95 protein-coding genes and 1 pseudogene (1 of these 96 only partly in view) are annotated in these 108314 nt (G+C 61.8%); 36 read left to right on the top strand and 60 right to left on the bottom strand.

What is annotated here, in order from left to right:
- The 3 genes from QRN70_RS14275 to QRN70_RS14285 all read right to left on the bottom strand — a co-directional run.
- Positions 1–490 carry the beginning of a hemagglutinin repeat-containing protein gene (locus tag QRN70_RS14275; protein WP_285418646.1) on the bottom strand. The gene continues 3980 nt to the left of window position 1, outside the view, so only the first 490 of its 4470 coding nucleotides appear in the window; the start codon lies at positions 488–490; the stop codon falls past the left edge of the window.
- A 114-nt stretch (positions 491–604) separates the two neighbouring features.
- Complete coding sequence (locus QRN70_RS14280; RefSeq protein WP_285418647.1) at positions 605–2332, bottom strand: ShlB/FhaC/HecB family hemolysin secretion/activation protein; 1728 nt, start codon at positions 2330–2332, stop codon at positions 605–607.
- A gap of 105 nt (positions 2333–2437) precedes the next feature.
- The gene (locus QRN70_RS14285) at positions 2438–3571 is read right to left on the bottom strand and encodes an MFS transporter (protein ID WP_285418648.1); all 1134 of its coding nucleotides are present in this window, start codon (positions 3569–3571) and stop codon (positions 2438–2440) included.
- Positions 3572–3670: 99 nt separating this feature from the next.
- Between QRN70_RS14285 and QRN70_RS14290 the strand changes: the two genes are divergently transcribed.
- The 3 genes from QRN70_RS14290 (at position 3671) to QRN70_RS14300 (ending at position 7243) form a co-directional block, all read left to right on the top strand.
- Positions 3671–4435 (top strand): AraC family transcriptional regulator, encoded by a 765-nt coding sequence (locus QRN70_RS14290; protein WP_285418649.1) that lies wholly within the window; start codon positions 3671–3673, stop codon positions 4433–4435.
- Positions 4436–4532: 97 nt separating this feature from the next.
- The gene (locus tag QRN70_RS14295; protein WP_285418650.1) at positions 4533–5654 is read left to right on the top strand and encodes an HlyD family secretion protein; all 1122 of its coding nucleotides are present in this window, start codon (positions 4533–4535) and stop codon (positions 5652–5654) included.
- Positions 5651–7243 carry a DHA2 family efflux MFS transporter permease subunit gene (locus QRN70_RS14300; RefSeq protein ID WP_285418651.1) on the top strand — a complete coding sequence of 531 codons (1593 nt, stop codon included), beginning with the start codon at positions 5651–5653 and terminating at the stop codon, positions 7241–7243. The genes QRN70_RS14295 and QRN70_RS14300 overlap by 4 nt, the downstream gene beginning before the upstream one ends.
- Positions 7244–7255: 12 nt before the next feature.
- Here the strand turns inward: QRN70_RS14300 and QRN70_RS14305 are convergent, their stop codons facing one another.
- Positions 7256–7696: a carboxymuconolactone decarboxylase family protein gene (locus QRN70_RS14305; protein WP_285418652.1), complete on the bottom strand. Its 441-nt coding sequence runs from the start codon at positions 7694–7696 to the stop codon at positions 7256–7258.
- A gap of 201 nt (positions 7697–7897) precedes the next feature.
- Between QRN70_RS14305 and QRN70_RS14310 the strand changes: the two genes are divergently transcribed.
- Positions 7898–8197 (top strand): hypothetical protein, encoded by a 300-nt coding sequence (locus QRN70_RS14310; protein ID WP_285418653.1) that lies wholly within the window; start codon positions 7898–7900, stop codon positions 8195–8197.
- Positions 8198–8258: 61 nt separating this feature from the next.
- On the opposite strand, the gene QRN70_RS14315 is transcribed toward QRN70_RS14310, so the two are convergent.
- From QRN70_RS14315 to QRN70_RS14325, 3 genes are all read right to left on the bottom strand, one after another.
- Positions 8259–9830, bottom strand: a complete 1572-nt coding sequence (locus tag QRN70_RS14315; RefSeq protein WP_285418654.1) for a sensor domain-containing diguanylate cyclase — start codon at positions 9828–9830, stop codon at positions 8259–8261.
- Between the two features lie 190 nt (positions 9831–10020).
- Entirely contained in the window at positions 10021–10791 is a 771-nt protein-coding gene (locus tag QRN70_RS14320; protein WP_285418655.1) for an aldolase, read from the bottom strand.
- Positions 10792–10807: 16 nt separating this feature from the next.
- Positions 10808–11512: a haloacid dehalogenase type II gene (locus QRN70_RS14325; RefSeq protein ID WP_285418656.1), complete on the bottom strand. Its 705-nt coding sequence runs from the start codon at positions 11510–11512 to the stop codon at positions 10808–10810.
- A 110-nt stretch (positions 11513–11622) separates the two neighbouring features.
- Here QRN70_RS14325 and QRN70_RS14330 point away from each other — a divergent pair, with 110 nt between their 5' ends.
- The gene (locus QRN70_RS14330) at positions 11623–12480 is read left to right on the top strand and encodes a LysR family transcriptional regulator (RefSeq protein WP_285418657.1); all 858 of its coding nucleotides are present in this window, start codon (positions 11623–11625) and stop codon (positions 12478–12480) included.
- 57 nt (positions 12481–12537) lie between these two features.
- Here QRN70_RS14330 and QRN70_RS14335 read toward each other — a convergent pair whose 3' ends face one another.
- Complete coding sequence (locus QRN70_RS14335; protein WP_285418658.1) at positions 12538–13203, bottom strand: ribonuclease T2; 666 nt, start codon at positions 13201–13203, stop codon at positions 12538–12540.
- Between the two features lie 165 nt (positions 13204–13368).
- Between QRN70_RS14335 and QRN70_RS14340 the strand changes: the two genes are divergently transcribed.
- Positions 13369–13851: a hypothetical protein gene (locus QRN70_RS14340; RefSeq protein WP_285418659.1), complete on the top strand. Its 483-nt coding sequence runs from the start codon at positions 13369–13371 to the stop codon at positions 13849–13851.
- A 78-nt stretch (positions 13852–13929) separates the two neighbouring features.
- Complete coding sequence (locus tag QRN70_RS14345) at positions 13930–14715, top strand: transporter substrate-binding domain-containing protein (protein ID WP_285418660.1); 786 nt, start codon at positions 13930–13932, stop codon at positions 14713–14715.
- A 76-nt stretch (positions 14716–14791) separates the two neighbouring features.
- On the opposite strand, the gene QRN70_RS14350 is transcribed toward QRN70_RS14345, so the two are convergent.
- The 4 genes and pseudogenes from QRN70_RS14350 to QRN70_RS27805 form a co-directional block, all read right to left on the bottom strand.
- Positions 14792–15007, bottom strand: coding sequence for a hypothetical protein (locus tag QRN70_RS14350; RefSeq protein ID WP_285418661.1), 216 nt, complete (start codon positions 15005–15007; stop codon positions 14792–14794).
- Positions 15008–15133: 126 nt separating this feature from the next.
- Positions 15134–15913, bottom strand: coding sequence for a S6 modification regulatory phosphodiesterase RimA (gene rimA / locus QRN70_RS14355; protein WP_502941589.1), 780 nt, complete (start codon positions 15911–15913; stop codon positions 15134–15136).
- 135 nt (positions 15914–16048) lie between these two features.
- On the bottom strand, positions 16049–16921 hold the full coding sequence (locus tag QRN70_RS27800; protein WP_502941595.1) for a methyl-accepting chemotaxis protein: 873 nt from the start codon (positions 16919–16921) through the stop codon (positions 16049–16051).
- Positions 16907–17983 (bottom strand): annotated as a pseudogene (locus QRN70_RS27805) (methyl-accepting chemotaxis protein); the annotation flags it as partial. The gene QRN70_RS27800 and the pseudogene QRN70_RS27805, both read right to left, overlap by 15 nt.
- Positions 17984–18557: 574 nt before the next feature.
- Here QRN70_RS27805 and dusA point away from each other — a divergent pair.
- Together dusA and QRN70_RS14370 are read left to right on the top strand one after the other, a co-directional pair.
- A complete protein-coding gene (dusA, locus tag QRN70_RS14365) occupies positions 18558–19553 on the top strand; it encodes a tRNA dihydrouridine(20/20a) synthase DusA (RefSeq protein ID WP_285418664.1) in 996 nt (331 codons plus the stop codon).
- A gap of 75 nt (positions 19554–19628) precedes the next feature.
- Positions 19629–20003 (top strand): DUF2388 domain-containing protein, encoded by a 375-nt coding sequence (locus tag QRN70_RS14370; protein WP_285418665.1) that lies wholly within the window; start codon positions 19629–19631, stop codon positions 20001–20003.
- On the opposite strand, the gene QRN70_RS14375 is transcribed toward QRN70_RS14370, so the two are convergent.
- On the bottom strand, positions 20004–20834 hold the full coding sequence (locus QRN70_RS14375) for an undecaprenyl-diphosphate phosphatase (RefSeq protein WP_285418666.1): 831 nt from the start codon (positions 20832–20834) through the stop codon (positions 20004–20006). It lies immediately after the preceding gene.
- A gap of 529 nt (positions 20835–21363) precedes the next feature.
- On the opposite strand from QRN70_RS14375, the gene QRN70_RS14380 reads away from it, so the two are divergent.
- The 3 genes from QRN70_RS14380 to QRN70_RS14390 all read left to right on the top strand — a co-directional run bounded on the left by QRN70_RS14380 (position 21364) and on the right by QRN70_RS14390 (position 24800).
- A complete protein-coding gene (locus QRN70_RS14380) occupies positions 21364–22101 on the top strand; it encodes a winged helix-turn-helix domain-containing protein (protein ID WP_285418667.1) in 738 nt (245 codons plus the stop codon).
- Between the two features lie 269 nt (positions 22102–22370).
- Entirely contained in the window at positions 22371–23027 is a 657-nt protein-coding gene (locus QRN70_RS14385; RefSeq protein WP_285418668.1) for a winged helix-turn-helix domain-containing protein, read from the top strand.
- A gap of 378 nt (positions 23028–23405) precedes the next feature.
- Positions 23406–24800 carry an undecaprenyl-phosphate glucose phosphotransferase gene (locus QRN70_RS14390; RefSeq protein ID WP_285418669.1) on the top strand — a complete coding sequence of 465 codons (1395 nt, stop codon included), beginning with the start codon at positions 23406–23408 and terminating at the stop codon, positions 24798–24800.
- 601 nt (positions 24801–25401) lie between these two features.
- Here the strand turns inward: QRN70_RS14390 and QRN70_RS14395 are convergent.
- The 6 genes from QRN70_RS14395 to galE all read right to left on the bottom strand — a co-directional run bounded on the left by QRN70_RS14395 (position 25402) and on the right by galE (position 31600).
- Positions 25402–27480 carry a YjbH domain-containing protein gene (locus QRN70_RS14395; RefSeq protein ID WP_285418670.1) on the bottom strand — a complete coding sequence of 693 codons (2079 nt, stop codon included), beginning with the start codon at positions 27478–27480 and terminating at the stop codon, positions 25402–25404.
- On the bottom strand, positions 27477–28238 hold the full coding sequence (locus QRN70_RS14400; RefSeq protein ID WP_502941590.1) for a capsule biosynthesis GfcC family protein: 762 nt from the start codon (positions 28236–28238) through the stop codon (positions 27477–27479). The genes QRN70_RS14395 and QRN70_RS14400 overlap by 4 nt, the downstream gene beginning before the upstream one ends.
- Positions 28235–28900, bottom strand: coding sequence for a YjbF family lipoprotein (locus QRN70_RS14405; RefSeq protein WP_285418672.1), 666 nt, complete (start codon positions 28898–28900; stop codon positions 28235–28237). Before QRN70_RS14405 ends, QRN70_RS14400 begins: the two co-directional genes overlap by 4 nt.
- Positions 28901–28908: 8 nt before the next feature.
- Entirely contained in the window at positions 28909–30024 is a 1116-nt protein-coding gene (locus QRN70_RS14410) for a polysaccharide biosynthesis/export family protein (RefSeq protein WP_502941592.1), read from the bottom strand.
- 91 nt (positions 30025–30115) lie between these two features.
- The gene (locus QRN70_RS14415; protein WP_003226528.1) at positions 30116–30352 is read right to left on the bottom strand and encodes a hypothetical protein; all 237 of its coding nucleotides are present in this window, start codon (positions 30350–30352) and stop codon (positions 30116–30118) included.
- Between the two features lie 231 nt (positions 30353–30583).
- On the bottom strand, positions 30584–31600 hold the full coding sequence (gene galE / locus QRN70_RS14420) for a UDP-glucose 4-epimerase GalE (protein ID WP_285418674.1): 1017 nt from the start codon (positions 31598–31600) through the stop codon (positions 30584–30586).
- Between the two features lie 388 nt (positions 31601–31988).
- Between galE and galU the strand changes: the two genes are divergently transcribed.
- Positions 31989–32822 carry a UTP--glucose-1-phosphate uridylyltransferase GalU gene (gene galU / locus QRN70_RS14425; protein WP_285418675.1) on the top strand — a complete coding sequence of 278 codons (834 nt, stop codon included), beginning with the start codon at positions 31989–31991 and terminating at the stop codon, positions 32820–32822.
- A gap of 38 nt (positions 32823–32860) precedes the next feature.
- Positions 32861–33265, top strand: coding sequence for a phosphohexomutase domain-containing protein (locus QRN70_RS14430; protein WP_285418676.1), 405 nt, complete (start codon positions 32861–32863; stop codon positions 33263–33265).
- A 36-nt stretch (positions 33266–33301) separates the two neighbouring features.
- Here the strand turns inward: QRN70_RS14430 and QRN70_RS14435 are convergent, their stop codons facing one another.
- The 8 genes from QRN70_RS14435 to QRN70_RS14470 all read right to left on the bottom strand — a co-directional run bounded on the left by QRN70_RS14435 (position 33302) and on the right by QRN70_RS14470 (position 42890).
- Positions 33302–34441: an SGNH/GDSL hydrolase family protein gene (locus QRN70_RS14435; RefSeq protein WP_285418677.1), complete on the bottom strand. Its 1140-nt coding sequence runs from the start codon at positions 34439–34441 to the stop codon at positions 33302–33304.
- A gap of 110 nt (positions 34442–34551) precedes the next feature.
- Positions 34552–35595 (bottom strand): acyltransferase family protein, encoded by a 1044-nt coding sequence (locus QRN70_RS14440; protein WP_285418678.1) that lies wholly within the window; start codon positions 35593–35595, stop codon positions 34552–34554.
- A 12-nt stretch (positions 35596–35607) separates the two neighbouring features.
- Positions 35608–36711 (bottom strand): hypothetical protein, encoded by a 1104-nt coding sequence (locus tag QRN70_RS14445; RefSeq protein WP_285418679.1) that lies wholly within the window; start codon positions 36709–36711, stop codon positions 35608–35610.
- Positions 36702–37934, bottom strand: coding sequence for an MATE family efflux transporter (locus tag QRN70_RS14450; RefSeq protein ID WP_285418680.1), 1233 nt, complete (start codon positions 37932–37934; stop codon positions 36702–36704). Before QRN70_RS14450 ends, QRN70_RS14445 begins: the two co-directional genes overlap by 10 nt.
- Entirely contained in the window at positions 37931–39043 is a 1113-nt protein-coding gene (locus tag QRN70_RS14455) for a polysaccharide pyruvyl transferase family protein (protein ID WP_285418681.1), read from the bottom strand. Before QRN70_RS14455 ends, QRN70_RS14450 begins: the two co-directional genes overlap by 4 nt.
- A gap of 14 nt (positions 39044–39057) precedes the next feature.
- Complete coding sequence (locus tag QRN70_RS14460; RefSeq protein ID WP_285418682.1) at positions 39058–40140, bottom strand: glycosyltransferase family 4 protein; 1083 nt, start codon at positions 40138–40140, stop codon at positions 39058–39060.
- A 41-nt stretch (positions 40141–40181) separates the two neighbouring features.
- Positions 40182–42410 carry a polysaccharide biosynthesis tyrosine autokinase gene (locus QRN70_RS14465; protein ID WP_285418683.1) on the bottom strand — a complete coding sequence of 743 codons (2229 nt, stop codon included), beginning with the start codon at positions 42408–42410 and terminating at the stop codon, positions 40182–40184.
- A gap of 39 nt (positions 42411–42449) precedes the next feature.
- Positions 42450–42890: a low molecular weight protein-tyrosine-phosphatase gene (locus QRN70_RS14470; RefSeq protein ID WP_285418684.1), complete on the bottom strand. Its 441-nt coding sequence runs from the start codon at positions 42888–42890 to the stop codon at positions 42450–42452.
- A 289-nt stretch (positions 42891–43179) separates the two neighbouring features.
- Between QRN70_RS14470 and QRN70_RS14475 the strand changes: the two genes are divergently transcribed.
- The gene (locus tag QRN70_RS14475; RefSeq protein WP_285418685.1) at positions 43180–44142 is read left to right on the top strand and encodes a glycoside hydrolase family 5 protein; all 963 of its coding nucleotides are present in this window, start codon (positions 43180–43182) and stop codon (positions 44140–44142) included.
- Positions 44143–44342: 200 nt separating this feature from the next.
- Entirely contained in the window at positions 44343–45269 is a 927-nt protein-coding gene (gene tal / locus QRN70_RS14480; protein WP_285418686.1) for a transaldolase, read from the top strand.
- 72 nt (positions 45270–45341) lie between these two features.
- Here tal and rssC read toward each other — a convergent pair whose 3' ends face one another.
- The 3 genes from rssC to QRN70_RS14495 all read right to left on the bottom strand — a co-directional run bounded on the left by rssC (position 45342) and on the right by QRN70_RS14495 (position 48018).
- Complete coding sequence (rssC, locus tag QRN70_RS14485) at positions 45342–45824, bottom strand: anti-sigma factor antagonist RssC (RefSeq protein ID WP_042560140.1); 483 nt, start codon at positions 45822–45824, stop codon at positions 45342–45344.
- Entirely contained in the window at positions 45824–47005 is a 1182-nt protein-coding gene (gene rssB / locus QRN70_RS14490; protein WP_285418687.1) for a two-component system response regulator RssB, read from the bottom strand. Before rssB ends, rssC begins: the two co-directional genes overlap by 1 nt.
- A gap of 323 nt (positions 47006–47328) precedes the next feature.
- A complete protein-coding gene (locus QRN70_RS14495) occupies positions 47329–48018 on the bottom strand; it encodes an MlaA family lipoprotein (RefSeq protein ID WP_285418688.1) in 690 nt (229 codons plus the stop codon).
- A gap of 185 nt (positions 48019–48203) precedes the next feature.
- On the opposite strand from QRN70_RS14495, the gene pcrP reads away from it, so the two are divergent.
- Together pcrP and QRN70_RS14505 are read left to right on the top strand one after the other, a co-directional pair.
- A complete protein-coding gene (gene pcrP, locus QRN70_RS14500; RefSeq protein WP_285418689.1) occupies positions 48204–48824 on the top strand; it encodes an HAD superfamily inactivated hydrolase PcrP in 621 nt (206 codons plus the stop codon).
- A gap of 109 nt (positions 48825–48933) precedes the next feature.
- Complete coding sequence (locus tag QRN70_RS14505; protein ID WP_285418690.1) at positions 48934–49197, top strand: DUF4404 family protein; 264 nt, start codon at positions 48934–48936, stop codon at positions 49195–49197.
- 73 nt (positions 49198–49270) lie between these two features.
- Here QRN70_RS14505 and queF read toward each other — a convergent pair whose 3' ends face one another.
- Complete coding sequence (gene queF, locus QRN70_RS14510) at positions 49271–50101, bottom strand: NADPH-dependent 7-cyano-7-deazaguanine reductase QueF (RefSeq protein WP_285418691.1); 831 nt, start codon at positions 50099–50101, stop codon at positions 49271–49273.
- A 61-nt stretch (positions 50102–50162) separates the two neighbouring features.
- Positions 50163–50696, bottom strand: coding sequence for a copper-resistant cuproprotein CopI (copI, locus tag QRN70_RS14515; protein WP_285418692.1), 534 nt, complete (start codon positions 50694–50696; stop codon positions 50163–50165).
- A 159-nt stretch (positions 50697–50855) separates the two neighbouring features.
- On the opposite strand from copI, the gene QRN70_RS14520 reads away from it, so the two are divergent.
- On the top strand, positions 50856–51536 hold the full coding sequence (locus QRN70_RS14520) for a heavy metal response regulator transcription factor (RefSeq protein ID WP_285418693.1): 681 nt from the start codon (positions 50856–50858) through the stop codon (positions 51534–51536).
- Positions 51536–52882, top strand: a complete 1347-nt coding sequence (locus QRN70_RS14525; RefSeq protein ID WP_285418694.1) for a heavy metal sensor histidine kinase — start codon at positions 51536–51538, stop codon at positions 52880–52882. Before QRN70_RS14520 ends, QRN70_RS14525 begins: the two co-directional genes overlap by 1 nt.
- Positions 52883–53001: 119 nt before the next feature.
- Here the strand turns inward: QRN70_RS14525 and QRN70_RS14530 are convergent, their stop codons facing one another.
- From QRN70_RS14530 to QRN70_RS14540, 3 genes are all read right to left on the bottom strand, one after another.
- Positions 53002–54246 carry a lipoprotein-releasing ABC transporter permease subunit gene (locus tag QRN70_RS14530; protein WP_285418695.1) on the bottom strand — a complete coding sequence of 415 codons (1245 nt, stop codon included), beginning with the start codon at positions 54244–54246 and terminating at the stop codon, positions 53002–53004.
- Positions 54247–54309: 63 nt separating this feature from the next.
- Complete coding sequence (gene lolD / locus QRN70_RS14535) at positions 54310–54993, bottom strand: lipoprotein-releasing ABC transporter ATP-binding protein LolD (protein WP_285418696.1); 684 nt, start codon at positions 54991–54993, stop codon at positions 54310–54312.
- Between the two features lie 7 nt (positions 54994–55000).
- A complete protein-coding gene (locus QRN70_RS14540) occupies positions 55001–56251 on the bottom strand; it encodes a lipoprotein-releasing ABC transporter permease subunit (protein ID WP_285418697.1) in 1251 nt (416 codons plus the stop codon).
- A gap of 94 nt (positions 56252–56345) precedes the next feature.
- Here QRN70_RS14540 and QRN70_RS14545 point away from each other — a divergent pair, with 94 nt between their 5' ends.
- Together QRN70_RS14545 and QRN70_RS14550 are read left to right on the top strand one after the other, a co-directional pair.
- Positions 56346–56927, top strand: coding sequence for a PilZ domain-containing protein (locus QRN70_RS14545; RefSeq protein WP_285418698.1), 582 nt, complete (start codon positions 56346–56348; stop codon positions 56925–56927).
- Between the two features lie 13 nt (positions 56928–56940).
- Positions 56941–57663 (top strand): glycerophosphodiester phosphodiesterase, encoded by a 723-nt coding sequence (locus tag QRN70_RS14550; RefSeq protein WP_285418699.1) that lies wholly within the window; start codon positions 56941–56943, stop codon positions 57661–57663.
- Positions 57664–57705: 42 nt separating this feature from the next.
- Here the strand turns inward: QRN70_RS14550 and sthA are convergent, their stop codons facing one another.
- Both sthA and QRN70_RS14560 read right to left on the bottom strand, forming a co-directional pair.
- Positions 57706–59100 carry a Si-specific NAD(P)(+) transhydrogenase gene (gene sthA, locus QRN70_RS14555; protein WP_007984277.1) on the bottom strand — a complete coding sequence of 465 codons (1395 nt, stop codon included), beginning with the start codon at positions 59098–59100 and terminating at the stop codon, positions 57706–57708.
- A 202-nt stretch (positions 59101–59302) separates the two neighbouring features.
- Complete coding sequence (locus tag QRN70_RS14560; protein ID WP_502941594.1) at positions 59303–60244, bottom strand: FAD:protein FMN transferase; 942 nt, start codon at positions 60242–60244, stop codon at positions 59303–59305.
- A 374-nt stretch (positions 60245–60618) separates the two neighbouring features.
- Between QRN70_RS14560 and QRN70_RS14565 the strand changes: the two genes are divergently transcribed.
- Positions 60619–61920, top strand: coding sequence for an MFS transporter (locus tag QRN70_RS14565; protein WP_285418701.1), 1302 nt, complete (start codon positions 60619–60621; stop codon positions 61918–61920).
- Positions 61921–62094: 174 nt separating this feature from the next.
- On the opposite strand, the gene QRN70_RS14570 is transcribed toward QRN70_RS14565, so the two are convergent.
- Positions 62095–63558, bottom strand: coding sequence for a glyceraldehyde-3-phosphate dehydrogenase (locus QRN70_RS14570; RefSeq protein WP_285418702.1), 1464 nt, complete (start codon positions 63556–63558; stop codon positions 62095–62097).
- A 354-nt stretch (positions 63559–63912) separates the two neighbouring features.
- Here QRN70_RS14570 and mfd point away from each other — a divergent pair, with 354 nt between their 5' ends.
- Genes mfd through QRN70_RS14585 form a run of 3 tightly spaced genes read left to right on the top strand, consistent with a single transcriptional unit; the run spans position 63913 to position 70641 of the window.
- A complete protein-coding gene (gene mfd, locus QRN70_RS14575; protein WP_285418703.1) occupies positions 63913–67362 on the top strand; it encodes a transcription-repair coupling factor in 3450 nt (1149 codons plus the stop codon).
- 10 nt (positions 67363–67372) lie between these two features.
- Positions 67373–67939: a CsiV family protein gene (locus QRN70_RS14580; RefSeq protein WP_285418704.1), complete on the top strand. Its 567-nt coding sequence runs from the start codon at positions 67373–67375 to the stop codon at positions 67937–67939.
- 11 nt (positions 67940–67950) lie between these two features.
- A complete protein-coding gene (locus tag QRN70_RS14585) occupies positions 67951–70641 on the top strand; it encodes a DEAD/DEAH box helicase (protein WP_285418705.1) in 2691 nt (896 codons plus the stop codon).
- Positions 70642–70781: 140 nt separating this feature from the next.
- Here QRN70_RS14585 and QRN70_RS14590 read toward each other — a convergent pair whose 3' ends face one another.
- The 3 genes from QRN70_RS14590 to QRN70_RS14600 form a co-directional block, all read right to left on the bottom strand.
- Positions 70782–71519 carry an S-methyl-5'-thioinosine phosphorylase gene (locus tag QRN70_RS14590; protein ID WP_285418706.1) on the bottom strand — a complete coding sequence of 246 codons (738 nt, stop codon included), beginning with the start codon at positions 71517–71519 and terminating at the stop codon, positions 70782–70784.
- Between the two features lie 12 nt (positions 71520–71531).
- The gene (gene nagZ / locus QRN70_RS14595; protein ID WP_285418707.1) at positions 71532–72542 is read right to left on the bottom strand and encodes a beta-N-acetylhexosaminidase; all 1011 of its coding nucleotides are present in this window, start codon (positions 72540–72542) and stop codon (positions 71532–71534) included.
- Positions 72543–72700: 158 nt separating this feature from the next.
- Positions 72701–73408 (bottom strand): TetR/AcrR family transcriptional regulator, encoded by a 708-nt coding sequence (locus tag QRN70_RS14600; protein ID WP_285418708.1) that lies wholly within the window; start codon positions 73406–73408, stop codon positions 72701–72703.
- 229 nt (positions 73409–73637) lie between these two features.
- Here QRN70_RS14600 and lexA point away from each other — a divergent pair, with 229 nt between their 5' ends.
- Together lexA and sulA are read left to right on the top strand one after the other, a co-directional pair.
- Positions 73638–74246, top strand: coding sequence for a transcriptional repressor LexA (gene lexA / locus QRN70_RS14605; RefSeq protein WP_007953044.1), 609 nt, complete (start codon positions 73638–73640; stop codon positions 74244–74246).
- Positions 74247–74256: 10 nt separating this feature from the next.
- The gene (gene sulA, locus QRN70_RS14610) at positions 74257–74730 is read left to right on the top strand and encodes an SOS-induced cell division inhibitor SulA (RefSeq protein WP_285418709.1); all 474 of its coding nucleotides are present in this window, start codon (positions 74257–74259) and stop codon (positions 74728–74730) included.
- 94 nt (positions 74731–74824) lie between these two features.
- Here sulA and QRN70_RS14615 read toward each other — a convergent pair whose 3' ends face one another.
- From QRN70_RS14615 to QRN70_RS14645, 7 genes are all read right to left on the bottom strand, one after another.
- Positions 74825–75058, bottom strand: coding sequence for a hypothetical protein (locus tag QRN70_RS14615; protein ID WP_285418710.1), 234 nt, complete (start codon positions 75056–75058; stop codon positions 74825–74827).
- Between the two features lie 106 nt (positions 75059–75164).
- Positions 75165–75689 (bottom strand): DUF6586 family protein, encoded by a 525-nt coding sequence (locus QRN70_RS14620; protein ID WP_285418711.1) that lies wholly within the window; start codon positions 75687–75689, stop codon positions 75165–75167.
- Between the two features lie 186 nt (positions 75690–75875).
- Entirely contained in the window at positions 75876–78509 is a 2634-nt protein-coding gene (topA, locus tag QRN70_RS14625; protein ID WP_285418712.1) for a type I DNA topoisomerase, read from the bottom strand.
- A gap of 114 nt (positions 78510–78623) precedes the next feature.
- The gene (locus QRN70_RS14630) at positions 78624–78860 is read right to left on the bottom strand and encodes a DUF1653 domain-containing protein (RefSeq protein WP_007910467.1); all 237 of its coding nucleotides are present in this window, start codon (positions 78858–78860) and stop codon (positions 78624–78626) included.
- Positions 78861–78957: 97 nt separating this feature from the next.
- The gene (gene fadA / locus QRN70_RS14635; protein ID WP_285418713.1) at positions 78958–80133 is read right to left on the bottom strand and encodes an acetyl-CoA C-acyltransferase FadA; all 1176 of its coding nucleotides are present in this window, start codon (positions 80131–80133) and stop codon (positions 78958–78960) included.
- A gap of 29 nt (positions 80134–80162) precedes the next feature.
- Positions 80163–82310, bottom strand: a complete 2148-nt coding sequence (fadB, locus tag QRN70_RS14640; protein ID WP_285418714.1) for a fatty acid oxidation complex subunit alpha FadB — start codon at positions 82308–82310, stop codon at positions 80163–80165.
- Positions 82311–82841: 531 nt separating this feature from the next.
- Complete coding sequence (locus tag QRN70_RS14645; RefSeq protein ID WP_285418715.1) at positions 82842–83279, bottom strand: hypothetical protein; 438 nt, start codon at positions 83277–83279, stop codon at positions 82842–82844.
- Positions 83280–83382: 103 nt separating this feature from the next.
- Between QRN70_RS14645 and QRN70_RS14650 the strand changes: the two genes are divergently transcribed.
- A complete protein-coding gene (locus QRN70_RS14650; protein WP_285418716.1) occupies positions 83383–83820 on the top strand; it encodes a universal stress protein in 438 nt (145 codons plus the stop codon).
- Between the two features lie 91 nt (positions 83821–83911).
- On the opposite strand, the gene QRN70_RS14655 is transcribed toward QRN70_RS14650, so the two are convergent.
- Positions 83912–85831, bottom strand: coding sequence for an ATP-binding cassette domain-containing protein (locus tag QRN70_RS14655; RefSeq protein ID WP_285418717.1), 1920 nt, complete (start codon positions 85829–85831; stop codon positions 83912–83914).
- Between the two features lie 216 nt (positions 85832–86047).
- On the opposite strand from QRN70_RS14655, the gene QRN70_RS14660 reads away from it, so the two are divergent.
- Positions 86048–87976, top strand: a complete 1929-nt coding sequence (locus tag QRN70_RS14660; protein WP_285418718.1) for a transglycosylase SLT domain-containing protein — start codon at positions 86048–86050, stop codon at positions 87974–87976.
- Positions 87977–88106: 130 nt separating this feature from the next.
- Here QRN70_RS14660 and QRN70_RS14665 read toward each other — a convergent pair whose 3' ends face one another.
- On the bottom strand, positions 88107–89891 hold the full coding sequence (locus QRN70_RS14665; RefSeq protein ID WP_285418719.1) for an ABC transporter transmembrane domain-containing protein: 1785 nt from the start codon (positions 89889–89891) through the stop codon (positions 88107–88109).
- A 257-nt stretch (positions 89892–90148) separates the two neighbouring features.
- On the opposite strand from QRN70_RS14665, the gene QRN70_RS14670 reads away from it, so the two are divergent.
- Positions 90149–90328, top strand: coding sequence for a PA1571 family protein (locus QRN70_RS14670; RefSeq protein WP_027611439.1), 180 nt, complete (start codon positions 90149–90151; stop codon positions 90326–90328).
- Between the two features lie 171 nt (positions 90329–90499).
- Here QRN70_RS14670 and pdxB read toward each other — a convergent pair whose 3' ends face one another.
- On the bottom strand, positions 90500–91642 hold the full coding sequence (gene pdxB, locus QRN70_RS14675) for a 4-phosphoerythronate dehydrogenase PdxB (protein ID WP_285418720.1): 1143 nt from the start codon (positions 91640–91642) through the stop codon (positions 90500–90502).
- Positions 91643–91850: 208 nt separating this feature from the next.
- On the opposite strand from pdxB, the gene QRN70_RS14680 reads away from it, so the two are divergent.
- Positions 91851–93260: an MATE family efflux transporter gene (locus QRN70_RS14680; protein ID WP_285418721.1), complete on the top strand. Its 1410-nt coding sequence runs from the start codon at positions 91851–91853 to the stop codon at positions 93258–93260.
- Between the two features lie 134 nt (positions 93261–93394).
- Here the strand turns inward: QRN70_RS14680 and tusA are convergent, their stop codons facing one another.
- Both tusA and rlmM read right to left on the bottom strand, forming a co-directional pair.
- On the bottom strand, positions 93395–93646 hold the full coding sequence (gene tusA, locus QRN70_RS14685; RefSeq protein ID WP_025111044.1) for a sulfurtransferase TusA: 252 nt from the start codon (positions 93644–93646) through the stop codon (positions 93395–93397).
- Between the two features lie 181 nt (positions 93647–93827).
- Entirely contained in the window at positions 93828–94901 is a 1074-nt protein-coding gene (rlmM, locus tag QRN70_RS14690; protein WP_285418722.1) for a 23S rRNA (cytidine(2498)-2'-O)-methyltransferase RlmM, read from the bottom strand.
- A 221-nt stretch (positions 94902–95122) separates the two neighbouring features.
- Between rlmM and acnA the strand changes: the two genes are divergently transcribed.
- Positions 95123–97864 carry an aconitate hydratase AcnA gene (acnA, locus tag QRN70_RS14695; protein WP_285418723.1) on the top strand — a complete coding sequence of 914 codons (2742 nt, stop codon included), beginning with the start codon at positions 95123–95125 and terminating at the stop codon, positions 97862–97864.
- Positions 97865–98185: 321 nt separating this feature from the next.
- Here acnA and QRN70_RS14700 read toward each other — a convergent pair whose 3' ends face one another.
- Entirely contained in the window at positions 98186–99001 is an 816-nt protein-coding gene (locus tag QRN70_RS14700) for an aminoglycoside phosphotransferase family protein (RefSeq protein WP_285418724.1), read from the bottom strand.
- Positions 98994–99482 carry an SRPBCC family protein gene (locus QRN70_RS14705; RefSeq protein ID WP_285418725.1) on the bottom strand — a complete coding sequence of 163 codons (489 nt, stop codon included), beginning with the start codon at positions 99480–99482 and terminating at the stop codon, positions 98994–98996. The genes QRN70_RS14700 and QRN70_RS14705 overlap by 8 nt, the downstream gene beginning before the upstream one ends.
- 197 nt (positions 99483–99679) lie before the next feature.
- Here QRN70_RS14705 and QRN70_RS14710 point away from each other — a divergent pair, with 197 nt between their 5' ends.
- Positions 99680–100609 carry an ADP-ribosylglycohydrolase family protein gene (locus tag QRN70_RS14710; protein WP_285418726.1) on the top strand — a complete coding sequence of 310 codons (930 nt, stop codon included), beginning with the start codon at positions 99680–99682 and terminating at the stop codon, positions 100607–100609.
- A 46-nt stretch (positions 100610–100655) separates the two neighbouring features.
- Positions 100656–101060, top strand: a complete 405-nt coding sequence (locus tag QRN70_RS14715) for a lysozyme inhibitor LprI family protein (RefSeq protein ID WP_285418727.1) — start codon at positions 100656–100658, stop codon at positions 101058–101060.
- Positions 101061–101170: 110 nt separating this feature from the next.
- Here QRN70_RS14715 and QRN70_RS14720 read toward each other — a convergent pair whose 3' ends face one another.
- From QRN70_RS14720 to QRN70_RS14730, 3 genes are read right to left on the bottom strand one after another with little or no spacing between them, the layout of a single operon-like run.
- Positions 101171–102196, bottom strand: coding sequence for a histone deacetylase family protein (locus tag QRN70_RS14720; protein ID WP_285418728.1), 1026 nt, complete (start codon positions 102194–102196; stop codon positions 101171–101173).
- Positions 102197–102199: 3 nt separating this feature from the next.
- Entirely contained in the window at positions 102200–103438 is a 1239-nt protein-coding gene (locus QRN70_RS14725; protein WP_285418729.1) for a Zn-dependent hydrolase, read from the bottom strand.
- Positions 103439–103463: 25 nt separating this feature from the next.
- Entirely contained in the window at positions 103464–104774 is a 1311-nt protein-coding gene (locus QRN70_RS14730; RefSeq protein ID WP_285418730.1) for an MFS transporter, read from the bottom strand.
- 163 nt (positions 104775–104937) lie between these two features.
- On the opposite strand from QRN70_RS14730, the gene QRN70_RS14735 reads away from it, so the two are divergent.
- Positions 104938–105873: a LysR family transcriptional regulator gene (locus QRN70_RS14735; protein WP_285418731.1), complete on the top strand. Its 936-nt coding sequence runs from the start codon at positions 104938–104940 to the stop codon at positions 105871–105873.
- Positions 105874–106110: 237 nt separating this feature from the next.
- Here QRN70_RS14735 and mrdA read toward each other — a convergent pair whose 3' ends face one another.
- Both mrdA and QRN70_RS14750 read right to left on the bottom strand, forming a co-directional pair.
- Positions 106111–108003, bottom strand: coding sequence for a penicillin-binding protein 2 (gene mrdA / locus QRN70_RS14745; protein WP_285418732.1), 1893 nt, complete (start codon positions 108001–108003; stop codon positions 106111–106113).
- Between the two features lie 96 nt (positions 108004–108099).
- A partial coding sequence (locus tag QRN70_RS14750) for a hypothetical protein (RefSeq protein WP_285418733.1) occupies positions 108100–108314 on the bottom strand: 215 nt, incomplete at its 5' end.

Genomic DNA, 108314 nt, shown 5'->3' on the forward strand with positions numbered 1-108314 from the left:
CAACCACCAGGTTGGCGTTCGGCGTGTTGATGAAACTGCCACCGTTGACCGAGATGCCGTTGGGGTTGGCCAGCACGTAATCGGCCGCGCGGCCGAAGATTTCCTGGGCGCCGTTGATGGCCGACGGGTTGCGGCTGATCACTTCGTTGAGGATCACGCTCGCCGCTTGCCCCTGCAATTGCGGGTTGGCGGCCAGTTGCCCGGCCAATTGCGACTGGCCGGCCTGCAAGGCGTTGTTCAGCACCAGGCCCTGGCGGTCGACGTTGTAGTCGAGGAACTGATTGTGCGACAGCCCCGCGCCGTTCGGCGCCACGATGTTGACGATGGGCACGCCAGCCTGGGTCTGCAGTTGCGCCGTGCCGCCCGGGCCCGGCGCTACCACGACACCGGCGGCCAGGGTATTGGGGATGACCGCAATGAACAGGCTGGCAATCGCCCAGCGCAGTTGGCCCCGAGGGGATAGATGAAACGCAAAGGTATTCACTGACATAAGCCACTCTCCGTGTAAGTTACGGCGTCACGCTGCGCGTTGGGAGGAAGGCCGGGGCTGTCGCGCTCAGATCCGCCGGCTGTTGGGTTGCCTGGTGCTTCATCTGTTGCAGACTCATAGCTGCACCCCGAAGCGCATCAGCCAGGTCTCCGGCTCACGGTGCAAACCGCTGGGGGTGGTGAGGCTGCGTTGGTAATCGACGTCGACCTGCAGGTTCTTCCACGTCAGGTTCAGGCCGACGCTGGCGCCGCTCAGGCGCTGGCCCTGGGCGCCGTGATCGGCTTTGATCCAGCCCTGGTCGAACCCCAGGCGTGGCGTGACCTGCAGCGGCCAGTCGCGACGCAAGGGCAGGCGCAAGGTGTTGCGCCAGATCGCCCCGCTGGCCCCCGAAGCGCTGCTGACCCGATAGCCGCGCACCGCCGAATCGTCGGTGCCGAGCAGTTGTTCGATGGCCGGCAGCGGATCGGGGCTGTATTGCAGATTGAGCTGGCTCTGCCATTGCCAGGCCTGCGCGCCGAATTCGCCGTTGCGCCACTGGCTGAGGCCGGCGCGGTACTTGCGAAACTGCGCCTTGGGCAGGTTGTCGAGCTGGTGCTGGCGATCGTCGTCGGCGCCGAACCCGCGCAGGCCCTGGGCGTAGTTGACGTCGAGGTTCCACACCGCGCGATCGAGCCAGAACAGGTTGAGCCCGGCCTCGGCCACGGTCAGGGTCGGGCTCTGGATGCCCAGGCGCACGTTTTCCAGGTAACTGTCGACATCCTTGTGCGCCAGTTGCAGGTTGGCGCTGAGCTGATGACTCTGGTCGCGCCACAACACGCGGTCGGCGCGCAGGCTGAGCTGGTCGGTGATGCCGCTGCTGTACAGGGTGGTGCCGGGCAACTTGAACGGCGCGCGATATTCGGCATGACTGGCGAAGGTGCTGAAGGTCCAGTAGCCGTACGGAATCGCGTAATACAGGCTGGCGTTGCGGCTGTAGCGGTCGCCTTGATTGAGGGTGTCGCTAGCGCTGAGGCTCAACAAGTCGTTGAGTTGCAGCGGACTGTCCACGCTCAGGCTCAACGTATCGCGGTCGCGCCCGGTGCTGGCGCTGCCGAGGTTGTCGGCCCCCAGGCCCAGGGCCCAGCGCGATTGCCCGGCGCTGCGCGCGCGGAGGATGATGCGCGAGGCGCCGGGCTGGCTGCCGGGGGCGATGTCGGCGCTGAGGTCGAGCGAGCGCAGGCGATTGAGTTGGTCCAGGCCCTGCTCGAGGTCACGCAGGTTCAACGGCTGCCCGAGCATGCCCGGAAACGCCCCGCCGAGGGACACCGGCAGGCTCTGGTCGGCCAGTTCGATCGACTCGATGTAGCCTTCGTCGACGAGGATATCCAGCGACTGCCCCGCCGCCGGCGCACTGCTCAGGTACGGTCGGCTGGCAATGTAGCCTTTCTCCACATACAGCGCGGTGATGGTCGCCAGCAGGTGATTGATCTGGCCAACGCCCATGCACGGCGCCAGCAGCGGTTCGATCCTGGCGTTGAGCTGGGCGCGACTGACCAGGGTCACGCCGCCGATACGCGTACCGCTCAACGGCCAGCACTGCGCATCCGCGGCCACACTGGCGGGCACCGCCGGGGTCGGCGCTGCCGGGCCGAATGCACCGCGCTCCAGTTGCCGCCGGCGCTGTTCCATTTGCAGTTGTTGCAGATCGCGTTGTTGCTGTTGCTGCTGACGCAGCACTTCCTGGCCTGGGGATGCAGCTTCGGCGGCGTGCAGAGGCCATTGCAGCAGACTCAGCACTCCCGCCGAAAACATCCGGCAAGTCGTGGAATGACGACGTAAAACAGCGCGAAATGAATAGAGCACGCAATATCCTTGCAATCAAATGGCGGAATGCCACTCCATCAATTGCGCTGATACTCGAAGCGTTTCGTGCAAATTGCAATACAACTTAAACGCGCATTACATTTCTTAAACAAATGACTGATCGGTCAGGATTGTCAGCAAAAACGCCAGTGCGCTACACGCCATCAGGGTTTCCCCGAGGGCCTGACTGCAGGCGGCAAGCATCAATCCGAGCCCGATAAGCAGGTAATAGAGCAGCCCCAACAGCGCACCCGCCGTGCCCAGGCAATCAGGGTATTGCTTAAGGGCCACGCCGAGGATATTCGGAATGGCCATGCCGAACGCCAGCACCACCAGCAGCATCGGTAACACGAATGCAACATTTTCCCGCAGCAGCCAAACACCGATTCCGCCGAGCAGACTGATGCCAGCCGCGAGCCGAATCAGTTGCAGGGCGTTGCAGCCGACCCGCAATAAACGCTGGTTGAGCCACGCCCCGACACCGGAACCGAGGGCCAGCAACACCCCGCTGTAGCCAAACCAGGACGCATCGACGCCGAGCCGTTCGAACAGAAACGGTCCCAGGCTGTAATAGCTGAACAGTGCAACGTTGAACGCCGCGACCCACAGCGCCGAACGCCAGATTCCGGGATCGCGCAGCATGCGCGCCAGGGTGCGCCACAGGCTCACGGCGGGCAGGTGCGGCGTCCGGGTTTCCGGCAACGCGCGCCAGCTCCAGGCCCACAGCACCAGCGCCAGCAACAGCAAGGCACCGAGCACACCGCGATAGCCGAAGCCCTGCACCAGGCTCGCGCCGCTGAACAAGCCGAGCGCCGGGCTCACCGCCAGGGCCATGCCGGCCAGGGAAAAAACCTGCGCCAGTTGCGCGCCTTGAAAGCGATCGCGCAGCACCGTCTGGGTCACCACCGAACCGACCGCAGCCGCGAAGGCCGCCAGTGCCTGGGCCAACAACAAAGCGGTAAATGTGCGCGCACTCATACCCAGGGCACACGCCAGCGCATACAGGGCCAGGCCGGCGAGCATCGAGGGCCGACGGCCGATCCGGTCGCACGCTCGGCCCCAGGTCACCACGCCCAATGCGAACGCCAGGAAATACACCGCCAAGGTCTGCCCCGCCGTCTGCGCGCTGACAGCGAACGCCCTGCTGATATCGCCCAGCGCCGGGCTGTACAGGGTCTGGGCCAGTTGCGGGAACATCAGCAACGCAATCGCCAGCAGCAACAGTTTTCCGTTGTTCATGAAACACAATCTCCTCGACACAGTCGTCGGGGAGTTTAAAAAGCCCTGGCTGACGTATTATCCAGACCCTGACAAGTTATCGTTGAAATCGGACAACCCATGGCCTGGCTCGATGCCCACGCATCCTTTGATCCTGATCGTTATCCAGCCCCGGTGATCGGCATCGCCTCGACCCTCGGCGACCACGACTCCGGCCTGCACCGGCATCAGCGCGGGCAACTGCTGTATACCCGCCGCGGCTGTACCCGCATCACCCTGGCGCAGCAGTTGTGCCTGTTGCCGCCATCGCGGGCAGCGTGGATTCCGCCTGGCGTCAGCCACCGGGCCGTGATGCAGCACAGCGTCGATTACCGCTCGATTTATCTCGCGCCGCAGTTGTGCGCCGGGCTGCCGCAGCAGGTCTGTGTGATTGAAGTCAGCCCGTTGCTGCGCGCGGTACTGGAGCCGATTGCCACGGCCGATTTCGCCAGCGACTGGCAGCAGGGCAAAGGCCTGCATCTGCTGGGGTTGTGCCTGAGTGAAATGGCCGAGGCGGCGCAACAACCGATGCTGCTGCCCCTGCCCCGGGACAAACGCCTGGGCGCACTGCTGGCGACCCCCGAACGACTGCCGCCGCCGTTGAACCTGCTTGAACGCCAGGTCGGGGCCAGCGGGCGCACCATCGGCCGCATCTTCCAGCGCGAAACCGGCATGAGCTATCAGCAATGGCGCCAGCAGTGGCGATTGATGCGCGCCATGGAACTGCTCGCCACGGGCCGCAACCTCGGCTACTGCGCGTTCGAGTTGGGTTTCGCCAGCGACAGCGCATTCATCGCCTTCTTCAAACTCATGACGGGCAGCACCCCTGGCAACTGGCTCGGATAAACAACTGACGGCCGGCAGCAGAAAGCATTTGCGACAAAATATTACATGCGTCATATTACAGCCGTAATAACAACCTCGTTGCCGCAGGTATTACGCCATGACCCACATGCCCACCGTTGAAGCCGACCTTGCCGTTGCGGTCAGCGCTCCCAGACGTCCACTGCTCAAACGCTTGCTGATACCCACCGTGGGGCTGGCGGCGCTGGTGTGCGCCGGGGTGTACGCCGTGCATTGGTGGGGCACCGGGCGGTTTCTCGAAGAAACCGACGATGCCTATATCGGCGCGGATGTCACGGTGATCGGGCCGAAAGTCGCCGGCTATATAGAAGAGGTACTCGTCAGCGACAACCAGGCGGTGAAGGCCGGTGACGTACTGATTCGTCTCGATGCCCGCGACTACCGCGCCAATCTGGCCAAGGCCGAAGGCGCAGTGGCTGCCGAAGAGGCGCTGCTGGCCAACCTCGATGCCACTGAACAATTGCAACAGGCGGTGATCGGCCAGGCCCGCGCCGGTATCGATGCCGCCGGTGCCGAAACCGCGCGCTCGCGGGACGACAACGCCCGTTACAAGCGCCTGGTGACGACCAATGCCGTCTCGGTGGAAAGTGCGCAACGCGCCGACGCCACCTTCAAGACCGCCCAGGCGCTGAGTGCCCGCGCCCAGGCCGAACTGCTGGCCGCGCAACGGCAACTGGCGGTGATCGACACGCAGAAACAACAGGCCCGCGCCGCCCTCCAGCAAGCCCGCGCCGAGCGTGATCTGGCACAGCTCAACCTCGGCTATACCGAACTGCGCGCGCCGGTCGACGGTGTGATCGGCAACCGCCGTGCCCGAGTCGGCGCCTACGCTCAGGCCGGTTCGCAACAGCTCTCGGTGGTGCCGGCCAGTGGCTTGTGGGTCGACGCCAATTTCAAGGAAGACCAGTTGGCGCGGATGCAGCCGGGGCAACGGGTGAGCATTCGCGCCGACGTCTTGTCCGGCCAGGAATTCCACGGCCGCCTCGACAGCCTCGCCCCCGCCACCGGCGCGCAATTCAGCGTGCTGCCGCCGGAAAACGCCACCGGCAACTTCACCAAAATCGTCCAGCGCGTGCCCGTGCGCATTCTCCTCGATCCGGCGGATGGCGTGCTCGGTCACCTGCGCCCGGGGCTGTCGGTCACCGCTGAAGTCGACACCCGCGCCAAAGCGCAGAGTGCCGACGTGGCCAGCGCGCCATGAGCAGCACCCTCACCGCCTCGGCGCAACCGTTCAATGCCGCGGACATGGCCACGGCGACCAAAGTGTTCGCCTTCGCCAGCATGTGCATCGGCATGTTCATCGCGTTGCTGGACATCCAGATCGTCTCGGCCTCGCTGCGCGACATCGGCGGTGGCCTGTCCGCCGGCACCGACGAAACCGCCTGGGTGCAGACCAGTTACCTGATCGCCGAAATCATCGTCATCCCGCTGTCGGGCTGGTTGTCGCGCGTGTTCTCCACGCGCTGGCTGTTCTGTGCCTCGGCGGTCGGCTTCACCCTCGCCAGCCTGCTCTGCGGCATCGCCTGGAACATCCAGAGCATGATCGCCTTCCGCGCGCTGCAGGGCTTTCTCGGCGGCTCGATGATTCCGCTGGTGTTCACCACCGCGTTCGTTTTCTTCAGCGGCAAACAGCGGGTGATTGCCGCCGCGACCATCGGCGCGGTGGCCTCACTGGCGCCGACCCTCGGGCCGGTGATCGGTGGCTGGATCACCGACATTTCATCCTGGCACTGGCTGTTCTACATCAACCTGCTGCCGGGGATCTTCGTCGCCGTGGCGGTGCCGCTGCTGGTCAGGATCGATCAACCGGAACTGACGCTGCTCAAGGGCGCGGACTACCTGAGCATGGTGTTTCTCGCGCTGTTTCTCGGCTGCCTGGAATACACCCTCGAAGAAGGCCCGCGCTGGAACTGGTTCAGCGACCAGACCATCCTCACCACCGCCTGGGTCAGCGCCCTGGCCGGCGTGGCGTTCATCGGCCGCACGCTGCAGGTGGCCAATCCGATCGTCGACCTGCGCGCGCTCAAGGATCGCAACTTCGCGCTCGGCTGCTTCTTTTCGTTCGTGACCGGGATCGGCCTGTTCGCGACGATTTACCTGACGCCGCTGTTTCTCGGCCGGGTGCGCGGCTACGGCGCGCTGGACATTGGCCTGGCGGTTTTTTCCACCGGGGTGTTCCAGATCATGGCGATTCCGCTGTACGCCTTTCTCGCCAATCGCGTCGACCTGCGCTGGATCATGATGGCCGGCCTGGGCCTGTTCGCCGTGTCGATGTGGGAATTCAGTCCGATCACCCACGATTGGGGTGCCGGGCAATTGCTGTTGCCGCAAGCCCTGCGCGGGATCGCCCAGCAACTGGCGGTGCCGCCGGCTGTGACGCTGACCCTCGGCGGGCTGGCGCCGGCGCGGCTCAAGCATGCTTCGGGGCTGTTCAACTTGATGCGCAATCTGGGAGGTGCCATCGGCATCGCTGCGTGCGCGACCATTCTCAATGACCGCACCAATCTGCACTTCACGCGCCTGGCCGAGCATCTGAACAGCAGCAACGAAGCGTTGAATCAGTGGCTGGCCCAGGTCGGCGGCAACTTCGCCACGCTCGGCCAGACTGGCGAGCCGGGCATGACCGCCAGCCTGCGGCAGTTATGGCTGCTGACCTACCGCGAAGCGCAGACGCAGACCTACGGCGACACCTTCCTGATGATCATGGTCTGCTTCGGCATCGCCACGGCGATGGTGCCCTTGATGCGCAAGGTGCAACCACCGGCCGCGCCGAGTGCCGATGCTCATTGAGCGCAGTGCACGTCAGGCCTGCGGCATCTTGCGAAAGCCCACGGCCAGGCGGTTCCAGCTGTTGATGGTGTTGATCGCCACGCTCAGGTCGACCATTTCCTTGGGCGAGAAATGCGCGGCGACCGCCTCGTAGTCTTCGTCCGGGGCGTGGGTCAGGCTCAGTTGCGTCAGGGACTCGGTCCACAGCAGCGCGGCGCGCTCACGGTCGCTGAAGAACGGTGCTTCGCGCCACGCGGTCACCGCGAACAGCCGCCGTGGGGTCTCGCCGCCCTTGATCGCGTCGGCGGTGTGCATGTCGATGCAGAACGCGCAGCCGTTGATCTGCGAGGCGCGCAGCTTGACCAGTTCGATCAGGGTCTTTTCCAGCGGCAGTTTCGAGACGGCGGTTTCCAGGGCAATCATCGCTTTCAGGGCGTCAGGGGAAGCGGTGTAGAAATCGACACGAGGTTGCATGGTGACTCTCCGGTAGCAGGGAATGTGTGGCTACGTTAGTCCCGTCGCCCGCCGCGACAAATAGCCAATATTCCAGAAGACCAGGAGGCCACTCGAGCAGGTGCGGTTGTGCGGTCGTTGACCGCTCGTCACCCGACCGGCACCAAGCCAGCGGCGCGTCAGACCAATATCAGGTCAATCCTCTTTTTCCGGAGACTTACCATGATGACGCGCAAACTCACTTCGCTCCTGCTGGCCGGCCTGCTCGCCACGGCGTCCGCTGCCAGTTTCGCCGCCAACGATGGCGCTGACGCCACCGGCACCAAGTCCGGTGCCACCAGCGGTTCGACCATGCCGCCGGACAACACGCCGGGCGCGCCTTCCGGTGGTAACGGCTCGGGTGGCACGGGCTCGGGCACCGGCACCAACGGCGGCGCCAGCGGTTCAGGCTCGGGCGCCGGTGGCGGCACCGGTTCGGCAGGCGGCGGTACTGGCGGTGCCGGTGGTGGCACCGGCGGCTGAACGAACAAGAGCAGGCCGTGGTAAGTACCGCGGCCTGCGCCTTCAGCGTTTGTTGGTTGGCTCAACGATCCGAACGCATCAGCTCGCCGATGCCGCCGTCCAGCGATATCACCGCAGCGCGGTTGCGCCCGGCATTCTTGGCCTGATACAGCGCCGCATCGGCGCGCTGGATAAACAGCTCGGGGCTGTCGTTGCCGGCCGGAATAAATGCGTAGCAGCCCAGGCTCACGGTCAGGTATCCGGTGGGTGAGCCGCTGTGCACGATGTGCTTGTCCATCACGCTGCGGCGAATCTGCCCGGCAATCGCCAGGGCACCGTTGATGTCGGTGTCCGGCAGCAATACCGCAAACTCCTCCCCGCCATAACGCACCGCCAGATCGGACTTGCGCTGGCAGCAACTCATCAGCACCTGAGCGACCTGGGTCAGGCAGTGATCGCCGGCAACGTGACCGTAGGCGTCGTTGTAGCGCTTGAAGAAATCGATATCGAGCATGATCAGGCTGACCGGGCTCGACTGCCGCGCGCCGCGGGCAAATTCGATGTCCAGCGAACGCTCGAACAGGCGCCGGTTGGCCAGCCCGGTGAGGCTGTCGTGAGTGGCGATCTGCTCCAGCGTGCGCTGCGCCTTGCGCAGGTTTTTCTCGATGCGCTCACCGTCACGCACTTGATGGATAAACACCCAGCCGAACAGCCCGACGCCCAGAATCACCAGGGCAATGATCACGCTGGACTGAAACGCGCGCGCGTTCCAGCCCTGGAGAATGGTGTCGCGCGAGGTCGCGGCGGCCACCACCAGCGGGTAGGACGCCAGTTGCCGATAGCCGTACAAGCGCACGACACCATCGACCACCGAATTGATCATGGCCGTGCCGGCGTTCGATTGCGGCAGCAGCTTCTGGTAAATCCGCCCCTGGGCCAGGGACGAACCGATCAGCTTTTCGTCGAACGGCCGGCGGGCGAGCAAGGTGCCGTCGGTGAGGCCGAGAAACATGATGCCCTTATCGTCTAGGCCGAAGCTTTCGAAGAAGCGGTCGAAGTAGGCCATCTTGATCCCGGCCAGCAGCACGCCCTGAAAGTTGCCGGCGCGGTCGTTGACCCGTTTCGAGATGGGAATGATCCACTCGCCGTTCTCGCGACTGCGGATCGCCGGGCCGATGTGCGCCAGCGTCGAGGCGTTCTGCTGGTGGAACTTGAAGTATTCGCGGTCCGCCACGCCGTTGCCGCGCGGCAGATCCGCAAACGAGGTAATCACCCATTGGCCGTCGCGATCGAAGAGGAATATGCCGTGCAACTGCTCCAGCTGCTGCACGCGGCGGGCGAAAGTGTGCTGCATGCGGGGTTTCTGCGCCGCGCCGTAACCGTCCTCCTGAATCCAATCGACCAGGCTGGTCATTACCAGGTCGGCGGCCAGGAAGGTGTCCTCGGCCTGTTGCGCCATCGCCCGGGTGAGGTTGGCCGACGCCACTTGCGCCATGGCCAGATCCTGGCGTCGCGATTGCTCCAGTTGCAGGTAGAGCAAACCAAACAGGCACAGGCAGACGCCAACAATGAACAGTGCCGCCGCTTTGCGCAGTGGCAAGCGTTTGAGCGTGCCACCGGGGGCCTGGTGCGGATCGTGAATGGGGATTGGCAAAAGCATGTCCTGGGCAGGTACGACAGGGGCGAAGGCCCGAAACCCTTGTTGTTCTGAGCGTAGTCCACGGGTCTGCGGCGGGCAACCGAGTGCCACCGACAGAATCCCGACCCAGTACGTATCGGCGCCTCGGGCAATTGGATGACCGTTGCGCGCCGATTTATTTTTCGCCTGCCGTTATTGCCCTGCTTCAGCCTCGCTGTGCCAACCGGCGCATCGCACTGCGCAGATGCGCCCGGGCACTGTCCGCATCGCTCGCGCGCATCTGCTCGTAAGCGCGCTGCGCAATCGCCGCGGGCACCGCTTTCAGCTCGCGCTGGGTGGCCATCGCCAGCCACTGCACTTGCGCCGCACGCTCCAGGTAATACAGATCGTCCCAGGCTTCGGCGATGGTCGGCGCGGTGACGATCACTCCGTGATTCTTCAGGAACAGAATGTCGGCAGCGCCGAGCACCGCAGCGATGCGCTCGCCTTCGCTGTCGTCCAGCGCCAGGCCGTTGTAATGCTCGTCGACCGCCGTGCGGCCGTAGAATTTCAGCGCGGTCTGCCCCAGCCACAACAGCGGCGGTCCTTGCAGCAGACACAACGCAGTGGCATGCGGCATGTGCGTATGAAAGGCGACCCGCACCCGCGGCTGCTGCTGATGCAGACGCGCATGAATGTAGAACGCGGTAGCTTCCGGTTGCCCGTCGCCGTCGAGCACATTGCCGTGGAAGTCACAGACCAGCAGGTTTTGCGCGGTCACCTCCGCAAACGCGTAACCATATGGGTTGACCAGGAACAGGTCGTCATGCCCCGGCAACATTGCCGAAAAGTGATTGCAGATGCCCTCCTCCAAGCCATGCAGCGCCGCCAGTTGGAAGCATGCCGCGAGTTCTTCGCGGGCGGTGACAATGGCTGCGCTGTCGAGATTGAGCGAGGCGCCATGGGCGCGCGTGCTGCCGGTCAGGGTGTGGGCCATGGGTTGAACTCCGTGATTACCAACCGAGGGCGTCGAACAGCGGCAGCACCTGGTCGAGGGTGGGCAGGATCGCGTCGGGACGATAGTCCGCCAGCAGTTGGCGACCGGTGCCCCGGTCAATCCACACGCAGCGGAAATGCATGTCGCGTGCCGCCGTGTGATCGAGCAGCGGGCTGGCGCAGATGTGCACCACCTGATCGCGGCTGACCCCCAACTGCGCATGAGCGTAGTCGAACAGCCGTGGCGCCGGCTTGTAGGCGCCGGCCTGCTGTGCGGTGATCACCCGGTCGATGTGCCCGCCCAATTGCGCTACGTTGCCGGCGATGATGTCGTCATCGGTATTGGACACGATGCACAGCTTGAAGCCCCGGGCCTTGAGCTGCGCCAGCGTCTCGACCACTTCGGCAAACGGTGGCATGCGCGGAATCGCCGCCGCGAGGCGCTGGCTGTCCTCGGGCAGGCTCGGCAGGCGCAGCTCTTCGAGGGCCAGTTGCAGGCTGAGGGTGCTCAACGCGCGGAACGAGCGGTGTGGCGGCGTCTGTTCCAGGTGATGCTCGTGGCGGTCGTAGACTTCGAGCAATCGAGCGACGTCGACCTGGTGCTCGCCCTTCTCCTCGAGGATCTGCGCAGCCACGGCGCGCAGGCCTTCGTCCCATTGAATCAACGTGCCGTAGCAATCGAAGGTCAGCCATTGCGGGCGCGGGGTGTTTGCCAATGTCATGCGGGCATTCCTCTTGTCGTGAGGATTTCAGCTTATGGCCGCTCGGTGATAGTGTGAAATTAAATAAATAGCCACACCTCAGTTGCCAATCGAATATCGAGAACGCCGCCATGCTTGACCTGGAATTGCTGAAAACCTTTGTCTGCGTGGTCGATGAAGGCAGTTTCACCCGCGCCGCCGAACGCGTGCACCGCACCCAATCCACGGTCAGTCAGCAGGTGCGCAAGCTCGAAGACCTGGTCGGGCATGCTCTGCTGCTGCGTGATCGCACCGGTCTCAACGTCAGCGTCACCGAACACGGCGAACTGCTGATTCACTATGCGCGGCGCTTGCTGGCGCTGTCCGCCGAGGCCAGCGAAGCGCTGTCCAGCGAGCTCGACCTGGAAATCCTGCGCATCGGCATGCCGGAAGATTTCGATGCGCGGCGCATGGCGCAGATCCTCGCCGGGTTCACCCGCAGCCACCCGCAAGCGCGCCTGGAAACGGTCAGCGGCATGAGCCTCGATCTGCGCCAACGGCTCGATCGCGGCGACATCGACATCGCCCTGATCAAGCGCGAACCCGACAGCGGCACGGCCTGGGCGACCTGGCCGGAGCGCCTGGTGTGGGTCAGGGGGGCGGATTTCGATAGCACCAGCAGCGTACTGCCGCTGGCGTTGTTTCCTCAGGGCTGCCTCTACCGGCAACGGGCGATCCGCCTGCTCGACGTCGCGCAACGGCCGTGGCGCGTGGCGTTCGGCAGCCACAGCCTGACCGGCATCCAGGCGGCAGTGGCCTCGGGCCTGGGGGTGTCCGTGCTGCCGGCGTCGGCGGTGCTGGCGGAGCATCGGGTCTGTACCGACCTGCCGGCGCTGGCGCCGACCGAGCTGGCGCTGGTCAGCCGTGAAGGCGTGTTGAGCAGCCTGCAACGCGGCCTGGTGGAATTTCTGCGCGGTGAACTGGGCGTGGATGGCGCTGGGTTTGCCTGACGCGCGGAGAAAAAAACGGGCGCCTATCAGGCGCCCGTCTGCTTGGCGTCCATCCCCTCAGCGTGACGGCGGTACGCGGATGTCGCCAGCCCGGCACTGGGTCTTCACACCCTTGCCACAGGCGCCGAACTGCAGATCCTTGCCCATGCACACGCGCACTTCCGACAACTCCGGGCCACTGCACACCACGGCGATGCCATCGGCCGGGATCCCCGGGTTGGCCTTGCGGAACAAGTCGGCGATTTCCTGCGCTTGGAAATAATACGACGTGTTGAACGGTTGCAGCTGCGGCGGAATTTTCACCGCCGCGACGGCCTTGTCCGCTTCATCCAGATAGCCCATCGCGCCGAGGCCGCTGCAGGTGCCGTGCTTGGCCCATTCGTGATCGAGGAGCTTTTTCGTCGGGAACAGCGTCAGGCCCTTGCTGGTTTCGGCCGCGTTCAGCGTGGTCAGCGGCGGGCAGGATTCCGGCCAGCCACCCTTGGCGTATTGCGGCCACAAGCCATGCAGGACGAAGCCGTAGCCCTTGCCCGAGCACTGCACATCATCCTTGTGGGTCAGACAGAACGTCGGCGACCAGGACAGCGTCAGCAGGTAGTAATCGAACACCCCCGCCACCGATTCCGCCTGCGCCTTGCTCGACTGCGACTGGCGCGCCGAACTGATGCCGATGCTGCCGGCCGTCAGCGCAATCAGCGCCAGAATTGTAAACAGCTTTTTCATGTACCCGCTCCTTGGGACGCCTGCGTCCGTGGTTTTCGTTCCTGACCAGACGTGGTCAGGGCTGATTTCGACACGCTTGTGTTGCAAGCGCATGACGCAAGGCAACGCTGTACGCCGTTGAAAGGTCTACGATTAACAGGCAGCCATCCAACACAGGGAACTGAAATGAGTAAAGCAGACGAACTCGCCGCGAAGCTCAAGCAAACCCACCACAGCCACGCGGACGACATCACCTGCGCGGAACTGGAGATCGATTGCTGGCCGGCGCAGGTCTACGACCTGTACCACCGCATCGAGGCGTGGCTGCAGCCAGTGACCGAAGTCGGCCTGAAGATCCGCCGTAATCCGACCCACGTCTGCGAACGTTCGCCCGATGGCCAGAGCCATAATTACGCCATCGATCAACTGGTGATCGAGGCCAACCACCACAGCCTGACCTTCGATCCCATCGCGCGGTTTACCGAGGATGGCGCCGGACGCGTGCAGATCACCCTGGCGGATCGCAACACCTATCTGTTGCGCACCGTCGACGAACACCACGAAAGCCATTGGTGGATGCAGACCCTTGAAACCGGCCAGCAACTGGATGCCATCGCCCTGACCGAAAACAATCTGTTGCAGGTGGTGCAGGAAGGCTTGGGCCTGTAGCCCGTTGCGTTACCCATAGGGATCGGCGCCGGGAACGTGGTTAACTTCCCGCTCCGCCCCTCTGGAAGCCCGACAGATATGCACATGATAAAAAACCCGATCGTGCTCGGAACATTGCTGGCCATCGCGGTGAACGCGCAGGCCGCCGAGTCCTCGTCGCACCTGGACACCATTCAGCAAAACGGCCAGTTGCGCGTCTGCACCACCGGCGACTACAAGCCCTACACCTTCAAGCGCGACGACGGCGACTACGAAGGCATCGACATCAGCATGGCGCGCTCGCTGGCCGGCAGCCTGGGGGTCAAGGTCGAGTGGGTGCCGACCACCTGGAAAACCCTCATGCCAGACATGCAGGCCGGCCGCTGCGACATCGCCATGGGCGGGATTTCGGTGACCCTGGAACGACAGAAAAAAGCCTTTTTCAGCAACACCCTCGACGTCGACGGCAAGATCCCGCTGGTGCGCTGCGCCGACCAGGACAAGTACCAGAGCATCGCGCAGATCAATCAGCCCGGCGTACGCCTGGTGGAACCGGCCGGCGGCACCAACGAGGCGTTCGTCCACGCCTTCCTGCCCAAGGCGCAACTGGCCCTGCACGACAACGTGACGATCTTCCAGCAACTGCTCGACAACAAGGCCGACGTGATGATCACCGACGCCTCTGAAGCGCTGTACCAGCAGAAACTCAAACCGGGGTTGTGCGCGGTCAATCCGCAACAGTTCATGCAATACGGGGAAAAGGCCTACCTGCTGCCGCGCGATGACAACAGCTGGAAGCTGTACGTCGACCAGTGGCTGCACCTGAGCAAAGTCACCGGCCAGTATCAGAAGGTGCTGGGTGAGTGGCTGGCGCTGCCGCAATGAACAATGCCGCTGGCGAGGGCATGGCTGCCTCGCCAGCGGCATTGCGTAGCTGCTCCAGCGGTGGCGCCCGCCCCTATCAGTCGTCGTGGAGCATGCCGGAACTGTACTGATTCAGGCTGCTGCCAATGCTGTTGCCGCCAAACCTGAGGGTGGTCGCATTACTGCGCCCTTGCGGCGACTGACAATCGGTAGAAAAACAAGCGCTGGTGGTCAAGCCGCCGGAGCCCGAACAGGCACTCAACACCGAGACAGCGGCAGCGATCAACAGCACTTTGACGACATGGGCACGCATGGCACGGCTCCCCAGAGGATGAACGGCGGCATTCTTGTCCGCCCATCCTAGGCCCTCGCCGCGCCACACAGGATGAAACCGCTGCGGCCGACAGCAGCGGTTCAGGTTCGCCCGTGCGGGGCATCGTCAGATCGGTTGCCAGGCTTGCGCAGGAATCTGCGCCATCGCCTCGAACGCCGGTTTGGCGAACCAGTAGCCCTGCATCAGGTAGATACCGCAATCGGCGAGAAAGTCGCGTTCCTCCGGGTGCTCGATACCCTCGGCAATGATCTCGATGCCCAAATCGGTACACATGCCCACCACGCCCCGCACAATCGCCTGACGCACCCGGTCGCGGTGAATGTCGCGAATCAGCGCCATGTCCAGCTTGATCAGATCCGGTTGAAAGTCCGCCAGCAGGTTCAGGCCCGAGTAGCCGGCGCCGAAGTCATCGATGGCGGTCTTGAAGCCGAACTCGCGGTACTCGCGCAGGATGTTCATCAGGTGCTTGTTGCTTTCCACGTGCTCGCCCTCGACCGCTTCGAAGATCAGCCGATCCAGCGGGAACGCATGCGCGCGGGCCGCCTCCAGCGTGCTGCGAATGCACAGGTCGGGGCGATACACCGCGTTGGGCAGGAAGTTGATCGAGAGAAACCCGGTGAGCCCCAACTGCGCGGCCGTGGAGATTGCTCGCACGCGGCACAGTTGATCGAACCGATAGCGGTTCTGGTCATCGACCTGTTCCAGCACCGACAACGCCCCTTCGCCCTGCACGCCGCGGACCAACGCCTCGTGGGCGAAGGTCGATTGATTACGCACATCCACAATCGGCTGGAACGCGAAGGAGAACGCCATGTCGGCCTCGCCTTTTTGCCGGCACCCGTGGCACCCCCCGCTGGGCTGGGGGGAAATTGGAATATTGGTCATGACGCCCCCTGAGAGCGGGTTGCAACCTTCCATGGCCCAGATAATGACAGCACGGAACAAGTGACCGCCGCCCGGCGGTACCCCGCTTATACAGGCTGACCGATCCGGTCAGCCCAAGTTCATTGCAAAACGCCATCAGATACGAAAATGCGCGGTCATGCGCTGCAAGTCCTGCCCCAGCGCCGCCAGTTCAAGGGTCGCGGTAGCACTTTCTTCGCTGGCCACGGCCGACTGATCGGCGACATCGCGCACACTGACGATGCTGCGATTGATCTCATCGGCCACGGCGCTCTGCTGCTCGGCAGCGGCGGAAATCTGCAGGCTCATTTGCTGGATCGTGCCGATCGAATGATTGATCTCAGTGATCGCCTGCTCGGCCTTCTGCGCCAGCACCACGGTGTCCAGCGTGCGCTCGCGGCTGGCCGTCATCAGTGTAGAAGCTGCTTGCGTGCCCTGTTGCAGCGTGACGATCAGCGCTTCGATCTCCTTGGTCGAATCCTGCGTGCGTTGCGCCAGCGAACGCACTTCATCGGCGACCACCGCAAAACCGCGTCCCTGCTCACCCGCTCGCGCCGCTTCAATCGCCGCGTTCAGCGCCAACAGATTGGTCTGCTCGGCGACAGCCTTGATCACATCGATGACCTTGCCAATCTGCTCGCTGTCCTGGGACAACACGTTCATCGCCCCGCCCAACTCCTCGATGGCCACCGACAGCTCGCTGATCTGCAACGTGGCCTGCTTGACCACCGCGCTGCCTTGGCGCGCCTGCTGATCGGCCAGTGTCGCGGCAGCGGAGGCGTCGGTGGTGTTGCGCGCCACCTCCTGCACCGTCGACGCCATTTCGTGCATCGCCGTGGCGACCTGGTCCACCTCGACCTTCTGCTGGCGCACACCGGCGCTGGTCTGCTCGCTCATCGCCGAGAGCTTCTCGGCCGACGTGGAAATATGCGTCACCCCGTTCCCGATCCCCTGCACCAGCGTGTTCAGGCTTTGCGCCATGTCCTGCATCGCATTCTGCAGATCGCCCAACTCATCCTTGCGGCTGGATTTGGCCTGTACCGTCAGATCGCCCTTGGCAATCCGGCGTGCCAACTCCACCGTCAGCGCCAGTGGCGCGGTGATCTGCCGCGAGATCAGCACCGCCGCCAACAGACCGATCACCAGCGCCAGCACGGTCAGCACGGCAATCTGGATAAAGGCGCGATGTTGGTCCTCACGCGCCAGGCGCTGCTGGGTGTCCATCAGGCCGGTCATGATGCTGTCCATCGCCTGGCTCTGTTGATCGACCTGCTGGCGCAGGCTCTGCTTCTGCTCGAACAGCGCCGCCACCTGCACCAGCACGTCGCGATAACGGCGGATGCCGGCCTGCGCTTCCTCCAGCTGACCCGACAGCGCGGCCGGCAACGCACTGCGCGCCTTGTTCATGTCGGCGAGAAACGCATCGGTGGTGTCCAGCAGCACCTGCTTGTTGGCCTCGCTCGGCACCGCGATGTAACGACGCAGCATCAGACGAAACATCGTCATGCCGTTGCGCAGATCCGCCACCGTACGCAGGTCCGCCACGCGCGCAGCGTCGGCAGACGCCAGCGCACTGGCCGTGGCGCTCTCGAACAGCCTGTTGAAGGTCTCGGCATATTTATCCGACATCGCCCCCAGCGGTTTCAGGGCATCGGCCGTCGCCTTGTCCGCCTCGATAAGACGTTTTACGCGTTGATCGTAGGCCACCGTGGTGTCCTGCAATTGCTTCAACGCTTGCTGGTTTTCCGCCCGCTTCAGGGTTTGCAATGCCTTGCCAATCAAACCCTGCAACACACTGAGCTGCGACTGATAAGCCTCGGCAAACGCCCCATCCGCCGCCGCTTCGTATTGCTTCTCGGATAGACGCATGTCCTGCGTCGCATCGTTGAGCGTGCCGATCAGACGCGTGGTGTCCAGGCGATCCACCAGCACATTGCTGCTGCTATAACCGATGAAGGCCACCGCCACCACCGCCAACAAAAGCACAGCAAAACCGCCGCCCAACTTGCGGGAAACCTTGATGTTGCCGAGGAAATTCGATGTTTCTGCCATGTTCAGCCTCTAACGTCCCGGCGCGGTCACACGCCAGGCACAAAAAAATGGATCTCAGGCAACCGCCGTTGCCGCTGACATTCGGGATCGTCGTCCTGGGCGAGTAGCGGGCAGTTCCCACTGTCCCGGCTGCAACAGGCTGATGCGCAAAGCCGTACCGACGACGCACACATCAGCGGACAAATCCGCCGGCGCAGAGCAACAACGCAGGGAGATTTATCGTTTCAGCAAAGGTGTTGGGAATGGATGCTATAAATTCCGGGAAAAGTTGTACAACTTTATATTTTTGTACAATCGTTGAACTATTTCGCACACATGATGACGCAATGCCATCATTTTTTATGACGCATCGCTATCAGGGCCAAAACAGGCTGAGAATCACAGTGTTGAGCGGCTTTTTTGGCCATTACCGTAACGCCCTCCGCGACCATCTGCCTGTTTGAAGCCAAGTAGAAATGGGGACTTTTCCAAGCTGCAGCCCCGCCAGCACACCACTCAGAGACCCCCGCCCCCCACCTCACCATTCCTGATAAACTCCCCCACCTTCCCAGCCCCACCCAATCCAGAACCGCCCATGTCCCCTATCACCGCCACACCCGCCCCACTCTCCCGCCGCTTCTCCGTCGCCCCGATGATGGACTGGACCGACCGCCATTGCCGTTTCTTCCTACGCCTGCTGTCGAAGAACGCCCTGCTCTATACCGAAATGGTCACCACGGGTGCACTGCTCAACGGCGATCACGAGCGTTTCCTGCGTCACAACGAAGCCGAGCATCCGCTGGCGTTGCAGTTGGGCGGGAGTGTGCCGCTGGATCTGGCTGCTTGCGCGCGCATGGCCCAGGCGCATGGTTATGACGAGGTGAATCTGAATGTGGGCTGCCCGAGTGATCGGGTGCAGAACAACATGATCGGTGCGTGCCTGATGGGGCATCCGCAGTTGGTGGCCGATTGTGTGAAGGCGATGCGTGATGAAGTGTCGATTCCGGTGACGGTGAAGCATCGGATCGGCATCAATGGGCGCGACAGTTACGCCGAGTTGTGTGATTTCGTCGGGACGGTGCGGGATGCCGGGTGCACCAGTTTTACCGTGCATGCGCGGATTGCGATTCTGGAGGGCTTGTCGCCGAAGGAGAATCGCGACATTCCACCGTTGCGCTATGACGTGGCGGCGCAGTTGAAGGCGGATTTTCCGGAGCTGGAGATTGTCTTGAACGGCGGGATCAAGACGCTGGAGGCCTGCCATGAGCATTTGCAGACCTTTGACGGGGTGATGCTCGGACGTGAGGCTTATCACAATCCGTACTTGCTGGCGCAGGTGGATCAGCAGTTGTTCGGCAGCACCGCGCCGGTGATCAGCCGCGCCGAGGCGCTGGCGCAGTTGCGGCCTTATATTGCCGAGCATTTGCAGGCCGGTGGTGCGATGCATCACATCACGCGGCATGTGCTGGGGCTGGGCATCGGGTTCCCGGGGGCGCGCAAATTCCGCCAGTTGTTGTCGGTGGATATTCACAAGGCCAAGGATCCGCTGGCGCTGCTGGATCAGGCTGCCGAGTTGCTTGAAGGCCGTTGATTGACGGTTTGACGGTGCGGGCGACGAAAGAGCGTTGCCCGCAGTTTTGCTGTACTGACAGGATGTCTTTTATTTATGCCCGCGTTTAGCTGTGTTTCGTTCAAGCGTTTTACCCTCCTCGCTCTACTTGCCACCGCCTCTGCCAGTGCTCACGCCCACTGCGATTTCATTTGTGGCGCGGGCGAGGAAAGCCCTTTGCAGATCACGCAGTTCACCGGTTTGATGGTGGCGACGACGGTGTTGTCGCCGTTCTACGCAACCTCCGAAGTTTCCGGTCTCAATAAACGTGTTTTCTCGCCAGAAGAAGTCGAAGCGGCGCGCTATTACCTCGCCAGCGACGGCATGCTGCAGGCCGCGTATTTCACCTCGGCCTTGCAGCGCTACCGTCAGGACTCGCCCGACTCGGCGTTGAGTGACCTCGCCGTCGCGACCTTGATCAGCGCTCAGTGATCACGCCGCTGCTTCCGTCCAGTTCACCCAGCCAAACAGCCACGTCGCCAGAATCAACAAGCCAAACGCGATCCGATACCAGGCGAACGCCGCGTAGCTGTGGTTGGCAATGAACTTGAGCAAGCCGCGCACGGCGATCATCGCGAACACAAACGCGGTGACGAAGCCCAGGGCGAACACCGGCAGGTCACTGGCCTGGAACAGCTCGCGGTACTTGTAGCCGGAATACACCGCGGCGCCGACCATGGTCGGCATGGCCAGGAAGAAAGAGAACTCCGTGGCGGCTTGGCGGGACAAGCCGAACAGCAAGCCGCCGATGATGGTCGAGCCGGATCGGGACGTGCCCGGAATCATCGCCAGACATTGTACGAAGCCTACCTTCAACGCGTCGGACCAGCGCATGTCGTCGACATGCTCGACGCTCACCACGTGGCGACGTTGCTCCGCCCACAACATCACGATGCCGCCGACTACCAACGCCACGGCGACGGTGATCGGGTTGAACAGGTATTGATGGATTTTGTCAGCGAATAACACGCCGAGCACCACGGCGGGGAAAAAGGCGATCAACAGGTTCAGGGTGAAACGTTGAGCGTTGCGGTCTGTCGGCAAGCCTTTGACGATCTCGACGATCTTCGGCCGAAACTCCCACACCACGGCAAGAATGGCCCCCAGTTGAATAATGATATTGAACGCCATGGCGCGCTCGCCGCCGAACGCCAGCAAGTCGGCGACGATAATCTGGTGACCGGTACTGGATATGGGCAAGAACTCGGTCAGGCCTTCAACTGCACCTAGAATCAATACCTGAAAAACGGTCCACAAATCCATTAAGCCTCCACCAGAGCGCTTGTATTGAGCGCCCCGCCAACTACACTCGGAAATTGAGTATCTGAAATAAAACAATCGGTATAGCGATACCCATTGCCTGAATAGGCGACGGAGAATATGTCTTATTAAAAGACACACTCAAGTCATGTTAATAATCGTCCGCCTACGAACTGGCGGGGAAAAATTTAGCCGCCAAGTAGAAAAAAGTTTGATCGACCCATAAAATGTGACCGAACTCACATTAATCACCCGCCTCGCCGAAGCGTAACGACAGTGGCAAAAGGACATAAATAAAGCCATCGCCATAGATTCAAAATAGTGGCACAATTCCATATTGCCACCATCTAGCGAGCCTCCCTGCTAGTTCACAGCACCGAGAAAATCAACTAAAAGCTTGAAATGCTTAATTATTGTTAGAAAACTCGGGAGCCACGTCTAAAAATCGCGTGAATGTTACCAATTGTCAGTCACAGATGAGAACCGGTGCTTTAACATCCCGATGTCAGCACCTAATTCGAGTCAATGCACGATGCTCACTGGGAACTTAGCGACTAGAAGCCCGCGCCCGATAAACGCCGAACCAGGTGTTCTCACTCTGGGTCGTACCCACGGCGTGGCCGAACACTTCAGAACGTTAGTCGCCCGGCACGTGCAGACCGATCTGGCACTTGAGGCCAGTTCCTACGCTAGTTCATATAAGCACTATGAACACCCGGGTGCGTACCGTGCCATCTTCATCGTCATCGACGGCCCTCAGTCCCTCGAAGACAATCTCGCGCTGGTGGAAAGCCTGCGCAGCGACAACTTGAAGCCAATCATTTGCGCGGTCATCACCGGCCGCGGCGCCTTTAACAAGATCAAGTATTATCTTGCCGGCGCCGACTTTTGTATGAAGCTCAATACACTTTCCGACGACAGCGCCGAGTTGCTCGGTGAGTTCTTCAACAGTGAAGAATGGCACCGGGATATCCATCTGACGCTCGACCCTACCCGCATCTGCCTGCTGGGCAGCAACAAGAAACTCGACATCTCGTTTGCCGAAATGAAGATTCTCGAAGCGTTTGCGCTCACCAGCAACCACATTCTCAGCCATGATCAGATCGCCAGCATCATGGGCCTCAATACCAATTTCTACGACCCTCGGGCGCTGGAGAAATCGATCAGCCGCTTGCGTGGAAAAATCAAGGACATGTATGGTACGAACGCGATTCAGAGCATCCGCGGCTACGGCTATCGCCTGATGCGCGGTCTGATATCGACTGCCTGACTCAAGGGCAGCCCCTTTTGCATACGAACGAAGGATCGTCTGATGCAACCATATAGCTCGAGTTGTACTTCACGCCTACTTATAACAAAGCGATTGAATGAGCGCGTCAACATAACAATAAACCTAACAACATAGCAGCAGTTCGAGTGGAACTTATCGAGGGCCATTTAGGGCCCAGACCCTGCCTGTCGATTACTTCCAAGGAAGTTATTGCTCGCCTGCCGATTTATCTTTTTAGCCAATTTTGGTGTGTACTTTAGGAGAGAGACATGGAAACTAGTACAACCCTCCCAAGAAAATATTTTGTTGTCGTGACGCACAGTACAACGTCGCAGCGTGAACTTGAGAGCATTCTGTCCAGCGAGCGTTTCAATTCGTTTGGCACGTCTCAGGCACAAATGTTTATTGAAGGTGCTAATTCGCCCTCTTCCGCTCCCGTGTTGATGGAGTTCACTTACCCCAGCGGCATCAGGAAAAACGTCGCCCGTACGATAGAACATGACACCCAGCGCATATTGGCCACCCTCGAATCCGAATGGCTGGCCGCGCAGTCGAACCCTTTTCACAGCGCCCCGGCTATTACTGGAGAACCTGGCCGCACGCCGTCCGCCGTCGATGACGCCGCGCCGTGCAACGAACCCTGGCACCTCGATAACGATCAAGGCGTCCTGGTCAAAGAAGGCATCGAGATCAGTCTTACCGGCCTGGAAACTGCCCTGGTCAGGAAAATGCTGCACCACGAAGAGCGGGTGGTCAGTCGCGATGACCTGATTCTCAGCATTGGCCGGGAACCGGAACAATACCGCGGACTGGAAATGTGCCTGAGTCGCCTGCAAGACAAGTTTAAAAGTGCCAGCAATGGTGAGCGACTGTTCCGTGCCGTCAGGAATCGCGGTTATTGCCTGATCCAGGAAGTCGTCGCTTAAGGACTTCTCGCCATCGAAACAAACAGAACACGGTGCGATTACAACAATAAAAAAGCACTCTGTTTGTTCCCTCTCGTTAATGCCTGCGTGCCAACCCCACCCCTCCTACAATAGCAAACACAAGATTGATTATTCACCCCTTCCTGCGCGACCTTTTCTAACGCCGAGTTGCCCCGCTACTTCCATAGTTGCACTTGGCCATCTTGTTAGAACTCGTCAGACAGCATTCCCGGCAATAACTTAGTCTATTGACTGACGACAGTTCGGCATATCGACGTTGTTACCTCAGGACACTGGCTCTAAAAACAACAACAAGTCTGCTTAACAACTCGGTTTTCAACTGTTGAAACCTGAATGGACGTCTTTTGGGGATATCGTATGGAACTTACTCTTGGTATCAATCGAAACACCGGCCTCAAGGGACTGACCTTTTGGGGCCAATGGGCGCTGGCACAAGCCTTTGTGGTGTCACTGTTGTTCATCCTGGCCGAGCGGCACACCGGCACCGTCGAGTTCTACTACCGGATGTGCGCCACGCTGGCCGTACTGGCTTCGGTGCCGGCTTACACGTTCAGCGGCGTTTATCGCAAGCGCGACAACTACCTGAGCGGGCTTGCCCGCCTGTTCATGGGCTGGGCGATGACGATGGCGGCACTGGCATTCATTGCCTTTGTCTGCAAGGCCGATGAGCTGTTTTCGCAGCAGGTGATCCTCAGCTGGGCGGTGTATGGCTTCCTCGGTCAGGCGCTGCTGTATGCACCGCTGCACGCGTTCTCGAAGTTCTATCAGCGCTCGCGTAAAAGCGAACACAAGACCTTGATCGTCGGTACCGGCGAACTGGCGCTGGGCCTGGCGAAGAAGCTCAGCGAGCAGGAAAACCTGCCGCTGGTCGGTCTGGTCAGCCACGGCGCCCTGCCCGCCCTCGACGCCAATGCACCGCGCGTGGTTGGCGCCCAGGAACAATTGCTGGAGCTGATCAAGACCCACGACATCCGCCGCCTCTACATCACCCTGCCGCTGTCGGAAGCGGCGAAGATCGAAGCGATGTACGTCGATCTGCTGGGTGCCAACGTCGACGTGGTCTGGGTGCCGGACCTGAACAGCCTGACCCTGCTCAATCACTCGGTGAAAGTCGTGGACGGCCTGCCGGCGATCTACCTCAACGAAAGTCCGCTGACCAGCCGACCGACCGCTGCGCTGAGCAAGAGCCTGGTGGAGAAAGGCGTGGCGCTGCTGGCCATCGTCCTGCTCAGCCCGGTGCTGGCGTTGATCGCCCTGGCGGTGAAACTCAATTCGCCCGGCCCGGTGCTGTTCAAGCAGGATCGCCATGGCTGGAACGGCAAGGTCATCCAGGTGTGGAAGTTCCGCTCGATGCGCGTGCACGATGACCGCGAGGTCAAGCAGGCCAGCCGCAACGATTCGCGCATCACGGCCGTCGGACGCTTCATCCGCCGCACGTCGCTGGACGAATTGCCGCAGCTGTTCAACGTCCTGCAAGGGCACATGGCGCTGGTCGGCCCGCGTCCTCACGCCGTCGCGCACAACAACTATTACTCGGGGAAAATCCTCGCCTACATGGCCCGCCACCGCATCAAACCGGGTATCACCGGGCTGGCGCAAATCAACGGCTGCCGGGGCGAGACCGATACCCTCGACAAGATGCAGAAGCGCGTCGAGATCGACCTGCAATACATCAACAACTGGTCGTTGTGGCTGGACCTGAAGATCCTGGTGAAGACGCCGTTTACCCTGCTGTCGAAGGACATCTACTGATGTTGCACTGACGCACCGGGCAACACCGCAAGGGGACGCAAGTCCCCTTTTTTGTGGGCGGAATCTGGCTAGTGGGTCAGGCTGTTGCGATGGTGGCAGTGCCGACGCCTTCGCGGGCAAGCCCGCTCCCACAGGGATCGGCGGCGCTCACTCAAATCGGGCACGCCACAAAATCACTGTGGGAGCTTGCCTGCAAGCGATAGCGGTGGATAAGGCAATATGGATTTTGAATCGACTGGCGCCTTCGCGAGCAAGCTCGCTCCCACAGGGATCGGGGTGTGGATCGAGATACTCGCTTCACCCCGACCAATGTGGGAGCTTGCCTGCAAGCGAAGGCGGTGGGTCAGGCAACAGAGATGTTGAATGTGCCGACGCCTTCGCGGGCAAGCCCGCTCCCACAGGGATCGGGGGATGGGCCGGGATATCCAGTTCACCCCTCTCCCACAGGGATTGGGGTGTGGATCGAGATATTCGCTCCACCCCGACCAATGTGGGAGCGTGGCTTGCCCGCGATAGCGGTGGGTCAGGCAGCACATAGGTTGAACGTGCCGACGCCTTCGCGGGCAAGCCCGCTCCCACAGGTCTCGAGAAGGATCGGGGGTTACTCGGTAATCTTCGAGAAGTTGCGATAGAACATGTCGCCCTCGCGGCTATCGGTCATCGAGTGCAGCTGGAAGCTGCGATTGAGCCTGGCGCCACCGTCACGGGTCAGCGGCGCCCAGACGAGGTTGGCGCGGCGCATGGTCGACATGCTCATCATTTCGTCGAACGGGATCGACAGGTAGATCCCCTTGTCGAAACTACCCTCGCCGTACTCGGCGCTGCCAGCCGTGGTGATCGTCGCCCAGGCGCCGAAGCGCACGCCGTTGAAGAATTCGCGGGAGATGTCGAGCGTGCCGCCCCAGTCGCCGGCCAGGTAGCGACCGACGCTGACTGCAGCCAGCGTGTCATACGGCAAGTCGGTGTAGCCGGTGATGTGCCCGGTCCAGATCGAGTAATCGCGCAGGCCGAAGCCCTGGTCGAACTCGCGCTGACGCACATAGTTCAGATCCGCGCCCACCGACCAGCGCTCACCGGTCGGCCGGAACAGCACCTCACCGCCGACCCCGGCAAACATTGACTCCAGATAGCCGCCGTAGACCATGCCATACAGGTCCTTGTCCAACTGCTCGGCATGGCTGACCTGGAACAACGGCATGGTCACCTCCGAGGTGGTCAGGTATTGACGCAAATCGGTGCGCACCCGCGGCAGGCCGCTCGGCGCGTCGTAGGTGAACTTGTCGAAGTTGTTCACCAGGTTGGCACTGAGCAGGCCGTTCCACCAGGTGTTGCGGTTGAAGCGGTACTCGGCGTCCGCGTCGGCACTGAACTGATAGAGCAAACCATCCGGGCCGCCGACGTTCTGCTTGAAGCCCAGTCCGACACCATAATTGAAGTGCTGCGGCGCTTCGCTGTAGAGGGTTTTCTCGTTGCGCGGCATCGCCGGGTTGATCTCGGTGGTGCGGTGCAACGACTCCAGCGGCTCCTCGTTGTTGAGCACCTCGCGGAAGGTCTGGCGTGGCACGCTGGTCTCTTCCAGCGGCAGGTCGTAGCGCTTGTTGACCACGGTGAACCAGTTGATTTCGTCGTTCACGCTGTTGTCGAGAATCCGGCTTGCGCGGCCAACAGCCTTCGACGAATGGAAGTAACGCTGCTGCTCGCCGTACACGATCAGCTCGGAATCGCGCTGGCTGATGCGCTCGACCTTGTACCCGGCATTCTGCTGCAAACGTTGCGACACGTCGGCCCAGTCGACCTGTTCCATCGGCGTGGTCGGCATCTTCGCCGGCAGCGGCTCAGGCGTCGGATCGTAGGTCTTGGCCGGCGCCTTGCGGCTGACGAAATTGGTGTGGAAGGTGATGCCGAACATCGCCGTGTTGCCGCGCTCCCACGCCGCGCTGACGTCCACCGAATCCGCCACCTTGAACACCGCGCCGAAGTTGATCGGCGAGTCCTGCTTGATCACGTTGTCCTTCGGCTCGTGCTTGTAGTCGTTGCCTTCGTATTCGAGTTTCAGGCTGAGGCGATCCCACGGCGTCTGGTAGCTGACGCCACCGAAGAACGACGGCCGGCCGCGAAAGTACGAGCCCGAGTTGACGTCACCGGTCCCCTCGAGGGCCGGCCGGGTATCGAAGCGACTGCTGACGTAGCCCAACGGATTGTCGATGTCGCCGCGATTGCCCAGATACCCCCAGGCAATGCCGGCGCTGAAATCGAAATCGTCGAAGCGTTTGTTGGCGACGAAAAATTCACTGGAGAACAAGCCCGTACCGCCGATGTCGCGGAAGCCCAGCGCGACTTCCGGCGCCCAGTGGCTTTCCTGCCAGAGCCGGACTTTGGCATCGACCGCCTTGTCCTTGTAGCTCTGGCTGCCGCTCAGCGCCTCGGAGCCGTACGGCCGGTTGGTGATCGCGGTGTAGCGGAACGAACCTTCGAGCCAGTCCAGCGGCTGCAGCGACACGCTGTAGCGGCTGTATGGCTCGGTGCGGTTGGCGTTGACGCTCAGCTCTCCGGCTGGGGCCATGCGCGCGGTCGGCGTCTGCAACAGACCGGTGCCGCCGAAATCATTTTGGGTAATACGCGGTTCGGCATGCACCAGACCGCACGGCAATAACAACACAGCTGCAACACGTAACTTCAACGAACCACCTCAGCCAGCTGCGTGGCAATCAATTCGGCCAACTGCTGATTCAGTTCAGGAACAGGCGGATCCAGATCATCATTTTTCACCGGCACCAGAATCTTGCTGCCGGCCACGGGAAACTGCCCGCTCTCGCGATTCCAGTGCGCGATACCCACGCGCCTGACCACACCATTGGGCTGGATCAGCCACAGGTAATCGGCCTCGGCATCGTCCAGCGGCGTGCAGCTTTCCAGATACTCACGCGCCTCCAGCAAGGGCTGATAAGGCAGGTGGCAGGTCGCGGCGACCGCGCCCAGCACTTGTACCTCGTCGACCCGTTTCGGGTAGATCAGGCGATCGCCATCGTCGAGACGCATGTTGCGCGCGAAGCCGACTTCCACCGCGACCGGATCGAGGTCTGCGATCTGGCGCCCGGTGACCGGCATCTGCCGCACCTGTTCGGCCAGGCGCAGCGCCAGCGCCGCGCGACTCGGGCGGTCAAACAACGAGGCCATGCGCTGCAACACATCGAGATCGAACAACACCCCGGCCTTGAGCCGGGCCTGTTCTTCCAGCAACGACTGGCGCAGCAACACGCCGGCCAGCCAGTAACCTTCGGCATTCGGCAGCGCCACGCTGATCACGTCGAGCAAGCGCCCGCCCGGCGGCAACTCAACCGGCCCCGGATTGGCGACATCGCCGCTGACCGTGACCGCTGCCTGACTGATGCCGCTGAGCAACAGCAAACCGGCCGATAACATCCGCCAGCGCTTCACGGCAGGTGCCTGCGATCAGGGGTCAGTTGCACGATGCGCACGCGCATTTGCGCGGTCAGTTGCTGCTCGCTCTGCAGGATGAAACCGTCCAGCGGATCGACCCAGTAATGGTTGGTCGCGCGCAGGCCGATGGCCGGGACGTCGATACGTTCGTCGACACGCAGCACGGTGTATTCCTTGTCGAGAATCTGCAGGGTTTGCGTCGATCGACGGGAGAACCGACTGTTGACGATCAAGCCGACTTCCTGGCCCTTGTACAGGTCGATCCAGCGCCGTGTGGTGAAACCATCGGCGACTTGATGCAGGCCGCGTTTGAACGGCGCGTCGTCGGCCAGCCGCGTACCGTCCAGGTCGCCCTCCACACCGAGACCGATGGTGCGCACGGCGAGGCCGTCACGCAGCAGCAACACCTGCTTGCCGGAAGCCACCCAGAACTGCAGGTCTTCACGCTCGCGCACCAGCGCCAGCACCCCGGAGCCGGACGGTGTGGTCAGTTTCACTTGCGGGTACTTGACCTCGGCCACCTGGGCCGCACTCACGTCCAGCTCGTCCGGGCCGATCACCGCCGACTTGAGGTTGCGCACCGAGGCGGTCATCAACGGGTTACAGCCACACAACATCAAGGCCGCCATCAGGCAGACGCCAACTTTCAAGGTCTTCACGGTCGGCCTTATTTGCTGTTGTTACTGAATTCGCTCCAGTTCTTCGCAGCGGAAGCCCCGGTCCCGACAATCGATGCCGACGGCACCAGTTGGCTGATGAAGCGGTTCCAGCGCGTGACGTTGGCCGGGCCGACGTACACCACATCCTGCGGACGCACTTCAAAGTGCGAAGCCAGTGCCATGGCGGTCGGCGACTGGGCTTCCAATTGATAGATTTTCGCCGGCTCGACATCGAGGTTTTCCACCCCGCGAATCACGTACACCGCGTTGCCGTTGGAGGTGGTCTGGCTCAAGCCGCCAACCGAACCGAGCACATCGGAGAGGTTCATCGTCGCGGTCTTGAAACTCAGCGCACGGGGCTGATTGACCTCGCCCATGACGTAGATGCGCTTGTTGTCGTTGTACGGCAGATACAGCTGATCGCCGCCCTTGAGAAAGACGTGCTGCAACTCGGAATCCTGCTGGTTGAGCGAGTCGAGATTGAGCGGATAGACCCGGCCATTGCGGGTCAGCAGCAGGCCCGACAGATCGGCGTTGTTGGTGTCGATGCCGGCAGTTCCGAGGGCCTCGACCACGCTCAGCGGGTTGGTGGAAATCGGCTGTGGCCCGGCCTTGGCCACGGCGCCCGAGACCACCACTTTCTGACTGGCGAAACGCAGCACCGCGACATCCACCTGCGGCTCGGCGATGAACGCCGACAGGCGGGATTCGATGTCCGAGCGCAGCTGTTGAATCGTTTTGCCGGCCGCCTGCACTTCCTTGATGAACGGGTAGTACAGCGTGCCGTCGGAGCGCACCAGACGACCGTTGGCGTCGATCTGCTGTTGTGCCCCCGAGGGCGCGGTCAGCTCTGGGTGATCCCAGACTGTGATGTACAGCACATCGTTGCTGCCGATACGGTATTCGGCAGGCGTTGCCAACAGTTCCGCCGGCACCGTCTCACGCTTTTGCGTGGCGCGGGTCATCGAGATCAGCTTGGGCGTGATCGGGATCAGCTCGACCCGACTGCTTTCGCTGGCGCCCTGGCGGGTGATGTCGCCGGTGCTCAGGTACTGGCCGGGGGAAAACATGCAACCTTGCAGAGCGATACTTGCCAACAGCAAAAGAGAAAAACTACGAGTCATAATGGCACTACGCTATTCAAGGGCGAATCTAAAAAATAAAGTCACCCGACTTGCGTCGGGCGACCCTGTACTGCACTAACAAATGTTCCTGTTAGTTGTGCGTGCCGGTGGTGCCGGTAGTACCGGTGGTGCCCGTGGTACCGCCGTTGGCACTTCCGCCGCTGTTGGACGCTGCGACTGCACTGGCAACCATTGCCGTACTGGCAGCAGGCGCTGTAGAAGCCGCGACACTGCCAGATACATTGGTCACCGCAGTAAGCGGCGCTTCAGCAGCGGACGCCCAGTTGCTCAACATCGTCAACAGGGCAATCGCCATCACTTTTTTCATATCAACTCCTTTCTAACATTCGGCCTGTTAAAAACCGGCCTGTGTTAGCGGTGGTAGCGTTCAAGTCCGCAAAAAGCGCGAACAAGATCCGTCGTACTTTCACAGTCTTACCCAACTGATAAAAGTCGAACGGCGGGTTCATATCTACGGACTTGCAAAAGGCATTTCCAGCGTATTTTCCCGACGATATCTAACACCTGACCGAAACTAACATTCAGTATTAGAACGACATCATTGGAGATAACCGCGCGGATGGTTCGATTGCCAGCGCCAGGTATCGGTGACCATGTCCTGCAAACTGCGCGTGGCTTTCCAGCCGAGTTCTTTTGCGGCCTTGGAGGCGTCGGCCCAGCTCTCGGCGATGTCCCCGCTGCGCCGCGGCATCACCCGGTACGGCACGGCTCGCCCGCTGGCCTGCTCGAAAGCCTGCAGCACTTGCATCACGCTGTAGCCGTCGCCGGTGCCGAGGTTCCAGGTGTGAATGCCCGGCCGCTCGGCAATCGATTGCAAGGCTTTGAGATGGCCATCGGCGAGGTCCACGACGTGGATGTAATCGCGCACGCCGGTGCCGTCGATCGTCGGGTAGTCGTCACCGAAGATCGACAGTTCCGGCAGGCTGCCCACCGCGACCTGGCTGATGTAAGGCAGCAGGTTGTTGGGAATGCCGTTGGGGTCTTCGCCCATGTGCCCGCTGTGATGGGCGCCGATCGGGTTGAAGTAACGCAGCAGGGCGATGCGCCAGCGCGGCTCGGCCTGGCTCAGGTCGCGCAGCACATTCTCGACGATCAGCTTGGATTGACCATAAGGGTTGGTCGGAATGCCGGTGGGGAAATCCTCGCGGATCGGCATCTGCTCAGGCTCGCCGTACACCGTGGCCGACGAGCTGAACACCAGCCGGAACACCCCGGCCGCCGCCATCGCCTGACACAGCGTGATGCTGCCGCCGACGTTGTTTTCGTAGTAATCCAGCGGCTTGCGTACGCTCTCGCCGACGGCCTTGAGGCCGGCAAAATGCAGGACGGCGTCAATGCGCTGCTCGCGGAAGATGCGGTCGAGCAAGGCCCTGTCACAGACATCGCCGCGAATCATCCGCGCACTTTTGCCGCAAATGGCTTCTACCGCGTGCAGTGCCGCATCGCTGCTGTTGCAAAGATTATCCAGGACAACAACTTCATAACCTGCTTCAAGCAGCGCAAGTGTGGTGTGCGAGCCGATATAGCCGGCACCACCGGTTACCAGAATCTTCATAGCGCGGTCCGTCATTGGATAAGTGACAAGTAGCCTGTCAAGCCCCTTACATTCAATCTGTGGCGCACCACACAATAAGGAGGACAACAGCCTTGAACAAAATCAGTTCAACCACTGGCAATAAATATTTTTGCCAGCCAAACTGTATTGCCGGTACTTATTAGCACCCCAAGTGCACTTGTCACTATCAACGGATACCGACTAAAAATAACTAATAACGCTATAACCGACATCTCTTAACATTGTCAGGTTTTACCCTCCACGCTAATTGCCATTAACAACCCGACTCAGGTATTAAAGTACACCTTCAATAATCATTGAAACTTGCAGACTGCCATTAGTGCATGACTTCGGCGGCCTGCGTTCCATGACTGTCCAGGATACTTTTATGATTCGTAAATGTTTGTTCCCCGCTGCCGGCTACGGCACGCGTTTCTTGCCGGCCACCAAAGCCATGCCCAAGGAAATGCTGCCGATCGTCAACAAGCCGTTGATCGAGTACGCCGTGGAAGAAGCACGGGACGCCGGCCTGCGCCACATGGCCCTGGTCACCGGGCGCGGCAAACGCGCACTGGAAGACCATTTCGACATCAGTTACGAACTCGAGCACCAGATTCGCGGCACCGAGAAGGAAAAATTTCTCGCCGGCACTCGCGAGCTGATCGACACCTGCACCTTCTCCTACACCCGTCAGGTGGAAATGAAAGGCCTCGGTCACGCGATTCTCAGCGGTCAACCACTGATCGGCGACGAACCCTTCGCCGTGGTGCTGGCCGATGACCTGTGCCTGAACCTAGAGGGTGACGGCGTGCTCACGCAGATGATCCAGCTCTACAAGAAGTACCGTTGCTCGATCGTCGCCATCCAGGAAGTCCCGCGCGACCAGACCCACAAGTACGGCGTGATCGCCGGCGAGCAGATGGCCGACGACCTCTACCGGGTCTCCCACATGGTGGAAAAACCCAGCCCGCAGGACGCCCCGTCGAACCTGGCGATCATCGGCCGCTACATCCTCACCCCGGACATTTTCGATCTGATCGCCGATACCCAGCCCGGCAAGGGCGGCGAGATCCAGATCACCGATGCGCTGATGAAACAGGCGCAGAACGGCGGCGTGCTGGCGTACAAGTTCAAGGGCCTGCGCTTCGACTGCGGCGATGCCGAGGGTTATCTCCAAGCATCGAACTTCTGCTACGAAAACGTCTACCTCAACGGCCGCTGAGACGGCTGCGCGCCCACTTCTTTTTTCAGGAGGCAAGCATGAACAGGGCACAACAGGCCGCAGAGATCGAACCGCCGGTGGGTAACCTCGGCGTGGTCAGCTGGTTGTCAGACCATCAACCGTTGCCCAGCGCCAACGAGTCTTGGTTGGGCAGCATTTTGCTGGTGGAGCGCATCGGCATGTTTCCGGCGTCCGGCGACATTCGCCGGACGCTGGCGGATCCCTATCCCCTGCTCGCCCAGCTGAAATCGCGCTACGCCGAACAGGCGCTGGAAATCGACGACCGTGATGGCCTGAAAGTGATCTTCAGCGACTGGCGCTTCCGCGTCCGCCTGTGCTGCAGCGAGCCGGCGATCATCATCAATGTCGAGACACGGTGCGATACCCAGCTGATGCCGCACAAGCTCAAAGAGCTGCTGAGCCAGATCGATCAATTCCAATAAGATACTCACGCTGTAGGAGCTGCCCAAGGGCTGCCCCTACAGCGGTTTTGCGATGTCGCAACTGTCGGCATTGATGCCACTGACCATCCACCGGTAGAAGTAATCGGCAATCACCTTTCCGCCCGTCGCCGGCTGCGGATGAATCTTGTCCGGCCCAATCATCGCCGCCGCATAGCCTTTGACGTCCGGCCCGAACGCGCATTGCAGATTGACCCACCCCAGCTGCTGTTCACGTGCCCAAGGCTGCAAGACCTGTGCATACGCCGACATCGGATAGGCGCTGGAACGCGTGGTGTCCTGACGCAGAATCAGGTTGATGCTCGCCGCCGGTTGAATCTCGCGGATCATCGCCACCAGGCCCTGAATGTTCTGCAGATACTGCCCGGGCTGCACGCCGAAGCCCTGATCGTTGCCACCGAGCATGATCAGGTAAACGTCGGCGGGGATCTTCGCCACGGCGGCTTTCCACTGGGCCTGCCAGTGTCGATCCGGGTGATAAAAGTCCGCCGATGCAGCGCCCGCTGCTGCCAGTTTCGATACCCGCACACCGTGCTGATCGTTGCTCATCCAGAGGCCGAACAACGTCGGTGCGCCCTTCATCACTTGCAGCTCGAGCGACCAGTCTGGCGTTGCCGCGAAACCGTTGAGGGCGATTTCCTGCACGCCCGCACCTTGCAGTGGCAACGGTTTCCAGGCTTGCGCAGGCGTCCAGCGGTAGCGCAGCTCACTGGCGTCGCCGGTGCCCAGGTAAAGCAGTTTGGCCTGGGTCACGCGGGTGTCGATGGCTGCCGTTGCACTGGCATCGATTTGCAGCCAGGCGCCGGGCCGGCCGGTGACGGTGCGGCTGTCCGGGCTGGCCTGCCCGAGGCCGGACACCTGCCAGCCACCGGCGAAATACTTTTCGCTGCTGCGGGTGTATTTGAAATGCGTGCCACCCAGCGCCGCACCGTGGTTGAAGCCGACATAACCGGGACCGGCAAACCCGACCTCCCCGGCCACGCGCTGTACCAGTTTGTTCAGATAGAAATCCTGCCCGGCGCTGTAGCTGTCACCGATCACCGAGACCGACAGGACCTGGCCAGCCTTGCCTTCGCGCCACTGCGCAAAACGCTCGCGGGCATCGCCCACTTCAACCACCGACGCGGCGACAGGCTGCGCGTCATCCACTGCCAACATGCATTGTTTCCTTCAGTCTGGAATGGCCCCTTCGCGGGCAAGCCCGCTCCCACATTGGATCTCGGCAACTCACACAATCCCTGTGGGAGCGGGCTTGCCCGCGAAGCTTTTCAGTTACTGGCCGGCACCACTGGAGTAACGCTCGCCAGCGGTTTCTTCTGCGCCGCACGCTCCCCCAGAAACAGCACCGAAGTGACCGTGAAGCGACTGAAAATCATCGACAGCAGCACCGGCCCCAACAAGCCGAACAGCACGCCGCTGAGTACCAGCATGCTTTCGTCCTTTACCCCCAGCCGTCCCATGACGAACCGCGAAGTCGCCGCGAACAGCACATGGAACAGAAAGATCGCGTAAGAGTAGCCGCCCAGCAAGGTCAGCCACTTCGCGCGCATGTCACTCGACAGCAAGGCGATGCAGGACACGCAGCCGACAGTCAGACCGATCAGGCTGCGACGGTCGACAATCAACTCGCGGTCAATCGCCGCCACGTACAGCAGCGTCAGCGTGATCAGCACAAACACCAACGGCCCGATCACCTTGAAGCGTTGCTTCAACGCCGCGACATGTTCCTGGCCGATCATCCCCGCCACAAAAAACGGCAGCAGGTAAATCGCACCATTGATGCCGAACGCATCGAGCTTGAGCGGCGGCAACAGAAACACCGCCGCAGCGAACGCGAACAGTACATACAAACGCGTCATCGAGCGCAGCAACCCGCGCCATTCCAGCAGGCCGACGAACACGAAAATGATGAACACCGCCTGCAGGAACCAGAAGTGGTTGACCGGCACCCAGAACGACAACAAGGCATCGATCACGCCGACGTCCTTGTTCACCCCGGGCCCCACCGCCTGCAACAGCGAGAACGGCACACCGACGCAAAACAGCGGCACGATCAGCCGTCGCACCTTGCCACTGAAGAATGCGGAAAAGTCGTTGCCGCGAATTTTGTAGATCGCATAGATGTAGCCCGAGATAAAGGTGAACAGCGGCATGCGCACGTACACCATCGAATCGGCGAGCACGCGAAACGGCGAGCCGATATCGAGCTTCAACCCGCCGCCCAGCGGCCCGATGACGTGATAGAGCACCAGCAGCAGGCACGCCAGGCCGCGCAGGGTTTCGATCTCCAGGGACTTTTTCTTGCTCGACATTTTGCGCCAGCCTCAGCTCAGGACTCGTGATTCAACCAACACCGGTTTGTGCGCCCGCAACATCAATCCGAGCCCGACAAACAACACCGGCACCACCATGGAAAAGTGCCGGGCGAAGGAGCCGAAATCCGGCTCGAACAGGCCTTGCACCAGCAGGAACGCCAGCGGAATCGCGATCAGTTCCTTGGGCTTGGTCTGGATCGGCGCGCCCTTGTAATCGGTGGAGGTGATGACTTTGAACAGCAGCAGCGCGGTCATGATCATCAACGCCACGAAAATCACCTGGCCCGGCCCCGACAGCAGGATCAGCTCCACCGGGAACGACAGCCGGAAGAAAATGATCATCGAGTCCAGCGCCTGCGAGACGAAGTCACTGCCGCTGAGCCACGAGACGATCAGCGACTTCGACCCCTCCTCGCCCGCCGTGCGCAGTTCGTTGTTGCTGGCGCGAATCGACGACACCGGAAACCCCAGCGCCAGCTGGATCGCCATGGCGACTGCCAGGTAGAACAGGAACAGCATCAGGAAGAACGTCACGCGCGAGACGTACTTCTTCATCACGCAGACCCCGACCCACGACAGCGAAAACAGAATCCAGTAAGGCCGGATCAGCACGCCGTAGATCACCGCCGAGAGGAAAAATCCGCCGCGATATCTGCGCGACAACGAGCTGAGCAGAATGCTCAGCACCGCCACCGAGACGATGATTTCCTTGGTCAGGTTTTCCAGGAAGAACGAACGTACGATGCCCCACAGGCACAGCGTGCCGAAAATCGTCAGGGGCATACGGCGGAACACTACCACCGGAATCGCCGTGAGAAAGAAGTTGCAGAACATGCCATAGGCCCAGGCATTGGTCAGGTTGATACCGGTGGGCCGCAGCAGGAACGCCGAACACTCGTAGGACGAGCGATCCGGCGAGAACGGGTTCCAGAAATTGCAGTTGTCGGCTCGCGCATACGACGACCACAGGGTCATGGCATCCGGGCCGGGATCGCGCGGCACCAGCAGTGGCATGGCCACCGACAGAAACAGCCCGGTGAACAGGATCAGGAACGACAGGTACGAATCGAGTCTGCGCCCGCGAAACTCGATGCACGGCAGCTTCAGGCCCATGACACGACGGCCTTTTTCGTCCGGGTCGCGCGGGTCAGCACGGCAATCACCGCCAGCTGCACGACGATCGCGAAGACATTGCCCCAGGCCGCGCCGAGGATCGAATAATGCACGATCAGCGCATAGCTGACCGGCACCGAAACCAGCAGGCAGAGAGCGGCACTGGCCAGCGACACCCGACTGTTTTTCGAGGCGATCAACCCACCCCAGACGATGTCGCCGATGCCCCGCAGAGCGAAGGAAACGATCAGCACGCCGAGAATCGCGTTATCCGGACGCGGCACGCCGATGGCGACGTAATCGAGCACGACATTGAAGAACCCATAGATCAACACCGCCACCACCGCCGACACCAGCAGCGAGCGCATCACCCACTTGTTGATGAACAGCTGGCGGAGCGTGAACGCTTGCTGGTCGGCCTGAAACTGCTTGGCCAGCAGCGGAATGCCCACCACCGCCACCACCGCGTATGACAGCGCTTGCAGGGTGTTTGCCGCCGACCAGGCGTACACGTACTGACCGAGGTTGGCGTAGGGTTCGAGGTCGGCAATCAGAAAGCGCTCGGCGTACTGACTCAGCGCGATCAACCCGGTCCCGAAGTAGAACGGCAAGCCGGCCTTCCACACCGTGGCCGTGGCCAGTGCCTGGCTGGTTCGCCCCTTGTGCACGTTCACCACGATCAGGTAACCGGCGCCGATCACCAGCAGGTTGGCGATCACCCACAGCCACAACACACTGGCGATGTCCGCTACCCAGCCGAGCAGCATCCCGGCCACCGCCAGCAATGCCCAGAGGCCGGTCTTGAGGAAAAACAGCAAGGCACCCGCCGTGGCTTTCTGCGCGGAAAACACGAAGGAATTGATTTCGAACGACAGGTGTTCGCTGAGCAGCACCAGCGTCACGCAGAGGATCAGCACGGCGCTCGCCGCGACCTGCTGGAACAGTGAGTAAATCCCCACCGTTGCCAGCGACAGCAGCAGGCCCACCCCCAGGTAAAGCAGCAGCACCTTATCGACCACCCGCCGCGAACTGCCGCCAACGCTGATCAGCCGATTGATCTCGGAACTGAAACCGACGCTGTAGAACTTCGAGGCAATCAGCGACGCCGCGACCACCACGCCATAAAAACCCAGTGCCTCGTAACCGAGGAAATGGGTGATCGCCAGCACCAGCAGGAACTTCGCGCCCAACGCTCCGCCACGCAGCAGCAGGCGGAAAATCATCGAACGACGCCTTTGATGATCTCGTCCATCATCACTGTCTTGGCTTCGATTTCGCGACAAGTGTCGGTCAGGCGCTTGCCGAAATTCGACAGCGCATTCGGCGCGTAGACCGTATCGATGATGGTGTCGACATTGATATCGCCACCATTGATCACCCAGTCCTCCACGCCCATGTCCTGATAGGCGCCAAAGCCTTTGCGCTCATAGCTGATGTGGTACGCCGGCACGCCGGACAGCAGCGATTCGATGGCGCCGTGCAGGCGCACCGAAATCACCAGGTCCGGCTGATATTTGGCAATCGTCGCCTTCAACGAGAGCAAGTCTTCGCTGATGCCCAGTTCGCGATAGAACGCCCCGTCGTCGTTGCCGCGCACCGCGCTCTGCACCGCGCAGACCACTTTGCTCTTGTCCTTCAGGCGTTGCAGCAGCTGCTTCAGGTTGGCGACGTAGGCGACTTTCTTTTCCTTGCTCCACTCCGGCGGCTTGCGCAGCACCACGCACACGGTGGCCGGCGAGGCGGCGCAGCGGGTGAACTTCGGTTGCTGGAGGATCTTGCTCGCCAACGACTGCACCGCCAGATCCGGCGCGCGGTAGACATTGTCACAGGCATCGAACAGGGCCGAGGACCGATTGTCGCGCACGAACACCGCATCGGCGCTGGCGTAGTGCTCGACAATCCTGCGGCTCTCGCCGTGGAACGGGCCGATGCTCTGCGGCAGGTACACCGAAGGCACCTTGCTGAGGATCGCGGTTTCCAGTTGCTTGGCGTGGCCGAGCTTCAACTTGATGTGTTCGAAGGCACTCTTGGAACGCATGTAGCCGCCGCCGACACCGACGATCAGGTCGGTTTTCTTCAACAGATCGGCGAGCCCCGCGTAGGACTGATTGAGAAACACCGCTTGCCTGACCCGCCCCAGTCCCTTGGCCGCCATCACTGGCGCGTCGAAGCGCGGGTGCGGCAGATAACTGAAAGACTGCGGATCGGAGGCGACGACGCTGATCGAGGTGTCGTCGCCGAAATTGCGCTGTACCAGGGCAATGGCCAGATCGACAAGAAGGCCGTCACCGGAGTTGGAAGCGCTGTAGCCATGCAGGATCGTTACGTTCATAAAATCAGTTCTACTTAATAGGTGGGTGCGCAATACACGTCGTAGGTCTGGCGGATCATCAACGCCGAGTCGAAGCGTTCGCGGACGATGCGCCGGCCTTCGTTGCCCAGCAGCAGCAAGCGCGGCTTCTGCAGTTTCACCAGCACATCGGCCAGCGCCTGGTGGTCGCCGGCCGGGAAGATGTAACCGGACACGCCATGGCTGACCAGTTCGGGCAGCGACGTGCAATCGCTGGCGATCACCGGCAAGCCCATGGCCATGCCCTCCAGCGGCACCATCGCGAAGCCTTCCCAGCGACTCGGGACAATCAGCGCGTCGGCTTGCTGATAGAGCGCCTGCACTTCGCTGGGCGTCACCCAGGGCAGGTACTCGACCGAATCCAGCGGCGGACACTCGACCGAGTCCTCATTGACCGCACTGCCGACCACCGTCAGTTTCAAGTCCGTGCGCGGCACCTTGGCAAAAGCCTTGAGCAACACATCGAAGCCTTTCTGGTAATCGAGACGGCCGACGAAAAGCAGATGAATCGGTGCCGGATCGCTGCGCTTGAGCGGCTCGTCCTTGTGCGGGATGCCGTTGTAGATCAGGTGCATGCGCTTGCGCTCGATACCAAACCGCGCGGCTTTGTCCAGCTCGTACTGGCTGACGCAAATGATCACGTCGGTGACCTTCTGCAACAGCCGCTCGATCTGCGCGTAGAGCTTCTGCTTGATCGGCGAGCTTTCCATCAGGAACGAAAACGCATGCGGGCAGTAGACGATTTTCGGCTTGCGCCACGGTCGCAGCAGCACACACACGCAGCGCCCGATCACCCCGGAAAACGTGCTGTGCAGGTGCACCACATCGGGTTTCTCTTTGAAGATCAGCCGCGCCAGTTGCCAGGCGAAACGCAGCAGCGAACGCACGTCGCGGCGGGTCCTGACGAACGTGCGGATCTGCCGTTCATCGATGCCGTGCAGTTCCTGCTTCTGGTCGAGCGGCACCAGATACACCAGCTCATAGTTGGCGTGCGCCTCTGGCGGCGCAGCCGAAATCGTCCGGATAACGGTGGCCACGCCACCTTTGATGGTTTCCGCCACGTGCAGTATTTTTTTCACAAACCACCCACTTCCATGCCTGTAAGGACCATCGCTGACACTCAGGATTTGTCCGACGCGTATTCGTAGTTGTAATAGCCGTAGCCACCGTTGCCGTAGTAACTGGCCGCGCGTTTCTCGACGCCGTTGAACACCGCGCCCTTGAGCTCGATGCCGTTCTGCGCGAAGCGGCGAATGGTCAGTTCGATTTCCTTGGCCGGGTTCACCGCGAAACGCGTGACGATCAGGCTGATCCCCGCTTCCCGCCCGACAATCGCCGCATCGGTTACGGCCAGCAGCGGCGGCGTGTCGATGATCACCACGTCGTAGCGTTCGCTGAGTTGCGCCAGCAGTTCGCGGAAGTTGGCGTGCATCAGCAGCTCGGAAGGATTGGGCGGCACCTGGCCACGGCTGATGAAGTGCAGGTTCTCCACTTCGACCTGATGCACCGCCTGCTCCAGGCTGCAGCGCTTGACCAGCAGATCCGACAGGCCATTGGTCACCGGCGTATTGAGGGTCTTGTGCAAGTGGCCCTTGCGCATGTCGGCATCGATCAGCACCACGCGCTGGCCGCTCTGCGCCATTACGGCGGCGAGGTTGGAAGAGACGAACGTCTTGCCGACCTGCGGGCTCGGCCCGGAAATCATGATGCGGTTGTTGGTCGAGTCGAGCCCGGCGAAATGCAGGCAGGTGCGCAGGCTGCGAATCGACTCGATGGACAGGTCGGTCGGGTTGCGCAGCGCCAGCAGGTAGGCGGCTTGATCGGTGCCTGCCTTGACCCGCACTTTCTTGCTGTCCTCTTCCTGTTGCAGGGCGCTGTAGGGAATCGACGCGTACACCGGCAGCCCCAGCTGTTCGATGGCTTCCGGCCCTTCCAGACCGCGGCTCAAGGACTTGCGCAGCAACACCAGCGCGACGCCGACGAACGCCCCGAGGAACGTCGCGATCAAAACGATCAGGGCTTTTTTCGGTTTGACCGGACTGGACAGATCGACATCCGCGGTATCGAGCAAGCGCACGTTGCCCACCGCCCCCGCCCGGACAATGTCCAGTTCCTGGGACTTGTTCAGCAACTGGGTGTAGATCTGCGAGGCCACTTCGACGTCGCGGGTCAGGTTCAACAGTTCCTGCTGCGTGGCCGGCAGATCACCGACCCTGCCCTCCAGGGATTTCTGTTGCTGGGTCAATTCGGCAATCTGCGACATCAGTGCGCGATACGCCGGATGTTGCTTGGTGAACTTGCGATCAAGTTCGGCCTGTTGCATTTTCAGCTCGGAGATGCGCGTATCCAGGCTGACAATCTGGCCCAGCACCGATTGCGTCTCGAGGGAAATGTTCACGGTCTTGCCGCGGGTCTGGTAGGCGTTGAGCGCTTCGCTGGCCTTGGCCAGGTCGCGCTTGACCTGCGGCAGCTGACCTTGCAGGAACGCCAGGCTCTGCGCCGCTTCCGCCGACGTGCGCTGGACATTCTGCTGCACGTACAGGCCGGCGATACGGTTGAGAATCTTCACCGCCTGCGCCGCGTCACTGCTGGCCAGCGCGAGGCGGATAATCCCGGATTCCTTGCCCTGCTCGGAAATATCCAGCGCATCCTGGTAGTCCTGGATGGCCACGATGCGGGGATTGCGCACCACCTGGAACCGGGTGCCGGGGTTGGCCTGCAACCGGGCAATCAAGCCCTCGACCCCGTCCTGGGCGAATGCGCTGCCGGCCACGCCTTCGACCAGCAGGTTGTCGTTATCATCGAGCAACTGGAAGCGCTGCTCGTCGCCGGCAATCAGCGTGAGTTTCTTGCCGAGCAAATCCTTGGGCAGATTGAGCCGGCTGATCTCCAGGCGCTGGCCGCCCCAGGCATAGCTGTCGAGGCCGAACCGCGGCGGTGCCACGCTGAATTCGCTGTCGCCGCGATAACGCCGGGCGAGGAAATTGCCGATCAGCGGGAAAGTGTTGGGGGTGACTTCGATGTCCAGACGCAGATCGTCGACGGTTTTGCCGATCACCGCGCGGGACTTGAGGATGCCGATTTCGGTCACCGACGGCGATTGGCCGCCGAGCATGCTGCTCAAGTCGGAAAAACCGAGCATGTCGTTCTTCTTCGGTTCGACCTGCACCAGCGCGTTCGCCAGGTACACCGGCGTCGCCAACACCGCGTAGGCCACACCGGCGGCCATGAAGGCGCCGGTGAACGCACCGATCAACCACTTCTGGTCAATCAGACTGCCGAAGATGCCGAGAAGATCAATGGAATCCTGATCGTTGTCACGGGTGCCGATTACTGACGGTAACTGCATAAGTCTGTTCTTACCATTCACTGATCTGAAGAATATTCATCAACGTCGAAGACGTTGTGCCCATGAGCTGACAGCATCTTCAATCAATGCATGGGCATGAATAAAAGCCGCCTTGCCTTGACGATAGGGATCTTGTATTTCGCGCTCGCTCTGCCACTTGCCGAGCAGAAAGACTTTGCCGCGGGCATGTGCGGCAATCTTCAGCACTTGATTTACGTGTTGTTTTTCCATGACCAGAATCAGGTCGGAATCATTGACGATGTCTGCCGTCAGCTGACGCGCCTTGAACGCTTCGGCGTTGTGCCCGTGGGACTCGAGAACCGCGCGCGCCGACGGTTCCATGGCTTCCCCGACCCGTGCCGCGAGGCCGGCGGAGGTCACCGAGATCGGTGTAGGCGCCAGCGCACTGCGCAGCAGAAGTTCTGCCGTTGGACTGCGGCATATATTGCCGACGCAGACGACAAGGATCTTTCTGAACAAGGTTACTTTCCTGTGTAATATCAAACCGCCAACATGCCAGGCGAATTCATATGAACCCGCAAGACTTTCCTGCACTCAGAAATAGATTCACCCTGTTAATACCAGCGTATTAAGTACCACAGCACTTAAAGTCCCCCAACCTGATTTAGCGGACTAAAAATAACTGTGATTTTCGATGCTGCGTTTCCTGACAAAAAATAACATTCGCGCACTTCGCGCCCTGTTATTTATCGAACTTCAAGTAATGCGATAAATAACGTCAATGTCATTTCTCATCGGGAGAGCAGACATGAAACCGACACATTGCAAACGGCTGACCGCCCTGACCCTGTTGCTACTCGGTGCGGCCAGCCAGGTTCACGCCAGTGAGCTGTTCCCTAACCTGCCCGCCAAGACCATCGGCGTGCAGGTCAAGATCCAGAATTTTTCCGCCGCCGATGCCGGCTACATCAAAGCCGCCGGATTCAGTTTTGTGCGCTTCGGAGTATGGAGTGACAGCCTCAGCGCGGCGGCCTATCAGAAGCAGGTCAGCGAAGCGTTTGCGGCGGCGCGGTCGGCCGGCCTGCCGGTGCTGCTCACCGTGCGCGCCATCAAGCCATTGCCCGCCGCGCCCGGTAATACCGCCGAACTGACGACGGCCGGCAGCACCTTCGCCAATGCGCTGAGCACGCTGGAGCAGACTTACCGCACTCAGTTGGTGGCGATCGAACTGTGGAATGAACCGGACCTGCCGACCTACTGGCCGACGGGCAGTTTCGACACCACATTCGTGCCATTCATGAGTGGTGTGTGCCAGACGCTGCAGAGCAAGCCCGGCACCACGCCGGTCATCGGCTTTGGCTTCGCCCGGCCGCCGAGCGCGGGCTCGGCGTCGACGGTGGCGCTGAACCGCATCGTCAGCGAGTACCCCAAGTGCCTGAATGCGGTGTCCTATCACCCGTATGGCATGACGGCCACGCAGATCAGCAACGCCCAGGCGTTCATACAGCAGAACTTCCACCTGCCGGGGGTCATCAGCGAATGGGGCGTCTCCGCGCTCGGCTCCAACGGTGGCGATGAGGGCCAGGCTAGCAAAGTCGGTGCGTTCATTGCCGATGTGAAACGGCTCGGTATCCCGCTGACGTCGATCTACGAATGGAAGAACAGCGACACCGGCAGCAACGATCGCGAGAAAAACTTCGGCCTGCTGACCTCGGCCGGACAACCGAAACCGGCGAAAATGGCCGCCGAAGCCCAGCTGAACGGACAATAGCCGGGGTGTGACGGGGCGCTGGCGGTCAGTTGCTTTGAACCTGTGCGCGGTTTTGGCATCGTATTCATCGATACCGCGCCCCGCCTTTCAAACAGCCGTTTCCAGGTTGTTGCCCACGGGGCGATCGATACGCGCGGATGCCCTTGAGTGGCCGTCAGCGCTCGGGTAATGTCACCAGACCCATAGGACAGAGCACGCCCATGACTTCCAAGCTGGAACAACTCAAACAGTTCACCACCGTCGTTGCCGACACCGGCGACTTCGAAGCGATTTCCCGGGTCAAACCGGTCGACGCCACCACCAACCCTTCCCTGCTGCTCAAGGCCGCCGCCATTCCTGCCTACGCCGAGCTGCTGAACGCCTGCGTCAGCGACTGCAAGGGCGATGTCGGCCTGGCCAGCGACCGCTTTGGCGTCGCCGTCGGCGGGGAAATCCTCAAAGTGATTCCGGGGCGCATTTCCACCGAAGTGGATGCGCGCCTGTCGTTCGACAAGGATGCCGTGCTCAAGCGCGCGCACCGCCTGATCGAACTGTACGACAAGGCCGGCATCGGCCGTGACCGCGTGCTGATCAAGATCGCCTCGACCTGGGAAGGCATCCGCGCCGCCGAGGTCCTGGAAAAGGAAGGCATCCAGACCAACCTGACCCTGCTGTTCTCCTTCGCCCAGGCCGCGGCCTGCGCCGATGCCGGGGTGTTCCTGATTTCGCCGTTCGTGGGCCGCATCTACGACTGGTACAAGAAGGCCAACGGCAACGACTACACCGGTGCCGACGATCCGGGCGTGCAGTCCGTGACGCGCATCTACAACTACTACAAGGCCAATGACTACAAGACCGTGGTCATGGGCGCGAGCTTCCGCAACCTCAACCAGATCGAGCAACTGGCCGGTTGCGACCGCCTGACCATCAGCCCCGACCTGATCGACAAGCTGGCGGCAGACACCGGCAAGCTGGAGCGCAAACTCGCTCCGGGCCACGCCGGCGAAGCGCGTCTGAGCCTCAACGAGGCGCAATTCCGCTGGTTGTCCAACGAGGACGCCATGGCCACCGAGAAACTCGCCGAAGGCATCCGTCAGTTTGCCCGTGACCAGGAAAAACTCGAAGCACTGCTGCAAGCCAAGCTGTAATCGCTGCGGCGCAATGGCAAAAAGGGCGAACCCTCACGGGTTCGCCCTTTTTTTGTCTGCAGTGGCTGGGTATCAGTGCCTTTCGAGGGCATTCACCAGGTCATGAAACGCTTCGCGATTGGAGTCGTTCAGGCCCATGAGGATCTTGTGCGCTTCGAGCACCTTGATCCGCACCACTTCTTCCGACTGATCCTGATCCGGCAGGTCGTCGAGGCATTCCGGGCACGGCACGGGATGGTTGACGATATTGAACACCTGCTCGAAGCCCATCGATTGCAGCAGACGGGTGATGTCGTCGTGGGTGGTGACCACGGTCGGCAGCAGGCCGACCTTTTGCCGCGAGAGGATCGACAGCTTGGCCAGCAGGCCCAGCGTGGTGCTGTCGATGCTGCGGGTTTCGGTCAAATCGATCACGATCGCGTTGAAATTCAGCGCGGTGAAGATTTTTTCAATAGTCGCATCCAACGCCGAACACAGGGTCAGGCGAACTTCACCGACGAACTTCAGGACGAAAGTGCCATCCTGCTCGGCGAACTGGATTCTACCGGTACTCATTAAAGATTCCTGCTCAACACCAACAGGGCGATATCATCCGGCATCTCCCCTAGCGTGGCCAATCCAAAAACCTGCCGCAGACCATCCAGGCTGCCGCCCGCCGACTTCACCTTCTGAGGCAAAGCGGCTTCTTTCTCTTTGAGTGTGGGTTCTGGCAAAAGGTCCAGAATGCCATCAGACATCAGCGTCAGGCTGAACGTCGGTGGCAACTCGAGCACGTGATCTTCGTAGGTGGCTTCATTGAAAAGCCCCACCGGCAGACCGCGACCCTCGAGGTAGCGAACACTGTCAGGCGTGTACAACACTGGCAACGGCAGATGGCCGCCGATGCTATAGGTCAACAAACCGGTCTCCTCGTCGATGACTCCACCGACCATTGTGACGTGTTTACCCAGCTTACAACTGATCAGCCCCCGGTTGATATGACCAAGGACTTCCGAAGGCTTGAATTCCGGCAGCGTGCCGTTGCGCTTGGACTCGAACAACAGGCGCGTGGTCATGAACTTCAACAGCACGGTGACGAAGGCCGAAGAAGCGCCATGCCCCGAAACGTCCGCCAGGTAGAAGGCGACCCGGCGCTCGTCGACGCGGAAATAATCGACAAAATCACCCGAGAGGTACAGCGAAGGGATGATCTGGTGCGCAAACTTGAACTCGTCGATGCTCCACGGACTTTCCGGCAGCATGTTCATCTGCACCTGGCGACCGGCGTTCTGGTCTTCCTGGAGCAGGTTGAGGCTGGCTTCGAGCTCGCGGTTGGCCTTCTCCAGCTTCTCGCGGTAGCGCTGGTTTTCCAGCAGCAGGCGCGCACGATCCATGGCCCGGCGCACGGAATGCTCGAGCACGGCCAGATCTTCGAGAGGCTTGATCAGGTAGTCCGCCGCACCCAGGCGCAGCGCCTCGACCGCGTCGTTCATCACGCCGGCACCCGACACCACGATCACCGGTGTCTGCGGTGAGCGCTCGGTGACCTGACGGATGAGTTCGAGACCGCCCATCTGCGGCATGCGCAGATCGCAGATGACCAAGTCGGGCGTGTCTTGCTCGAATACCTGAAGTCCCTGCTGGCCATTGCTGGCCTGCAAGACGCTGAAACCACTGTCTTCCAAATAGGCCGCGAGGCTCGCGCGCACTACTTCGTCATCATCGATTATCAGCAGCGTGGCACTGGTTTTTGGCATGTGGGCAAACGGCGCCAGAATTAGGTTGGCGTAGCAGGCGGGGCATCGGCCCGGCACAGACTACTGGATTCGCTTTCTAGCCTCTCTGCTGCACCGCTTCGGAGCGTCGACCCCGCGCACGGTTGCACCAGAGGTGCCCTTCTAAGGCGCAGACGGTACTCCCATCCGCGGGGCGTTTCAAGCATGCGCCGATGGTCGCTTGAGGACTTTGTTTGTCAAATCACCGGGAGTTATAAGAACGGCCGGAACCGTAACCCAATGGAAGGACGGCCCCCACAAAAAAGGCGACTTCACGGTCGCCTTTCGCCTCTTGCCGCTGCGGATCAGAAATCGTCTTCGACCTGACCGTCCTTGACCTTGAACTCGCGGTTCTGCAGGTAGGCATTGCGGATAAAGGTGTATTTGTCGCCGCTGATCAGCTTCTCGCTGGACAGCAGGTCGGCGCGGGTGTCGACGATGTTGAGGGCGAAAATCGAGTTACGCACCGGCACGTCGTTGATGTAGCGGTAGGCACCGGTGTAGCTGTCGACATACTTCGACGGGGCGTCACGCAGGGTGCTCGGGCCGAGCAGCGGCAGCATCACGTAAGGGCCGCTGCCGACGCCCCAGTAGCCGAGAGTCTGACCGAAATCTTCATCGCTGCGCTGCAGACCCATCTTGGTACCGACGTCGAAGAAGCCGAGCAGGCCGAAGGTGGTGTTGAAGATCAGCCGTGCCGTGTCGACACCGGCAGCCGCCGGCTTGGCCTGGAGAATGTTGTTCGCCAGGTTGGTGACGTCACCGACGTTGCGGAACATGTTGTGGATGCCGTCTTCGAGGAACTGCGGCGTCACGTACTGGTAACCCTGCGCCAGCGGTTTCAGCGCGTAGGTGTCGACGAAATCGTTGAACTGAAAGATCGGCCGGTTGACGCTTTCCCAAGGATCATCTTCCGTTGCAGCCTGGGCGGCGAACGGCACCAGCATGACGCTGGCACATACACAAAGCTGAGCGAGAGGGTTGCTCCAGCGCATAGAAAACTCCTTGGAATAATACAGACGCGGCAACCGGGCCACGGCGTTAAGGCCGTCAGTATAAGACGGAAAAGCCACTTTAGGCAGATCCTGCGTAAAACCCTCCGTAGGACGCTTCGTCACGCACTTGTCATCCAACTGTCACCGAGGCCGCTTAGCCTGATCGCTATTTCAGGGACGTTTTCATGTCGCACGCTGAAGCCTTGCCTCTCGCCGCCCCCAACCTGACGGCCGTACTGTTCGGACTCAGCGGCTGCCTGGTGGACTTCGGTGCTCGCGCCCGAAATCACGCCAGTGCCTTGGCCGAACACGCCGACGCCACGCCCGGCGCGCTCGACAGCCTGCGCAGCCTACAGCGGCAACAGATTCCCTGCGCCTGGCTCGAGGAGTTGCCCCCTGCCCTCACCCAGGTCCTCGCAGCCGCCCTGCCGACCTGGATCAAACCTTCGCAACACCTGGCAACAATCAATCCGTGGCCGGCACCGAATGCCTGCTGGCAAGCGCTGATGGCCTTGAATGTCGAACGCCTCGATGGCTGCGTGCTGGTCAGCGGCGAACCGCGCCTGCTGCAATCGGGCCTCAACGCCGGGTTGTGGACGATCGGCCTGGCCTCCTGTGGCTCGCTCTGCGGCCTGGCGCCGAGCGAATGGCAGGCCCTGAGCCAGAAGGAGCGCGAACAGTTGCGCGGCAAGGCCACTCTGCAGCTGTTCGGCCTCGGCGTGCACTCGGTGATCGATCATCTGGGCGAGCTCGATACCTGCCTGGCGGACATCAGCCTGCGTCGGCTCAAAGGCGAAAAGCCCTGACCGGGATCATGCAGGTTGCAGCAGAGTGGATTAATCTAAAGGTCGGCCATAGACCTTTGGCGCGCGTCTGCGGTCAATGCCAGTGCCTCTCGATAAAAAGGAAACCACCATGCCCGCCCAAGAACTGCAAAAACAGCTCGATACCCTGCGCGAGCAGCTGGAACAGAACCCGCCCCTGTCTGAAGCCGAGCGCGAAGACTTGCACGCGCTGATGCTGCAGATCGAATCCGAAATCAAACTGGAGACTGCCACGCAAGACGCCAGCATTGCCGACGGCGTGAATCTGGCGGTTGATCGCTTCGAACTGGAACACCCGGCCATCGCCGGCACCCTGCGCAACATCGTCAACGCACTGGGCAGCATGGGCATCTGATTCGCGCCGATGCAAAAAAAGCCCTGCCATTGCTGGCAGGGCTTTTTCATTCAGCGTGCAAAACCTCGCGGGCTTACTGACGAACCAGTCGATGGTTCGGCAGCTGCACGCTTTCGGTGCTGCGATACGGGTTGATATCCAGGCCACCACGGCGCACATAACGCGCGAAGACCGTGAGTTTTTCCGGTTTCAGCAGACGCTGCAGGTCGAGAAAGATCCGCTCCACGCATTGCTCGTGGAAGTCCGAGTGCTGGCGGAAGCTGACGATGTACTCCAGCAGGCTGGCGTGATCCAGCGCCGCGCCGCGGTACTCGACTACCACGCTGCCCCAGTCCGGCTGGCTGGTCACCGGGCAGTTGGATTTGAGCAGATGGCTGTGCACGCTCTCCTCGACGATGCGCGAATCGTCGCAACGCAGCAGCTCGGGGCGCGGATGCTCGTAGTTGCTGACGCTGATATCCAGATCGTCGATGCATACGCCCGGCAGCGCCACGACGCCTTCGGCCTCGACCTCTTTCAGACTGCGTACACGTACGCCCACCGGCTTGCCGGCGGCGGCCGACAAATCCTTGACCAGCGTCGCTTCGAGGCTGGCGATATCGGCGAACGGCGTCTGGTTCAACGAGTTCAGGTAGAGCTTGAACGACTTCGACTCGATGATGTTCGGCGAATCCGCCGGGATGCTGAATTCGCCGATCGCCACCACCGGTTTGCCCGACGGCAACAGCCACGACAGTTCGAAGCAGTTCCAGAAATCCACGCCGGTATACGGCAGCGTTGCGGCGGTCAGGCCCAGCTCGGCCCATTTCGCGGTGCGCGGAATGGGGAACAGCAGGGAGGGTGTGTACGTGGCGATGTATTCGCTGGACTTGCCCAGCGGCGAATGTTCGGCTGCGGGATGCATGGCGGAAACCTGACTGAAGAATCAGCGGATTCTATCAGCCTTTGCTCGCGCCTTTGAGTGCTTACTGACTGACAGTCAGTTTGCCGACCATCCCGGCCTGGTAGTGCCCCGGAATATTGCAGGCGAACTCGAGGTTTACCGCCTTGCTGAACGTCCAGGTCAGCTCGCCCGTCTTGCCCGGCTCGACCAGCACGCTGTTGGGGTCGTCGTGCTGCATGCCGTGCGCCATCGAACCGTGATCCATGCCGGCCATGTCGTGGGACATTTCCTTGATCGCGGTAGGCGTGAGCATGCCGCTCTGCTGCATCTGCAACATTTCCTGCTGATGGCTGGCATGCATCGCCGCGTCGCCGAGGTTGAATTCATGCAGCAACTGGCCTTTATTCACCAGCACAAAGCGAACGGTCTCACCGGCCTTGATCTCGATGGCTCGCGGATCGAAGGACATGTCGCCCATCGTCACTTCGATGCTGCGGCTGGCCTTGGCGGCCCGCGCCGGCTCGCCGAAATCGTAGGTCGGGGCCGGTGACGCCCACAGCGGCGAACTCAGCGCCAGCAGGCAGACGGCAAAGGCCGGACGGTTGCGCAAAAACATAGTCATACTCCAGCAATGAGAGGTTCAGCCTGTGGGAAACTCTAGCCGGCCTGCGCTGGCATCTACCTGACAGGCAGATTACAACTTTGTCAGCTTGGGCCGCGCGGCCGATGCGCGCGGTATAAAGCCTTGTCCCGAACGCCTGACCAGAGCCGCCGCATGAAACTGCTGATCGTCGAAGACCAACCGAAAACCGGCCATTACCTGCGCCAGGGCCTGACCGAGGCCGGTTTCAACACCGAACTGGTGGCTGACGGCAGCACCGGCCAGCAACTGGCGCTGAGCGGCGAGTATGCGCTGTTGATTCTCGATGTGATGCTGCCCGGGCGCAACGGCTGGCAGATTCTGCAAGCCGTGCGCAGCGCCGGCCTCGAGACGCCGATCCTGTTCCTGACTGCCAAGGACACCGTGGAGGATCGGGTGCACGGCCTCGAACTCGGCGCCGACGACTATCTGGTCAAGCCCTTCGCGTTTTCCGAACTGCTGGCCCGGGTGCGCAGCCTGCTGCGTCGCGGCAATGCCCCCGCGCAGGAGACCAGCCTGCAACTGGCGGATCTGCGCCTGGACCTGATCCGCCGGCGGGTCGAACGCGGCGGCCAGCGCATCGACCTGACCGCCAAGGAATTTGCCCTGCTGGAAATGCTCCTGCGGCGCCAGGGCGAAGTGCTGCCCAAGTCGCTGATCGCCTCGCAGGTGTGGGACATGAATTTCGACAGCGATACCAATGTCATCGAAGTGGCGATCCGCCGCCTGCGCCTGAAGGTCGATGACGAGTTCGCCAATAAGCTGATCCACACCGTGCGCGGCATGGGTTATGTCCTCGAAGAGCGCCCGGCCTGATGCGCCGGCTGTCCTTGAGCGGCCGCCTGGCGCTGTTGTTCGCCGCTTGCACGGCAACGGTTTCACTGGTCGCCGGAGTGGTGTTCAACCGGGCCAGCGAGGCGCACTTCGTCGAGCTTGACCAGCAATTGCTCGAAGGCCGGCTGAGCGGTCTGCGCCAGGCGCTGCACAGCGCAGCCGGCGCCGACCAGGCGGCAAGAATCAGCGATGAACTGAGTCGCCAGGGTGATCTGTCGCTGCGCATCAGCGACCGTGATGGCCAGCGCTGGTTCGGCAGCGCATTACCGCGGCCGGCGAATCTGCCGCAGGCACCGGGCCTGGCCACCCTCGATGACAACGGTACGGCCTATCGCCTGCTCAACGCGCCGCTCGATCCGGATACGCCCGACGCGGCGCAATTGACCCTGCTGCTGGACATCACCCATCACCAGCACTTCCTGCAACGCATGCAGCACTTGATCTGGCTGACCGTCGGCCTCTCCGCGCTGGCCACCGCGCTGCTCGGCGCCTGGGCTGCACGCAGCGGCTTGCGCCCGTTGCGGCGCATGAGCGCAGTGGCGCGCGGCGTATCGGCGCAATCGCTGCATGCGCGGTTGCCGGAAGCACAGATGCCGGCGGAACTGGCGGAATTGGCCCACAGCTTCAATGCCATGCTCGGACGACTCGATGACTCTTTTCAGCGTCTCTCGGCGTTCTCCGCCGACATCGCCCATGAACTGCGCACGCCACTGTCGAACCTGCTCACCCACACCCAGGTCACCCTGACCCGGCCGCGCCCGCTGGAAGACTATCGCGAAGCGCTGCACAGCAACCTCGAGGAACTGCAGTGGATGGCGCAACTGGTCAACGACATGTTGTACCTGGCCAAGGCTGACCACGGTTTGCTGGTACCCAAGCGCGAGCCACTGGAACTGGCGCAGGAAGCCGATGCGCTGCTCGAATTTTTCGCGCCGCTGGCCGAAGACACACGAGTGACGCTGCGCCGCGACGGCCATGCGCGATTCGCGGGGGATCGCGGCATGTTGCGTCGGGCCTTGTCGAACCTGCTGGATAACGCCCTGCGCTTCACCCCGGCCGACGGCGAGGTGCGCCTGCTGATTGCCGAGCACGCGCAATCGCTGCAGGTGATTGTGGAAAACACCGGTGAGGGCATTTCGCCCGAGTGGCTGCCGCGTCTGTTCGACCGCTTCTACCGTGCCGATCCGGCTCGCCAGGAAGGCAGCAGCGAACACGCCGGGCTGGGACTGGCGATCACCCAGTCGATCGTCCGCGCCCATGGTGGGCAGATTCATTGCGAATCGGAGGCAGGCTGGACGCGGTTTGTGATCGAGTTGCCTCGAAGCTGATCGCTCCCACGCTCTGCGTGGGAACGCAGCTCGGGTCGTTCTGCGCCCCTTAAGAGCCGAACGCGGAGCATCCGTTGATGCGTTCCCACGCGGAACGTGGGAACGAGCATCGGGAATGCTTACGAATAGCGCAGCGCGTGCGCCGGCTCGATCTTCGCCGCCCGCCACGCCGGGTACACCGTCGCCAGGAAGCTGAGGATAAAACCTGCCGAGCAGATCAGCAGCACGTCGCCACCTTGCAGCTCGGATGGCAGGTTGCTGACGAAGTACACATCGGAACTGAAGATGTGCTGGCCGGTGACGCGCTCCATCCAGCCCACCAGTTCACTGACATTGAGCGCGGCAATCACTCCGAGCACGCCGCCGATCAGCGTACCGACGATGCCGATCACCGTGCCCTGGACCATGAAGATCGCCATGATCTGCCGTGGCGTGGCACCGATGGTGCGCAGGATGGCGATGTCCGCGCCCTTGTCGTTCACCACCATGATCAGGGTCGCGATGATGTTGAACGCCGCCACCGCGACGATCATCAGCAACAGCAGGCCGATCATGGTCTTTTCCATCTTCATCGCGCTGAACAGGCTGCCCTGGGTATGGGTCCAGTCGTCCGCCTTGAAATCCGCGCCGAGGCCGGCGGCGATGTCCGTGGAGACTTTCGGCGCGGCGTACAGATCCTTCACCGCCAGGCGCACGCTCTGCACCTGATTGGGTTCCCAGTGCTGCATCTGCGCGGCATCGGCGACGTGGATCAGGCCCATGGAGCCATCCAGCTCGGCGCCGACCTTGAACACGCCGACCACGTTCAGGCGCTGCATGCGTGGGGTGATGCCACCCGGTGCGGTGCTGACTTCCGGGACGATCAGGGTGATTTTGTCGCCGACATTCAGGCGGAAACGGCGCGCGGTGATTTCACCCAGCACCACGCCGAATTCACCAGGCTTCAAGGCATCCAGGCGCCCTTGCACGATGTGCTGGGCGACGATCGACACCTTGCCTTCCTGGGCCGGGTCGACGCCACTGATCTGGATCGGCTGCATCAGGCCCTTGTAGGAGAGCATGCCTTCCATCTCGGTGAACGGCACCGCGGCGGTGACTTCGGGATTCTTCATCGCCGCGGCGGCGACGGGTTGCCAGTCGTCGATCGGCTTGACGCCGACGATGGTCGCGTGCGGCACCATGCCGAGGATGCGCGAACTCATTTCGCGCTGGAAGCCGTTCATCACCGACAGCACCACGATCATCGCCAGCACGCCGAGGGCGAGACCGATCATCGAGGTCATCGAGATGAATGAAACGAAGCGATTGCGGCGCTTGGCGCGGGTATAGCGCGTGCCGATAAAGATCGATAACGGTCTGAACATTCGCTGGGGCACCGTATAAAAATAAAAGACCCGACGCTTTTTCAAGCGTCGGGTTTCAGCCAATCAGATAGGCGTCAGGCAACCTTCCTGCAGGTGCAGGACGCGATCCATCTGGCGGGCCAGGTTCATATCGTGGGTCACCACCAGGAACGCCGTGCGCATCGAAGTGCTGAGTTCCAGCATCAAATCCTGGATGCCCTGGGCAGTGTGGGAGTCGAGGTTGCCGGTCGGCTCGTCGAGCATCACCAGCCCCGGCTTGTTGACCAGGGCGCGGGCGATGGCCACACGCTGACGTTCACCGCCGGACAGCTCGGCCGGCTTGTGCTCCAGGCGATGGCCCAGGCCGACCCGCTCCAGCAGCGCCGTGGCGCGCTGACGGGCTTGCGGGATCGACGTTTTGCCGATCAGCAGCGGCATGCAGACGTTTTCCAGCGCGGTGAATTCCGGCAGCAGGTGGTGGAACTGGTAAACGAAGCCCAGCGCGCGGTTACGCAGCAGGCCGCGTTTTTTCTCGCTGAGCGCCGACAGCTCTTCGCCATCGAGCCAGACACTGCCCTGGGTCGGCGTGTCGAGGCCGCCGAGCAGGTTGAGCAATGTACTCTTGCCCGAGCCCGAGGTGCCGACGATGGCCACACGCTCGCCCGGGTGCAGCTCCAGTTGCAGGTTGGCCAACACTTGCACCGACTCCGGGCCTTCCTCGTAGGATTTGCCCAGGTTGCGGCAGCTCAGAATTGCTTTTTCACTCATGCCCGACTCACTCATAACGTAGCGCCTCCGCCGGCTGGGTGCGCGCGGCACGCCAGGCTGGATACAGGGTGGCGAGGAAACTCAGGACCAACGCGGCGGCGCAGACCATGACGACGTCCTGGCTCTGCACCTGCGACGGCAGGTAATCAATGAAGTACACATCGGCGTTGAGGAACTTGTGCCCGATCAGGCCTTCGAGCGCCGAAATCGCTGCGCTGACGTTGAGCGCGGCGAAGATCCCGACCACCGCGCCGATCGCCGTACCGACCACGCCGATCACCGTGCCCTGGACCATGAACGTGCGCATGATCGTGCCCGGCGTGGCGCCCAGCGTACGCAGAATGGCGATGTCGCCCTTCTTGTCGTTCACCACCATCACCAGCGTGGAAATGATGTTGAACGCCGCCACCGCGACGATCAGCAGCAACAGCAGGCCGATCATGGCTTTTTCCATGCGGATCGCCTGATACAGGTTGCCGTGGGTACGGGTCCAGTCGCGCGCGTAGTAATGGTCTTCACCCAGCTGCTGGGCGATGTTCCAGGCTTCGCGCGGCGCCTGGAACAGATCGTCGAACTTCAGCCGCAGGCCTTGTACCTGGTCGGGTTTCCAGCGGTGCATCTTCGCCAGATCCTGCAGGTTGGTCACGCCCAGGTAGCCGTCGAGCTCGCCGGCGCCGACATGGAAAATGCCGACCACGGTGAAGCGTTTCATGCGCGGGAACATCCCAGCCGGGGTCACGCTGACCTCCGGGGCGACGAAGGTGATCTTGTCACCGATGCCGACGCCGAGCTTGGTCGCGGCCTTGTCGCCGATGACGATGCCGAAGCTGCCCGGCGTCAGGTCATCGAGTTTGCCCTGCTGCATGAAGTTGTCGATGATCGAGACGTTGCGCTCGAGCGCCGGATCGATGGCATTGAGCAGGACCTTGGACACCTGGCCGTTGTTGGTCAGCAGCCCCTGCATCTGGGTGAAGGGCGCGACGGCCGTCACCTGCGGGTTCTGCCTGACCTTGGCGGCAAGGCTTTGCCAGTCGTTGATGGCTTCGCCGGACTCGATGGTCGCGTGGGGCACCATGCCCAGCACGCGGGTGCGCATTTCATGATCGAAGCCGTTCATCACCGACAGCACCACGATCATCACGACCACGCCGAGGGCGAGACCGATCATCGAAGTCAGGGAAATGAATGACACAAAATGATTGCGACGCTTTGCACGGGTATAACGCGTGCCGATAAATACGAAGAGAGGTCTGAACATGTCGGGGCTTGTTCGGAGGGAAAAGGAACGTCCTTGTGGCGGGGGTCGATAACCAGCTTTACACTCAGACCACCGCCGCTACCATGGGTTCGCCATGTCGACATTAGATGAAGAAGATCGCCGCGAATACTACCGTATCGAGGACATGATCGCACTGGAAATTCGGCCCCTGTCCGCGCCCGAAGCGGCAGGCCAGGAAGTGTTGCAGGATGCTTCCCCGCTGTTCAACCTGCTCAGTGAACTGCACCTGAGCGAATTCGAGTCGCAACACCTGTTGCGCCAGATCAGCGAACGCGACCGCGCCATCGCCGCGTTCCTCAAATCACAGAACAAACGCATCGACCTGCTCAGTCAGGTGGTGGCGCTGACGGTGCTCGGCCATATCGGCGAACCGCAACCGGTGATCCTCTCCGAAGGCGGCATCGACTTTGAGCACCCGACGCCGATTGCCAGCGGTGCGCACCTGTCGGTCAAACTGGTGTTGATGCCGCAGGCGCTCGGCCTGTTGCTGCGTGCCCGCGTGACCCATTGCGACCGCAAGGGCGACGGCTACGACGTCGGCACCGAGTTCGAACACCTGACCGATGCCCAGCGCCAATTGCTCGCCCGCTACATTTTGCAGAAGCAGGCCCAGGAACGACGCCTGGCCCGCGAACAGAACGAATCAGGCATTTAATTAAGGAAGAACCGTGACCCTCATCTACGGCCACCGCGGCGCCAAGGGCGAAGCACCGGAAAACACCCTGACCAGCTTTCAGGAATGTCTCAAGCACGGCGTACGCCGTTGCGAACTGGACCTGCACCTGTCCAAGGATGGCGAGCTGATGGTCATTCACGACCCGACCCTCAAGCGCACCACCGACCGCCGCGGCAAGGTCGTCGAGCACACCGCGGCGGAACTGGTGACCTACGACGCGCGCAAGGGCGGCCCGGGCTGGATCAAGCCGTGCCCGATTCCGACGCTGGAAGCATTGTTCGAGCAATGCGATTTCGAGCACTGGCAGCTGGAAGTCAAGAGCGCCTCGCGCACCCGCGCCGCCACCACGGTGCTGGCGATCCGGGAAATGGCGCAACGCCATGGCCTGCTCGACAAGGTGACGATCACCTCGAGTTCGCGGGAAGTGTTGAAGGCGGCACTGGATCTGGTGCCCGACGTTTCGCGCGGACTGGTCGCCGAGTACGCCTGGCTCGACCCTCTGAAAGTCGCGGCAAGCTATGGCTGCGAGATTCTGGCGCTGAACTGGACGCTGTGTACGCCGGAGCGCCTGCAGAAGGCACAGCGCCAGGGCCTGCATGTGTCGGTGTGGACCGTCAACGAGCCCGCGCTGATGCGCAGACTCGCCGACTTCGGCGTTGACAGCCTGATTACAGACTTTCCCGGTTTGGCCACCGCCACGCTCGGGAATGGCTGAAATCGGTCTCCCCGGCCGGCTCAGGCCACCGGCCGGAGCCCGTCAAAAAAGCCGGTTGAGGCCGTCGTATGCAGCGACCCGATAGGCTTCGGCCATGGTCGGGTAGTTGAACGTGGTGTTGACGAAGTACTTCAGGGTGTTCAGTTCGCCCGGCTGGTTCATGATCGCCTGGCCGATGTGGACGATCTCCGAAGCCTGGTAGCCGAAGCAGTGCACGCCCAGCACTTCCAGGGTCTCGCGGTGGAACAGGATCTTCAGCATGCCTTGCGGCTCGCCGGCGATCTGCGCCCGCGCCATGCTCTTGAAGAACGCCTTGCCCACTTCGTACGGCACCTTGGCCTGGGTCAGTTCCTGCTCGTTCTTGCCGATCGAGCTGATCTCCGGAATGGTGTAGATGCCGGTCGGCACGTCATTCACAAAGCGCCAGCTGCCGTTATCGACGATGCTGCCGGCCGCCGAACGACCCTGGTCGTGGGCGGCACTGGCCAGGCTCGGCCAGCCGATCACGTCACCGGCACCGTAGATGTTCGGTACGCAGGTGCGGTAAGCCTCGTCGACTTCGATCTGGCCGCGGCTGTTGACCTTGACCCCGATGTTTTCCAGGCCCAGCTGATCGGTGTTGCCGGTGCGACCGTTGCACCAGAGCAAGGCGTCGGCCTTGATTTTCTTGCCGGATTTCAGATGCAGGATCACGCCGTTGTCGACGCCTTCCACGCGATCGTAGTCTTCGTTGTGCCGCACGGTGATGTTGTTGTTGCTGAAGTGATAGCTCAGCGCCTGGGAGATTTCCGAGTCGAGGAAGCTCAGCAATTGGCCGCGGTTGTCGACCAGTTCGACCAGCACACCTAGGCCGCTGAAGATCGAGGCGTATTCGCAACCGATCACGCCAGCACCGTAGACAATCAGTTTGCGCGGGGTGTGGCCGAGGCTGAGGATGGTGTCGCTATCGTAGATACGCGGGTGGTGGAAATCGATGTCCGCCGGACGATACGGACGCGAACCGGTGGCAATGATGATGTGCTTGGCCACCAGTTTCTCGACCACGCCGTTGGCGCAGACCACTTCGATGGTCTGCTCGTCGGCGAAGCTGCCGGTGCCGAAGAACACGTCGACGCGGTTGCGGGCGTAGTAGCCGGTGCGCGAGGCGACCTGCTTGGAAATGACTTTCTCGGCGCTTTTCAACACGTCCGGGAAGGAGAACCAGCGCGGCTCGCCGATCGCCCGGAACATCGGGTTGGTGTTGAACTGCATGATCTGCCGCACCGAGTGACGCAAGGCCTTGGACGGGATGGTGCCCAGGTGGGTGCAGTTGCCGCCGACCTGGCGACGGCTGTCGACCATCGCCACCTTGCGCCCTGCTTTGGCGGCGTTCATTGCCGCGCCTTCTCCCGCCGGGCCGGAACCCAGCACCACCACGTCGTAGTTGTAGACAGCCATGCGTACTCCTCAGAACAGGCCGCGGTGCCAGCAGCACCGGCGGCTAAATCACGCCGAACGGCGGCGCGAAGGAACAATTGGGGGGTCGGTAGAGAACCCGGACACAGTCTATAGAAGCGTCAACGCCGCGCACATTAACCCTTGGTCGCGTCGTAGGCTACTTTTGCCTGCACTACAACGCCAGTTTTCGTCTTGTCCCCGGTCAGTTTTTTACGCCAACCAGCCGATCGAAAGCCGCACTGGTGCGGGTGACGAAACCTGTATCGGCACGAATCACGAAAAATGCACCAATCTGATGTTTCTCGGCAAAGTCCCAGGCCTTTTCCGGCCCGAGAATCAACAACAGCGTCGAGAGGCCGTCGGCCATCACCGTGCGAGGATCAATCACCGTGACCGACGCCAGGTTGTGCAGCACCGGCGCCCCGCTGCGCGCATCGAACGTGTGGGAATAGCGCCGGCCGTCCTGCTGAAAATAGTTGCGGTAGTCGCCGGACGTGGAAACACCGTAGCCATCGACCTGAATGATTCGCTCGACCACCTGTTGATCGTCGCGCGGCTCCTCCAGCGCGATGCGCCACGCCGAACCATCGAGCTTGCTGCCCCTGGCCTTGAGTTCACCGGTAGCTTCGGCGAGGTAGTCATGGATGCCCATGGCCTCCAGCCTGGCGGCGATGGTGTCGACGGCATAACCGGCAGCGATGCTGTTGAAGTCGACTTCGACCGGCGCATCCTTGCACAAGCGGTCGCCGTCGATACGCAAATGCCGGTAGCCGACCCGTTGCAGGGTTTCGGCGAGTGCGGCGGCGCTGGGGACTTTCTCTTCACGACCTTGCGGGCCGAAGCCCCACAGGTTCATCAGCGGCTCGACCGTCAAGTCGTAGGAACCTTCGCTTTGCTCTGACAGTTGCTCGCCAACGCGGACCAATTCGAGCACCGCAGCAGGCATGGTCTGGCAGCTATTGGCCGGCAATGCATTAAAACGCTCGATGTCCGAGTCATGGCGGTAGGTCGACATCTGGCGGTCGATGTCAGTGAGGATCTGTTCCACTTCCGGCTGGACCTGCGCGACGCCGGGAAGGCCGGCATGGCGCACGTACTTGATCGAATAGGTACTGCCCATGGTCGGGCCGCCGAAGCTTTCCATGGAATCGCCGCTGCCGCAGCCGGACAAAGTGCCCACAAGCAGCAAAAGACCAATCAGGCGCTTTTTAGACAAATCCCCTACTCCCCACAGCGAACCCTCTGACACAGCGCAAAGCTGAGGATTATGCGTCAGAACTTGCAGGCTCGGCGTGCCGCAGCCCCAGCCCGAAGTTTTTCATTCGCTTGATAGCCTCATGCTGGCCTTGGTAATGGCTAGATCGTTTAAGCAGCAGCCTAACCAGTTGTTGCCTATCGATCTTTATACACATATGGTTACAAAACTGTTCAGAGGCGCTGCCTGAGTTGCCGCGTGACAGCGAGGAAGTGTCTAGACCAAGGATTTCCAACAAGACAGCCAACAGAGAGTACGAACCAATGTCCTCCACCACGGGCAAAGGCAAAGCGATTTTTCGCGTTGTCAGCGGCAATTTTCTCGAAATGTTCGACTTCATGGTCTACGGCTTCTACGCCACGGCCATCGCCAAGACCTTCTTCCCCACTGACAGCGCCTTCGCTTCGTTGATGCTCTCGCTGGCCACCTTCGGGGCCGGGTTCCTGATGCGTCCGCTGGGGGCGATCTTTCTCGGCGCCTACATCGACCGTCATGGCCGCCGGCAGGGCCTGATCATCACACTGGCGCTGATGGCTGCCGGCACGGTGCTGATTGCCTGCGTACCGGGCTACGCCACGCTGGGCGTCGCCGCACCGCTGATCGTACTGTTCGGGCGTCTGTTGCAAGGTTTCTCGGCGGGCGTCGAACTCGGTGGCGTGTCGGTTTACCTGGCGGAAATCGCCACACCGGGGCGCAAGGGCTTCTTCGTCAGCTGGCAGTCCGCTAGCCAGCAAGCGGCGGTAGTGTTCGCTGGCCTGCTCGGCGTCGGTCTCAATCACTGGCTGAGCCCGGAACAGATGGGCGACTGGGGCTGGCGCGTGCCGTTCCTGATTGGCTGCATGATCGTCCCGGTGATCTTCGTCATTCGCCGCTCCCTGGAGGAAACCCCGGAATTCCAGGCGCGCAAACACCGCCCTACCCTGCGTGAAATTGTCCGCTCGATCGGTCAGAACTTTGGCATCGTCATCGCCGGCATGGCGCTGGTGGTCATGACCACCGTGTCGTTCTACCTGATCACCGCCTACACCCCGACCTTCGGCAAGGCCGAACTGCACCTGTCGGATTTCGACGCCTTGCTGGTCACGGTGTGTATCGGCCTGTCGAACTTCTTCTGGTTGCCGGTGATGGGTTCGCTGTCCGACAGGATCGGCCGTAAACCCCTACTGCTGGCAGCGACGATTCTGGCGATTCTCACCGCGTACCCGGCACTCTCGTGGCTGGTGGCGAACCCGAGCTTCAGTCATCTGCTGATCGTCGAACTCTGGCTGTCGTTCCTGTACGGCTCGTACAACGGGGCGATGGTGGTGGCGCTGACCGAAATCATGCCGGTGGACGTGCGCACGACCGGTTTCTCCCTGGCCTACAGCCTGGCGACCGCGACCTTTGGCGGGTTTACCCCGGCGGCCTGCACCTATCTGATTCACGTGCTGGACAACAAGGCTGCACCCGGGATCTGGCTCAGCGGTGCGGCGGTGCTGGGACTGATTGCGACGCTGGTGCTGTTTCGTGGCAACAAGCATGAGTTGCGCACGGCGCAAGCGGCTGTGGCAGGCGGGGCCCGATAGGGCGCCATCGCTGGCAAGCCAGCTGCCACAAGGTCTTGAGGCGTACCTGCCATTGCGCAGCCTGCCAGGACACCTGTGGGAGGTGGCTTGCCAGCGAAGAGGCCGGATAGAGATCTGCCAGGCATAAAAAAACGCCCCGACCAAAGTCGGGGCGTTTTCATTTGCCGCTAAGGCTTAGCGCGGGAACGCTGGCGGGTTGACCCCGGCCATGTCTTCCATTACGCGGATCACCTGGCAGCTGTAACCGAACTCGTTGTCGTACCAGACGTACAGCACAACGCGGTTATCCTGGGTGATGGTCGCTTCAGCGTCGACCACACCGGCGTGGCGCGAGCCAACGAAGTCGGTGGACACCACTTCCTGCGAATTGACGAAGTCGATTTGCTTGTGCAGATCGGAGTGCAGCGCCATGTAGCGCAGGTACTCGTTCATCTCTTCACGGGTGGCGGCTTTCTCGAGGTTGAGGTTGAGAATGGCCATCGACACGTTCGGCGTCGGAACGCGGATCGCGTTACCGGTCAACTTGCCGGCCAGTTCAGGCAGGGCCTTGGCCGCCGCGGTGGCTGCACCGGTCTCGGTAATGACCATGTTCAGCGCGGCGCTGCGGCCACGGCGATCGCCCTTGTGGAAGTTGTCGATCAGGTTCTGGTCGTTGGTGTACGAGTGAACGGTTTCGACGTGACCATTGACGATGCCGAACTTGTCATTCACGGCTTTGAGCACCGGCACGATGGCGTTGGTGGTGCAGGAAGCGGCGGACACGATCTTGTCGTCGGCGGTGATTTCGTTGTGGTTGATGCCGTGAACGATGTTCTTCAGCTTGCCCTTGCCAGGTGCAGTCAGAACCACGCGGTCGATACCCGGGCACTGCAGGTGCTGACCCAGGCCATCGGCGTCACGCCATACGCCGGTGTTGTCCACCAGCAGCGCGTCTTTGATGCCGTACTGGGTGTAATCCACCTCGGTCGGGTTCTTCGCGTAGATCACCTGGATCAGGTTGCCGTTGGCGGTGATGGTGTTGTTTTCTTCGTCGATGGTGATGGTGCCGTTGAACGAACCATGTACCGAATCGCGACGCAGCAGGCTGGCGCGTTTGGTCAGGTCGTTCTCGGCGCCCTTGCGCACCACGATGGCACGCAGACGCAGGCCGTCGCCGCCACCGGTTTTCTCGATCAGGATGCGCGCCAGCAGACGGCCGATACGACCGAAGCCGTACAGGACAACGTCAGTGCCTTTGCGGGCGGTAGCGTTCTGCTGGCCAACCACGTCAGCCATTTCTTCGCGGACGAACTGCTCGGCGCTGCGGCCGTTGCCTTCGTTGCGGAATTTGAACGCCAACTTGCCCAGGTCTACCGAAGCCGCGCCGAGCTTGAGCTCGCTCATGGCCTTGAGCAGAGGGAATGTTTCGTGGACGGAGAGTTCGCTATCGTCGGAGGAACGGTGGCGAGCAAAGCGATGAGCTTTGAGAATCGCGATGACAGACTGGTTGATCAGGCTGCGGCCATAGATCGAGCTCACCACGTTGTTGTTGCGGTAGAGCTGACCGATAAGCGGAATCATCGCTTCTGCGAGTGCTTCACGGTCGATCCATTCACCAAGACACTGGTCGGGCTTCTGAGTCACGGGAACCTTCCACATGTAGGGGCAGAAAAAAGGGGCTACATTATGCCGCCGAGAACCTCTCGTAGCAATGCGCGCTTGTCGCGCAAACGGTAACAAATTTCCGTTCAAAAAAATCACGCCCGCCGCCAGCCCAGTAAAACCGGGGCTTGCAGCGCAGTCAATTTTTCGACGACTGTTAGACGATGTCTGTAACCCTCCGTAACACCGCTCGATATCGGCACTACATAACCGCAAAAAAAGTACTCTTTTTTATGGTTACCACTACATTTCGCGCAAAGCGTGAAGATAGACGCAGTCTGCAACTGACAGGCGCCACCCGACGCCGCTACAATTACCGACTTTGTCGCAAAGCCTGGAGCTCAACCTTCCGTGCCCGTTCTGCGTCTACCGCAACTCCCTGCCGCGGCAGGTAAACAGCATTGGGGCAATCTGCCCGGTGCCGCCCTCAGCCTGGCGATTGCCGAGGCTGCCAGCGCTGCCAAGCGCTTCACCCTGCTACTGACCGCCGATAGCCAAAGCGCCGAACGGCTGGAACAGGAGCTGAGTTTCTTCGCCCCGGATTTGCCCGTGCTGCATTTCCCCGACTGGGAAACGCTGCCCTACGACCTGTTTTCCCCGCATCAGGACATCATTTCCCAGCGCATCGCCAGCCTGTACAGGCTGCCGGAGCTGGAGCACGGTGTTTTGGTGGTGCCGATCACCACGGCCCTGCATCGCCTGGCACCGACCAGTTTCCTGCTCGGCAGCAGCCTGGTCCTCGACGTCGGGCAGAAACTCGACCTCGAGCAAATGCGCACACGCCTCGAGGCCAGCGGCTATCGCTATGTCGACACGGTCTACGAGCATGGCGAATTCACCGTCCGCGGCGCCCTGATCGATCTGTTCCCGATGGGCAGCAAACTGCCCTACCGCATCGACCTGTTCGACGACGAAATCGAAACCCTGCGCACCTTCGACCCGGAAAACCAGCGCTCCATCGACAAGGTCGAATCGGTCAAGCTGCTGCCGGCCAAGGAATTCCCGCTGCAGAAGGACGCCGTCACTCGCTTCAAGGCGCGCTTTCGCGAGCGCTTCGACGTCGACTTCCGGCGCTGCCCGATCTTCCAGGACCTGAGCAGCGGCATCACCCCGGCCGGCATCGAGTACTACCTGCCGCTGTTCTTCGAGGACACCTCGACCCTGTTCGATTACCTGCCGCAGGACACCCAGGTGTTCTCGCTGCCAGGCATCGAGCAGGCGGCGGAAAACTTCTGGAACGATGTACGCAATCGCTACGAAGAACGCCGCGTCGATCCATCGCGTCCTTTATTGCCGCCGGCCGAGCTGTTCCTGCCGGTGGAAGACTGCTTCGCCCGCCTCAAGAGCTGGCCACGGGTGGTCGCCAGCCAGCAGGACGTCGAATCCGGGGCCGGCCGCGAACGCTTCCCGGCGCAAGCGCTGCCGAACCTGGCAATCGAAGCCAAGGCCACGCAACCGCTGGCGGCACTCTCGGCATTCCTCGACGAGTTTCCCGGCCGCGTGCTGTTCACTGCCGAATCCGCCGGCCGCCGCGAAGTATTGCTGGAGCTGCTGGAGCGCCTGAAGCTGCGGCCGAAAACCGTCGACAGCTGGCCGGACTTCGTCGCCGGCAAGGATCGCCTGGCGATCACCATTGCCCCGCTCGACGAAGGCCTGATGCTCGACGACCCGGCGCTGGCGCTGGTTGCGGAAAGTCCGCTGTTCGGCCAGCGAGTGATGCAGCGTCGGCGCCGCGAGAAACGCGCCGACGCCAGCAACGACGCGGTCATCAAGAACCTCACCGAGCTGCGCGAAGGCGCACCCGTGGTGCATATCGATCACGGTGTCGGTCGCTACCTGGGCCTGACCATTCTCGAGATCGACAACCAGGCCGCCGAATTCCTCACCCTGGAATACGCCGAGAACGCCAAGCTCTACGTGCCGGTGGCCAACCTGCATTTGATCGCCCGCTACACCGGCAGCGACGACGCGCTGGCCCCGCTGCACCGTCTCGGCTCCGAGACCTGGCAGAAAGCCAAGCGCAAGGCCGCCGAACAGGTGCGCGACGTCGCCGCCGAACTGCTCGACATCTACGCCCGCCGCGCCGCGCGCGAAGGTTACGCGTTCGCCGACCCGAAAGCCGATTACGCCACCTTCAGCGCCGGCTTCCCGTTCGAAGAAACCCCGGACCAGCAAGCCACCATCGAAGCCGTGCGCGAAGACATGCTCGCGCCGAAACCGATGGATCGCCTGGTCTGCGGCGACGTCGGCTTCGGCAAGACCGAAGTGGCCATGCGCGCCGCGTTCATCGCCGTGCACGGTGGCCGCCAGGTGGCCATCCTGGTGCCGACCACCCTGCTCGCCCAGCAGCATTACAACAGCTTCCGCGACCGCTTCGCCGACTGGCCGGTGACCGTGGAGGTGATGAGCCGCTTCAAGTCGGCCAAGGAAGTCAACGCGGCTATCGCCGACCTGGCGGAAGGCAAGATCGACATCGTCATCGGCACGCACAAGCTGCTGTCCGACGATGTGAAAATCAAGAACCTCGGCCTGGTGATCATCGACGAAGAGCACCGTTTCGGTGTCCGCCAGAAAGAACAGCTCAAGGCCCTGCGCAGCGAAGTCGACATCCTCACGCTGACCGCCACGCCGATTCCGCGCACGCTGAACATGGCGGTGTCGGGCATGCGCGACCTGTCGATCATCGCCACGCCGCCGGCGCGACGCCTGTCGGTGCGCACCTTCGTCATGGAGCAGAACAAGAGCACGGTCAAAGAGGCGCTGCTGCGTGAGCTGCTGCGTGGTGGCCAGGTCTACTACCTGCACAACGATGTGAAGACCATCGAGAAGTGCGCCGCCGACCTCGCCGAACTGGTGCCGGAAGCACGCATCGGCATCGGTCACGGGCAGATGCGCGAACGCGAACTCGAACAGGTGATGAGCGACTTCTATCACAAGCGCTTCAACGTGCTGATCGCCTCGACCATCATCGAGACCGGCATCGACGTGCCGAGCGCCAACACCATCATCATCGAGCGTGCCGACAAGTTCGGCCTGGCGCAGCTGCACCAGTTGCGCGGGCGTGTCGGCCGCAGTCACCACCAGGCCTACGCCTACCTGCTGACCCCACCGCGCCAGCAGATCACTTCCGACGCGGAAAAGCGCTTGGAAGCGATCGCCAACACCCAGGACCTTGGCGCCGGTTTCGTTCTGGCTACCAACGACCTGGAAATCCGCGGCGCCGGCGAACTGCTCGGCGATGGTCAGAGCGGACAGATCCAGGCCGTGGGTTTCACCCTATACATGGAAATGCTCGAGCGCGCGGTGAAGTCGATCCGCAAGGGCGAACAGCCGAACCTCGACCAGCCGCTCGGCGGTGGCCCGGAGGTCAACCTGCGCGTGCCGGCGCTGATTCCGGAAGACTATCTGCCGGATGTGCATGCGCGCCTGATCCTCTACAAGCGCATCGCCTCGGCCACTGACGAAGAAGGCTTGAAGGATCTGCAAGTGGAGATGATCGACCGCTTCGGCCTGTTGCCGGAACCGACCAAGAACCTGATGCGCATCACCGCGCTGAAATTGCAGGCCGAGCAACTGGGCATCAGGAAAGTCGATGGCGGCCCGCAGGGCGGACGCATCGAGTTCGCCGCGCAGACGCCGGTCGACCCGCTGACCCTGATCAAGCTGATCCAGAGCCAGCCCAAACGCTACAAATTCGAAGGGGCCACGATGTTCAAATTCATGGTACCGATGGAGCGCGCGGAAGAGCGCTTCAATACTGTAGAGGCGCTGTTCGAGCGCCTCATCCCGAAAACTGCTTGAAGGACGCCGCATGCGCCTGTTTCGCTCACTGACTTTGCTACTGACTTTGGTAGCGCCTTCGGCCTTTGCCGATGACCTGTATCAGGTCGAAATGATTCTGGTGCGCCAGAATGCCGTGCCGGCAATCGTCAGCCGCGCCGCGCCGGAAGACTGGGCTGCCGGCGCCCAGCGCCTGCCCGCCGACAGCCAGCGTACTCCGGCACTGAACGACGTTGCCGCCAAGCTCACCGCCAGCGGCGACTACAGCGTACTGCTGCACAAGGCCTGGCAGCAGACCCTCGGCGAGACACCGGCGAAAGTGGCAATCAGCGATGGCCAGGAGCAGTTCGGCCAGTTCCCCATCGAAGGCACCCTGGAACTGAAACTCGGGCGCTTCACCGATGTGAACGCCGATTTCTGGGTCAACCAGATCGACGGCAACGGCATGGTCACCGCCAGCGAACGCCTCAAGCAGGACAGCCACACCAAGAACGGCCAGCTCAACTACCTCGACAACGGCCATCTGGCCCTGCTGATCAAGATCACTTCCCTGACGGCGCCCGCGCCACGGGAAGCGCCTGAAAGCATTCCGGACTGATCGAAGTCCCTATGCCCCCGCCCCTGAGTAAACCGTTGGCACCCTCCTGGGTCAGCCGATTCAAGGAACAGAGTCTGGAGCGCGGCCGGCGCTACGCCCTGGAGAACCGGGTCCGCATCGTCCAGGTCGGCGATGCGACCATCACCGCCAGTTGCGAAGGCTCCGGCGGTAATGTCTACCGTCAGACGATTCGCCTGCGCGAGTCGGCCAAAGGCACACTGCTGATGGTCGATGCCACCTGCACCTGCCCGGTTCACAGCAACTGCAAACACTGCGCAGCGGTACTGCTGCAAGTGCAGGAAACCCTCGAATACCCCGCTGCCGCCAAGGACGCCGAACTGCTGGAAAAGCTCCAGGCTGTCCTGGAAAACCGCAGCCCCAAGGCCCCGCCGCAAGTGTTGGTGGACAACGTACAACCGCTGCCGCGCCTGTGGTTGGCGAGCGTCGAGTTCAGCGCCTTCGAGCCGCGCAATGGCCGGATGCAGCGCTATATCCAGCATCGCGCGGCGCTGTCGTTCAGCTACCTCGACGAATACGTCAGCGGGCAGAAAAACAGCGACATCCTGATTCGCCAGGAAACCCAGACCCTGCGGATCAAACGTCACCCGGATGTCGAGCAAACCTACCGCGAACAACTGCGTATCCTCGGTTTCCGCATCGCCACCCGGCAGAGCAAGGCGCTGCCGGAAAGCGCCGGCGAACTGTACGAGATGGTCAACGACAGCGCCTGGCTGACGTTCACCCTCAATGATCTGCCGAAGCTGCGCAGCCAGGGCTGGGAGTTGTTGATCGACGATGACTTCGGCTTCGACCTGACCGCCGTCGACGACTGGTACGCCACCGTCGAACAGGCCCCGGAGCGCGACTGGTTCGACCTCGAACTGGGGATCATCGTCAATGGCGAGCGCCTGAGCCTGCTGCCGATCCTGCTCAACCTGATGCGCTCGCACACGGAAATTCTCAACCCGGAACGCCTGGCGCGCCGCCGCGACGACGAGCTGATTCTGGTCAACATCCCGCAGCGCAACAACGAGCACGGGCCGCTGCAGGTCGCGCTGCCACTCGGTCGCCTGAAACCGGTGCTGGCGACGCTGGGCGAGTTCTATTTGCAGGAACCGGGGGAAACCACCCTGCGCCTGAGCAAGGCCGACGCCACGCGCCTCAACTCGCTGGAAGGCATTCCTCTGCTGTGGGAAGGCGGCGAGCAGATTCGCAGCTTTGCCCAGCGCCTGCGCGATATCCGCGATTACTCGGCCGAGGCGCCGAAGGGTCTCAACGCAACGCTGCGGCCTTATCAGCTCGAGGGGCTGAGCTGGATGCAGTCGTTGCGCCAGCTCGAAGTCGGCGGGATTCTCGCGGACGACATGGGCCTGGGCAAAACCCTACAGACCCTGGCGCACATTCTCAGCGAGAAAAACGCCGGCCGCCTGGATCGCCCATGCATGGTGGTGATGCCCACCAGCCTGATACCGAACTGGCTCGACGAAGCGGCGCACTTTACCCCGCAGCTCAAGGTGGTCGCGCTGTACGGTGCAAGCCGCAAAAAGCACTTCGAACATCTCGCCGACTACGATCTGATCCTCACCACCTATGCCCTGCTGCCCAAGGATGTCGAACGCCTCGCCCAGCAACCGCTGCACGTGCTAGTGCTGGATGAAGCGCAATACATCAAGAATCCCAACAGCAAAGCGGCCCAGGCGGCCCGCGAGCTCAACGCCCGCCAGCGTCTGTGCCTGAGCGGCACGCCGCTGGAAAACCACCTCGGCGAGTTGTGGTCGCTGTTTCATTTCCTGTTGCCCGGCTGGCTCGGCGACGTTAAAAGTTTCAACGCCGATTACCGCGTGCCGATTGAAAAACGCGCCAGTGAAGTCCGCCTGCAGCACCTCAACGGTCGGATCAAGCCGTTCCTGTTGCGCCGCACCAAAGAGCAAGTCGCGACCGAGCTGCCGCCGAAAACCGAGATCATCCACTGGGTCGACCTCAACGAGGCCCAGCGCGATGTGTACGAAACCATGCGCCTGGCCATGGACAAAAAAGTCCGCGACGAGATCACCCGCAAAGGCGTGGCGCGCAGCCAGATCATTATTCTCGAGGCGCTGCTCAAGCTGCGTCAGGTCTGCTGTGACCTGCGCCTGGTCAACGACGCCACCCTGCCCACTCGCGGCAGCACCTCGGGCAAGCTCGACAGCCTGATGGAGATGCTCGAGGAGCTGTTCGAGGAAGGCCGGCGGATCCTGCTGTTCTCGCAGTTCACCTCGATGCTGGCGCTGATCGAGGACGAGTTGAAGAAACGCAACATCGCCTATGCCCTGCTCACCGGCCAGACACGCGACCGGCGCACCCCGGTGAAGGAATTCCAGAGCGGCAAGCGGCAGATTTTCCTGATCAGCCTGAAGGCTGGCGGCGTCGGCCTGAACCTGACCGAAGCGGACACCGTGATTCACTACGACCCGTGGTGGAACCCGGCCACCGAGAACCAGGCAACCGACCGCGCCTATCGGATCGGCCAGGAGAAGCCGGTGTTCGTCTACAAGATGATCGCTCGGGGCACGGTAGAGGAAAAGATTCAGCACCTGCAGAAGGAAAAGTCTGACTTGGCAGCAGGCGTGCTGGATGGGCGCAAGGCCGGGGACTGGAAACTGCAGAACGATGATATCGAGGCGCTGTTCGCGCCGTTGCCGGATAAGCTCGACAAGCGTTGAGATCTTCAGCGCGAGCCAGAAAGCCAGCGCTGGCCAGCCAGCTCCCACAGTGGTTTGGGTTGAGCACTATCTTGTGAACAATACAAAAACCTGTGGAGCTGGCTGGCCAGCGATGAAGTCGACTCGGTTCAGCGCCAGACTCAGCCCTTGAGCACCCGCGCCAACGTTGATTTCACCTTGCCCATGCCGTCATGCAGCGCCTGCTCGATTTCGGCCATGGTGATCACCGCCGTGGTCTTGCCCGCCGCCGGATTCACCACCAACGCCAGGCAGGCGTAATCCAGGTCCAGCTCACGGGCCAGCGCCGCTTCCGGCATGCCGGTCATGCCGACGATGTCGCAACCGTCACGCTCCAGGCGCACGATCTCGGCCACGGTTTCCAGACGCGGCCCCTGGGTACAGGCGTAGACGCCCTGGTCGCTGTACTCACAGCCTTCGGCGGCCAGTGCGGCAATCAGTTGCTGACGCAGCGGCTCGCTGTAGGGAAAGCTGAAGTCGATATGAGTGACCTGTTCCAGGTCATCGGCGAAAAAGGTGTGCTCGCGGCCACTGGTGTAGTCGACGATCTGATGCGGCACACAGAAATGACCGGTGCCCATCGCCGGATGAATCCCACCCACGGCATTCACTGCGATGATCGCCTCGGCCCCGGCCTGCTTCAGCGCCCACAGGTTGGCGCGGTAGTTGACCTTGTGCGGCGGGAAGCGGTGCGGATGGCCGTGGCGGGCGAGGAACAACACTTCCTTGCCGGCATATTCGCCAATCTGCACGTCGGCCGATGGCGCGCCGTAAGGGGTATCCACGGCCAGCGACTGGCGAATGCTCAAACCTTCGAGCTGGGTCAGGCCAGTGCCACCGATGATTGCGTAAACCGTCATAGCGAAAAATCCTTAATCAATCAGTTGAGCGTCTTTCAGCGCGCCGACGGCCGTCAGCCAACGCGGATCCTGGCGGTACTCGGTGCTGGCGTAAGCCTGGCCGCGCATCCGCGCGATACGCGCCGACGGCTTGACCTTCAGACGCTGCGCCGCGCTGAGGGCCAGTTCGGCGGCGGCACGATCGTTACAGACCAGGCCCATGTCGCAACCGGCGCTGAGCGCCGCTTCGATACGACTGGCGGCATCGCCGACCACATGGGCCCCGGCCATCGACAGGTCATCGCTGAAAATCACGCCATCGAACTGCAATTCGCCACGCAGGATGTCCTGCAACCAGCGCCGGGAGAATCCGGCAGGCTGTGCGTCCACTTGCGGATAAATGACATGGGCCGGCATGACCGCGGCCAACTGCTTGCTCAGCCGGGCGAACGGCACCAGGTCGTTGGCGCGGATGTCGTCGAGGCTGCGCTCGTCATTGGGGATGGCTACGTGGGAATCGGCTTCGGCCCAGCCGTGACCGGGGAAGTGCTTGCCAGTAGCAGCCATCCCGGCCGCGTTCATCCCCCGGATGAACGCCCCAGCGAGCTGCGCGGCGCGTTCCGGATTACCCTCGAACGCACGCGTGCCGACCACGGCGCTGCGCTGATAATCCAGATCCAGCACCGGCGCGAAGCTCAGGTCGAGGCCGACCGCCAGCACTTCGCTGGCCATGATCCAGCCACACTGCTCGGCCAGGTATTCGGCGTTGGGATTGTCGGCGATGGCGCGCATCGCCGGCAGCCGCACAAAACCCTGACGCAGGCGCTGCACGCGACCGCCCTCCTGATCCACCGCCAGCAACAAGTCCGGGCGAATGGCGCGAATCGACGCGCTCAACTCGCGGACCTGCCGCGGGTGCTCGATGTTGCGGGCAAAAATGATCAGGCCGCCCACTTCGGGCTGACGCAACAATTGGCGATCTTCGGCCGTCAGCCAGGTACCGGCGACGTCCACCATCAACGAGCCTTGCAGGCCAGCAGTCATAGGGATTCCTTGAAAACGAAAAACCCGTTCCACACGAGATCGCCGCCGTGGCGCAAGCCCGACAGGTCGGCGATATCGATAGGGAACGGGTTCAGAACGAGAGTCGGCATGGGCGGCTAGCTTAGCGGATGTCAGCTGCCGCGCCCACCCGTTTGCAGTCAGGCTTTTGCCACCGCCGCAGCGGTCTTGCTGCGCGGGCGCAACTGCGCGGCAGCCATGGCGTCGTCGGTGACGCCGGTTTCGGCCCGCATGCCGGCGGCGAGGAACGGCACCATCAGGCGCATCACCTGCTCGATAGAGGTGTTGACGCCGAAATCGGTCTCGGCAATCGCGCGCAGGGCCTTGATCCCGGACATGCTGAACGCGGCCGCCCCCAACATGAAGTGCACGCGCCAGAACAGCTCGATCGGCGGGATGCGCGGTGCAGCTTCGTTGACCAGTTGCATGTAACGGCGGAACACCTTGCCGTACATGTCTTCCAGATAACGTCGCAAGTGGCCCTGGCTCTGGCTGAACGCCAGGCCCAGCAGGCGCATGAAGATCGACAGGTCATTGCCGCTGCGCGGCTGCACCACCAGCGCCTGCTCGACGAGGATCTCCAGCAGCTCTTCCAGCGTCGGTTTGTTTTCCGGCTTGGCCTGGCGGCGCTCCAGCTCCTTATCGAGGCTGAGGCAGAACGGCCCGAGGAAGCGCGAGAAAACCGCCTGGATCAGCGCTTTCTTCGAACCGAAGTGATAGTTCACCGCCGCCAGGTTGACCCCGGCCTTGCTGGTGATCAGACGCAACGAGGTTTCTGCGAAACCTTTTTCCGCGAACAACTGTTCCGCAGCATCAAGAATGCGTTCAACGGTTTCCGACTGGGCCATGGCTACTCCGCCTGACAAACACTTGTTTGAAACATACGTTTCAGCCTATGCGTTGTCAAGCTTGCGAGGTCGTTTTGGGAATGGTCGGTCAGATATTTAACCACACAAGCGCAATGCAGGAATCAGCCGCTGTTCCGACCGTCCGGCAGCTGGCAAAAAAACGGGCATTGCCAAGCGCGGTTCACTGTATATAATCCCAGTCACTGTATAAAAAGACAGAGCGATCAATATGCTAAAGCTGACGCCACGCCAAGCCGAGATTCTGGCCTTCATCAAACGTTGCCTCGAAGACAACGGCTACCCGCCAACCCGTGCGGAAATCGCTCAGGAGCTGGGCTTCAAGTCGCCCAACGCCGCGGAAGAACACCTCAAGGCGCTCGCGCGCAAGGGCGCCATCGAGATGACCCCTGGGGCCTCGCGCGGCATCCGCATCCCCGGCTTCGAAGCCAAGGTCGACGAGTCCACCCTGCCGATCATCGGCCGCGTGGCCGCAGGCGCTCCCATTCTCGCCCAGCAGCACATCGAAGAATCCTGCAACATCAACCCGGCCTTCTTCCATCCTCGCGCCGACTACCTGTTGCGCGTACACGGCATGAGCATGAAGGACATCGGCATTTTCGACGGTGACCTGCTCGCCGTACACACCACCCGCGAAGCACGCAATGGCCAGATCGTCGTCGCGCGCATTGGCGACGAAGTGACCGTCAAGCGCTTCAAGCGTGATGGCAGCAAGGTCTGGCTGATTGCCGAAAACCCTGAGTTCGCACCTATCGAAGTCAACCTGAAAGATCAGGAACTGGTAATCGAAGGCTTGAGCGTCGGCGTCATTCGCCGCTAAAGGAGGCTTTATGCAGTTCCCACACGCACCCCAGCAAACACAACTGCCGTTATTCGATGCGTTTCTGGCGCAGCCATTGGCCCCGATTCTCAACGACGTAGTCGAGCGCCCGTGGAATATCCAGCCCGAAGTATTCAGTGAACTGTCATTGCGCGGTGCGGCCGGGAACTGCCTGAACCTGCTGGCCCCCATCCTTCGCGAGTTGAGCGAAGACCAGGATGCACGCTGGCTGACCCTGATCGCCCCGCCCGCCAGCCTGACCCAAGCCTGGCTGCGGGACGCCGGCCTCAACCGCGAGCGCATTCTCCTGCTGCAGCCACGCGGCATGCAAAGCGCCCAGCAACTGGCCTGTGAAGCGCTGCGCCTTGGCCGCAGCCACACCGTGGTGACCTGGCTCAACCCGTTGAACAGCAGCTCACGGCAACAGTTGATCGGCGCGGCCCGCATCGGCGACGCTCAGAGCCTGAATATTCGTCTGGGCTGATTCACTGGTAACGCGCGCTGTGTAAAGCGCAGGGCTTCTCCAGGGACAGAGAAGCCGATCTGTAGCAGTAACGGCAAACGCCGACAGGCGGGACTCAATGAAGAACCCGCTGCCCCTCGTCTTTTTCAAACTCGCCTTCGACCATGCGACCGGCCATCTGAACGCCGACACTCAACATCGCCTTGGCAATTTCAACGTGCTGACCTTGCAGGAACGCCTTGGCATCCTCGGAGAAATCCAGAGTAACCAGGGAACCCTCATCCTCAGCCCTGCGCAGCTCAATACGGCCGTCTGGCAACTCGACAATTTCTAGAAAGGACGTTGGCATATAGGTCTGTTCTCCACGAAAGGCAGGGATTATATAGACATCATTCAGGCTTCGCTCGGGATCTTGACCAGCAGCATGCAGCAGGATGCGACCATCCCAACGCTCATCAGCACTCGTTCAAGCCTTCGCGAAAGCGAATGGCCAGGCTTTTGAGATGCTGCCGCCAAGCCTCCAGTTCTTCACGACTCAGCTCTTGCGGCACTGGCTCTTCGTCCAGATTGACGGCCTGAATCAACGGCTGCGTGACATCACCCTTGGGTTTGTGCGGCACTCGCGGCGGTTGGAACAGCGCCGAATGCGCCACCAGCAAACGGGCGAGCCAGGTTTCCGGGTTTCCCGCCAGCTCGATCATTTCGCCCAGCTCCGGAATCGCGATCGACTCCAGCACTTCACGCTTCAACAGCTCTTCGGCACGCTGCGCGTTGGCCTGGGGCAAGCGGTAGAACCCGGCGATTTCATGACAGAGCCCGAGCAGAGCACCGTACAGGTGAAACAGCGCCGACTCCCGCCCGGCCTGGATCAGCGCCAGTGAATTCATCGCCCGCCCCTCTTCCGCCTTGGCCAGGGCCTCGAGCGACAGACCGGCAAAATAGATCTTCTGATTGGTACGGGTATAGAGTTCGTGAGCCATGACGGCACTCTCCACAACGAAATAATTGCTTCACACAGGCCGGACAGTGTCGTGGATCAGCCGATCCGACCGCAAGCACAAAACAAAAAGGCCGCATGAAAACCCTGAGGTGTTCATGCGGCCTTGTCGCAGGCGCCGGCCCTGCTCCAGAGGAGCTGGTCAGCCCGGTTTCAGCTCAGACTGCGTTCAAGCCTTGGCAGCCTTGGCCGGACGCTTGTCTTCAACCGTCCACTTGCCACCATCGTAGAAGGCTTTCCAGCCCGTCGGCTTGCCGTCGACTTCGGTCTGCACGTACTGCTCCTTGGTCTTTCGGCTGTAGCGGATCACGGCTGGCAGGCCATCAGGATCCTTCTGCGGCGCGTCGCACAGGAAGTGGTACTTCGGATCGATTTCGTCCTTGTGCGGCAGAATCTCGATCACCAGCGGAGCACGGGTCTCGCGGTTTTTCGGGAACTGACTGGCCGCCAGGAACAGGCCGGAGGCACCGTCACGCAGGATGTACGTGTCGTTGACCTTCTCGCACTTGAGCTCCGGCATCTTCACCGGGTCCATCTTCGGTGGCGCAGCGTCACCGCTCTTGAGCAGTTTGCGGGTGTTCTTGCACGTCGGGTTGGTGCAACCGAAGAACTTGCCGAAACGGCCGGTCTTGAGCTGCATCTCGCTGCCGCACTTGTCGCATTCCAGGCTCGGACCTTCGTAGCCCTTGATGCGGTAGCTGCCCTCTTCGATTTCGTAGCCGGCGCAATCCGGGTTGTTACCGCAGATGTGCAGCTTGCGCTTCTCGTCGAGCAGGTAGGCATCCATTGCCGTGCTGCAGATCGGGCAGCGATGCTTGCCGCGCAACACCAGGGATTCCGATTCGCCTTCATCGTCCGCGGCGATTTCATCGCCAGGCACCAGGTTGACGGTCGCCTTGCAGCGCTCTTTCGGCGGCAGGCTGTAGCCCGAGCAGCCAAGGAACACGCCGGTCGAAGCCGTACGGATCTGCATCGGACGACCGCAGGTGGTGCACGGAATATCGGTCATCACCGGCTGGTTGGCACGCATGCCGTCTTCCGGGCTCTCTGCAACTTCGAGCTTTTTCTTGAAGTCGCCGTAGAACTCGTCCAGCACGTTTTTCCAGTCGCGCTCGCCCTGGGCGACGTCATCGAGGTTCTCTTCCATGCCGGCGGTGAAGCCGTAGTCCATGAGATTGGAGAAGCTCTCCGACAGACGCTCGGTGACGATATCGCCCATCTTTTCCGAATAGAAACGACGGTTGTGCAGGGTCACGTAGCCGCGGTCCTGGATGGTGGAAATGATCGCCGCGTAGGTCGATGGACGACCGATGCCGCGTTTTTCCATTTCCTTGACCAGGCTGGCTTCCGAATAACGGGCCGGCGGCTTGGTGAAGTGCTGGGACGGATCGAGCTTGATCAGCTTCATCACGTCGCCCTGCGCCATGTCCGGCAAGACGTCGTCATCGCCAGGCTTGGCGATCTGCGGCAGAACGCGGGTGTAACCGTCGAACTTGAGGATGCGGCCCTTGGCACGCAGCTCGAAGTCGCCAGCGGCGACGCTGACGGTGGTCGACAGGTATTGCGCCGGCAGCATCTGGCAGGCCAGGAACTGGCGCCAGATCAGCTCGTAGAGGCGCTCAGCGTCGCGCTCCATGCCCGACAGCTTGCTCGGAATGGTGTTGGCGTCGGACGGACGAATCGCTTCGTGAGCCTCTTGTGCGCCTTCCTTGCTGCTGTAGACGTTCGGCGTTTCCGGCAGGTACTTCTTGCCGAACTCGGTTTCGATATAGCTGCGCGCCATCGCCACGGCATCGGCCGAGAGGTTGGTCGAGTCGGTACGCATATAAGTGATGTAGCCGGCTTCATACAGACGCTGGGCCATCATCATGGTTTTCTTCACGCCGAAGCCCAGGCGGTTGCTCGCGGCCTGCTGCAGGGTGGAGGTGATGAACGGCGCCGACGGCTTGCTGCTGGTCGGCTTGTCTTCGCGCTTGACGATGCTGTAGCTGGAGGACTTGAGTTTCTCCAGCGCGGCGGTGGCCTGGGCTTCGTTCAACGGCTTGAACGCTTCACCCTTCTCGCGGGCCACTTCGAAACGCACGGTCGATCCTTTGGCGGTGCCAAGGTCGGCGTGCACTTCCCAGTATTCTTCCGGGATGAACGCGCGGATTTCCCGCTCGCGCTCGACCACCAGCTTCACCGCGACCGACTGCACGCGGCCAGCGGACAGGCCACGGGCGATTTTCGCCCACAGCAGCGGCGACACCATGTAGCCGACGACGCGGTCGAGAAAACGCCGCGCCTGCTGGGCGTTCACCCGATCGATGTCCAACTCGCCCGGCTCGGAGAAGGCTTCCTGAATCGCCTTCTTGGTGATTTCGTTGAACACCACACGCTTGTAGCGGCTGTCGTCGCCACCGATGGCTTCGCGCAGGTGCCAGGCAATGGCTTCCCCCTCGCGATCCAAGTCGGTTGCGAGATAGATGGTGTCAGCATCCTTGGCGAGCCGGCGCAGCTCTTCGATGACCTTTTCCTTGCCCGGGAGGATCTCGTACTTGGCTTTCCAGCCATGCTCGGGATCGACGCCCATGCGCGAAACCAGCTGCTTGCGCGCCTTCTCTTTCGGCGTGAGCACCGGCCCTTCGCCCGCGGCAGCCTTGCCGCGCTTGGCGGCTGGCTCTTTGCTGGCGCTAGCCGAACCGCTGGTGGGCAGGTCTCGGATATGGCCGATACTCGACTTCACCACGTATTGGTTGCCCAGATACTTGTTGATGGTCTTGGCCTTAGCCGGGGATTCCACAATGACCAGCGATTTGCCCATGGATCAGAAAATTCCTGAATTCTAGAAGTGAAAGGCGGTTGGCGCCTGACGCGGCACCGCTATATATAGTTGATACAAGGTGAGGTCAAGCACAGGGTTCTGTGCGCACTCGCCTCATGCCTTGGAAAAAAGGCTCGGTTCGGCCTGCACCAAAGCAAAGCGTGGCACCTGCTCGCCGTCAACCTCGACCGACTCCAGAAACATGCTCAAGGGACGCACCCAAAAGCCGTAATCGCCATACAGGGCTTGGTAAAAGACCACTTCTTCCTCGGTCTCGGAATGCCGCGCAACACTGAATACGCGGTACTGCGGACCTTTGTAATGTTGGTAGAGCCCAGGTTGTATCGGCATGCTTCGGCCCTCACTCAAATATTTTTCAAAATAAAAACAAAAAACCCGCAAAAACAAAAACCGGGGCACTTGGCCCCGGCTTCCATCGACGAGACGCTTAAACGCGTTCGAAGACGGTGGAGATGCCTTGGCCGAGACCAATGCACATGGTGGCCACCCCGAAGGTGCCGCCATTCTGCTTCATCACGTTGAGCAGGGTGCCGGAAATCCGTGCACCGGAGCAACCGAACGGGTGACCCAGGGCGATCGCGCCGCCGTGCAGGTTAACCTTCTCGTTCATCTTGTCGAGCACTTTCAGATCTTTCAGCACTGGCAGGGCCTGTGCGGCGAAAGCTTCGTTGAGCTCGAAGAAGTCGATATCGTTGATGCCCAGGCCCGCACGCTTCAGTGCTTTCTGGGTGGCCGGCACCGGACCGTAGCCCATGATTGCCGGATCCACACCGGCCACCGCCATCGAGCGGATCACCGCCAGAGGCTGGATACCCAGGTCCTGCGCACGCTGCGCCGACATCACGATCATGCACGAAGCACCATCGGTGATCTGCGACGACGTACCGGCAGTCACGGTACCGCCCTTTGGATTGAATGCCGGCTTCAGAGCCGCCAGGCTTTCCAGGGTGGTTTCCGGACGAATGGTTTCGTCGTAGTCGAACAGTTTCAGGAAACCGTTCTCGTCGTAGCCCTGCATCGGGATGATTTCGTCTTTGAACTTGCCTTCCACGGTTGCCTTGTGGGCCAACTGGTGGGAGCGCACGCCGAAAGCGTCCTGCTGTTCGCGGGTGATGCCGTGCATTTTGCCGAGCATTTCCGCGGTCAGGCCCATCATGCCCGAGGCTTTTGCCGCGTACAGCGACATGTGCGGGTTCGGATCGACACCGTGCATCATGCTCACGTGGCCCATGTGCTCGACGCCGCCAACCACGAATACGTCACCGTTACCGGTCATGATCGCTTGCGCAGCGGTGTGCAGTGCGCTCATCGACGAACCACACAGACGGCTGACGGTCTGGCCGGCCGAGGTGTGCGGGATCTGGGTCATCAGCGACGCCATCCGCGCGATGTTCCAGCCCTGCTCCAGGGTCTGGTTGACGCAGCCCCAGATCACGTCCTCGACTTCGTTCGGGTCGACCTTGGTGTTGCGTTCCAGCAGTTTGCTGATCAGGTGCGCCGACATGTCTTCGGCGCGGGTGTTGCGGTGCATGCCGCCCTTGGAGCGGCCCATCGGAGTACGACCGAAGTCGACAATCACGACGTCTCTAGGATTCAAGCTCATAAGTTCACTCTCACTCTAGTTGGGGGCGCTTAACCGAAGAAGCTCTGGCCGTTCTTGGCCATTTCACGCAGCTTCGCGGTCGGGTGGTACAGCGCGCCCAAATCAGCGTACTGGTCGGCCAGGGCAACGAACTCGGCAACACCGATCGAATCGATGTAGCGCAGCGCACCGCCACGGAATGGAGGGAAACCAATACCGTAGACCAGACCCATGTCGGCTTCGGCGGCGGTTTCGACGATGCCGTCTTCCAGGCAACGCACGGTTTCCAGGCACAGCGGGATCATCATCCAGTTGATGATGTCTTCGTCAGTGACTTCGCGCTGCTCGTAGACGATCGGCTTGAGCACTTCCAGTACCGACGGGTCGGCGACTTTCTTCTGCTTGCCTTTCTTGTCGGCCTCGTAGGCGTAGAAGCCCTTGCCGTTCTTCTGACCCAGGCGCTTGGCTTCGTACAGCACGTCGATGGCCGAACGACGGTCATCCTTCATGCGATCCGGGAAACCTTCAGCCATGACGTCGCGACCGTGGTGACCGGTGTCGATGCCGACCACGTCCATCAGGTACGCCGGGCCCATCGGCCAGCCGAATTTTTCCATGACCTTGTCGATGCGGACGAAGTCCACACCGGCGCTGACCAGCTTGGCGAAACCGCCGAAGTACGGGAACAGGACGCGGTTGACCAGGAAGCCCGGGCAGTCGTTGACGACGATCGGGTTCTTGCCCATTTTCTTGGCGTAGGCAACGGTGGTGGCAATCGCCAGCTCGCTGGACTTCTCGCCACGGATCACTTCCACCAGCGGCATCATGTGCACCGGGTTGAAGAAGTGCATGCCGACGAAGTTTTCCGGACGCTTGAGGGCCTTGGCCAGCAGGCTGATGGAAATGGTCGAGGTGTTGGACGCGAGGATGGTGTCCTCTTTGACCTTGTCTTCGACTTCGGCCAGCACGGCTTGCTTGACCTTCGGATTCTCGACCACGGCTTCGACCACCAGGTCGACGTGACCGAAGTCGCCGTAGGACAGGGTCGGACGAATGCCGTTGAGCACTTCAGCCATTTTCGCGGCGGTCATGCGGCCCTTGTCGACGCGGCCGACCAGCAGTTTGGCGGCTTCGGCCAGACCCTGCTCGATACCGTGCTCGTTGATGTCCTTCATCAGGATCGGCGTACCTTTGGAAGCCGACTGATAGGCGATACCGCCACCCATGATGCCGGCGCCCAGTACGGCGGCCTGCTTCACGTCCTTGGCGATTTCGTCGTAGGCCTTGGCCTTCTTCTTCAGTTCCTGATCGTTCAGGAACAGACCGATCAGGCTCTGCGCAGCAGAGGTCTTGGCCAGTTTCACGAAGCCGGCGGCTTCGACTTCCAGGGCCTTGTCACGCGCGAAGTTCGCGGCCTTCTGGATGGTCTTGATCGCTTCGACCGGAGCCGGGTAGTTCGGGCCAGCCTGACCGGCCACGAAACCTTTGGCGGTTTCGAAAGCCATCATTTGTTCAATGGCGTTCAACTTGAGTTTTTCAAGTTTTGGCTGACGCTTGGCCTTGTAGTCGAACTCGCCGGAGATGGCGCGCTTGATCAGCTCAAGAGCGGCATCCTGCAGCTTCTCCGGAGCCACCACGGCATCGACGGCGCCGACTTTCAGCGCGTCTTCCGGACGGTTTTCCTTGCCGGCGGCAATCCACTCGATGGCGTTGTCGGCACCGATCAGGCGCGGCAGACGCACGGTACCGCCGAAGCCCGGGTAGATGCCCAGCTTGACTTCCGGCAGGCCGATCTTGGCCTTGGTGGACATGACGCGGTAGTCCGCCGCCAGGCACATTTCCAGACCGCCGCCCAGGGCGATGCCGTTGATTGCAGCGACGGTCGGCACGTTGAGGTCTTCGAAATCGCTGAAGATCTTGTTGGCTTCGAGATTGCCAGCAACCAGCTCGGCATCCGGCAGCTTGAAGTTGTCGACAAATTCGGTGATGTCGGCGCCGACGATGAAGACGTCCTTGCCACTGCTGACGATCACGCCCTTGATCGAAGCATCTGCCTTGATGGTGTCCACGGCCTGACGCAGTTCGTTCAGGGTAAGACGGTTGAACTTGTTGACGGACTCACCCTTGAGGTCGAATTTCAATTCGACGATGCCACTTTCAAGAGCTTTAACCGTGATGGCTTTACCTTCGTAAATCATCAACTGATCTCCACGATATGGAAGCTGAACAGTACACGTCGGACGCAGGCGAATGGCTCGGCAGGACGTTTTTTCGTCGATGCTAACGCCAATCCACCCGGCACACCCGCCAACGCGATAGTCGGGAATCTGTAGGAGCCGCTTGCAATACAAACGCTCAATTCATACGCCCGTTTGATTTGGGTACGCCACCTTCACGGAATTTCCGACAATTGTCAATCGCCCAAAATACAGGTTGAAATGCGACTTTGCGGTCATTTCTGTAGGACGCAACCCAGCCACATGCACCGGCATGTGCAGGCATTCATAGGATTAATAGTTAGAAAAGTCGCCCTAATTCCCGGCAAGCCCTGTTTAACAGGCTACGCTGGCAGGACTACGAGGGAAAAACGCTCCGGTGGCCGCACGGCAATCGCCTCGAACAGAGATTTTCCGGCCTGCCTGGCCAACCCCGCCCGATGCATCATGTCGGGCTTTTTATTGCGCGTCTGCCGGACATTTCGCACCGTTGCAGCACGAAATATCCGCCCGTCATGCCAGCGCTTTCAGCGTTGCGTCGATATCCTGCAAAACCGTCGCCTCACCCTTCTCGCCCCAGTACAGGGCGATCATCTGTTTGTCCGCCTCGACCTTGAAAACATTGCCCGGCAATTTTTCGAAATGATTGAGCAGCAGCGGATCCTCACAGACTTCCTGCCACTGATTGACCCACACGCCCGGGGACTTCTGCCAGTACGTCCAGCACGCCGGCTGCTTGCCACGCCGCGGCCGATGGTACTGCGCACACGGGTTCGGCGGCTCCTGGGCCAGCCAGTGCGGCCATTCCTGAGGGGCCAGCTGCATGGCCAGACCGAGACGCCGGGCCTCCATGCGCAGGGCCATGCGCCCGCTCTGTACCCGCGACGGGCGTAACCAGGCCAGCGGACTGAGTACCACCAGCAGGATTGACACCACCAACCAGACCGTCATATCTGTACTCCCGACTCTGCATGAGCCCATTGTGCCGCTTTGGAACCAATGCGCTTGAAACCAGCCATACTTAACAATAATGAACCCTCACGAGGAGCACCTCATGCCCTACAACCATATCCTGGTCGCCGTAGATCTGACCGAAGAGTGCGACCCTGTGATTCACCGCGCCCGCGAGCTGTCGGTGAGCAATGGCGCCAAGCTGTCGCTGGTGCATATCGTCGAACCGATGGCCATGGCCTTCGGCGGAGACGTGCCAATGGATCTGTCACAACTGCAACAACAGCAGTTCGACCAGGCCAAGGAGCGTCTGGAGCGCCTCAAGCTCAAGTACTCCGAACTCGAGGGCGCCAACTGCCACCTCACCTACGGCCAGCCACGCCAGGAAATCCACCACTTCGCCAAGGAGCAGCAGTGTGACCTGATCGTGGTCGGCAGCCACGGCCGCCATGGCCTGGCGTTGCTGCTCGGCTCGACAGCCAATGATGTGCTGCATGGCGCGCCGTGCGATGTGCTGGCGGTGCATCTGGTCAAACGCTGATATTGCCTGTCGTGCGTCGGCCAGCCCCGGCACACATATGAAAAGCCCGGCCTCATTCACATGAGGCCGGGCTTTTTCATGGCTCGCTCAATCAGGCATCCAGCTCGGCCCAACGCTCAACCAGTGCATCCAGTTCGGCCTGCAACTGCTCCAGCAAAGCAATCACCTTGGCCGTCTCGGCTGGCGGCCGCTGATAGAAACCGGCTTCGGCCATCTCGGCCTCGACCGCAGCGATCTGCTGTTCCTTGGCGTCGATGTCGCCCGGCAGGGCTTCCAGCTCGCGCTGCAGCTTGTAGCTGAGCTTCTTCTTCGCCGCAGGAGCAGCCGCCGGGGCAGCGACGGGCGCCGGCTCGGCAGTGACCACGGCCGAATTCAGGTCGGCCTTGCCGGACTTGCTTTCGGTCACGCCCAACAGGCGCGGCGAACCGCCCTGACGGATCCAGTCCTGATAGCCACCGACGTATTCGCGGACCTTGCCTTCACCTTCGAAGACCAGCGTACTGGTGACCACGTTGTCGAGGAATGCCCGGTCGTGGCTGACCATCAGCACGGTGCCATTGAAGGTCAACAGCACTTCTTCGAGCAGCTCGAGGGTTTCCACGTCGAGGTCGTTGGTCGGTTCGTCGAGCACCAGCAGGTTTGCCGGCTTGCTGAACAGCTTGGCCAGCAGCAGACGTGCACGCTCGCCACCGGACAGCGCCTTCACCGGGGTACGGGCGCGCTGCGGGCTGAACAGGAAGTCGCCGAGGTAGCTCAGGACATGCCGGCTCTGGCCGTCGATCTCGATGAAGTCGCGACCTTCGGCGACGTTGTCGATCACGGTCTTTTCCAGATCCAGCTGATGGCGCAACTGGTCGAAGTAGGCCACGTCGATCCGGGTGCCCTCTTCCACCTTGCCGCTGGTGGGCTGCAGGCCGCTGAGCATCAGTTTCAGCAGCGTGGTCTTGCCGGTGCCGTTGGCGCCGAGCAGGCCGATCCGGTCGCCGCGCTGCAGGACCATGGAAAAATCGCGAATCAGGAACGGACCGCCCGGGTGCGCGAAGTTGACGTTGTCCAGCACCATCACCTGTTTGCCGGACTTCTCGGCGGTTTCCAGCTGGATATTGGCCTTGCCGGTGCGCTCGCGACGTTCGCTGCGCTCGACACGCAGGGCCTTCAGGGCGCGCACACGGCCTTCGTTACGGGTACGGCGGGCCTTGATGCCCTGGCGGATCCACACTTCTTCCTGGGCCAGGCGCTTGTCGAACAGCGCGTTGGCGGTTTCTTCGGCGGCCAGTGCCGCTTCCTTGTGCACGAGGAAACTGGCGTAGTCGCCGTTCCAGTCGATCAGGCCGCCACGATCCAGCTCGAGAATGCGCGTGGCGAGGTTCTGCAGGAAGGAACGGTCGTGCGTGATGAACAGCACGGCGCCCTGGAAATCCTTCAGCGCTTCTTCGAGCCAGGCGATCGCCCCGATATCCAGGTGGTTGGTCGGTTCGTCGAGCAGCAGCAGGTCCGGCTCGGACACCAGTGCCTGCGCCAGCAGCACACGCCGCCGCCAGCCACCGGACAACTCGGCGAGGGTCTTGTCGGCCGGCAACTGCAGGCGGCTCAAGGTGCTGTCGACCAGAGTCTGCAGGCGCCAGCCATCGCGGGCCTCGAGGTCGTGCTGGACGTGCATCAGTTTGTCCAGATCGGCGTCGGTGACGATGTTCTGGCTCAGGTGATGGTATTCGGCGAGCAGCGCGCCCACGCCATCCAGGCCCTCGGCCACCACGTCGAACACAGTCCGCTCGTCGGCCACCGGCAATTCCTGGGGCAATTCACCGATTTTCAGACCGGGGGCACGCCACACCGAGCCGTCATCAGGCTTCTGGTCGCCCTTGACCAGTTTCATCATGCTGGACTTGCCAGTGCCGTTGCGGCCGATGATGCACACCCGCTCACCACGGGCGATCTGCCAGGACACCTTGTCCAACAACGGCATCGCGCCGAATGCAAGGGACACATCGCTGAATTTGAGCAGGGTCATGAGCTTCTCCAAAAACCGGGCGCGCATTCTACCTGAATCGAGGCCCCAACAGGCCGGCAATTTCGCCGTTGACGCACTCTGCATAACATTTGTTGCGAACTTGTGCTGCAAGGCCGGCAAAGCTTTCGCCGCCTGCTGGCAAAAGGCTAAGCTACAGACAATTCAGTGCCGGTTCGATGGTCGGCACTTGTCATGATTTCTCTGCCCGGATGTCTCATGCGCAGTCGCCTTCTCAGTGTTTTGTCCTGTTTGCTTCTTACCGCCGCTGCCGCTCAATCCGCCCAGGCGGTGGACCTGTCCACCCAACGCCAGTACTACGATGAAGCCAAGCGCGCCCTGGCCAAGGGCGATAGCGGCCCGTACTTTCGCTACAGCCAGGCCCTGGCTGATTATCCGCTGGAGCCGTACCTGGCCTACGACGAACTGACCGCCCGGCTGAAAACCGCGAGCAACGCCGAGATCGAGAAATTCCTCGCCGAACATGGCGACCTGCCCCAGGCCAACTGGATGAAATTGCGCTGGTTGCGCTGGCTGGCCGACCGCGGCGACTGGGCAACCTTCGTCAAGTATTACGACCCGAAACTCAACTTCACCGAACTGGACTGCCTCAATGCGCAGTATCAGATCAGCAGCGGCCGCAAGGCCGAGGGGTACGCCAATGCCGACAAACTGTGGCTGACCGGCAAATCGCAACCGCAGGCCTGTGACGCGCTGTTCGGGCTCTGGGCCGCCGATGGCCAGTTGACCGAGCAGAAACGCTGGGAACGCACCAAGCTCGCCGCCCAGGCACGCAACTACCCACTGGCCAACAGCCTGGTCAATGGCTTGACCACCCTCGCCCCGCGCGGGCGCCTGCTGGTGGATGTGGCGCAAAAACCGGAACTGCTCAATCAACCGTCGCGTTTTACGCCGGCCGACGAGCCAATGTCCGACGTGGTCAGCCTCGGCCTGCGCCGCCTCGCCCGCCAGGACCCGGACAAGGCCATGGCGCTGCTCGACGGCTACGCCAGCAGCATGCACTTCTCCCGCGACGAAAAAGTCGCGATCGCCCGGGAAATCGGCCTGACCCTGGCCCGGCGTTTCGACAGCCGCGCGCTCGAGGTGATGACCAAATACGATCCGGAACTGCGCGACAACACCGTGTCCGAATGGCGCCTGCGCCTGTTGCTGCGCCTGGCGCGCTGGGACGATGCCTATCAGCTGACCCGCCGCCTGCCGCAGGATCTGGCGACCACCAACCGTTGGCGCTACTGGCAGGCCCGCAGCCTGGAACTGGCGCAGCCGCAGAACCCGGAAGCGCAGACGCTGTACAAGAATCTGGCGAAGGAGCGGGATTTCTACGGATTCCTTGCCGCCGACCGCTCGCAGCTGCCGTATTCGCTGGTCAACAAGCCGCTGGTGCTCAGCCAGGCCACCATCAACAAGGTGCGCAATACCCCCGGCGTACGTCGCGCCCTGGAATTCCACGCCCGCGGGCAGATCGTCGACGGCCGTCGCGAGTGGTATCACGTCAGCCGCCATTTCAACCGTGACGAAATGGTCGCCCAGGCGAAACTGGCCTACGACCTGAAATGGTACTTCCCGGCGATCCGCACCATCAGCCAGGCGCAGTACTGGGACGACCTCGACATCCGCTTCCCGATGGCCCACCGCGACACGCTAGTGCGCGAAGCCAAGGTCCGCGGCCTGCACTCGAGCTGGGTGTTCGCCATCACCCGCCAGGAAAGCGCCTTCATGGACGACGCCCGCTCCGGCGTCGGCGCCAGTGGCCTGATGCAACTGATGCCCGGTACCGCCAAGGAAACCGCGCGCAAGTTCAGCATTCCGCTGGCCTCGCCGCAGCAGGTGCTCGATCCGGACAAGAACATCCAGCTGGGCGCCGCCTACCTGAGCCAGGTGCACAGCCAGTTCAACGGCAACCGTGTGCTCGCCTCCGCCGCCTACAACGCCGGCCCGGGCCGTGTGCGCCAGTGGCTGCGCGGCGCCGACCACCTGAGCTTCGACGTGTGGGTGGAAAGCATCCCGTTCGACGAAACCCGCCAGTACGTGCAGAACGTGCTGTCGTACTCGGTGATCTACGGGCAGAAACTCAACGCCCCGCAACCGCTGGTGGATTGGCATGAGCGGTACTTTGACGATCAGTAACCGGTAATGCCCGGTTGCACGGGCGCGGCCGCAGACCGCGACCTTTTGATTGTGCTTTCACACAAAATGCCCGCATGGAAATGCGGGCATTTTTTCAGCCAGATCAAAAAATCGTGGCCTGCGGCGGCTCCTACAGGTCGCTCATACCGTGCTTTCCATCACTGAACTGCAGCGCCGCCAACCGCGCATACAGCGGATTGCTCGCGATCAGTTCCTGGTGCGTGCCCACCGCCACCAGCCTGCCTTGGTCCATCACCGCAATCCGGTCGGCGTTTTTCACGGTGGCCAGTCGGTGGGCGATCACCAGGGTGGTGCGGTTGTGCATCAGGCTGGGCAGCGCCTGCTGGATCAGATGTTCGCTTTGCGCGTCGAGGGCGCTGGTGGCTTCGTCCAGCAGCAGGATCGGCGCATCCACCAGCAGCGCGCGGGCGATGGCCAGGCGTTGGCGCTGGCCGCCGGACAGGCCGAGGCCGCCGTCGCCCAGATGGGTCTGGTAACCATCGGGCATCTGCTCGATGAAATCGTGCGCATGGGCGATTCTGGCCGCTTCCCGGACCTGCTCCAGCGTCGCGCCAGGGCAGCCGTAGCGGATGTTGTCCTCAACGCTGCCGAAGAACAGCGCCGGCGTCTGCGAAACCAGGGCGAAACAGCGCCGCAGGTCGAGCGGGTCGAGGCGGGTCAGCGGCACGCCATCGATCAGGATCCGCCCTTCTGCGGGATCGTAGAAGCGCAGCAACAGGTCATACACCGTCGATTTACCGGCACCGGACGGGCCGACCAGAGCAAGTGTTTCACCCGCCCTGACGCTCAGACTGAGGCCGTCAACCGCGTAGCTTTCCGGCCGCGACGGGTAGGAAAAGCGCACGTCCTGCAGCTGCAGTTCGCCTTTCACGCGCGGCGGCAAGGTGACCAGGCCGGAGGTCGGCGGCTGAATGATATTTTCCGAACGCAGCAGTTCGGCGATGCGCTCGGCAGCGCCAGCGGCCCGCTGCAACTCGCCGATCACTTCGCTCAGCGTACCGAAGGCGCTGCCGACGATCAGACTGTAGAAGACGAAGGCGGCCAGCTCGCCGGCGGAAATCCGCCCGGCCATCACGTCCATCCCGCCCACCCACAGCATCACCGCAACGGCGCCGAGGACCAGCACGATCACCAGCGTGATCAGCCAGGCGCGCTGGAAGATGCGCTTGCGCGCCGTTTCGAACGCCTGCTCGACCGTGCTGGCGAAGCGTTGCTCATCCTGTACCTGATGGTTGTAGGCCTGCACGGTCTTGATCTGGCCGAGCGTTTCCGAGACGTAGCTGCCGATGTCGGCGATCCGGTCCTGACTCAGCCGTGACAGGCTGCGCACGCGCCGGCCGAACAGCAGGATCGGCGCGATGACCAGCGGCAGCGCGATCACCACGATGCTGGTGAGCTTGGGGTTGGTGATGAACAGCAGCACGATCCCGCCGATCACCATGAGCAGATTGCGCAGGAACAGCGACAGCGAAGAGCCAATCACCGATTGCAGCAACGTGGTGTCGGCGGTCAGCCGCGACTGGATCTCCGAGCTGCGATTGTCCTCGTAGAACCCGGGATGCAGATACACCAAGTGGTTGAACACCTGCCGCCGAATGTCCGCGACAACGCGCTCGCCGATCCACGACACCAAGTAGAACCGCGCAAACGTACCCATCGCCAGCCCCAGTACCAGCACCATGAACAAGCCGATCGACTGGTTGAGCAGGTGCGGCGACTGCGTCATGAAGCCCTGATCCACCAGCAGGCGAATGCCCTGCCCCATCGACAGGGTAATGCCCGCCGTGACGATCAATGCCAGCAGCGCGCCAAAGGCATGCCAGCGATACGGCACGAGGAAGTGACTGGTCAGGCGCAGGGCGCGGCGATGGCGCGAGGAAAGCATCGGGATCATTCGGTTCACACTTGTCCGCAGGGATGGGGGCAGCCTACACGCTGAAATGGGGTGGAACTCTGTAAATCACAATGAGTCAGGTTAATTATGACCGGCGAGACTAGTTCCTAGACGCTATCGGTCTAAAGTCCGGGTTGAGACGAGCGGTCATTTCTGCTTGAGTGGAGATGCCGTTGCGGACAGATCGAAGGGAGCTGTCACAGCCTGGTCACCTGACGGTTTTATTCTGGGTACACAACCTGATGAGGAGACAGGCCATGTCCTTGCAACACAGCAGCGATGACAAGATTCAAGTGATCCGCACCAAGCCCGGCCAGCCTCTGGGCTGCTCGATCATCGACAAGGACGGGCGTGAAGTACCGATCACTGAAGACATGATCCAGGACGCGTGCCGCGAACTGGAGAAGCGATTGGTCAAGCCTGCCGAACAAAAGTGATATAGCCACCGTCTTCCTGACCCGGCCCCTTTTGGCCGGGTTTTTTCTGCCTGCCGATTTTGCGGTTGCGACCCGCTGACGCGTGCGCCGGGACAGCGATGGCGCGCTTGACGACGTCGCGGATCACGTCCCGCAGCGGCTCCTGCACCATCGCCAGTAAGGTCAACAGTGTTACAACGCCACCGCGCCGAGCGCCGCCACCATCTGCCGCAACGCCGGGGAGTCGCCTTCGATCCGCACGTGCAAGCCTTCGATCTCGCGTCGCGACGGGTACTGTTTGCGCAACAGATCGAACGCTGCGCGCTGCTCGCCGACACTGCCCAGCAGCGTGCGACGGAAATCCGCGTCGTCGCGGCGCGGGTCATAGACGCCGCGGCACAACATCGCCAGCGCCCAGGCCGGATCGCTGTCGGCATGCAGGGCAACTTCCGTCAACCACGGCGCCGGCAGCAGGTCGCCGAGCTGGATGCTAGCCGGCTGGCCAACGAATGCGCAGTAGGCCTGGTAGATTTGCGCCGTGCCGCGCTGCTTGCCGTCGAGGCTGTAACCGGCGATATGCGGTGTCGCCAGAACGCACAGCTCCGCCAGCGCGACATCGACCTGCGGCTCGGCTTCCCAGACATCGAGCACCGCCTGCAGGTCTTCGCGTTCCAGCAGCACCTCACGCAGCGCCACGTTATCGACCACTGGCCCGCGAGCGGCGTTGATCAGCCAGGCGCCGGGCCTGAGGCTCTGCAGACGCTGGCGGTCGAACAGGTGCCAGGTCGCGCCGTCGCCACTGCGCGTCAACGGCGTATGCAGGCTGATCACATCGCACTCTTCAATGATCTGCTCGAGGCTGACGTAGTCGCCGCCCTCGGTAGCCTGACGCGGCGGATCGCAGACTTTCACGTTCCAGCCCAGGCCCCGCAGAACCTTGACCAGGCGCCCGCCGACCTCGCCGGCGCCGACCACGCCATAGGTGCGCGCGGTCAGGTCTTCACCTTCGATTTCCGCCAGCGTCATCAAGCTGCCGAGCACATAGTCGACCACGCCACGGGCATTGCAGCCCGGCGCGCTGGACCAGGTGATGCCGGCCTCATGGAAATACTCAAGGTCCAGATGATCGGTACCGATGGTGCAGGTGCCGACAAAGCGCACCTGGCTGCCTTCGAGCAGGGCGCGGTTGACGCTGGTCACCGAACGCACGAGCAGGACGTCGGCCTGTTCGACCGTGGCGCGGTCGATGGAGCGGCCCGGCACCCGACGGATCTCGCCGAAACCGGCAAAAAAGGCATCGAGCAACGGAATGTTTTCATCGGCAACAATCAGCATGGCGGGCTCCTTGAGGGGATCGGCAGTTTAGGTGCTGACCGGAGGATGAGCCAGCAGGTTCGCAGGTTGATTGCTCGAGCAGGCCATCCTTCAGGGGCCGCCATTCAAAAAACCATTACAAATCCGCAACAGAGGATTTTTCCTGACCAAGCCGTCGGCGGCGTAGAATGCGCCGCCTCGCGCATCAATACCTGTGGACGCTTTGCCTGTGAATTCTGTAACTGACCAACCTGTCACCGCCGCACTCACCCGCCCTGCCCGGGTTCGCCTGGAGCTGAAAAACCTGCTCGGCCTGGCCCTGCCGATCATGATCGCGCAGCTGGCGACCACCGCCATGGGCTTCGTCGATGCGGTGATGGCCGGGCGCGTCGGGCCACGTGATCTGGCCGCCGTGGCGCTGGGCAACTCGATCTGGGTACCGGTGTTCCTGCTGATGACGGGCACCTTGCTGGCCACCACACCGAAGGTTGCCCAGCGCTTCGGCGCCGGCACCCACAGCGAGATCGGTCCGATCGTCCGTCAGGCGTTGTGGCTGGCGCTGGTGGTGGGCCTGATCGCCACCACCATGCTGGTCTGCGCCGAGCCGATCCTGCACTTGATGAAAGTCGACCCGGAGCTGATCGGCCCGTGCATGCAATACCTGCACGGCATCGCCAGCGGCCTGCCGGCAGTGGCCTTCTATCATGTGCTGCGCTGCACCAGCGACGGCCTCGGCCGCACCCGCCCGGCGATGGTCCTGGGCCTGTGCGGGCTGGCCTTGAACATTCCGCTGAACTACATCTTCATCTACGGCCACTTCGGCGTGCCGGCTATGGGCGGCGTGGGGTGCGGCTGGGCCACGGCCATCGTCATGTGGGTGATGGCGCTGGGCCTGGCCGGGTACGAGCGCTGGGCCCCCGCCTACCGTTCCAGCGAACTGTTCAGCCGTTTCGACTGGCCGCAATGGGCGGTCATCAAGCGTTTGCTGGCCATCGGTCTGCCGATCGGTATCGCGGTATTCGCCGAGTCGAGCATCTTCGCCGTGATCGCCCTGCTGATCGGTAGCCTTGGCGCCACCGTGGTGGCCGGGCATCAGATCGCGCTGAACGTCAGCTCGCTGGTGTTCATGATCCCCTACTCGTTGGGCATGGCCGTCACCGTGCGCGTCGGCCAGGCCCTGGGCCGCGAGGAGCCCCGGGAAGCGCGTTTCGCTGCCGGCGTCGGCATGGGTACCGCACTGGCCTACGCCTGCCTGTCGGCGAGCATGATGCTGCTGATGCGTGAGCACATTGCCGCGATCTACACCGCCGACCCGATGGTGATTCATATTGCGGCGATGCTGATCGTCTACTCGGCGCTGTTCCAGTTTTCCGATGCGATCCAGGTCACCGCCGCTGGCGCCCTGCGCGGTTATCAGGACACCCGGGTAACGATGATCCTGACCCTGTTCGCCTATTGGGGCATCGGCCTGCCAGTGGGTTACGCCCTCGGCCTCACCGACTGGCTCGGCGAGCCCCGCGGCCCGAGCGGCTTGTGGCAGGGCCTGATCGTCGGCCTGAGCTGCGCGGCGCTGATGCTGTCGATCCGCCTGACCCGCAGCGCGCGCAAACGCATTCGCATCAGCCGCTCGGCGGGTTGAGCCCTCACGCAAGACAAAAATGTGGGAGCGAGCCTGCTCGCGAATGGGGTGTAACAGTCGCCATCAAGCGTGACTGAGATACCGCCTTCGCGAGCAGGCTCGCTCCCACATCGGGTTTTGCGTTCGCCTGGGATTCAGGCGTGTTTCTTGCGGATCCAGTACAGGTAAGTCCCGGCCTCTTCGTGCTGGCCGACCAGTTCATGATCGAGAAACACGCAGAACTTGGGAATGTCACGGCGGGTCGAGGGATCGGTGGCGATCACCTTGAGCAGGCCGCCGGGCACCAGGTCACGGATGTGCTGGTGCAGCATCATCACCGGCTCCGGGCAGTTGAGGCCGGTGGCGTCGAGGGTACCGTCGACCGGCGTATCGATCATTTCACTCATGGTTCACTCCTGAAACTGGCTGGCATTGTCGCGCATTGCCGGGTATGCGGTCATCTGTGGCGTTACACCACAACCCTCGTGGGAGCGAGTCTGCTCGCCAATTCGGTGGCTTATGCAACAAAGAGGCGTCTGTCACGGCCTCTTCGCGAACAGGCTCGCGCCCCCAGGGTTTTGCAGTGTGTCAGCGCGATTTGGGCTTCCTGGTGTCGTGACGGCGCAAATGGCAGGTCACTTCCTCGCGGTCGTGATACAGCTGCTTGCATCCGATATCGACCTTGATCCCGCGCGCCTTGAAACCGTCGGCGATGCGCTCGAGCAAGCGTTTCACCTCGGCGTAACGCTGCTTCATCGGCAACTTGAGGTTGACCACCGCTTCGCGGCAATGGCCCTCGCCGATCCATTCCTCGAGCATCGCCGCGTTACGCGCCGGTTTCTCGACGATGTCGCAGACCATCCAGTCCACCGGTTGCTTGGGCTTGAAGGTGAAACCGTCAGCCATCAAGTGCTGCACCAGACCGGTGTCCATCAGGCTTTCGGCCATCGGCCCGTTGTCGATGGCCGTCACCAGCATGCCGCGGTTGACCAGTTGCCAGGTCCAGCCACCCGGTGCGGCGCCGAGGTCGACACCGGTCATGTCGCTGTGCAGACGCTCGTCCCACTGATCGCGCGGAATGAAGTGGTGCCAGGCTTCCTCGAGCTTGAGGGTGGAACGGCTCGGCGCCTCGCGGGGGAACTTCAGGCGCGGAATGCCCATCGGCCACATCGCCGAATTACCGGCATCGGCCAGGCCGAGAAACACTTCACGACCGCTCTTGAAGGTCAGCAGCAGACGCGGCTTGCTCGCGTCATCCACCAGTTTGCCGGCCGCGGTCAGGGCCTTGCGCAGCGGACCTTCGAATTTCTTGCAGAAGTTCGACAGCTCTTTGCCATCGTTGGTGTCGACGACTTCCAGCCACAGGCTGCCGCACAGCGGAAATTCGGCCATGTGGGCAAGAATCACGCTGATGCGGTCGGTTTCCGGCAGATCGATGAACAAGCCACGCGCCCATTGGCGCGGGAAGATCAGCTCGGCGAATCGCTGGCCGCGCATCAGGCGCTCGGCGCCGTCGGCTTCGCTGCAGACAAACTCGGCGCACGCGGTGGCCGGTTTGGCCTTGGCGTAACCGGCCACGTTCAGTTGGGCGGCGAGGTCGGAAATCTCGGAGCAGACTTCGCCTTCGAAGCCCGGCCGGCAATGCATGAATAGGGTGTTCATTCTTACTCCTGGGCAGAGGGCGGACATTCGGCCCCTGCGCGATGCCCAGGCTTGCGTTGAAGCAAAGCCTGTCACGAAAACCGGCGCATGATAGCCGATGTCGGAACCTTGGTTCCGCTCATAGAGTCCAGTTATTAGCCAGCTACCTAAAACAGGGCTAGGTTTAAAGCTCTATTCGTCCCCTCAATCCGTAGCCGTGCGGATTCAAAGGAGTGATCGTAATGCCGTCCCTCGATAGTCTGAAGTCCCTCAAAACGCTGCAAATCGACGCCAGGACCTACCATTATTTCAGCCTGCCGGAAGCCGCCAAGACCTTGGGCGATCTCGACAAGCTGCCGATGTCATTGAAAGTTCTGCTGGAAAACCTGCTGCGCTGGGAAGACGAAAAAACCGTCACCGGCGCCGACCTCAAGGCGCTGGCCGCGTGGCTCAAGGAGCGCCGCTCCGATCGTGAAATTCAATACCGCCCTGCCCGTGTCTTGATGCAGGACTTTACCGGCGTACCGGCCGTGGTCGACCTTGCCGCCATGCGCGCCGCCATGGCCAAGGCCGGCGGCGATCCGCAACGCATCAACCCGCTGTCACCGGTCGACCTGGTGATCGACCACTCGGTGATGGTCGACAAGTTCGCCACTGCCAGCGCTTTCGAGCAGAACGTCGACATCGAAATGCAGCGCAACGGCGAACGCTATGCCTTCCTGCGCTGGGGCCAGAGTGCCTTCGACAACTTCAGCGTGGTGCCGCCGGGCACCGGGATCTGCCACCAAGTCAACCTCGAATACCTCGGCCGCACGGTATGGACCAAGGAGGAAGACGGCCGCACCTACGCGTTCCCCGACACCCTGGTCGGCACCGACTCCCACACCACCATGATCAACGGCCTCGGCGTGCTCGGCTGGGGCGTCGGCGGCATCGAGGCTGAGGCAGCGATGCTCGGGCAACCAGTGTCGATGCTGATTCCGGAAGTGATCGGCTTCAAACTGACCGGCAAACTCAAGGAAGGCATCACCGCCACCGACCTGGTGCTGACCGTGACCCAGATGCTGCGCAAAAAAGGCGTGGTCGGCAAATTCGTCGAATTCTACGGTGACGGCCTCGCCGACCTGCCGCTGGCGGATCGCGCAACCATCGCCAACATGGCCCCGGAATACGGCGCAACGTGCGGCTTCTTCCCGGTCGATGAAGTGACACTGGAATACCTGCGCCTGTCCGGGCGCCCGGACGAGACGGTAAAACTGGTCGAGGCCTACACCAAGGCTCAGGGCCTGTGGCGCCTGCCTGGTCAGGAACCGGTGTTCACCGACAGCCTGGCGCTGGATATGGGCAGCGTCGAAGCCAGTCTCGCCGGGCCGAAACGCCCGCAGGACCGGGTCTCGCTGCCGAACGTGGCGCAAGCCTTCAGTGACTTCATGGATCTGCAATTCAAGCCGACCAGCAAGGACGAGGGCCGCCTTGAAAGCGAAGGTGGCGGCGGCGTGGCGGTCGGCAACGCCGATCTGGTCGGCGAAACCGATTACGAGGCCGACGGCCACACCTATCGTCTGAAAAACGGCGCCGTGGTGATTGCCGCAATCACCTCGTGCACCAACACCTCCAACCCGAGCGTAATGATGGCCGCCGGCCTGCTGGCGAAAAAAGCCGTGGAAAAGGGCCTGACGCGCAAGCCGTGGGTGAAAAGCTCGCTGGCCCCCGGTTCGAAAGTGGTAACCGACTACTACAAGGCTGCCGGCCTGACGCAATACCTCGACCAACTCGGGTTTTCGCTGGTCGGCTACGGCTGCACCACGTGCATCGGCAACTCCGGGCCGCTGCCGGAGCCGATTGAAAAAGCCATTCAGAAAGCCGACCTCACCGTCGCTTCGGTGTTGTCCGGCAACCGCAACTTCGAAGGCCGCGTGCACCCGCTGGTGAAAACCAACTGGCTGGCCTCGCCGCCGCTGGTGGTCGCCTACGCACTGGCCGGCAGCGTGCGCGCCGATATCAGCAGCGAACCGCTGGGCAACGATCGACAAGGTAATCCGGTGTACTTGCGCGACATCTGGCCGTCGAGCAAAGAGATTGCCGAGGCGGTGAATCAGGTCAACACCGCGATGTTCCACAAGGAATACGCCGAGGTGTTTGCCGGGGACGAACAATGGCAAGCCATCGAAGTGCCGCAAGCGGCGACGTACGTGTGGCAGGACGACTCGACCTACATCCAGCACCCGCCGTTCTTCGACGACATCAGCGGCCCCCTGCCAGAGATCAGGGATGTCCAAGGCGCACGGGTGCTGGCCCTGCTCGGCGATTCGGTAACCACCGACCACATCTCCCCGGCCGGCAACATCAAGGTCGACAGCCCGGCCGGCCGCTATCTGCAAGAAAAAGGCGTCGAGCCACGGGACTTCAACTCCTATGGCTCACGCCGGGGCAATCATGAAGTGATGATGCGCGGGACCTTCGCCAACATTCGCATCCGCAACGAAATGCTCGGCGGTGAAGAAGGCGGCAACACGATTTACATTCCCACCGGGGAGAAACTGCCGATCTACGATGCGGCCATGCGCTATCAGGCATCGGGCACGCCGCTGGTGGTGATTGCCGGACAGGAATACGGCACCGGCTCCAGCCGCGACTGGGCGGCCAAGGGCACCAATCTGCTCGGTGTGAAAGCAGTGATCGCGGAAAGCTTCGAACGGATCCACCGCTCCAACCTGGTGGGCATGGGCGTGCTGCCGCTGCAGTTCAAGCTCGACCAGAACCGCAAAAGCCTCAACCTCATTGGCAAGGAAACCCTGGATATCCAGGGCCTCAGCGGCGTCGAGCTGACACCGCGGATGAACCTGGCCCTGGTGATTACCCGGGAGGACGGACGCCAGGAGAAAATCGAGGTGCTGTGCCGCATCGATACCTTGAACGAGGTCGAGTACTTCAAGTCGGGCGGGATTCTGCATTACGTGTTGCGGCAGTTGATCGCCTCCTGAAACCGCCCCTGTGGCCGTTGCCGCGGCTGTGATCCAGAGCAGGATCGCGGTCTGCGGCACTTGCCGCCGAAGGCCCAGGTGATCTCGGTTTTCTGCAGGCGAAAAAAAACCCGCCGAAGCGGGTTTTTCCCAAGACCATTATCGACTCCCTGTCGGCAGCGATCCTTGCATATGGTCGATCATCCGTGATCCTGAAACACTCCCTGTGCTTCAGTTGATGTGGCTAGATTACGCTGTGGATCCAATCGGCAATAGTCGACATAGCTACCACGGCGTGTAAGACATTCGCCATTGCGACCCTTCCGAAAACCCTTAGACGTGTCAGGCATCCAGCGCAGCGGCCGCCAGTTGCGCGACTTGCAGTTGCCCGGCGGCGGCCGTCTGCTGGTCATCTTCGAGAAACCACGCGGCCGAGAGCCCGGCGAACGCCAGCACCCATTGCAACAGACGTCGACGCTCCAGCCGCGCCGCCTCGGCGATGACTTCGACCTGTCGATGAAAGCGTTGCGGATCACTGGCCGTTGGCAGTTCCGGGTTGCAGATCAGGTTGGCGTAGTCGTAACCTCGCTCGCCGCGCACCCGTTTGGGGTCGATGGCCAGCCAGCCACGCGAGCCGAAATCGAGGACATTATCGTGGTGCATGTCGCCGTGCAGCACGACGACATCCTGCGGCTCGGCGAGCAAGGCTTCGGCGGTGTACAAGCTGCGTGCGTATGCGCCGCCCTGCGCGCTGGCGGCCTCGCGCAACGAGGCGAACCATGGCCCCAGCTCCACCAGCGGCGGTGGTGGCGTCGGCCGCGGCGCATGCAACCGCGCCAGCGCCGCGCACAGAATCCGGCTGGCCGTGTCGTCCGCGCCCGTCAGGGCCATGTGCCGCAACGAGCGCCGGCCCATGGCGCGCTCCAGCAGCAGAGCGTCGCCGTGATGGGCCAGCACCCGGGCCGCCCCGTCGCCGTCCCACCAGGTCATCAACAGACTGCCGTACTTCTCCTCGGCGTCCAGCGCCACCTTGAGCATTGCCGGCGTGGCGCCCTGACGCACCGGCAACAAGCGGCTGCCCGGGGTAATGATCGATGTGCCATCCGCAACCAGTGCCCAGCGTTGCAGCCACGGCGCAAACAGCTCGAGCTCAGCCATCCTCGCGTTCGCGGGCGCGGTCGCTTTCGGCGAGGAAGTGTTCGAGGCGGTTCAACTGCTCCTCCCAGCCACGACTGTCCATGTAGTACGCCTCCTTCTGACGCACATCGGGGATATGCGCAAAGCCGGATTCGGAGACCTTCAGCAGCGTGCCGTCTTCGAAGTCCTGCAGCTCGAAGCGCACCAGCGTGGTCGGCTCCTGGGAATAGTCGATCTTGGGGTTCACCGCGTAGGGGTGCCAGCGGAAAGAGAACAGCTGCTGCGGCTCGACCCGCTCCACCAGCACGTTCCACAACACATGTTCATAACCGGGATACGTGACCTGCCCCTGCGTCCATTCACCGGCAATAAACCGCCGCCCTTCCAGCGCAACGCCAAACCACTGGCCGAACGCCTCGGCATCGACCAGGGCGCGCCAGACATGCGAACGCGGCGATTTGAGCTTGATTTTACGTTCAAAGCTGTTGGGTACTGGTTTCATACGTCACCTCCTGTTTTGAACAGTAGGCTTGTATGACCACATGTCCAACCTGAAGTTGTATCAAGGGGCTGCCCGGTCGCTGTCGGTGGAGAAACATTCAGCGGCATTTGCGCACGCCATCCGGTCAGATTGCGCTCAAATCCGGGTGCCGGAACTGCTAACGTTTGCAGCAACCTGAACGAGACAAGGACGTAGTCATGCAACCCAGCCCCCTCGACCGTTATCGCGGCGCCCTGCTCGGCCTGGCCTGTGGCGATGCCGTTGGCACCACGGTGGAGTTCCAGCCACGCGGCTCCTTCGCGCCATTGACCAACATGGTCGGTGGCGGGCCTTTCCGCCTCAAACCCGGGCAGTGGACCGACGACACCTCGATGGCGCTGTGCCTGGCCGAAAGCCTGCTGAGCAAGAACGGCTTCGACGCCGCCGACCAGATGGGCCGCTACCTGAACTGGTGGCAATGGGGCTACCTGAGTTCGACCGGGGAGTGCTTCGACATCGGCATGACGGTCAGCCAGGCGCTGGCCCGATACCAGGCCAGCGGTCAGCCCTTCGCCGGCTCGACCGATCCCTTCACTGCCGGGAACGGTTCGCTGATGCGCCTGGTGCCGGTCGTGCTGTTTTACTTTCCCGATTTCCAGCACATCGTGCGGTTCGCCGCGGACAGCTCACGCACGACCCACGCGGCGCCGGAAGCGATCGAGTGTTGTCAGTTATTCGCCGAACTGCTCGGCAAGGCGTTGCAAGGTACGGCGAAAACCGATCTGCGCAGCCTGACGCCAACATCATTCAGCCAACCCAAGGTTGCTGCACTGGCCCGCGGCGATTATCTCGACAAGCCGCTGGGCAGTATTCGCGGCAGCGGCTACTGCGTTGCATCACTGGAGGCGGCGCTCTGGTGCTTCCAGCACACCGACAGCTTTGCCGAGGCCGTCCTGCAAGCCGCCAACCTGGGCGACGACGCCGACACGACGGCCGCCATCGTCGGGCAGTTGGCCGGTGCCCACTACGGCGTGCAGGCGATCCCGGGCGACTGGCTGAGCAAACTGCACATCGGCGAAGAAATTGCTGCCACCGCGCAACAGCTGTTCAACGCCGCGAGCCTGCGCAAACCTCACGGGCCCGATTGAGTCGCTACACTGGCCGAGACTTTCCCTTATCACAGCGAGAACGCCCATGCCCTTACGCCTGTTGCTGGCCCTGACGCCATTGCTCTTTACCACCTTCGCCCACGCCGCCACCGACTGCGCCAATGCCAGCGATCAGGCGACGATGAACCAATGTGCTGGCCAGGCAAGCAAGGCAGCGGACAAGGCGTTGAACACGGTGTATCAGCAGATCAACGGGCGTTTGCAGGACAACCCCGACAGCAAGAAACTGCTGGTAGGCGCGCAGCGGGCGTGGATCGGATTTCGCGATGCCGAGTGCAAGTTTGCCGCGTCCGGGGTGGCGGGCGGCAGCATGTACCCGATGATCTACAGCACGTGCATCACGCGGGTGACCAAGGCTCGGGTCGAAGCGCTCAAGGAGTACTTGAAGTGTGAGGAAGGCGATGTGGGTTGCCCGGTGCCCGGGGCCTGATGCTTACGGCTCGCGCGAAGTTTTCAGCACCGATGTTGGCGCCGGCCTGCACACACAACCTGCAGGCGCTGGCAGGCCAGCGCTGACCGGCCTGCCAGATCAAAGCAGACTCAGACCTGCCACACCTCGGCATCGACAAAAAACGCCCGGGCATTGTCCTCCAGACTTTCGAGGTGATACCCGCCCTCCTGCACGATCAGGCACGGCAGCCGCAGGCTGCGGATCCGTTCGCCGAGCTGCGTGAATCCTTCGCGGGTCACCGCCACTTTGCTCTGCGGGTCCAGGTGGTAAATATCGAAACCCAACGACAGCACCAGGACCTCGGCACCGAAGTCACGCACCGCCGCCAGCGCCACGTCCAACTGCCCGAGGAAATCCGCTTCACTTGCACCGTGCGCCATCGGCAGATTGAGATTGAACCCCTCTCCCGCGCCATGACCGCGCTCGTCGGCAAACCCGGCCACACCGGGATAGAAGTTGGTCGGATCGCCATGCACCGAGACATACAGCACGTCATCGCGGTCATAGAAAATTTCCTGGATGCCCTGGCCGTGGTGCATGTCGGTGTCGAGCAGCGCGACCTTGCCGAACCTGCCGCGCAGCACCTGCGCGGCCACCGCGGCGTTGTTCACGTAGCAGAAACCACCCGCCGCCTCTGCGCGGGCATGGTGTCCCGGCGGACGACACAGCGCGTACGCCGCCGACTCGCCATCGAGCAGCGCCTGCGCCCCGGCCACTGCGCTCTGCGCCGACCAATAGGCCGAACGCCAGGTCTGCTCGCCAACCGGGCAACTGCCGTCCGCCAGATAGCGCGCAGCCTGGGCGAGAATGCCGCGCAGGGCGTTCGGTTCGCGGACGAAGATGTTCGACATGACCTCGTCGCCCCAGTCTTCGGGAATGTCTTTCCAGCGCGCGTGGGCTTGCTCGAGGAAGCTCAGGTACGGTGCGCCATGCACCGCCAGCAGCGGCGCGAGACCGGCATCGTCCGGTTGTTCGACGCTGAAGCCCAGGCTGTGCGCAGCCTGCACCAGACGCTGCGCGCGCTCGGGGACTTCCTGCGGCGTGCGCATCTGGCCACGGGAGTAATAGCTGCGTGGATGATGAAGCAATTGTTCGGGGTGGAAAAAACTGCGCATGGTTCAGGCTTCCTGTTCGATACGACCGGCACGGGCCAGCACGGCATTCAGCAAAACGTCGGTACCCTGCTTCACATCTTCGGGCAATACATCCTCGGCTTCGTTATGGCTCAGACCACCGATGCAAGGAATGAACACCATAGCGGTCGGGCAGTAGCGCGCCAGGTGAATCGCATCGTGGCCGGCACCGCTGACAATCGATTGCTGAGCGTAGCCCAGCGCATCCACCGCCTCCTGCACCGCCGCCACGCACGCGGCGTCGAATGGTGTGGCCGGGCTGATCCAGTGCGGTGTAATGGTCAACTGCAGGCCACGGCCATCGGCGATCGCCTGCAGGCGGGCGCGCACCTGTTGTTCCATTGCCGCGATGGCATCGTCGCGGTGATGCCGCAGGTCAACGGTGAAGTTCACCAGGCCAGGGATGGTGTTGCGCGACGACTTGTTGATGCTCAGTTCGCCGACCGTGGTCAGGCCCTGCGGCGCAAAATCCGTCGCCAGCGCTTCGACGGCCTGAATCATCCGCGCCACGCCATACAGGGCGTCCTTGCGCAGCGGCATCGGCGTGGTTCCGGCGTGGGCGGCCATGCCTTCGACCCGCAGGTCGAGCCAGCGAATCGCCTGTCCACCGCTGACCACGCCGATGCTCTTGGCATTGTCTTCGAGGATCGGCCCCTGCTCGATATGCGCCTCGAAATAGGCATCCACCGCGCCCCCCAGCGGCCGCTCGCCGGCGTAACCGCTGCGCTGCAGGGCTTCGGCCACGCTGATGCCATCCGCATCGCGTACGGCCAGTGCTGCATCCAGCGCCATGACCCCGGTGAACACCGCCGAGCCGAGCATCGCCGGGGTGAAGCGGGCACCCTCCTCGTTGGTCCACACCGCCACTTCCAGCGGTTTGCGCGTGCTGATGTTGCGCTCATTGAGACAACGCACCACTTCCAGCCCGGCCAGCACGCCGTAGACGCCATCGAAGCGACCGCCTTCGGGCTGGGTATCGAGATGGCTGCCCATCATCACCGGTGCGGCGTCCGGATCCGTACCGGCACGGCGGGCGAACAGGTTGCCGATCGCGTCCACGCTCACGCTCATGCCCGCCTCGCGGCACCAGTGGACGAACAGTTTGCGGCCGGCCTTGTCTTCCTCGCTGAGCGCCAGGCGGCAGCTGCCACCCCGGGCGGTCGCGCCGATTTCAGCCATGGCCATCAGGCTCGCCCACAGGCGTTGGCCATTGATTTTCAACATGAGGTGCACTCCTGAATGGGCGGAATCAGGCACGGGCCAGTTCCGCTTGATGAGCCGAAGCGTGGCGGCGCGCAAGGGACAGCACGCAGATCAGCGAAACCGCCGCGATCAGGCTGTAAAACACCGCCAGCGGCCACCACTGGCCGGTAAATTGGTGCGCAAGCATCGTCCCCACCAGCGGCGTCAGGCCGCCGGCGACGGCGCCGCAGATCTGATAGGCCAGGGAGATCGCGGTGTAACGCACACGGGTATCGAACATGCCGCTGACGTAGCCGGCGATCACCGCGTAGAACGAGGCCATGCACACCACCGCCAGGGCGATGCCGAGGATGATCAGCGGCGCCTGCGCCGAACTGACCAGCACGAACATCGGGTACGGCGAAGCCATCGCCAGCAGTGACACCAGGCACAGGAATCGGGTGGCACCGATCTTCTCGGCCATCCATGCCGCCAATGGCTGAATGCAGAACTGAATGATCGCGACGAAGAACAGGCACTCGAGAATCAGCGAACGCGGCAGCGCCAACTGCTGGGTGGTGTAGGCAATCATGAAGGTGTTGGTGAAATACACCCCGGCGATCCCCAGGGTATTGGCACCGATGCACAGCAACAGCGGCCGCCACGCGGTGCGCAGCACTTCCATCACCGGGGCCTGCTCTTTGCGCGCCTGCTGGCCGGCCTGCTCGCGACTGGCGAGAAATTCCGGCGACTCATCCACCCCGAGGCGAATCGCCAACCCCACCAGCAGCAACAGCGCACTGGCAAGGAATGGCAGGCGCCAACCCCAGCTCATCAGGTCCGCTTCCGGCAAACGGGTCACTGCGCTGAACGCCAGCAGCGAAAGGATCAGCCCGGCCGGGCTGCCCAGTTGCGCGAATGACGCGAAGAAATTGCGCCGCCCCTTCGGCGCATGCTCGCCAGCCATCAACACCGCCCCGCCCCACTCGCCACCAACGGCGATGCCCTGGACGATGCGCAGCACGATCAACAACACCGGGGCAGCCGCACCGATCTGCGCGTAGGTGGGCAACAGGCCGATGCACACCGTCACCACGCCCATCATCAGCAGGGTGATGATCAGCGATTTCTTGCGACCGATGCGATCACCGATATGGCCGAAAATGATCCCGCCCAACGGCCGTGCGAAGAAGCCCACGGCGAAGGTGCCGAACGCGGCCATGGTGCTGAACAGCGGATCGTCGGAAGGAAAGAACAATGCGCCGAACACCAGCGCTGCGGCGGTAGCGTAGATGTAAAAGTCGTACCACTCGATCATGGTGCCAATGAAGGCAGCGGCGGCTGCACGACGCGGCTGGTTCGAAGCGGGAGGCTTCATGGGTCGGACTCCTTTGATTATTTTTCTGGCAGGAGGAAAAAACGGCATATCGGAGCGCTCTGCTGGCGCTGTCGTGAAGTGATTTATCGTTGCCGGGCTATGATTAGTCAATTTTCTATTTATTATTCCGACTATTACGCCAACTTATAATCGAGCACCGCCCATGGCTGACCGCGAAGTACAACGCCTGCTCAACGATCGTCTCGACTGGAACCTGCTGCGCACCTTCCGGGTGATCGGCCAGGAGCTGAGCATCAGCCGCGCTGCCGCACGCCTGCACCTGACCCAACCGGCGGTGAGCCAGGCACTCAAGCGCCTGGAAGAGCAACTGGGCCGGCAACTGATCGCCCGTCGCGGCCCGCGCTTTGCCCTTACCGAAGTCGGCGAGCAGATATTCGAACTGGCCGGTGAGATCTACGGGCAGATGTCGCAGGTCAGCAGCCTGCTCGAGCAACCGGCCGATGAAGTGATCGGCAAGGTCCGGCTGTTGATCATCAGCCGGATCTTCTCCGAACGCTTCGATGACTTCCTCGCCGACTTCCACCGGCACTATCCACGGGTGGATCTGGAGGTCGAGGTGATGCGCAGTTCCGACATCGTCAGCGCCTTGCAGGAGAAAACCGCGACCCTGGGCCTGAGCCTCAACCGCCGCCCGCAACCGCGCCTGGAACAACGGCTGTTCCTGCGCCAGCGCTATGCGTTTTTCTGTGGCAGGCATCACGCCCTGTTCGGCCGCCAGGACATTGGCGAAGGCGATCTGCAGCGGGAGAATTTCGTCAGTTTCACCAGCGACCAGATTGGCGGCATGCTCTCGCCGTTGACGATTTTTCGTGACCAGCAAGGCTTCAGCGGCCGCATCGTCGCGTCATCGCCGAGCCTGGAAGAGGTGCGCCGGCTGGTGATCGCCGGGTTCGGCATCGGTTGCCTGCCGGAGCACGTCGTGGCGGCGGACGTCGATGCCGGATTGCTCTGGCGCCTGCCGCCCCACGAAGGGATCGCCGATGTCGATATTCACCTGCTGTGGAACCGCGACCAGCGCATGAGCCGCGCCGAAAGCCTGTTCATCGAGCGCTTGCAGGCCTGTCTGGCGGACCAATAGCCCACCAGGCGATCGGCACTGTTGAGCGACGGCTCACCAGTATTCAGAGCCGCAGGATCTCGGCCAGTTGCCTGACGATGCAGTTTCGAAGAAATTTGCCGGCGGATCTGCACCGGTTTCGGCATTGGCTGCCTGCCGATTCACCTGGTGCGGCGCGACGTCGAAAGGCTTGCGTTGGCGGACAGCGTCCAGCACAGGCTCAGCGTGCTTGAGCCTGTGCTGTGAAGCCGCTGGAGGTCAGACGTGGGGATCGCCCGGAGCCTTGGTCGGCGCCGCGTATTGCGGCTTGAGGTGGCCGTCCTGGTCGAGCAGCCAGGCATCCATGATCTGCCGCACCACGGGACCGGCAACGCGGCCACCGGCCTCGCCGTTTTCGATCATCACCGAGATCGCGATCTTCGGATGCTCCGCCGGGGCGAAGCCGACGAACAAGGCGTTGTCGCGATGGCGCTCGAGGGTCTTCTCGCGGTTGTAGCGCTCACCCTGCTTGATCGCCACCACCTGCGCGGTGCCGCTCTTGCCGGCGATGCGGTACTGCGCACCGGCCGCCGCCGCGCGAGCGATACCGCGAGCGTCGTGCATGACCATTTGCATGCCGTGGTTGACCTGCTCCCAGTCACGCGGATCCTTGAGCAGGATGTTCGGCATCGGATGCTCATCCACCGGCGCGACACCATCGACGGTCTTGGCCAGGTGCGGACGATTCCATACGCCTTTGTTGGCGATCAGCGCCGTGGCCTGGGCCAATTGCAGCGGCGTCACCTGCATGTAGCCTTGGCCGATGCCGAGAATCACTGTCTCGCCGGGGAACCAGGCCTGGCGACGGGTCGCGCGCTTCCAGGCTTGTGACGGCATCAGGCCGGGCGACTCCTCGAACATGTCCAGCGAGACTTTTTCGCCGAGGCCGAACATCGCCATGTAGTCATGCAGACGATCGATGCCGAGTTTGTGCGCCAGATCGTAGAAGTAGGTGTCGTTGGAGCGCATGATCGCCGCGTCCATGTCTACCCAGCCGTCGCCACTGTGGTTCCAGTTGCGGTACTTGTGGTCGAAATCCGGCAACTGGTAATAGCCCGGATCGAACACTCGGGTCTGCGGCGTGACCACACCGGCATCGAGACCGGCAATCGCCACTTCCGGCTTGATCGTCGAGCCTGGCGCATACAGACCGCGCAGCACACGGTTGAACAATGGGCGGTCGATGGAATCACGCAGCGCCGAGTATTCCTTGGAGCTGATTCCGGTGACGAACAGGTTAGGGTCGAAGCTCGGATTGCTGACCATGGCCAGCACTTCACCGGTGGACGGATCCAGCGCGACCACCGAGCCACGGCGATCACCGAGGGCCGCTTCGGCGGCTTCCTGGAGCTTGACGTCGAGGCTCAGGACAATGTTTTTCCCGGGCACCGGATCGGTGTGTTTCAGCACCCGCAAGACGCGCCCCTGAGCATTGGTTTCGACTTCCTCGTAACCCACGTGGCCATGCAGCTGCGCCTCGTAGAAACGCTCGATGCCGGTCTTGCCGATGGATTGCGTGCCGCGATACTCGACTGAGTCGAGTGTCTTGGACTCCTTCTCGTTGATCCGCCCGACGTAGCCGATCGAATGCGCGAAGTGCGGGCCCAGCGGGTAATGACGGACGAACTGCGGTTCGACATCCAACCCCGGCAGACGGAATTCGTTGACGGCCAGAACGGCAATCTGTTCTTCAGTCAGCTCGTAGAACAATGTCACTGGTGTGAACGGATGCCGCGACTGCTTCATGGCTTTGTCGAACACCCCGCGATCCTCCGGCGGCAGGTGCAACAGACTGATGACTTCGTCCAGTTCCTGGTTGACGTCGGTGGCGCGCTCGCGGGTGATGGTCAGGTTGAAACTCGGACGGTTGTCAGCCAGCAGCACACCATTGCGGTCGTAGATCAGGCCACGTGTTGGCGGGATTGGCAGGACGTGAACCCGATTGTTTTCGGAGATGGTCGAGTGGTAGTCGAATTCCACCACTTGCAGGATGTACAGGCGCGCGACCAGCGCGCAGCTGACCGCAAAGACAAACAGCGCGCAGGCCACCAACCTTTTGTTGACCAGGCGCGTCTCTTTTTCGTGATCCTTGATTGGTATCGGTTCGGGCATTTCTACAGCAACTCTTTGGCAAAAAATGAGCGCCGATCCATGGGCGTGACATCAGTCCGTTAAAAAACGAGCTGCACCATACCAAAAACCGCCCGGTCACTTCAGGAGGAATTCCTTGAGCGGTTGTTCCGGCGACGATTGGATCCCTGCAATGCCGTAGGTTTCACTCGACGTTGGCTCGCCTGTTGCCGTCAGACAGACACGTGCAAACCTGATAGCCATGCACCGGGCTGTTGCATAGAAATCAAGTTGAGCGACTTTCCTGCGGGCAAAACAAAACCCCAACTGCTTTCGCAATTGGGGTTTCGGAA

The organism is Pseudomonas sp. efr-133-TYG-5, from assembly GCF_030209175.1.
Lineage (GTDB): Bacteria > Pseudomonadota > Gammaproteobacteria > Pseudomonadales > Pseudomonadaceae > Aquipseudomonas.

What these genes read in the sequence shown, in the direction of transcription:
- QRN70_RS14285 (WP_285418648.1), bottom strand. Translation starts at nt 3,571, where the DNA reads ATGAACAACGGAAAACTGTTGCTGCTGGCGATTGCGTTGCTGATGTTC.
- QRN70_RS14320 (WP_285418655.1), bottom strand. Translation starts at nt 10,791, where the DNA reads ATGGCCCACACCCTGACCGGCAGCACGCGCGCCCATGGCGCCTCGCTC.
- rlmM (WP_285418722.1), bottom strand. Translation starts at nt 94,901, where the DNA reads ATGAACACCCTATTCATGCATTGCCGGCCGGGCTTCGAAGGCGAAGTC.
- QRN70_RS14705 (WP_285418725.1), bottom strand. Translation starts at nt 99,482, where the DNA reads ATGAAACCAGTACCCAACAGCTTTGAACGTAAAATCAAGCTCAAATCG.
- rimA (WP_502941589.1), bottom strand. Translation starts at nt 15,913, where the DNA reads ATGACCAATATTCCAATTTCCCCCCAGCCCAGCGGGGGGTGCCACGGG.
- QRN70_RS27800 (WP_502941595.1), bottom strand. Translation starts at nt 16,921, where the DNA reads ATGCAGGACATGGCGCAAAGCCTGAACACGCTGGTGCAGGGGATCGGG.
- galU (WP_285418675.1), top strand. Translation starts at nt 31,989, where the DNA reads ATGATTCGTAAATGTTTGTTCCCCGCTGCCGGCTACGGCACGCGTTTC.
- QRN70_RS14670 (WP_027611439.1), top strand. Translation starts at nt 90,149, where the DNA reads ATGTCCTTGCAACACAGCAGCGATGACAAGATTCAAGTGATCCGCACC.
- QRN70_RS14580 (WP_285418704.1), top strand. Translation starts at nt 67,373, where the DNA reads ATGCGCCTGTTTCGCTCACTGACTTTGCTACTGACTTTGGTAGCGCCT.
- tusA (WP_025111044.1), bottom strand. Translation starts at nt 93,646, where the DNA reads ATGAGTGAAATGATCGATACGCCGGTCGACGGTACCCTCGACGCCACC.
- QRN70_RS14335 (WP_285418658.1), bottom strand. Translation starts at nt 13,203, where the DNA reads ATGAAAAAGCTGTTTACAATTCTGGCGCTGATTGCGCTGACGGCCGGC.
- QRN70_RS14530 (WP_285418695.1), bottom strand. Translation starts at nt 54,246, where the DNA reads ATGTTCAGACCGTTATCGATCTTTATCGGCACGCGCTATACCCGCGCC.
- QRN70_RS14660 (WP_285418718.1), top strand. Translation starts at nt 86,048, where the DNA reads ATGCGCAGTCGCCTTCTCAGTGTTTTGTCCTGTTTGCTTCTTACCGCC.
- QRN70_RS14630 (WP_007910467.1), bottom strand. Translation starts at nt 78,860, where the DNA reads ATGCCGATACAACCTGGGCTCTACCAACATTACAAAGGTCCGCAGTAC.
- QRN70_RS14590 (WP_285418706.1), bottom strand. Translation starts at nt 71,519, where the DNA reads ATGACGGTTTACGCAATCATCGGTGGCACTGGCCTGACCCAGCTCGAA.
- QRN70_RS14715 (WP_285418727.1), top strand. Translation starts at nt 100,656, where the DNA reads ATGCCCTTACGCCTGTTGCTGGCCCTGACGCCATTGCTCTTTACCACC.
- QRN70_RS14560 (WP_502941594.1), bottom strand. Translation starts at nt 60,244, where the DNA reads ATGGAAAGCTTCGGCGGCCCGACCATGGGCAGTACCTATTCGATCAAG.
- rssB (WP_285418687.1), bottom strand. Translation starts at nt 47,005, where the DNA reads ATGCCAAAAACCAGTGCCACGCTGCTGATAATCGATGATGACGAAGTA.
- QRN70_RS14545 (WP_285418698.1), top strand. Translation starts at nt 56,346, where the DNA reads ATGTCGACATTAGATGAAGAAGATCGCCGCGAATACTACCGTATCGAG.
- copI (WP_285418692.1), bottom strand. Translation starts at nt 50,696, where the DNA reads ATGTTTTTGCGCAACCGTCCGGCCTTTGCCGTCTGCCTGCTGGCGCTG.
- QRN70_RS14295 (WP_285418650.1), top strand. Translation starts at nt 4,533, where the DNA reads ATGACCCACATGCCCACCGTTGAAGCCGACCTTGCCGTTGCGGTCAGC.
- sthA (WP_007984277.1), bottom strand. Translation starts at nt 59,100, where the DNA reads ATGGCTGTCTACAACTACGACGTGGTGGTGCTGGGTTCCGGCCCGGCG.
- QRN70_RS14540 (WP_285418697.1), bottom strand. Translation starts at nt 56,251, where the DNA reads ATGTTCAGACCTCTCTTCGTATTTATCGGCACGCGTTATACCCGTGCA.
- tal (WP_285418686.1), top strand. Translation starts at nt 44,343, where the DNA reads ATGACTTCCAAGCTGGAACAACTCAAACAGTTCACCACCGTCGTTGCC.
- lolD (WP_285418696.1), bottom strand. Translation starts at nt 54,993, where the DNA reads ATGAGTGAAAAAGCAATTCTGAGCTGCCGCAACCTGGGCAAATCCTAC.
- QRN70_RS14735 (WP_285418731.1), top strand. Translation starts at nt 104,938, where the DNA reads ATGGCTGACCGCGAAGTACAACGCCTGCTCAACGATCGTCTCGACTGG.
- QRN70_RS14415 (WP_003226528.1), bottom strand. Translation starts at nt 30,352, where the DNA reads ATGAAAAAAGTGATGGCGATTGCCCTGTTGACGATGTTGAGCAACTGG.
- QRN70_RS14390 (WP_285418669.1), top strand. Translation starts at nt 23,406, where the DNA reads ATGGAACTTACTCTTGGTATCAATCGAAACACCGGCCTCAAGGGACTG.
- QRN70_RS14430 (WP_285418676.1), top strand. Translation starts at nt 32,861, where the DNA reads ATGAACAGGGCACAACAGGCCGCAGAGATCGAACCGCCGGTGGGTAAC.
- QRN70_RS14570 (WP_285418702.1), bottom strand. Translation starts at nt 63,558, where the DNA reads ATGTGGAAGGTTCCCGTGACTCAGAAGCCCGACCAGTGTCTTGGTGAA.
- QRN70_RS14600 (WP_285418708.1), bottom strand. Translation starts at nt 73,408, where the DNA reads ATGGCCCAGTCGGAAACCGTTGAACGCATTCTTGATGCTGCGGAACAG.
- QRN70_RS14435 (WP_285418677.1), bottom strand. Translation starts at nt 34,441, where the DNA reads ATGTTGGCAGTGGATGACGCGCAGCCTGTCGCCGCGTCGGTGGTTGAA.
- QRN70_RS14445 (WP_285418679.1), bottom strand. Translation starts at nt 36,711, where the DNA reads ATGGGCCTGAAGCTGCCGTGCATCGAGTTTCGCGGGCGCAGACTCGAT.
- QRN70_RS14655 (WP_285418717.1), bottom strand. Translation starts at nt 85,831, where the DNA reads ATGACCCTGCTCAAATTCAGCGATGTGTCCCTTGCATTCGGCGCGATG.
- queF (WP_285418691.1), bottom strand. Translation starts at nt 50,101, where the DNA reads ATGCATCCCGCAGCCGAACATTCGCCGCTGGGCAAGTCCAGCGAATAC.
- fadA (WP_285418713.1), bottom strand. Translation starts at nt 80,133, where the DNA reads ATGAGCTTGAATCCTAGAGACGTCGTGATTGTCGACTTCGGTCGTACT.
- dusA (WP_285418664.1), top strand. Translation starts at nt 18,558, where the DNA reads ATGTCCCCTATCACCGCCACACCCGCCCCACTCTCCCGCCGCTTCTCC.
- mrdA (WP_285418732.1), bottom strand. Translation starts at nt 108,003, where the DNA reads ATGCCCGAACCGATACCAATCAAGGATCACGAAAAAGAGACGCGCCTG.
- QRN70_RS14585 (WP_285418705.1), top strand. Translation starts at nt 67,951, where the DNA reads ATGCCCCCGCCCCTGAGTAAACCGTTGGCACCCTCCTGGGTCAGCCGA.
- QRN70_RS14565 (WP_285418701.1), top strand. Translation starts at nt 60,619, where the DNA reads ATGTCCTCCACCACGGGCAAAGGCAAAGCGATTTTTCGCGTTGTCAGC.
- QRN70_RS14615 (WP_285418710.1), bottom strand. Translation starts at nt 75,058, where the DNA reads ATGCCAACGTCCTTTCTAGAAATTGTCGAGTTGCCAGACGGCCGTATT.
- QRN70_RS14375 (WP_285418666.1), bottom strand. Translation starts at nt 20,834, where the DNA reads ATGGATTTGTGGACCGTTTTTCAGGTATTGATTCTAGGTGCAGTTGAA.
- QRN70_RS14525 (WP_285418694.1), top strand. Translation starts at nt 51,536, where the DNA reads ATGCGCCGGCTGTCCTTGAGCGGCCGCCTGGCGCTGTTGTTCGCCGCT.
- sulA (WP_285418709.1), top strand. Translation starts at nt 74,257, where the DNA reads ATGCAGTTCCCACACGCACCCCAGCAAACACAACTGCCGTTATTCGAT.
- QRN70_RS14340 (WP_285418659.1), top strand. Translation starts at nt 13,369, where the DNA reads ATGAGTAAAGCAGACGAACTCGCCGCGAAGCTCAAGCAAACCCACCAC.
- QRN70_RS14645 (WP_285418715.1), bottom strand. Translation starts at nt 83,279, where the DNA reads ATGACGGTCTGGTTGGTGGTGTCAATCCTGCTGGTGGTACTCAGTCCG.
- QRN70_RS14455 (WP_285418681.1), bottom strand. Translation starts at nt 39,043, where the DNA reads ATGAACGTAACGATCCTGCATGGCTACAGCGCTTCCAACTCCGGTGAC.
- QRN70_RS14410 (WP_502941592.1), bottom strand. Translation starts at nt 30,024, where the DNA reads ATGACTCGTAGTTTTTCTCTTTTGCTGTTGGCAAGTATCGCTCTGCAA.
- QRN70_RS14300 (WP_285418651.1), top strand. Translation starts at nt 5,651, where the DNA reads ATGAGCAGCACCCTCACCGCCTCGGCGCAACCGTTCAATGCCGCGGAC.
- QRN70_RS14385 (WP_285418668.1), top strand. Translation starts at nt 22,371, where the DNA reads ATGGAAACTAGTACAACCCTCCCAAGAAAATATTTTGTTGTCGTGACG.
- QRN70_RS14290 (WP_285418649.1), top strand. Translation starts at nt 3,671, where the DNA reads ATGGCCTGGCTCGATGCCCACGCATCCTTTGATCCTGATCGTTATCCA.
- QRN70_RS14720 (WP_285418728.1), bottom strand. Translation starts at nt 102,196, where the DNA reads ATGCGCAGTTTTTTCCACCCCGAACAATTGCTTCATCATCCACGCAGC.
- QRN70_RS14700 (WP_285418724.1), bottom strand. Translation starts at nt 99,001, where the DNA reads ATGGCTGAGCTCGAGCTGTTTGCGCCGTGGCTGCAACGCTGGGCACTG.
- QRN70_RS14310 (WP_285418653.1), top strand. Translation starts at nt 7,898, where the DNA reads ATGATGACGCGCAAACTCACTTCGCTCCTGCTGGCCGGCCTGCTCGCC.
- QRN70_RS14370 (WP_285418665.1), top strand. Translation starts at nt 19,629, where the DNA reads ATGCCCGCGTTTAGCTGTGTTTCGTTCAAGCGTTTTACCCTCCTCGCT.
- pcrP (WP_285418689.1), top strand. Translation starts at nt 48,204, where the DNA reads ATGTCGCACGCTGAAGCCTTGCCTCTCGCCGCCCCCAACCTGACGGCC.
- QRN70_RS14380 (WP_285418667.1), top strand. Translation starts at nt 21,364, where the DNA reads ATGCTCACTGGGAACTTAGCGACTAGAAGCCCGCGCCCGATAAACGCC.
- QRN70_RS14465 (WP_285418683.1), bottom strand. Translation starts at nt 42,410, where the DNA reads ATGCAGTTACCGTCAGTAATCGGCACCCGTGACAACGATCAGGATTCC.
- fadB (WP_285418714.1), bottom strand. Translation starts at nt 82,310, where the DNA reads ATGATTTACGAAGGTAAAGCCATCACGGTTAAAGCTCTTGAAAGTGGC.
- QRN70_RS14520 (WP_285418693.1), top strand. Translation starts at nt 50,856, where the DNA reads ATGAAACTGCTGATCGTCGAAGACCAACCGAAAACCGGCCATTACCTG.
- pdxB (WP_285418720.1), bottom strand. Translation starts at nt 91,642, where the DNA reads ATGCTGATTGTTGCCGATGAAAACATTCCGTTGCTCGATGCCTTTTTT.
- lexA (WP_007953044.1), top strand. Translation starts at nt 73,638, where the DNA reads ATGCTAAAGCTGACGCCACGCCAAGCCGAGATTCTGGCCTTCATCAAA.
- topA (WP_285418712.1), bottom strand. Translation starts at nt 78,509, where the DNA reads ATGGGCAAATCGCTGGTCATTGTGGAATCCCCGGCTAAGGCCAAGACC.
- QRN70_RS14440 (WP_285418678.1), bottom strand. Translation starts at nt 35,595, where the DNA reads ATGTCGAGCAAGAAAAAGTCCCTGGAGATCGAAACCCTGCGCGGCCTG.
- acnA (WP_285418723.1), top strand. Translation starts at nt 95,123, where the DNA reads ATGCCGTCCCTCGATAGTCTGAAGTCCCTCAAAACGCTGCAAATCGAC.
- QRN70_RS14620 (WP_285418711.1), bottom strand. Translation starts at nt 75,689, where the DNA reads ATGGCTCACGAACTCTATACCCGTACCAATCAGAAGATCTATTTTGCC.
- QRN70_RS14730 (WP_285418730.1), bottom strand. Translation starts at nt 104,774, where the DNA reads ATGAAGCCTCCCGCTTCGAACCAGCCGCGTCGTGCAGCCGCCGCTGCC.
- QRN70_RS14650 (WP_285418716.1), top strand. Translation starts at nt 83,383, where the DNA reads ATGCCCTACAACCATATCCTGGTCGCCGTAGATCTGACCGAAGAGTGC.
- QRN70_RS14330 (WP_285418657.1), top strand. Translation starts at nt 11,623, where the DNA reads ATGCTTGACCTGGAATTGCTGAAAACCTTTGTCTGCGTGGTCGATGAA.
- nagZ (WP_285418707.1), bottom strand. Translation starts at nt 72,542, where the DNA reads ATGACTGCTGGCCTGCAAGGCTCGTTGATGGTGGACGTCGCCGGTACC.
- QRN70_RS14325 (WP_285418656.1), bottom strand. Translation starts at nt 11,512, where the DNA reads ATGACATTGGCAAACACCCCGCGCCCGCAATGGCTGACCTTCGATTGC.
- QRN70_RS14665 (WP_285418719.1), bottom strand. Translation starts at nt 89,891, where the DNA reads ATGATCCCGATGCTTTCCTCGCGCCATCGCCGCGCCCTGCGCCTGACC.
- QRN70_RS14345 (WP_285418660.1), top strand. Translation starts at nt 13,930, where the DNA reads ATGCACATGATAAAAAACCCGATCGTGCTCGGAACATTGCTGGCCATC.
- rssC (WP_042560140.1), bottom strand. Translation starts at nt 45,824, where the DNA reads ATGAGTACCGGTAGAATCCAGTTCGCCGAGCAGGATGGCACTTTCGTC.
- QRN70_RS14725 (WP_285418729.1), bottom strand. Translation starts at nt 103,438, where the DNA reads ATGTTGAAAATCAATGGCCAACGCCTGTGGGCGAGCCTGATGGCCATG.
- QRN70_RS14305 (WP_285418652.1), bottom strand. Translation starts at nt 7,696, where the DNA reads ATGCAACCTCGTGTCGATTTCTACACCGCTTCCCCTGACGCCCTGAAA.
- galE (WP_285418674.1), bottom strand. Translation starts at nt 31,600, where the DNA reads ATGAAGATTCTGGTAACCGGTGGTGCCGGCTATATCGGCTCGCACACC.
- QRN70_RS14505 (WP_285418690.1), top strand. Translation starts at nt 48,934, where the DNA reads ATGCCCGCCCAAGAACTGCAAAAACAGCTCGATACCCTGCGCGAGCAG.
- QRN70_RS14475 (WP_285418685.1), top strand. Translation starts at nt 43,180, where the DNA reads ATGAAACCGACACATTGCAAACGGCTGACCGCCCTGACCCTGTTGCTA.
- QRN70_RS14350 (WP_285418661.1), bottom strand. Translation starts at nt 15,007, where the DNA reads ATGCGTGCCCATGTCGTCAAAGTGCTGTTGATCGCTGCCGCTGTCTCG.
- QRN70_RS14710 (WP_285418726.1), top strand. Translation starts at nt 99,680, where the DNA reads ATGCAACCCAGCCCCCTCGACCGTTATCGCGGCGCCCTGCTCGGCCTG.
- QRN70_RS14450 (WP_285418680.1), bottom strand. Translation starts at nt 37,934, where the DNA reads ATGATTTTCCGCCTGCTGCTGCGTGGCGGAGCGTTGGGCGCGAAGTTC.
- QRN70_RS14495 (WP_285418688.1), bottom strand. Translation starts at nt 48,018, where the DNA reads ATGCGCTGGAGCAACCCTCTCGCTCAGCTTTGTGTATGTGCCAGCGTC.